General features: G+C 73.0%; 99 protein-coding genes (2 of these 99 only partly in view). 43 read left to right on the top strand and 56 right to left on the bottom strand.

The window, feature by feature from the left end; genetic code table 11:
- From ACYVKX_RS08120 to ACYVKX_RS08135, 4 genes are all read left to right on the top strand, one after another.
- Positions 1-457 carry the 3' portion of an ABC transporter ATP-binding protein gene (locus tag ACYVKX_RS08120; RefSeq protein ID WP_460830503.1) on the top strand. The gene continues 1,274 nt to the left of window position 1, outside the view, so only the last 457 of its 1,731 coding nucleotides appear in the window; its start codon lies off the left edge, out of view; it ends in the stop codon at positions 455-457.
- Positions 454-2,196, top strand: coding sequence for an ABC transporter ATP-binding protein (locus ACYVKX_RS08125; RefSeq protein ID WP_460830505.1), 1,743 nt, complete (start codon positions 454-456; stop codon positions 2,194-2,196). Before ACYVKX_RS08120 ends, ACYVKX_RS08125 begins: the two co-directional genes overlap by 4 nt.
- Positions 2,197-2,291: 95 nt before the next feature.
- Positions 2,292-2,801, top strand: coding sequence for a SigE family RNA polymerase sigma factor (locus tag ACYVKX_RS08130; RefSeq protein WP_460830507.1), 510 nt, complete (start codon positions 2,292-2,294; stop codon positions 2,799-2,801).
- Entirely contained in the window at positions 2,798-4,114 is a 1,317-nt protein-coding gene (locus ACYVKX_RS08135; RefSeq protein WP_460830510.1) for a hypothetical protein, read from the top strand. The genes ACYVKX_RS08130 and ACYVKX_RS08135 overlap by 4 nt, the downstream gene beginning before the upstream one ends.
- Here ACYVKX_RS08135 and ACYVKX_RS08140 read toward each other — a convergent pair.
- Together ACYVKX_RS08140 and ACYVKX_RS08145 are read right to left on the bottom strand one after the other, a co-directional pair.
- A complete protein-coding gene (locus ACYVKX_RS08140) occupies positions 4,080-4,535 on the bottom strand; it encodes a PIN domain-containing protein (RefSeq protein WP_460830512.1) in 456 nt (151 codons plus the stop codon). The two genes, ACYVKX_RS08135 and ACYVKX_RS08140, sit on opposite strands and share 35 nt — an antisense overlap.
- A complete protein-coding gene (locus ACYVKX_RS08145; protein WP_460830514.1) occupies positions 4,532-4,759 on the bottom strand; it encodes a FitA-like ribbon-helix-helix domain-containing protein in 228 nt (75 codons plus the stop codon). Before ACYVKX_RS08145 ends, ACYVKX_RS08140 begins: the two co-directional genes overlap by 4 nt.
- Positions 4,760-4,850: 91 nt before the next feature.
- On the opposite strand from ACYVKX_RS08145, the gene ACYVKX_RS08150 reads away from it, so the two are divergent.
- Positions 4,851-5,885 carry an LLM class F420-dependent oxidoreductase gene (locus ACYVKX_RS08150; RefSeq protein ID WP_460830517.1) on the top strand — a complete coding sequence of 345 codons (1,035 nt, stop codon included), beginning with the start codon at positions 4,851-4,853 and terminating at the stop codon, positions 5,883-5,885.
- 1 nt (position 5,886) lies between these two features.
- Positions 5,887-7,041 (top strand): acyl-CoA dehydrogenase family protein, encoded by a 1,155-nt coding sequence (locus ACYVKX_RS08155; RefSeq protein ID WP_460830520.1) that lies wholly within the window; start codon positions 5,887-5,889, stop codon positions 7,039-7,041.
- Positions 7,042-7,068: 27 nt separating this feature from the next.
- On the opposite strand, the gene ACYVKX_RS08160 is transcribed toward ACYVKX_RS08155, so the two are convergent.
- Together ACYVKX_RS08160 and ACYVKX_RS08165 are read right to left on the bottom strand one after the other, a co-directional pair.
- Positions 7,069-7,335: a hypothetical protein gene (locus ACYVKX_RS08160; RefSeq protein ID WP_460830522.1), complete on the bottom strand. Its 267-nt coding sequence runs from the start codon at positions 7,333-7,335 to the stop codon at positions 7,069-7,071.
- A 5-nt stretch (positions 7,336-7,340) separates the two neighbouring features.
- Positions 7,341-7,532, bottom strand: coding sequence for a hypothetical protein (locus ACYVKX_RS08165; RefSeq protein WP_460830524.1), 192 nt, complete (start codon positions 7,530-7,532; stop codon positions 7,341-7,343).
- A 401-nt stretch (positions 7,533-7,933) separates the two neighbouring features.
- Here ACYVKX_RS08165 and ACYVKX_RS08170 point away from each other — a divergent pair, with 401 nt between their 5' ends.
- Both ACYVKX_RS08170 and ACYVKX_RS08175 read left to right on the top strand, forming a co-directional pair.
- Entirely contained in the window at positions 7,934-9,307 is a 1,374-nt protein-coding gene (locus tag ACYVKX_RS08170; protein ID WP_460830528.1) for a hypothetical protein, read from the top strand.
- Complete coding sequence (locus ACYVKX_RS08175; protein ID WP_460830530.1) at positions 9,304-10,170, top strand: phosphatase PAP2 family protein; 867 nt, start codon at positions 9,304-9,306, stop codon at positions 10,168-10,170. The genes ACYVKX_RS08170 and ACYVKX_RS08175 overlap by 4 nt, the downstream gene beginning before the upstream one ends.
- Positions 10,171-10,173: 3 nt before the next feature.
- Here ACYVKX_RS08175 and ACYVKX_RS08180 read toward each other — a convergent pair whose 3' ends face one another.
- Positions 10,174-10,908: a class I SAM-dependent DNA methyltransferase gene (locus tag ACYVKX_RS08180; protein ID WP_460830532.1), complete on the bottom strand. Its 735-nt coding sequence runs from the start codon at positions 10,906-10,908 to the stop codon at positions 10,174-10,176.
- A gap of 461 nt (positions 10,909-11,369) precedes the next feature.
- Here ACYVKX_RS08180 and ACYVKX_RS08185 point away from each other — a divergent pair, with 461 nt between their 5' ends.
- A complete protein-coding gene (locus tag ACYVKX_RS08185; RefSeq protein ID WP_460830980.1) occupies positions 11,370-11,603 on the top strand; it encodes a mycoredoxin in 234 nt (77 codons plus the stop codon).
- A 9-nt stretch (positions 11,604-11,612) separates the two neighbouring features.
- Here the strand turns inward: ACYVKX_RS08185 and nudC are convergent, their stop codons facing one another.
- Positions 11,613-12,524 (bottom strand): NAD(+) diphosphatase, encoded by a 912-nt coding sequence (gene nudC, locus ACYVKX_RS08190; RefSeq protein WP_460830535.1) that lies wholly within the window; start codon positions 12,522-12,524, stop codon positions 11,613-11,615.
- Positions 12,525-12,555: 31 nt separating this feature from the next.
- Between nudC and deoD the strand changes: the two genes are divergently transcribed.
- The gene (deoD, locus tag ACYVKX_RS08195) at positions 12,556-13,266 is read left to right on the top strand and encodes a purine-nucleoside phosphorylase (protein WP_460830539.1); all 711 of its coding nucleotides are present in this window, start codon (positions 12,556-12,558) and stop codon (positions 13,264-13,266) included.
- A gap of 27 nt (positions 13,267-13,293) precedes the next feature.
- Positions 13,294-14,352, top strand: coding sequence for an NAD(P)-binding domain-containing protein (locus ACYVKX_RS08200; RefSeq protein WP_460830541.1), 1,059 nt, complete (start codon positions 13,294-13,296; stop codon positions 14,350-14,352).
- Here the strand turns inward: ACYVKX_RS08200 and ACYVKX_RS08205 are convergent.
- Both ACYVKX_RS08205 and ACYVKX_RS08210 read right to left on the bottom strand, forming a co-directional pair.
- On the bottom strand, positions 14,322-17,522 hold the full coding sequence (locus ACYVKX_RS08205) for a UvrD-helicase domain-containing protein (protein ID WP_460830545.1): 3,201 nt from the start codon (positions 17,520-17,522) through the stop codon (positions 14,322-14,324). The two genes, ACYVKX_RS08200 and ACYVKX_RS08205, sit on opposite strands and share 31 nt — an antisense overlap.
- Positions 17,519-20,707, bottom strand: a complete 3,189-nt coding sequence (locus tag ACYVKX_RS08210) for an ATP-dependent helicase (RefSeq protein ID WP_460830548.1) — start codon at positions 20,705-20,707, stop codon at positions 17,519-17,521. Before ACYVKX_RS08210 ends, ACYVKX_RS08205 begins: the two co-directional genes overlap by 4 nt.
- Positions 20,708-20,783: 76 nt before the next feature.
- Here ACYVKX_RS08210 and ACYVKX_RS08215 point away from each other — a divergent pair, with 76 nt between their 5' ends.
- The 3 genes from ACYVKX_RS08215 to ACYVKX_RS08225 are packed head-to-tail and all read left to right on the top strand — an operon-like array spanning position 20,784 to position 23,013.
- Positions 20,784-21,968 (top strand): CaiB/BaiF CoA transferase family protein, encoded by a 1,185-nt coding sequence (locus ACYVKX_RS08215; RefSeq protein WP_460830550.1) that lies wholly within the window; start codon positions 20,784-20,786, stop codon positions 21,966-21,968.
- Complete coding sequence (locus ACYVKX_RS08220; RefSeq protein ID WP_460830553.1) at positions 21,965-22,366, top strand: hypothetical protein; 402 nt, start codon at positions 21,965-21,967, stop codon at positions 22,364-22,366. Before ACYVKX_RS08215 ends, ACYVKX_RS08220 begins: the two co-directional genes overlap by 4 nt.
- Positions 22,363-23,013, top strand: coding sequence for a class I SAM-dependent methyltransferase (locus ACYVKX_RS08225; RefSeq protein WP_460830555.1), 651 nt, complete (start codon positions 22,363-22,365; stop codon positions 23,011-23,013). The genes ACYVKX_RS08220 and ACYVKX_RS08225 overlap by 4 nt, the downstream gene beginning before the upstream one ends.
- Positions 23,014-23,196: 183 nt before the next feature.
- Here the strand turns inward: ACYVKX_RS08225 and bar are convergent, their stop codons facing one another.
- From bar to ACYVKX_RS08250, 5 genes are all read right to left on the bottom strand, one after another.
- A complete protein-coding gene (bar, locus tag ACYVKX_RS08230; protein WP_460830557.1) occupies positions 23,197-24,300 on the bottom strand; it encodes a barbiturase in 1,104 nt (367 codons plus the stop codon).
- A 10-nt stretch (positions 24,301-24,310) separates the two neighbouring features.
- On the bottom strand, positions 24,311-25,246 hold the full coding sequence (locus ACYVKX_RS08235) for a carbamate kinase (protein WP_460830561.1): 936 nt from the start codon (positions 25,244-25,246) through the stop codon (positions 24,311-24,313).
- Positions 25,247-25,309: 63 nt separating this feature from the next.
- Positions 25,310-26,605, bottom strand: a complete 1,296-nt coding sequence (locus ACYVKX_RS08240) for an ArsB/NhaD family transporter (RefSeq protein ID WP_460830564.1) — start codon at positions 26,603-26,605, stop codon at positions 25,310-25,312.
- The gene (locus tag ACYVKX_RS08245) at positions 26,602-28,104 is read right to left on the bottom strand and encodes a potassium/proton antiporter (protein WP_460830568.1); all 1,503 of its coding nucleotides are present in this window, start codon (positions 28,102-28,104) and stop codon (positions 26,602-26,604) included. Before ACYVKX_RS08245 ends, ACYVKX_RS08240 begins: the two co-directional genes overlap by 4 nt.
- Positions 28,091-28,558: an SPFH domain-containing protein gene (locus ACYVKX_RS08250; protein WP_460830571.1), complete on the bottom strand. Its 468-nt coding sequence runs from the start codon at positions 28,556-28,558 to the stop codon at positions 28,091-28,093. Before ACYVKX_RS08250 ends, ACYVKX_RS08245 begins: the two co-directional genes overlap by 14 nt.
- An 86-nt stretch (positions 28,559-28,644) precedes the next feature.
- Here ACYVKX_RS08250 and ACYVKX_RS08255 point away from each other — a divergent pair, with 86 nt between their 5' ends.
- Both ACYVKX_RS08255 and ACYVKX_RS08260 read left to right on the top strand, forming a co-directional pair.
- Positions 28,645-29,505 carry a sensor histidine kinase gene (locus ACYVKX_RS08255; RefSeq protein ID WP_460830574.1) on the top strand — a complete coding sequence of 287 codons (861 nt, stop codon included), beginning with the start codon at positions 28,645-28,647 and terminating at the stop codon, positions 29,503-29,505.
- Positions 29,502-30,161 (top strand): response regulator, encoded by a 660-nt coding sequence (locus tag ACYVKX_RS08260; protein WP_460830576.1) that lies wholly within the window; start codon positions 29,502-29,504, stop codon positions 30,159-30,161. The genes ACYVKX_RS08255 and ACYVKX_RS08260 overlap by 4 nt, the downstream gene beginning before the upstream one ends.
- 115 nt (positions 30,162-30,276) lie before the next feature.
- On the opposite strand, the gene ACYVKX_RS08265 is transcribed toward ACYVKX_RS08260, so the two are convergent.
- A complete protein-coding gene (locus ACYVKX_RS08265) occupies positions 30,277-31,038 on the bottom strand; it encodes an SDR family oxidoreductase (protein ID WP_460830578.1) in 762 nt (253 codons plus the stop codon).
- 68 nt (positions 31,039-31,106) lie between these two features.
- Between ACYVKX_RS08265 and ACYVKX_RS08270 the strand changes: the two genes are divergently transcribed.
- Positions 31,107-31,781: a TIGR00266 family protein gene (locus tag ACYVKX_RS08270; RefSeq protein ID WP_460830581.1), complete on the top strand. Its 675-nt coding sequence runs from the start codon at positions 31,107-31,109 to the stop codon at positions 31,779-31,781.
- Positions 31,782-31,860: 79 nt separating this feature from the next.
- Here ACYVKX_RS08270 and ACYVKX_RS08275 read toward each other — a convergent pair whose 3' ends face one another.
- The 11 genes from ACYVKX_RS08275 to ACYVKX_RS08325 form a co-directional block, all read right to left on the bottom strand.
- Positions 31,861-33,822, bottom strand: a complete 1,962-nt coding sequence (locus ACYVKX_RS08275) for a hydantoinase B/oxoprolinase family protein (RefSeq protein ID WP_460830584.1) — start codon at positions 33,820-33,822, stop codon at positions 31,861-31,863.
- Positions 33,819-35,891, bottom strand: a complete 2,073-nt coding sequence (locus ACYVKX_RS08280) for a hydantoinase/oxoprolinase family protein (RefSeq protein ID WP_460830588.1) — start codon at positions 35,889-35,891, stop codon at positions 33,819-33,821. Before ACYVKX_RS08280 ends, ACYVKX_RS08275 begins: the two co-directional genes overlap by 4 nt.
- 3 nt (positions 35,892-35,894) lie before the next feature.
- Positions 35,895-37,130, bottom strand: a complete 1,236-nt coding sequence (locus ACYVKX_RS08285; RefSeq protein ID WP_460830590.1) for an amidohydrolase family protein — start codon at positions 37,128-37,130, stop codon at positions 35,895-35,897.
- Positions 37,131-37,230: 100 nt separating this feature from the next.
- A complete protein-coding gene (locus ACYVKX_RS08290; protein WP_460830982.1) occupies positions 37,231-37,896 on the bottom strand; it encodes a lysophospholipid acyltransferase family protein in 666 nt (221 codons plus the stop codon).
- Between the two features lie 898 nt (positions 37,897-38,794).
- Entirely contained in the window at positions 38,795-40,186 is a 1,392-nt protein-coding gene (locus ACYVKX_RS08295; RefSeq protein WP_460830593.1) for an amidase, read from the bottom strand.
- A gap of 118 nt (positions 40,187-40,304) precedes the next feature.
- Entirely contained in the window at positions 40,305-40,928 is a 624-nt protein-coding gene (locus tag ACYVKX_RS08300) for an SRPBCC family protein (protein WP_460830595.1), read from the bottom strand.
- Complete coding sequence (gene cutA / locus ACYVKX_RS08305; protein ID WP_460830597.1) at positions 40,925-43,339, bottom strand: aerobic carbon-monoxide dehydrogenase large subunit; 2,415 nt, start codon at positions 43,337-43,339, stop codon at positions 40,925-40,927. Before cutA ends, ACYVKX_RS08300 begins: the two co-directional genes overlap by 4 nt.
- A complete protein-coding gene (locus ACYVKX_RS08310) occupies positions 43,336-43,830 on the bottom strand; it encodes a (2Fe-2S)-binding protein (protein WP_460830599.1) in 495 nt (164 codons plus the stop codon). The genes cutA and ACYVKX_RS08310 overlap by 4 nt, the downstream gene beginning before the upstream one ends.
- A complete protein-coding gene (locus ACYVKX_RS08315; protein WP_460830601.1) occupies positions 43,827-44,693 on the bottom strand; it encodes an FAD binding domain-containing protein in 867 nt (288 codons plus the stop codon). Before ACYVKX_RS08315 ends, ACYVKX_RS08310 begins: the two co-directional genes overlap by 4 nt.
- A complete protein-coding gene (locus ACYVKX_RS08320) occupies positions 44,690-46,063 on the bottom strand; it encodes a uracil-xanthine permease family protein (RefSeq protein WP_460830603.1) in 1,374 nt (457 codons plus the stop codon). Before ACYVKX_RS08320 ends, ACYVKX_RS08315 begins: the two co-directional genes overlap by 4 nt.
- 150 nt (positions 46,064-46,213) lie before the next feature.
- Positions 46,214-47,476, bottom strand: coding sequence for a PucR family transcriptional regulator (locus tag ACYVKX_RS08325; RefSeq protein ID WP_460830605.1), 1,263 nt, complete (start codon positions 47,474-47,476; stop codon positions 46,214-46,216).
- Between the two features lie 69 nt (positions 47,477-47,545).
- On the opposite strand from ACYVKX_RS08325, the gene ACYVKX_RS08330 reads away from it, so the two are divergent.
- The 3 genes from ACYVKX_RS08330 to ACYVKX_RS08340 are packed head-to-tail and all read left to right on the top strand — an operon-like array spanning position 47,546 to position 51,002.
- A complete protein-coding gene (locus tag ACYVKX_RS08330) occupies positions 47,546-48,190 on the top strand; it encodes an oxamate carbamoyltransferase subunit AllH family protein (RefSeq protein WP_460830607.1) in 645 nt (214 codons plus the stop codon).
- A complete protein-coding gene (locus ACYVKX_RS08335; protein ID WP_460830609.1) occupies positions 48,187-49,617 on the top strand; it encodes an FdrA family protein in 1,431 nt (476 codons plus the stop codon). Before ACYVKX_RS08330 ends, ACYVKX_RS08335 begins: the two co-directional genes overlap by 4 nt.
- Positions 49,614-51,002, top strand: a complete 1,389-nt coding sequence (locus tag ACYVKX_RS08340) for a YlbE family protein (RefSeq protein WP_460830613.1) — start codon at positions 49,614-49,616, stop codon at positions 51,000-51,002. Before ACYVKX_RS08335 ends, ACYVKX_RS08340 begins: the two co-directional genes overlap by 4 nt.
- On the opposite strand, the gene ACYVKX_RS08345 is transcribed toward ACYVKX_RS08340, so the two are convergent.
- From ACYVKX_RS08345 to moeZ, 3 genes are all read right to left on the bottom strand, one after another.
- The gene (locus ACYVKX_RS08345) at positions 50,915-51,316 is read right to left on the bottom strand and encodes an MGMT family protein (protein ID WP_460830617.1); all 402 of its coding nucleotides are present in this window, start codon (positions 51,314-51,316) and stop codon (positions 50,915-50,917) included. The two genes, ACYVKX_RS08340 and ACYVKX_RS08345, sit on opposite strands and share 88 nt — an antisense overlap.
- A gap of 39 nt (positions 51,317-51,355) precedes the next feature.
- Complete coding sequence (locus ACYVKX_RS08350) at positions 51,356-52,228, bottom strand: hypothetical protein (protein ID WP_460830621.1); 873 nt, start codon at positions 52,226-52,228, stop codon at positions 51,356-51,358.
- A 199-nt stretch (positions 52,229-52,427) separates the two neighbouring features.
- Positions 52,428-53,639 (bottom strand): adenylyltransferase/sulfurtransferase MoeZ, encoded by a 1,212-nt coding sequence (gene moeZ / locus ACYVKX_RS08355; RefSeq protein ID WP_460830625.1) that lies wholly within the window; start codon positions 53,637-53,639, stop codon positions 52,428-52,430.
- Between the two features lie 182 nt (positions 53,640-53,821).
- On the opposite strand from moeZ, the gene ACYVKX_RS08360 reads away from it, so the two are divergent.
- Both ACYVKX_RS08360 and ACYVKX_RS08365 read left to right on the top strand, forming a co-directional pair.
- Complete coding sequence (locus ACYVKX_RS08360; protein ID WP_460830984.1) at positions 53,822-54,409, top strand: TetR/AcrR family transcriptional regulator; 588 nt, start codon at positions 53,822-53,824, stop codon at positions 54,407-54,409.
- A gap of 29 nt (positions 54,410-54,438) precedes the next feature.
- Positions 54,439-54,660 (top strand): DUF3107 domain-containing protein, encoded by a 222-nt coding sequence (locus ACYVKX_RS08365; RefSeq protein ID WP_460830627.1) that lies wholly within the window; start codon positions 54,439-54,441, stop codon positions 54,658-54,660.
- Between the two features lie 21 nt (positions 54,661-54,681).
- Here the strand turns inward: ACYVKX_RS08365 and ACYVKX_RS08370 are convergent, their stop codons facing one another.
- Positions 54,682-55,371 (bottom strand): ferritin-like fold-containing protein, encoded by a 690-nt coding sequence (locus ACYVKX_RS08370; RefSeq protein ID WP_460830629.1) that lies wholly within the window; start codon positions 55,369-55,371, stop codon positions 54,682-54,684.
- A gap of 164 nt (positions 55,372-55,535) precedes the next feature.
- On the opposite strand from ACYVKX_RS08370, the gene ACYVKX_RS08375 reads away from it, so the two are divergent.
- Positions 55,536-56,915 carry a DEAD/DEAH box helicase gene (locus tag ACYVKX_RS08375; protein WP_460830631.1) on the top strand — a complete coding sequence of 460 codons (1,380 nt, stop codon included), beginning with the start codon at positions 55,536-55,538 and terminating at the stop codon, positions 56,913-56,915.
- Positions 56,916-56,939: 24 nt separating this feature from the next.
- Here the strand turns inward: ACYVKX_RS08375 and ACYVKX_RS08380 are convergent, their stop codons facing one another.
- A complete protein-coding gene (locus ACYVKX_RS08380; protein ID WP_460830633.1) occupies positions 56,940-57,716 on the bottom strand; it encodes a ParA family protein in 777 nt (258 codons plus the stop codon).
- A gap of 62 nt (positions 57,717-57,778) precedes the next feature.
- On the opposite strand from ACYVKX_RS08380, the gene ACYVKX_RS08385 reads away from it, so the two are divergent.
- Positions 57,779-58,543 (top strand): SDR family NAD(P)-dependent oxidoreductase, encoded by a 765-nt coding sequence (locus ACYVKX_RS08385; protein WP_460830636.1) that lies wholly within the window; start codon positions 57,779-57,781, stop codon positions 58,541-58,543.
- Here the strand turns inward: ACYVKX_RS08385 and ACYVKX_RS08390 are convergent.
- Together ACYVKX_RS08390 and ACYVKX_RS08395 are read right to left on the bottom strand one after the other, a co-directional pair.
- Entirely contained in the window at positions 58,512-59,354 is an 843-nt protein-coding gene (locus tag ACYVKX_RS08390) for a PHP domain-containing protein (RefSeq protein WP_460830638.1), read from the bottom strand. The genes ACYVKX_RS08385 and ACYVKX_RS08390 overlap by 32 nt on opposite strands.
- Before the next feature lie 18 nt (positions 59,355-59,372).
- A complete protein-coding gene (locus ACYVKX_RS08395; RefSeq protein WP_460830641.1) occupies positions 59,373-59,993 on the bottom strand; it encodes a DUF6758 family protein in 621 nt (206 codons plus the stop codon).
- 75 nt (positions 59,994-60,068) lie between these two features.
- Between ACYVKX_RS08395 and ACYVKX_RS08400 the strand changes: the two genes are divergently transcribed.
- Entirely contained in the window at positions 60,069-60,521 is a 453-nt protein-coding gene (locus ACYVKX_RS08400; RefSeq protein WP_460830643.1) for a hypothetical protein, read from the top strand.
- A gap of 105 nt (positions 60,522-60,626) precedes the next feature.
- Here the strand turns inward: ACYVKX_RS08400 and ACYVKX_RS08405 are convergent, their stop codons facing one another.
- Positions 60,627-61,823 carry an HNH endonuclease signature motif containing protein gene (locus tag ACYVKX_RS08405; RefSeq protein WP_460830645.1) on the bottom strand — a complete coding sequence of 399 codons (1,197 nt, stop codon included), beginning with the start codon at positions 61,821-61,823 and terminating at the stop codon, positions 60,627-60,629.
- A gap of 355 nt (positions 61,824-62,178) precedes the next feature.
- Between ACYVKX_RS08405 and ACYVKX_RS08410 the strand changes: the two genes are divergently transcribed.
- The 4 genes from ACYVKX_RS08410 to ACYVKX_RS08425 all read left to right on the top strand — a co-directional run bounded on the left by ACYVKX_RS08410 (position 62,179) and on the right by ACYVKX_RS08425 (position 71,530).
- Positions 62,179-64,341 (top strand): MMPL family transporter, encoded by a 2,163-nt coding sequence (locus ACYVKX_RS08410; RefSeq protein ID WP_460830647.1) that lies wholly within the window; start codon positions 62,179-62,181, stop codon positions 64,339-64,341.
- A gap of 2 nt (positions 64,342-64,343) precedes the next feature.
- Positions 64,344-66,875, top strand: a complete 2,532-nt coding sequence (locus tag ACYVKX_RS08415; protein ID WP_460830649.1) for a bifunctional FO biosynthesis protein CofGH — start codon at positions 64,344-64,346, stop codon at positions 66,873-66,875.
- A gap of 132 nt (positions 66,876-67,007) precedes the next feature.
- On the top strand, positions 67,008-68,696 hold the full coding sequence (locus ACYVKX_RS08420; RefSeq protein WP_460830652.1) for an L-lactate permease: 1,689 nt from the start codon (positions 67,008-67,010) through the stop codon (positions 68,694-68,696).
- Positions 68,693-71,530, top strand: coding sequence for an FAD-binding and (Fe-S)-binding domain-containing protein (locus tag ACYVKX_RS08425; RefSeq protein ID WP_460830654.1), 2,838 nt, complete (start codon positions 68,693-68,695; stop codon positions 71,528-71,530). The genes ACYVKX_RS08420 and ACYVKX_RS08425 overlap by 4 nt, the downstream gene beginning before the upstream one ends.
- Here the strand turns inward: ACYVKX_RS08425 and ACYVKX_RS08430 are convergent.
- Both ACYVKX_RS08430 and ACYVKX_RS08435 read right to left on the bottom strand, forming a co-directional pair.
- Positions 71,467-72,522, bottom strand: a complete 1,056-nt coding sequence (locus ACYVKX_RS08430; protein WP_460830658.1) for an acetate/propionate family kinase — start codon at positions 72,520-72,522, stop codon at positions 71,467-71,469. The two genes, ACYVKX_RS08425 and ACYVKX_RS08430, sit on opposite strands and share 64 nt — an antisense overlap.
- Entirely contained in the window at positions 72,522-74,873 is a 2,352-nt protein-coding gene (locus tag ACYVKX_RS08435) for a phosphoketolase family protein (RefSeq protein ID WP_460830660.1), read from the bottom strand. Before ACYVKX_RS08435 ends, ACYVKX_RS08430 begins: the two co-directional genes overlap by 1 nt.
- Positions 74,874-75,029: 156 nt before the next feature.
- On the opposite strand from ACYVKX_RS08435, the gene ACYVKX_RS08440 reads away from it, so the two are divergent.
- Entirely contained in the window at positions 75,030-75,353 is a 324-nt protein-coding gene (locus ACYVKX_RS08440; RefSeq protein ID WP_460830663.1) for a type II toxin-antitoxin system ParD family antitoxin, read from the top strand.
- A complete protein-coding gene (locus tag ACYVKX_RS08445) occupies positions 75,350-76,012 on the top strand; it encodes a type II toxin-antitoxin system RelE/ParE family toxin (protein WP_460830666.1) in 663 nt (220 codons plus the stop codon). The genes ACYVKX_RS08440 and ACYVKX_RS08445 overlap by 4 nt, the downstream gene beginning before the upstream one ends.
- Here ACYVKX_RS08445 and ACYVKX_RS08450 read toward each other — a convergent pair.
- Positions 75,894-81,332 (bottom strand): Ig-like domain repeat protein, encoded by a 5,439-nt coding sequence (locus ACYVKX_RS08450; protein ID WP_460830668.1) that lies wholly within the window; start codon positions 81,330-81,332, stop codon positions 75,894-75,896. The two genes, ACYVKX_RS08445 and ACYVKX_RS08450, sit on opposite strands and share 119 nt — an antisense overlap.
- A 482-nt stretch (positions 81,333-81,814) precedes the next feature.
- Between ACYVKX_RS08450 and ACYVKX_RS08455 the strand changes: the two genes are divergently transcribed.
- Positions 81,815-83,605 carry a lamin tail domain-containing protein gene (locus ACYVKX_RS08455; protein ID WP_460830670.1) on the top strand — a complete coding sequence of 597 codons (1,791 nt, stop codon included), beginning with the start codon at positions 81,815-81,817 and terminating at the stop codon, positions 83,603-83,605.
- Positions 83,606-83,710: 105 nt separating this feature from the next.
- Here the strand turns inward: ACYVKX_RS08455 and ACYVKX_RS08460 are convergent, their stop codons facing one another.
- Complete coding sequence (locus tag ACYVKX_RS08460) at positions 83,711-84,331, bottom strand: hypothetical protein (protein WP_460830674.1); 621 nt, start codon at positions 84,329-84,331, stop codon at positions 83,711-83,713.
- A gap of 226 nt (positions 84,332-84,557) precedes the next feature.
- Here ACYVKX_RS08460 and ACYVKX_RS08465 point away from each other — a divergent pair, with 226 nt between their 5' ends.
- From ACYVKX_RS08465 to ACYVKX_RS08490, 6 genes are all read left to right on the top strand, one after another.
- Positions 84,558-84,767, top strand: coding sequence for a hypothetical protein (locus ACYVKX_RS08465; RefSeq protein WP_460830678.1), 210 nt, complete (start codon positions 84,558-84,560; stop codon positions 84,765-84,767).
- 101 nt (positions 84,768-84,868) lie between these two features.
- Complete coding sequence (locus ACYVKX_RS08470) at positions 84,869-85,081, top strand: hypothetical protein (protein WP_460830681.1); 213 nt, start codon at positions 84,869-84,871, stop codon at positions 85,079-85,081.
- A 56-nt stretch (positions 85,082-85,137) separates the two neighbouring features.
- Positions 85,138-85,572, top strand: a complete 435-nt coding sequence (locus ACYVKX_RS08475; RefSeq protein ID WP_460830684.1) for a DUF5709 domain-containing protein — start codon at positions 85,138-85,140, stop codon at positions 85,570-85,572.
- A gap of 42 nt (positions 85,573-85,614) precedes the next feature.
- Positions 85,615-85,761 carry a GPGG-motif small membrane protein gene (locus ACYVKX_RS08480; protein WP_460830687.1) on the top strand — a complete coding sequence of 49 codons (147 nt, stop codon included), beginning with the start codon at positions 85,615-85,617 and terminating at the stop codon, positions 85,759-85,761.
- Between the two features lie 80 nt (positions 85,762-85,841).
- Entirely contained in the window at positions 85,842-86,708 is an 867-nt protein-coding gene (locus ACYVKX_RS08485) for a TIGR03619 family F420-dependent LLM class oxidoreductase (protein WP_460830691.1), read from the top strand.
- A 4-nt stretch (positions 86,709-86,712) separates the two neighbouring features.
- The gene (locus ACYVKX_RS08490) at positions 86,713-88,275 is read left to right on the top strand and encodes a phytoene desaturase family protein (RefSeq protein ID WP_460830695.1); all 1,563 of its coding nucleotides are present in this window, start codon (positions 86,713-86,715) and stop codon (positions 88,273-88,275) included.
- Here ACYVKX_RS08490 and ACYVKX_RS08495 read toward each other — a convergent pair.
- The 14 genes from ACYVKX_RS08495 to ACYVKX_RS08560 form a co-directional block, all read right to left on the bottom strand.
- A complete protein-coding gene (locus ACYVKX_RS08495; protein ID WP_460830986.1) occupies positions 88,235-88,846 on the bottom strand; it encodes a response regulator in 612 nt (203 codons plus the stop codon). The two genes, ACYVKX_RS08490 and ACYVKX_RS08495, sit on opposite strands and share 41 nt — an antisense overlap.
- An 8-nt stretch (positions 88,847-88,854) precedes the next feature.
- The gene (macS, locus tag ACYVKX_RS08500; protein ID WP_460830697.1) at positions 88,855-89,967 is read right to left on the bottom strand and encodes a MacS family sensor histidine kinase; all 1,113 of its coding nucleotides are present in this window, start codon (positions 89,965-89,967) and stop codon (positions 88,855-88,857) included.
- Positions 89,968-90,098: 131 nt separating this feature from the next.
- A complete protein-coding gene (locus tag ACYVKX_RS08505; RefSeq protein ID WP_460830701.1) occupies positions 90,099-90,443 on the bottom strand; it encodes a type II toxin-antitoxin system RelE/ParE family toxin in 345 nt (114 codons plus the stop codon).
- Positions 90,440-90,694 (bottom strand): ribbon-helix-helix protein, CopG family, encoded by a 255-nt coding sequence (locus tag ACYVKX_RS08510; RefSeq protein ID WP_460830705.1) that lies wholly within the window; start codon positions 90,692-90,694, stop codon positions 90,440-90,442. The genes ACYVKX_RS08505 and ACYVKX_RS08510 overlap by 4 nt, the downstream gene beginning before the upstream one ends.
- A gap of 37 nt (positions 90,695-90,731) precedes the next feature.
- Positions 90,732-92,312, bottom strand: a complete 1,581-nt coding sequence (guaA, locus tag ACYVKX_RS08515; protein WP_460830707.1) for a glutamine-hydrolyzing GMP synthase — start codon at positions 92,310-92,312, stop codon at positions 90,732-90,734.
- A gap of 301 nt (positions 92,313-92,613) precedes the next feature.
- Positions 92,614-94,350 (bottom strand): GMC oxidoreductase, encoded by a 1,737-nt coding sequence (locus ACYVKX_RS08520; protein WP_460830711.1) that lies wholly within the window; start codon positions 94,348-94,350, stop codon positions 92,614-92,616.
- Positions 94,347-95,969 (bottom strand): succinic semialdehyde dehydrogenase, encoded by a 1,623-nt coding sequence (locus ACYVKX_RS08525; protein ID WP_460830713.1) that lies wholly within the window; start codon positions 95,967-95,969, stop codon positions 94,347-94,349. The genes ACYVKX_RS08520 and ACYVKX_RS08525 overlap by 4 nt, the downstream gene beginning before the upstream one ends.
- Before the next feature lie 17 nt (positions 95,970-95,986).
- Positions 95,987-97,429 (bottom strand): aldehyde dehydrogenase, encoded by a 1,443-nt coding sequence (locus ACYVKX_RS08530; RefSeq protein ID WP_460830715.1) that lies wholly within the window; start codon positions 97,427-97,429, stop codon positions 95,987-95,989.
- Positions 97,430-97,454: 25 nt separating this feature from the next.
- The gene (locus tag ACYVKX_RS08535) at positions 97,455-98,576 is read right to left on the bottom strand and encodes a hypothetical protein (protein ID WP_460830720.1); all 1,122 of its coding nucleotides are present in this window, start codon (positions 98,574-98,576) and stop codon (positions 97,455-97,457) included.
- Positions 98,573-99,700 (bottom strand): phosphotransferase family protein, encoded by a 1,128-nt coding sequence (locus ACYVKX_RS08540; RefSeq protein ID WP_460830723.1) that lies wholly within the window; start codon positions 99,698-99,700, stop codon positions 98,573-98,575. Before ACYVKX_RS08540 ends, ACYVKX_RS08535 begins: the two co-directional genes overlap by 4 nt.
- Before the next feature lie 334 nt (positions 99,701-100,034).
- Positions 100,035-101,765 (bottom strand): glycerol-3-phosphate dehydrogenase/oxidase, encoded by a 1,731-nt coding sequence (locus tag ACYVKX_RS08545; RefSeq protein WP_460830725.1) that lies wholly within the window; start codon positions 101,763-101,765, stop codon positions 100,035-100,037.
- A gap of 29 nt (positions 101,766-101,794) precedes the next feature.
- Entirely contained in the window at positions 101,795-102,901 is a 1,107-nt protein-coding gene (locus ACYVKX_RS08550) for a GuaB3 family IMP dehydrogenase-related protein (protein ID WP_460830727.1), read from the bottom strand.
- Between the two features lie 175 nt (positions 102,902-103,076).
- Positions 103,077-104,579: an IMP dehydrogenase gene (guaB, locus tag ACYVKX_RS08555; protein ID WP_460830729.1), complete on the bottom strand. Its 1,503-nt coding sequence runs from the start codon at positions 104,577-104,579 to the stop codon at positions 103,077-103,079.
- A gap of 26 nt (positions 104,580-104,605) precedes the next feature.
- On the bottom strand, positions 104,606-105,463 hold the full coding sequence (locus tag ACYVKX_RS08560; RefSeq protein ID WP_460830731.1) for a GNAT family N-acetyltransferase: 858 nt from the start codon (positions 105,461-105,463) through the stop codon (positions 104,606-104,608).
- 70 nt (positions 105,464-105,533) lie between these two features.
- On the opposite strand from ACYVKX_RS08560, the gene ACYVKX_RS08565 reads away from it, so the two are divergent.
- Positions 105,534-107,018 (top strand): hypothetical protein, encoded by a 1,485-nt coding sequence (locus ACYVKX_RS08565; RefSeq protein ID WP_460830733.1) that lies wholly within the window; start codon positions 105,534-105,536, stop codon positions 107,016-107,018.
- A gap of 31 nt (positions 107,019-107,049) precedes the next feature.
- Here ACYVKX_RS08565 and groL read toward each other — a convergent pair whose 3' ends face one another.
- Both groL and groES read right to left on the bottom strand, forming a co-directional pair.
- Positions 107,050-108,669 carry a chaperonin GroEL gene (gene groL, locus ACYVKX_RS08570; RefSeq protein ID WP_460830735.1) on the bottom strand — a complete coding sequence of 540 codons (1,620 nt, stop codon included), beginning with the start codon at positions 108,667-108,669 and terminating at the stop codon, positions 107,050-107,052.
- A 96-nt stretch (positions 108,670-108,765) separates the two neighbouring features.
- Positions 108,766-109,059, bottom strand: coding sequence for a co-chaperone GroES (gene groES / locus ACYVKX_RS08575; protein ID WP_459968225.1), 294 nt, complete (start codon positions 109,057-109,059; stop codon positions 108,766-108,768).
- Between the two features lie 194 nt (positions 109,060-109,253).
- On the opposite strand from groES, the gene ACYVKX_RS08580 reads away from it, so the two are divergent.
- Complete coding sequence (locus tag ACYVKX_RS08580) at positions 109,254-110,420, top strand: class I SAM-dependent methyltransferase (protein ID WP_460830738.1); 1,167 nt, start codon at positions 109,254-109,256, stop codon at positions 110,418-110,420.
- 92 nt (positions 110,421-110,512) lie between these two features.
- On the opposite strand, the gene ACYVKX_RS08585 is transcribed toward ACYVKX_RS08580, so the two are convergent.
- From ACYVKX_RS08585 to ACYVKX_RS08595, 3 genes are all read right to left on the bottom strand, one after another.
- Positions 110,513-111,148 carry a hypothetical protein gene (locus tag ACYVKX_RS08585; protein WP_460830740.1) on the bottom strand — a complete coding sequence of 212 codons (636 nt, stop codon included), beginning with the start codon at positions 111,146-111,148 and terminating at the stop codon, positions 110,513-110,515.
- Positions 111,149-111,258: 110 nt separating this feature from the next.
- Positions 111,259-111,870 (bottom strand): MBL fold metallo-hydrolase, encoded by a 612-nt coding sequence (locus ACYVKX_RS08590; RefSeq protein WP_460830742.1) that lies wholly within the window; start codon positions 111,868-111,870, stop codon positions 111,259-111,261.
- Complete coding sequence (locus tag ACYVKX_RS08595; protein WP_460830744.1) at positions 111,867-112,976, bottom strand: S-(hydroxymethyl)mycothiol dehydrogenase; 1,110 nt, start codon at positions 112,974-112,976, stop codon at positions 111,867-111,869. Before ACYVKX_RS08595 ends, ACYVKX_RS08590 begins: the two co-directional genes overlap by 4 nt.
- Positions 112,977-113,070: 94 nt before the next feature.
- Here ACYVKX_RS08595 and ACYVKX_RS08600 point away from each other — a divergent pair, with 94 nt between their 5' ends.
- The 3 genes from ACYVKX_RS08600 to ACYVKX_RS08610 all read left to right on the top strand — a co-directional run.
- Entirely contained in the window at positions 113,071-113,562 is a 492-nt protein-coding gene (locus ACYVKX_RS08600; RefSeq protein ID WP_460830746.1) for a SigE family RNA polymerase sigma factor, read from the top strand.
- Positions 113,559-114,680, top strand: a complete 1,122-nt coding sequence (locus ACYVKX_RS08605; RefSeq protein ID WP_460830748.1) for a hypothetical protein — start codon at positions 113,559-113,561, stop codon at positions 114,678-114,680. The genes ACYVKX_RS08600 and ACYVKX_RS08605 overlap by 4 nt, the downstream gene beginning before the upstream one ends.
- 87 nt (positions 114,681-114,767) lie before the next feature.
- Positions 114,768-115,343 carry the start of an MMPL family transporter gene (locus tag ACYVKX_RS08610; protein ID WP_460830752.1) on the top strand. The gene runs 1,590 nt beyond the window's last position, so the window shows 576 of its 2,166 coding nt (coding positions 1-576); it begins with the start codon at positions 114,768-114,770; its stop codon lies beyond the right edge, outside the window.

Below are 115,343 nucleotides of genomic sequence, written 5' to 3' on the forward strand. Positions count from 1 at the left end.
CGACCGGCTCGACGTGACCGGCCGCGGCGACGTCGGGCGCGCCCTCGACACGGCCTCGGCCGCGGACATCCTCGACGCGCTCCCCGACGGCCTGGACACGGTGGTCGCCGAGCGCGGCCGCAGCTTCTCCGGCGGCCAGCGCCAGCGGCTGGTGCTGGCGCGCGCCCTCGCGGCCGAGCCGGAGGTCCTGGTCCTCGTCGAGCCGACCTCCGCCGTCGACGCCCACACCGAGGCCCGCATCGCCGCCCGGCTGCGCCGGCACCGCGCCGGCCGCACGACCGTCGTGACCACCACGAGCCCGCTGATGCTCGACTCCGCCGACGAGGTGGCGTTCCTGCGCGACGGTCGCGTGGTCGCGACCGGCACGCACGCCGTACTCCTGAACACGAACGCCGACTACCGCCGCGTCGTCACCCGCGAGACCGAGCTGTCCCTGAGCGAGGTGGCGTCGCCGTGAGCACCCACCTCCCCGTCGCGGACGGCCGCGCCGTGCGGCGGTACGCCGTCCAGCTGGCCCGGCGGCACCCGAGGATGCTCTGGGGCGCGGTCGCGCTGCACGTCGCCGCCGCCCTGGCCGCGCTGGCCGCGCCGCGGCTGATCGGCGACCTGGTGCAGGCCGTGCAGGACGGCACGACCGTCGGCCGCGTCGACCGGATCATCGCGCTGCTCGCCGGCTTCCTGCTCGTGCAGACCGTGCTGACCCGGTTCGCCCGCTACGTCAGCCAGGTGCTCGGCGAGCAGGTGCTGGCCGAGCTGCGCGAGGACTTCGTCGACAACACGCTCGCGCTGCCGGTCGGCACCGTCGAGGCCGCCGGCTCCGGCGACCTGCTGACCCGCACCAGCCGCGACGTCGACCAGCTCGGCTGGTCGGTGCGGATGGCGCTGCCCGAGTGGACGATCGCGGTGATCACCGCGATCGTCACGCTCGTCGCCGCGATCTCGGTCGGCTGGTGGGTCGCGCTCCCCTGCCTGCTCGGCGTGCCGCCGCTGGTGCTCGGCCTGCGGTGGTACCTCCGCCGCGCCAAGGACGGCTACCTGCGCGAGAGCGCGACGTACTCCCAGATCAACGCCACGCTGACCGAGACCGTCGAGGGCGCGCGCACCGTCGAGGCGCTCGGCGTCGGCGAGGAGCGGGTCCGCGCGATCGACGAGGACATCGCGGGGTCGTACCGGGCCGAGCGCTACACGCTGTTCCTGCGCACCGTGTTCTTCCCGAGCATGGAGTTCTCCTACCTGATCCCGACGGTCGCCACGCTGCTGTTCGGCGGCTACCTCTACACGCAGGGCGAGGTCAGCCTCGGCGCGGTCACGACCGCCACGCTGTACGTGCAGATGCTGATCGACCCGGTCGACCGGGTGGTGTCGATCCTCGACGAGCTCCAGCTCGGCGCGGCCTCGCTCGCGCGGCTGCTCGGCGTCGCCCAGGTGCCCGACGACCGCGAGGTCACCGGCCGCGAGCCGGACGGGGAGCGGATCGAGGCCGCGGACGTGCGCTTCTCGTACGTCGAGGGCCGCGACGTCCTGCACGGCGTCGACCTGTCGATCGGGGTCGGCGAGCGGATCGCGATGGTCGGCCCGTCCGGCGCCGGCAAGTCCACCCTCGGCCGGCTGCTCGCCGGCATCCACCCACCGCGCACCGGCTCGGTCACCGTCGGCGGCGTCGGCCTCACCGAGCTGCCGCTCGACGACCTGCGCGGCCACGTCGCGCTGGTCACCCAGGAGCACCACGTCTTCGCCGGCACCCTGCGCGACAACCTCGCCCTGGCCCGGCCGGGCTCGGCCGACGCCGACATCCGCGGCGCGCTCGCGGCCGTCGACGCCCTCGACTGGGTCGACGCGCTGCCCGAGGGCCTCGACACCGAGGTCGGCTCCGGCGGCCGCGCGCTGAGCGCCGCCCAGGCCCAGCAGGTCGCGCTCGCCCGGCTGGTGCTCGCCGACCCGCACACCCTCGTGCTCGACGAGGCCACCTCCCTCATCGACCCCCGCGCGGCCCGCCACCTGGAGCGGTCGCTGGCCGCCGTACTCGAGGGCCGGACGGTCGTCGCGATCGCCCACCGGCTCTTCTCCGCCCACGACGCCGACCGGGTCGCGGTCGTCGAGGACGGCAGGATCGCCGAGCTCGGCTCCCACGACGAACTGGTCGCGGCCGGCGGCTCCTACGCCGCCCTCTGGGAGAGCTGGCACGGGCGGGGGTGACCGGCCGAGCCCCACGCAGGCCGCGGAAGAACGGACGGTCTCGGCTGACAACCTCTCGGAACCCCTCGCGCGTTCTGGTCGTCGGAAGGAGCGCGATGGACCCGGCGGTGGAGACGGCACAGGTGACGACGTTCGACGCGTTCGTCGCGGCCCGCGGCGACGCGCTGTGGCGCTCGGCCTGGCTGCTCACCGGCGACGGTCACCTCGCCGAGGACCTCGTGCAAGCGGCGCTGGCCAAGTCGTACGCCGCCTGGGACCGGATCGGCGACGCCGGCGGGTTCGAGGCGTACGTGCGGCGCACCATGTACACGACGTACGTGTCCTGGTGGCGGCGGCGCTGGAACGGCGAGCGGCCGACCGAGCGGCTGCCCGAGGCCACCGAGCCCGGCCCGGATCTCGAGCTGCGGCGCGACCTGCTCGCCGCACTCGCGACGCTGCCCCGCGGGCAGCGGGCGGTGGTCGTGCTGCGCTGGTTCGAGGACCTGTCCGAGCGCGAGACCGCGGCCGTCCTCGGCTGCGGCGTCGGCACCGTCAAGAGCCAGGCCTCGCGCGCGCTGGCCGCGCTGCGCTCCTCCCCCGCCCTGCGCACCGAGGAGGACCGATGACCGACGAGCGGCGACTGAGCGAGACCCTGCACCGGATCGTGCCGACCCCGCCCGACCGGCCCGAGCGCCGTACCGCCGTCGCGGAGCGGGTACGCCGCCACCGCCGGCGCACCGCCGCCACGACTGTCGCCGTGGCGGCTGTCGTGGTCGGGGCCGTGGTCGGGGCCGCGGTCGCCGTGCCCGCCGCGCTCTCAGGCGCCGACGGAGACGCCGACCCGGTCGCCACCACCCCGACCACGCAGGCGTCCGAGCTGACCTGCCCGCCCACCGACCAGCGACCGACCGGGCCGGGCACGCTGCCCGCCGGAGCCACCGCGGTCCGGCTCTGCCAGGGCCCCGGGACGCCGTTCGACGCACCCGCCGACGCGCTCACGACCGACGTCGACCGAGTGGTCGAGCTGGTGAACGCACAGCCGGAGCTCGAGCGCGGGACCGGATGCGAGTTGGACTTCGGCACCGGCTACCAGCTCGCGTTCGCCTACGAGGGCGGGGAGACCCGCACCGTCGCCGGCAGGCTCTACGGCTGCCGCGACCTCCAGGTGGGCTCGGTGACCCGCACGAACCCGGAGGCGCCGTACCGCCTGTTCGTCCGGCTGCTCCGGGCCCAGCGGGCCACGCTCGACCCGCCGGACACCCCGGGCACGACGCCGAGCTGCGAGCTCGGCGGCACCTCGCCCGTGGCGCGCCCCGGCGAGATGACCACCGCCGTCTTGTGCGTGCGCTATCAGACCGTGAGCGAGCTGGATCCGCTCCCGGTGCCGGTCTCCCCGGATGACCTGCGCGTGCTGCTGACCGACCGGGTGCCGGCTCCCCCGAACGGGCCGTACAACCCCGACGCACCGACGCTGCTGCTCGTCGGCGAGACGGCCTGGGGCGACCGGGTCTACCGCATCATGAGCGACCCCGGACGCCTCGGTCCCGGCCCGGACGCGCGGCGGATCCTCGACCGGCTCGTCGCGGAGGCCGGGACGCCCCGGCCGACGGTGGACGAGTCGTCGAGCCCGAGCGAGGTGGTGGCGGCGTACGTCGACCTGCTCGACGTGGGCGATCGGACGGGCGCGGCGGCGCTGTGGAGCGGGCCGGCGGATCTTCCCGAGCTCTACTCCGAGATCGGCTACAAGGAGGAGCGGATGCGCTTCATCCGCACCACCGCGCCGGGCCAGGTGGTGGCCGAGGTCGTCGCCCTCTACCGCGAGCAGGTGCGCGACGCGTACACGCCGTACCGACGGGCCACGTTCCGGCTCGTCCTGGAACGTGGCGGCTACCGGATCCGGGAGATCAAGGTCGGCGAGGCGGTCGCGACGGGCCGCTGACCCGGGCATCGGCCTGCCACGGGTTGAGGCACCGGACGCCGAGAGGCCTGAAGTGCTTGGTGTTCCGCGTCGCGACCACCATCTCGGCCGCCTGTGCGACGGCGGCGAGGAGGGCGTCGTCGAGCGGTGCGTGCTCGGGGACCCGGTAGCCGGCGAGGATCCGTGCGGCCGGTAGGTCGAACGGCAGCACCCGGCCGGCGAAGGCAGGCAGGACACGCTCGTCGAACCACCGGCGCAGGACCTCGCCCTGCGCCGGATCGGACCACTCCTTGGCGACGACGCTCCGCTCGATCTCGGCGACGGTCGTGGCCGCGACGAACTGGTCGCCCACGGGGACGGAGGCGGCCCAGGCCTCGACCGTCCGATGGCGTCCGCGGACCCGGAGCGCGGAGACCACGTTGGTGTCGAGGAGGTACCTCACAGCTCGGGAGTGCGGCCGGCGAGGCCCAGACGCTCGGGCTCGAACTCGAGGTCGGCGCCCTCGTCCGTGCTCAACAGCTCGACGATCGTGACGGGCTCGCGCTCGAGCGCCCCGGCGAGGATCGCGCGTGCCTCGGCCTCGACCGACCGGCGATGGCGCTCGGCGCGAACGCGCAGCGCAGCCTTGGTCCCGGCGGGAAGGTTGCGGATCAGGATCTGCTCCATGACACCTCCGATATCCTCTACACGATATCACCTGCCATCACTCACCGGACGACGTTGACCCCGCCACGACCGTGACAGTTATGCTGTCACGATGAAGCTCTCGATGCCGCTGATGTACGACGGGAACCCCCGTCAGGCCGCCGACCAGATCGTCGGGCTGGAGAAGGCCGGGCTCGACCTGGTCTGGGTCGCCGAGGCGTACGGGTTCGACTCCCCCACGCTGATGGGCTACCTCGCCGCCAAGACCGAGACCATCGAGATCGGCGCCGGCATCCTCAACGTCTACTCCCGCACCCCGGGCGCGCTGCTGCAGACCGCGGCCGGCCTCGACAACGTCTCGGGCGGCCGCGCCGTCATCGGCCTCGGCGCCTCCGGCCCGCAGGTGATCGAGGGCTTCCACGGACTCCCTTACGACAAGCCGCTGGGCCGCACCCGCGAGGTCATCGAGATCATCCGGATGGGCCTGCGCCGCGAGCCGCTGACGCATCGGGGCATCATCGACCTCCCGCTCCCCCAGGGCCAGGGCCTGGGTTTGGGCAAGCCGCTCAAGCTGCTCACCCGCCCCGAGCGCGAGCGCGTCCCGCTCTGGGTCGCCGCCCTCGGCGACAGGAACGTCGCGATGACCGCCGAGGTCGCCGACGGCTGGCTGCCGCACCTCTTCCACCCCGAGAAGGCCCAGGGCGTCTGGGGTGACGCGCTCGCCGCGGGCACCGCGAAGCGCTCGGCGGACCTCGGCCCGCTCGAGATCAGTGCCGGCGGCATGGTCGCGATCGGCGAGGGCCCGGACACCAAGGCGCTGCTCGACCTCGTGCGCCCGACCTACGCGCTCTACGTCGGCGGCATGGGCGCCCGCGGCAAGAACTTCTACAACGACCTCGCCTGCCAGTACGGCTACGAGGCCGAGGCCAGGCAGATCCAGGACCTCTACCTCGACGGCAAGAAGAAGGAGGCCGAGGCGCTGGTCCCGACCGAGTGGCTCGAGGCCGGCAACCTGGTCGGCCCGGAGTCCTACGTCAGGGAGCGCCTCGCCGCCTTCGCGGAGGCGGGCGTGACCACGCTGTCCGTCGTACCCGCCACCGCCGACCCGGCCGCCACCATCGCGCAGGTCAAGGAGTGGGTGTCCTGACATGACCGACCGCCCCAGCATCTACGAGCAGGAGCACGAGGACTTCCGCGCCACCGTGCGCGCGTTCTGCGAGAAGGAGGTCGTCCCCCACCACGACCAGTGGGAGCGCGACGGCCAGGTCAGCCGCGAGGTCTGGACGAAGGCCGGCGCGGCCGGGCTGCTCTGCTTCGACGTCGAGGAGGAGTACGGCGGCGCCGGGGTCAGGGACTTCCGCTACAACGCCATCGTGGCCGAGGAGCTGGCCCGGGTCGGCGCGAGCGGCCCGGGCTTCCCGGTGCACAGCGACATCATCGTCCCCTACATCTCCCAGCTCGGGACGCCGGAGCAGAAGCGGCGCTGGCTGCCCGGGCTGGTCGGCGGCGAGATCGTCTCCGCGATCGCGATGACCGAGCCCGGCGCGGGCAGCGACCTGCAGGGCATCCGCACGCACGCCTCCTACCGGCCTGACACGGGCTGCTATGTCCTGAACGGCTCCAAGACCTTCATCAGCAACGGCATCCTCTCCGATCTGGTGATCGTGGTCTGCCGCACCGATCCCGACGCCGGCCACCAGGGCATCTCGCTGCTCGTGGTCGAGCGCGGCATGAGGGGCTTCGAGCGCGGCCGCAACCTCGACAAGGTCGGCATGAAGGCCCAGGACACCGCCGAGCTGTTCTTCGACAACGTCGAGGTCCCGAAGGAGAACCTCCTCGGCGCAGAGGGCTCCGGCTTCGTCTCGCTGATGACGAACCTGCCCCAGGAGCGGATCTCGATCGCCGCGATGGCGGTCGCCGCAATCGAGCAGGTGCTGGACCTCTCGCTCGCCTACGCCAAGGAGCGCCAGGCGTTCGGCAAGCCGATCGGCTCCTTCCAGCACAACCGCTTCGTGCTCGCCGAGATGGCGACCCACGCCCATGTGGCGCGGGTCTTCGTCAACGACTGCATCCTCCGGCTCAACGCCGGCCGGGTCGACACCGCGCTGGCCTCGATGGCCAAGTGGTGGACCACCGAGCTGCAGAAGCAGGTCACCGACGCCGGCGTCCAGCTGCACGGCGGCTACGGCTACATGACGGAGTACCCGATCGCGAAGGCGTTCACCGACGGCCGGATCCAGACGATCTACGGCGGCACGACCGAGATCCAGAAGGAGATCATCGGGCGCAGCCTGGGGATCTGAGGGCGCCCGACGGCTGGCTTCGCTGGGTCAGCGGGCGGCGTAGCGCTGGCGTACGGCTTCGCCGGTGGTGCCGATCGCCTCGCCGAGCTCGCGCCAGGACAGGTGCGCCTCGCGGGCCGTGGCGATGGCATCCGCGAGCTCCTTCTCGGCGGCGGCACGGCGGAACGCCGCGAGCTTGACCGCCATCAGTGGCGGCAGCGGAGCGGCGAAGTCCTCGGCGGTGGGGTCGTGGCCCTCGAAGGCATCGGCCAGCTTGTCGGCGTTGGCGATGAGGTCGGTCAGGGAACGTCGCATGGGGATCACCGCAGGCACTTGGCTCGGGCCGGACGGAGGGCGTGGGCGATGGCGAGCTCGCCACCCCACCAGATCACCACGCCGACCTCGACGAGCGTGCCCGCCCGATCGGGGCCGATGAACATGACCATGTCGTCGTCTTGGCGGACGTGATGGGCAGCGAACCGTAGCGCGTGGACCATGTCCTGGCCGGCCACACCGTGACGGTGGGCCGATGCCAAGATGATCGGCTCGTCAGGGTCATCGCCGGGCATCCTGTCCCGCCTTCCATGTGACAAGATTACTTGTCGCACGACTGCTTTCCAAGCGGATGGGACGGGCCGCGTCCCCGTCGTCCCGCTCGGAGTGCTGGGGCCCTGACGAGGTCCTCCCGTACTCACCCTCGACGGCGAGATCGCCCCGCTGATCGCCCAGCAGCTGGGGGTCGAGGCCGCCGACCTGGCCGAGCTGGCCCGGCACCCGCAGATCCTGGCGATGGCGCAGCAGGCGGTCGACGCCGCGAACGAGCGGCTCTCACGGCCCGAGCAGATCAAGGCCTTCGAGCTGCTGCCGGTGGAGTGGACCGCCTCTACGGGTAGGTCCCCGATAGGGTCGCCGCGTGCTGCGGTCACCCTGGGAGCGGGTCGCCGCCCTGGCGGTGCTGGCCGGAGCCGTCTGGCTGCCGTTCGCGGGGCGGTTGCTGAGCCCTGACGAGGGCGGGCTGCTGATCGTCGCGGGCCAGTGGTCGGGCGGGTCGTCGCTGTACGGCGACTACTTCGTGGACCGGCCGCCGCTGCTGGTCGCGCTGTTCGCGCTGGCCGACGCGCTCGGCGGTACGCCGTGGGCGCTGCGCCTGCTGGGCGTCGCCGCCGTGGTCGCGACCGTGCTGCTCGCCGGCACGGTCGGGCGGGCGGCGTCCGTCTCACCGGTGCTGCCGGCGCTGACCGCGGCGGTGCTCGTCGCGACGCCGCTGTTCGGCGCCACGGTGGTCAACGGGGAGCTGCTGGGGCTGCCGTTCCTCGTCGGCGGGATCGCCGCAGTGCTCGCGGCCGCCCGCTCGGAGCGGTGGCTGGGCTGGGCGCTGCTCGGCGGTGCGCTCGCGGCCTCCGCGGCGCTGGTGAAGCAGAGCCTGCTGGACGTGTTCGTGCTCGCCCTCGTGCTGCTGGTGCTGCGGCGCCGGTGGCGCGCGCTGGGCGGCGTCGCCCTCGGCGCGGCCGGTGCCGTCTGCCTCGCGGTGCTCCTCGCGTCCTGGCGCGGCACCTCGGCCGGCGAGCTGTGGGAGGCCGTCGTGGTGTTCCGCCGCGAGGCCGCGTCGGTCATCGCCGCCTCGGCGACCGGCTCGACCACCGGTCGGCTCGGCGGGCTGCTGCTCGCCCTGCTCGCCACCGGTGCGCCGCTGCTGTTCGTCGCCCTGCTCCGCCGGGTCCGCGGCTCCACGCTGCTGTGGCCGGCGCTCGCGATGCTCGCCTGGGAGCTGGTGGTCGTCCTCTCCGGCGGCAGCTACTGGCTGCACTACCTGATGGGGTTGATCCCCGGACTCGTCCTGCTCACCGCTGCGGCGGCCGGCACCGACCGCCTGCTGCGCACCGCGTACGTCGTGTGCGCGGCCGCCACCGCCGTCGCGCTCGCCTGGGTGCTGGTGCGGCCGATCGAGCGGCCCGAGGAGCCCGCGATCGCCTGGTTGAGCGCCCATGCGCGATCCGGCGACACCGGGGTCGTCGCCTTCGGCGGCGCGAACATCCTGCGCGCGACCGGGCTGGTCAGCCCCTACCCCGACCTGTGGAGCCTGCCGGTGCGCGTGCACGACCCCGACCTGGCCGGGTTCGGCGCCCTGCTCGAGTCCGACGCGCGCCCGACGTGGGTGGTCGTGGCCGGCGCCTCCCTGGACACCTGGGGGGTGGACGCGACCGCGGCCGACCGGGTGCTCGCGGAGCACTACTCCCTCGCGGCCACGGCGGGCGAGTGGACCATCTACCGGAGCGGCGCCTCGTGAGCCGGCGCGCGCCGGCCGTGGCGGCGTACGCCCTGGCGCTGGCGGCGTGGAGCTGGCTCGTCGGCATCCCGAACGACCCTGCCGGGGTGATCGTCTGGATCTGGCTCGGCACGCTCGCGTGGAACGGGCTCGACGACCCGTGGGAGTTCTGGCGGGACTGGTGGCGGCCGCTGCTCCTGCTCGTCGTCTACTGGCTGGTGCGCGGCCTGGCCGACGAGATCGGCATCGCGCCGCACTACTCGATGCCGATCCGGGTCGACGAGTGGCTGTTCGGGCGGGTGCCGACGGTCGCGCTCCAGGAGGCGTGGTGCGGCGAGCCGTGCTCGAAGACGCTGCCGCCGCGCTGGTACGACGCCCTGCTCACCACCGTCTACGCCTCGCACTTCCTCGTAGCGCTGACGCTCGCCGGTGTCCTCTGGGTCCGTGACCGGCTCGAGTGGGCGCGCTGGCTGCGCCGCTACGTCACGCTGCTGTTCTGCGGGCTCGCGGTCTACCTCGTCTATCCGATGGCCCCGCCCTGGATGGCCGCGCGCGACGGCTACCTCGACCCGGTCGTCCGGATCACCAGCCGTGGGTGGTCCGAGATCGACCTGCACCGGCAGACGATGGTGATGTTCGGGATGGGCAACAAGGTCGCCGCGATGCCCTCCCTCCACGCCGGCATCGCCTTCCTCGTGGCGTTCTGGCTCATCACCCGGCTGCGCTCACCCCTGCGCTGGCTGCTGCTCCTCTACCCGCTCGCCATGACGCTCGCCCTCACCTACTTCGCCGAGCACTACGTCGTCGACGCGATCGCCGGCGCCGCGCTCGCGCTGCTCGTGATGGTCGGCGTCGGGCGGTGGGAGCGACGACGCGCCGCGTAGCCGTCAGTCCCGCACCCAGACGGAGACGTGGCCGGTGCTCTCCGAGCCGAACGGCGTACGCCGCCAGTCGGCGTGCCGCGCCTCGAGCCGCATCCCGGCCAGTCGGGCCATCAGGTCGAGCTCGGCGGGCCAGGCGTACCGGAACCGGCCCGCGCCGTACCGCACGGTGCCGTCCGGCTCGTGGCGGTAGTGGTGCGACACGCACCCCTGGGTGGCGAGGTCGAGCTCGTCGAAGACGAGGTGCGACGAGCCCACCGAGCCGACGGCGACCGACTGCCCCTCCGGCAGCCTCCGCAGCTGGGGCACCCACAGCTCGACGACGAAGCGCCCGCCGGGCACCAGGTGCCGGGCCGCGTTGCGGAAGCACTGGACCTGCTCGTCCTGGGTGCGGAGGTTCGAGATGCTGTTCCACACGAGGTAGACGAGCGAGAACTCCCCCGGAACCGTGCTCGTCGCCATGTCGCCGACGACGACCGGGATCTCCCCCGGCCCCGCCTTCGCCCGCAGCCGCTCGACCATGGGCTCGGAGAGCTCGATGCCGGACACCGGCACACCCCGTGCGGCCAGCGGTACGGCGACCCGACCCGTCCCGACGGCGAACTCGAGGGCCGGACCGCCGTCGGCCACCTCCGCCAGGAAGTCGACCGTCGGATCCAGCACCTCGGGTCCGAACATCTCCACGGAGTCGGCGTCGTACCGCTCCGCCGTCTCCCGGTCCCATACGTCGCTGCTGACCATGGACCGACCGTGACCCACGCGCGGAGGCGGTGTCGAACGGTTTACGCCTCGGCGCACGGCATGGCCCCGCCGGCCGGGGTGAACCGTGGTCGACCGAGGCCGGCGGGGTCGGGGTGTTCGAGTCGGTCAAGGACCTCGACGCCAAGTTCCCCAACGCCAAGCTCCGTGACTGCATCGAGGGCTGGAACAAACGCGCCCACCCATTCATCTGGACCAACACCGCAGACGACATCCTCAAGAAGGCCAACCCTCCAACAACTTCACATCCGCGCCACAGATCCGCCGCGACCATCATCCGTAGTGCCTCACGTAGGAATGCCCGCGAAACCGGGGGCGGGCAGGAGGCTTTGATCCGGGAGCCTCCCGCCCTGCTCTGCTGGTCGCTCAGCGCTGAGTGCCGCAGGAGCGACGTAAACTGCATCGTCGTGAGTGAATCGAACGATCGTGCAGTGCGCTTTGTCATGTACACGACCCCCTGGTGCGGCTACTGCCACCGGCTGAAGAGCCAGCTGGACCGAGAGGGCATCGCCTACGACGTCGTCGACATCGAGCAGGACCCGAGCGCGGCCGAGATCGTGGAGTCGGCCAACAACGGAAGCCAGACGGTGCCGACGCTGGTCTACGCCGACGGCACCGCGCAGACGAACCCGTCGCTCGCGCAGGTCAAGGAGAAGCTCGCCGCGCTGGCGGGTTGAGGTTGCGGGTCACCACCGGCCGGGCAGCGGCCCGCCGTACCAGTGCTCGACGAGTGAGCGGCTGATCGAGACGCCGCCGGGCAGGACGAGCGTGCCCGCCTCGGCGAGCTCGCGCATCTCGGCGCGGGTGAACCAGCGCGCGTCCTCGATCTCGTGCCGGTCGACGGTGACGTCCGTGGTCACCGCGCGGGCGACGAACCCGACCATCAGGCTGGCCGGCAGCGGCCAGGGCTGGTTGCCGAAGTACTCCACGTCCCCGACGACCACGCCGACCTCCTCGAGCACCTCGCGGCGTACGGCGTCCTCCAGCGTCTCGCCGGGCTCGCAGAAGCCCGCCAGCGTGGAGTAGCGGCCCTCCGGCCACACCGACTGGCGGCCGAGCAGGCAGCGCTCGTCGGCGGAGCCGGGCTCGCCGGAGGCGACGACCATGATCACCGCCGGGTCGGTGCGCGGGAACTGGGTGTGCCCGTTCGCGCAGGCCAGCTCGTGGCCCGACCGACCCGGGCTCAGCGGCTCCCCGCAGCGCGGGCAGTAGCGGGTGGCGAACAGCCACTCGGCGAGGCCCAGTGCGTGGAAGACCAGCGGCGCGCTGGCGAGCGCGTCGTCGGCGAGGTGGGGCAGCAGCCCGCGCAGCGGTGTCCACTCCCCGTTCGCCGCGGCCGTCGAGACCTCCGCGCCGACGATCACCGCGAACCAGGCGCGGCCGTCGTGCTCGCCGAGCAGCACCCGCAGCCCGTCGGGGGCGTCCTGGGGCGGGACCCAGTCGATCGCGCCGTCGCGCGGCCGGATCCGGGTGCCGGACACGACGAGCACCCGGGTCTCCGGATCGGCCCAGCGCCCCTCGAGCCAGGCGTCGTCCGCGCGCCGCTGGGCGGTGCGGTCGTGGGGGTTCGCGGCCAGCCGCTCGTGCGGATACGTCACTCCTCGGACCCTAGCCGTAGGGTCGGGACGCGTGAGCACGCACATCGGCGCCCGGCCCGGCGACATCGCCCCGCTCGTCCTCCTCCCCGGCGACCCGCTGCGCGCGAGGTGGATCGCGGAGACGTACCTCGAGGACGCGCGGCTCTACACCGAGGTGCGCGGCATGTACGGCTACACCGGCACCTGGCGGGGCCACCGGGTCTCCGTGCAGGGCTCCGGCATGGGCCAGCCGTCGCTGGCGATCTACGTCACCGAACTGTTCCGCGAGTACGACGTGCAGGCGGTCGTCCGGGTCGGCTCCTGCGGCGGGATGAGCGAGAAGGTCGCCCTCCGCGACCTCGTCATCGCCTCCGGGGCGTGCACCGACTCCTCGATGAACCGGATCGCGTTCGAGGGCCTCGACTACGCCCCGGTCGCCGACTTCGACCTGCTGCGCCGGGCCCACGCGGCCGCCGGCGACCGCGCCGGCGTGCACGTCGGGCTGATCTACAGCACCGACTCGTTCTACCCGGCGCGGCCCGAGCTCACGGCCCGCCTCGTGGACCACGGGGTGCTGGCCGTCGAGATGGAGGCCAGCGCCCTCTACACCCTCGCCGCCAGGCACGACCGCCGTGCGCTCGCGATCTGCACCGTCTCCGACCACCTCGTCACCGGCGAGGAGACGTCGTCGCACGAGCGGGAGCAGACGTTCGGCGACATGGTCGAGATCGCGCTGGCGGCCGGGACGGCCGGCGAGGACTAACCACCGGCCGGCGGGCGTTGACCCGGCGTGGAGATCCTCGACGCCGTCGTCATCGGGGCCGGCCAGGCGGGCCTGTCGGCGTCGTACCACCTGAAGCGGCGCGGGATCGCGCACGTCGTGCTGGACGCGGACGCCGCGCCCGGTGGAGCGTGGCGGCACCGCTGGGACTCGCTGAGCATGCGCGACGTGCACGGCGTCGCGGCGCTGCCGGACTCGGCGGCGCCCGCGGACGAGGCTGGGCGGGCGAGCGTCGTGGTGCCGGCGTACTTCGGCGCCTACGAGCGCGAGCACGACCTGCCGGTGCTGCGGCCGGTGCGGGTCGACACGGTCACCGGCGACGGCGACCTGCTCGTCGTGCGCGCCGGCGACCGCGGCTGGACCACGCGCACGGTGGTGAACGCCACCGGGACCTGGTCGCAGCCGTACGTGCCGTACTACCCCGGCATCGAGACCTTCGGCGGCGAGCAGCTGCACACCCGGCGCTACCCCGGGCCGGAGCACTTCCGTGGCAGGCGGGTGGTCGTGGTCGGCGGCGGCGCCTCCGCCGTCCAGCTGCTCGGCGAGATCGCGCCGGTCGCCGCCGACACGCTCTGGGTGACCCGGCGACCGCCGGTGTGGCGGAGCGAGGAGTTCACGCCGGAGGCCGGCCGCGCGGCGGTGGCGCTGGTCGAGGAGCGGGTACGCCGCGGGCTCCCGCCCGCCAGCGTGGTCAGCGTGACCGGGCTGGCGCTGCGCGAGCAGGAGCAGGCGGCCGCGCGGCTCGGGGCGTACGAGCGGCGGCCGATGTTCGAGCGCATCGAGCCGGGCGGCGTACTCCTGCCGGACGGGTCGCGGTGGGTGGCCGACGTGATCGTGTGGGCGACCGGGTTCCGGCCCGCGGTCGCCCACCTCGCGCCGCTGCACCTGCGCTCGGCGCACGGCGGCATCCGGCTCGACGGCACGACCGCGGTCGCGGACCGGCGGGTGCAGCTGGTCGGGTACGGCCCGTCGGCGAGCACCATCGGCGCGAACCGGGCCGGCCGGGTGGCCGCCCGCGGCGTCGCCGCCTGGCTCGATCAGACCGAGAGCATCGCCTCGAGCGCCTGACGGTCCGGCAGGTCGGCGGGCTCGACGACCTCGCCGGTGCGCACGTAGTAGAACGCCGCGCGCACGCGGTCCAGGGGTACGCCGTGCAGCTCGGCCCAGGCGAGCCGGTAGAGCGCGAGCTGGAGCGGGTCGGCGGTGGCCGCGCGGTTGGTCTTCCAGTCGACGACCAGGTAGCCGTCGCCTTCCGGGGTGGACTCGGCGTAGACCGCGTCGATGCGGCCGCGGACGACCTGGCCGGCCCCGCCCGGATGCCGGAGCACGAGCGCGAACGGCGCCTCGACCTGGTGCGGCGTGCGGGTCGCGAACGGGCCGGCCTCGAAGGTCGCGATCAGCTCCTCGAGGTCGGCGCCGTCGTCGATGCCGGCGTCGGCGCGGCCGGGCAGGTCGCCGTAGTCGAAGAGGTCCTGCTGGCCGAACCGCGCCTCCACCCACGCGTGGAAGCGGGTGCCGAACCGGGCGGCCGACGACGGCGGCCGCGGCATCGGCCGGGCCAGCTCGCGGGCGAACGTCTCGGGGTCCTCGCGCAGGCGGCCGAGCGCGGTGGCGGACAGGCTCGACGGCAGGGGTACGGCGAGGTCGGTGCCGCGGTCGCGACGGGCCTCGGCCACCAGCCGCTCGAGCTCGGCGTCCCACTCCGCGACCCGGGCGGCCTCGACCACGTCCAGCCCGGCGTCGGCGGCGGCCGGGTCGGCCGCGCGGACCCGGCGCGCGGCCTCGATCCGCAGCGCCGCCTCGCGCCCGGTGCCGGTCGCGGGCCACGGGCGGGACGGGTCGACGGCGTCGTAGGGGTTGGGGTCGCCCCTCGCCGGTCGCTCCAGCCAGCCGGCCGGCTCGCCCCAGGCCTCGAGCCGGTCGCGGACCACCTGCTGATAGGCCGACGGGCCGAACGGGGTGGCCCGCGGGCTCCACAGGTAGGAGGTGACGGACAGGCGGCGGGCGGCACGGGTGAAGGCGACGTACCCGAGCCGCAGCTCCTCCTCGGCGTCGTGGTCGCGGGTGGCGGCGCGGTAGGCGTCGAGCGCCGCCTTGTCGTGGCCGGCGAGCTGCGGCAGGTCGCCGGCGTCGCCGCGCAGCGGCGCCGGGAGGATCGCGGGCGAGGAGGTCCACAGCGTGCGGGACCGGTTGGACGGGAAGCGGGTCTCGCAGACGCCCACGAGGAACACCGAGTCCCACTCCAGGCCCTTGGCGCGGTGGACGGTGAGCAGCTTGACCGAGTCGGCCTCGGTCGGGGTGGCGACGTCGAGGCCGTTGCCCTGGTCGTCCTCGGCGGTGAGGTAGGCGAGCAGCGCGGGCAGCGTGACGTCGCCGTCGACGGCCTGGAAGTCGGCGACCGCCTTCACGAACAGGTCGAGGTTGTCGCGGCGGGCCGACGCGGCCGGGCTGACCGCGGACGCGAGCTCGACGTCGGTGCCGCTGGCGTCGACGATCCGGCGGACGACGTCGAGCAGGGGCTCGCCGACGTGCGTGCGCAGCGCGCGGAGCTCGGCGGAGAGCAGGGCGAACCGCTCCAGGGCCTCCGCCGAGTACGGGTGCCTCCCCGGGTCGGCGAGGGCGTCGTCGAGCGACGGGAGCTCGGCCGGGTCGATGCCGTCGGCGATCTCGAGGAGCTGGTCGGCGACCGAGGCGGCCGTCGCCCCGCGGCCCCGGTGGCCGGAGATCTCGACCGCGCGCCGGCTGAGCAGTCGGAGGTCGCGCGGCCCGATCGCCCAGCGCGGCCCGGTGAGCAGCGTCAGGAGGGCGGCGTTCGCGGTGACGTCGTGCAGCAGGTGGAGGGTCGCGACGATCTCGGCGACCTCGGGCAGCCGGAGCAGTCCGGAGAGGCCGACGATCTCGACCGGGATGCCCGCGCCGGTGAGCGCGTCGAAGACGTCCTCGGCGTGCGCGTTGTCGCGGGTGAGGACGCCGATCCTCGCCCAGCCCCCCTGACCCGGTCGAGCCTCGTGCGCCTCCCGCACCGCGCCGGCCAGCCAGGCGAGCTCGTCGGCATGGGTCTCGAAGACCCGCGTCGTCACCGTGCCGGTCTCCGCCTCGGGCGCCGCGACCAGCGGCTCGACCTGCCCGTATCTCTCGTGCAGCGGCGCCGCGAGCCGGTTGGCGACCTCGAGGATGCGGGCGTCGGAGCGGCGGTTGACGGTGAGCGGGTACGTCGGGACGGGGCGGCCGCCCGCGGCCGGGAAGGTGTCCGCGAAGTCGAGGATGTTGGAGACCGAGGCGCCGCGCCAGCCGTAGATGGCCTGGTTGGGGTCGCCGACCGCGGTGACCGGATGGCCGCCGGAGAACAGCCGGGAGAGCATCGCGGCCTGGGCGACCGAGGTGTCCTGGTACTCGTCGAGCAGCACCACCTTGAACCGCGAGCGCTCCAGCTCGCCGACCTCCGGCTGCTCGCCGGCCAGCCGCGCGCCGAGCTCGATCTGGTCGGAGAAGTCCATCAGGCCCAGGTCGCGCTTGAGCCGGCGGTAGGACTCGACCAGGCCGAGCAGCTCGGCGCGGCGGTCGATCGCGGAGATCGCCCGCTCGAGGGCGTCGCGGTAGGTCACCCGGTCCTTGCCGGCGACCTCGTCGGCCAGCGCGCGCTCGAACCCGGTCCGCGCCTCGGCGTCGAGGGCGCGCACCGCCTCGGGGCCGACGAGGTGCTCGCTCATCGCGCTGTCGAGGGCGAGGAGGTTCTGGATCACGGTCTCGGGATGGTCGGAGAGGAGCCGGACGTCGCCGGTGTGGCGGTCGACCGCGCGGGCGCCGAGCTGGTAGCGGGCGGCGTCGGTGATGACGCGGGTGTCGGGCTCGTGGCCGATGCGCAGGCCGTGGTCGGCGAGCAGGCCGGCGGCGTACGCGTGGTAGGTGGCGACGGTGGGCTCGAGGACGTCCTCGCCTTCTCCCGGCTCGTCGAGGGCGCCCGCCGCCTCGAGCGCCTGCCGGATCCGCTGGCGCAGCTCGCTGGCGGCCTTGGTGGTGAACGTCAGCCCGAGCACCTCGTCGGGGCGGGCCTGGCCGGTGACGACGAGGTAGACGACACGGGCGGCCATCAGCGTGGTCTTGCCGGACCCGGCGCCGGCGATGACGACCGCGGGCGCGAGCGGCGCCGAGATCGCCGCCCACTGCTGGTCGCTGGGGGCGTACGGCGTGCGCATCACCTCCGCGAGGGCCTCGGGGGTGTCGATGCGGCGGCTCACCGGCTGGTCACCGACCCGGCGCTCCTGATCGGGCAGACCGCGACGAAGCCGCAGTCGCGGCAGTGCTGGCCGGCGACCGCCGGGAACGTCTCCGCGCGCAGCAGCGCGGCGGCGTGGCCGAGCCGGAGGCGGAGGTCGTCGCGGGCCGGGCCGTCCTCGGGCTGGGCGTCCTGGGCCTGGACGACCGCGGTCTCTCCCCCGTCGGTGAGCCCGAGCTGGACCAGCTCCGCGCCACCGGCGCGGGCGCCGGGGGCGAGCTCGGCGACGGCGCCGTGGTCGACGGCGTACTGGTAGAGCCCGAGCTGGACATGGCCCTCGACGGACCTGTTGGTGGGCTTGGTGCGGCCGGTCTTGAGGTCGACCACGACGACGTGGCCGTCGGCGTCGAGCTCGATCCGGTCGGCGTACCCGCTGATCCTCACCTGGTCCCCGTCCTCGAGCGCGACGACGGTCGTGAACGGCGCCTCGGTGGCGAGCAGCTCGCGCGGGTTGGCGAGGTGCCACCGGAGGAAGCGGCCGATGGCCGCGCGCACGCGGTCGTGCTCGCGCGCCTTGGACCACGGCGTGCGGAAGTCGAGGCGGTCCCAGACCGCGTCGACGTGCTCCATGAGGACGTCGACGGCCGGCTCGAGCTCGCCGACGGCGACGCGCTGGGCGAGCGCGTGGAGCAGCTCGCCGAGGTTGGCGGACTGGTGGGCGCGCGCGACGCCGCCGGCCTCGCGCTCGAGGAACCACCGGGTCGGGCAGACCGCGACCGCGTCGAGCACGCTCGCCGAGACCGGCACCGGCTGGTCCGGGTCGCGGATCGGCTCGACCGACCGGGTGGCCGCGCGGGTGCCCCACCAGCTCGACGGGTCGGCCGTCCGGACCTCGGGCGCCAGCCGGGCGAGCCGCCGGGCGGCGGCCTCGCGGAGCGGCTCGGAGGCGTCGGGGTCGGCGACCGTGCGCCGCAGCTCGGCGACCAGGCCCGCCAGCGACAGCGGCCGGGGCGGGCGCCCGACCACGCGCTCGACGGGGACGCCGAGCTCGTCGAGGAACCGGGACGGCTGCTCGCCCTCGTCGTCGGGCGAGGCCACCGCGGTGACGACCAGCCGCTGCCGGGCGCGGGTGCAGGCGACGTAGAACAGCCGCCGCTCCTCCATCAGCAGCTCGCGCGCGGTCACCGGCGAGACGATGCCGTGCTCGCCGATCCGGTCGGCCCGGAGCAGCGTCGAGCGGCGGCGAAGGTCGGGCCAGCCGTCCTGCTGGACGTGGGCGACGACGACCAGCCGCCACTCGAGCCCCTTCGAGCGGTGCGCGGTCAGGAGGCGTACGGCGGCGCCGCGGGCGCCCCGCTCGGCGAGCGTGTCGGCGGGGATCTGCTGCTGCACGAGCGTCGCGAGGAGGGCCCGGACCCCGACGTGGTCGCGCTGCTCCTCGGCGCGCGCGGCGACGTCGAACAGTGCGCAGACCGAGTCGAGGTCGCGGTGCGCCCGCCGGGCGGCGGCGCCGCCGAGATCGACCGACCGGCGCAGCCGGGCCGGCCAGCCGGTGCGCGACCAGAGCGTCCAGAGCAGCTCCTCGGCCGAGGCGCCGGCGCGCATCTCCTCCCCGGCGTCGAGCAGCAGCTGGGCGAGCGCCCGCGCGCGGACCACCTCCGGACCGTCGAGCCCGTCGAGGAACCCGGGGGTGGCGATCGTGGCGCGGACCAGTGCGCGCGAGGCGCGCGGGGTGCGCCCCTCGGCCCGGCTCTGCTCCCTCTCGCGGGCGCGCAGCCGCCGGGCGAGGCGGCGCAGGTCGCCGGCGTCGAGGCCGCCGAGCGGCCCGAGCAGCAGCGCCTCGGCACGGGCGTGGTCGACGTCGTCGATCTCCACGACGGCGCGCAGCGCGTCGAGCAGCGGGAGCACGGCCGGGTCGCGGACCAGCGGCACCTCGTCGCTGGCCACCTCGACCGGCACCCCGGCGGCGCCGAGCGCGCGGCGCAGCGGCGGGATCGAGGTGCGGCCGGAGCGCACCAGGACCGCCATCTGGTCCCACGGGACGCCGTCCTCGAGGTGGGCCCGGCGCAGCAGGTCGGCGAGGTGCTCGGCCTCGGCTCGCTCGGTGTCGAAGGTGCGCACCAGCACGCGGCCCTCGCCGAGGTCGCCCGGCTCGGCCTCGGGCGCGAGGAACGCCGAGCGCGCCTCCTCCGGGATGCTGCCCGGCAGCCCCAGCCGGCCGGCCACCCGTTGCGCGGCGACCAGCAGCCGCGGCCCGAAGCGGCGCGTGGTGCGCAGCGCGACCACGCCGGCCGGGGCGCCGTCCGCCCGCGGGAACGCGGTGGGGAACTCGAGGATGCCGCGCACCTCGGCCCCCCGGAACCCGTAGATCGACTGGTGCGGGTCGCCCACGACGACCAGGTCGCGGCCGTCGCCGGCGAGCGCCCGGAGCAGCGCGACCTGGCCGGGGTCGGTGTCCTGGTACTCGTCGACGAACACGGCCCTGATCCGCGCCCGCAGCTCGTCGCGGTGGGCCTCGGCCTCGATCGTGGCGCGGCGGATCAGGTCGGCGTAGTCGGTGGCGCCCTGGGAGTCGAGGTTGGTGAGGTACTGGTCGAGGAAGAGCCCCGCGGCGACGTACTCCGGCAGGCCCTCGGCCTCGCCGAGCGCCGTCAACCCGGCGCCGTCGAGGCCCTTCTCGCGCGCGCGGGACAAGACGGCGTGGACCTCGCGCGCGAAGCCGCGGGTGCCGAGCGCGCGGGCCAGCGACTCGGGCCAGGCGACCGACTCGGGGTGGTCGGTGAGCAGCTCGCGGAGCACGACGTCCTGCTCGGGCGCGGAGAGCAGCCGCAGCGGCGCCTCGTAGAGCTCGGCCGGCGAGTAGCGGCGGATCAGGGCGTAGGCGAAGGAGTGGAACGTCGAGCTCGGCGGGGTCGACATGGTGCGGCCCAGGCGCGCGGTCACGCGGTCGCGGAGCTGCTCGGCGGCCTTGCGGGAGAACGTCAGCGCGAGGACCTCGTCGGGCCGCGCGCCACGGCGGTCGATGCGGTCGACGATCGCCTCGACCAGCGTCGTGGTCTTGCCGGTGCCAGGCCCGGCGAGCACCAGCAGCGGCCCGCCGGGGTGGTCGACGACCCGGCGCTGGTGCTCGTCGAGCTCGTCGAGCTCGGGGACGACCGTGGCGACGTGCGGCCGCACGAGGCGGTACGTCGTCGGGGTGGCCGTCATGCGGCCATTCGACCACTCCGCGCCGACATCGCACGGCAATGGCCCGGTGGGATGGGTCGGTCGGTAGCGTGCTGGCATGACCGAGGGACCGCTCTCCGACCTGCTCGTGCTCGACCTGACCCGTGCTCTCGCCGGCCCGCACGCCGCGATGATGCTCGGCGACCTGGGCGCGCGCGTGATCAAGATCGAGTCGCCGGCCGGCGACGACTCGCGGGGGTGGGGGCCGCCGTTCCTCGGCGAGGGCGAGGACCGCGAGTCGACGTACTTCATGTCGGCCAACCGCAACAAGGAGTCGCTGGTCCTCGACCTCAAGTCCGACGAGGATCGCGATGTCCTCGCGAAACTGGTCGAGCGGGCCGACGTGCTGATGGAGAACTTCCGGGTCGGGGTGCTCGACCGGCTCGGCTTCCCGGTCTCGCGGCTGCACGAGCTGAACCCCGGCCTGGTGGTGCTGTCGATCACCGGCTTCGGGCACGACGGCCCCGAGGCGCAGCGCGCCGGCTACGACCAGATCGCGCAGGGCGAGGGCGGGCTGATGTCGATCACCGGCACCGAGCAGCCGACCAAGGTGGGCGTGCCGATCGCCGACCTGGTGGCGGGGATGTACGGCGCGTACGGCGTCCTCGCGGCGCTGCACGAGCGCTCGGCGACCGGCCGGGGGCGCGTCGTCCGCACGTCGCTGCTGGCCGGGATGGTCGGCGTGCATGCGTACCAGGGCACCCGCTGGACCGTCGGGGGCGAGGTGCCCGGTCTCGCGGGCGACCACCACCCGTCGATCTCGCCGTACGGCATGTTCGCGACGGCGTCCGCGCCGATCCAGATCGCGTGCGGCTCGGAGAGCCTGTGGCGCGCGCTGTGCGCGGCGTTCGGGTGGGACCCGGCCGAGTCCTCCTTTGCCACCAATGCGCTGCGGGTCGCGAACCGGCCGGCGCTGACGTCGCGGATGGAGGCTCTCTTCGCCGGCGAGCCCGCCGAGCACTGGCTCTCCCTGCTCTCGGACGCCGGCGTGCCGTCGGGCAAGGTGCGCTCGATGGACGACGTCTACACGTGGGACCAGACGCTGTCGCAGGGCCTGCTGCTCTCGGTCTCTCATGCGACCCAGGGCGAGCTGACGCTGCCGGGGTCGCCGCTCCGCTTCGACGACAACGCCTACTCCGGGGGGCGGTCCTTGCACGCGGCACCACCTACGCTGGGCCAGCACAACGAGTCGATCCGGGCGTGGCTGGACTCGCCGGGCTCGGTCGACTCGGTCGACTCATGAGGGCCGGCCTGCGGATCGCGCTGGACGTCGTCGTCCGGGTCGCCGCCCTGCTCGCGGTCGACCTGTTCTTCGGCTGGCTGGTCCTCGACGTGATCAGCGACGCCGAGGACGCCGACATCGGCGGCGGCATCCTGGTGATGCTGCTGATCGCCGGCGCCGCGGGCCTGATCGCCGCCTGGGACGGCTGGCGGTCCGGGCTCCCCCGGGCGCTGCTCGTGTGGTGCCTGGCCTCGCTGCTCGGGGGCGCGATGCTGGTCGTGACCCCTCAACTGCTCGACGGCGAGCTCGACCTCCGGGTGGTCGACCTCGTCGATCCGTTCTGGACGCTGTGGGTCGCGGTCCCCGCCTGCCTCGGCGCGGTGCTGGGCAGGACCCTCCCGTCGCGGCGGCGCCCGTGACCCGCGACTGGCACGAGTGGCACCGGGGGTACGACGACCCGGCGTCGTCGCTCTCGCGGCGGCTCGCGACGGTGCGGTCGTGCCTGCGGTCGCTGCTGGCCGGGGCTGACGGGTCCGACGGGGCCGACGGGCCGCTGCGGCTGGTCAGCATCTGCGCGGGCGACGGGCGGGACACGCTGCCGGTGCTGGACAGCCTCTCTGTCGAGGTCACCGGCGTGCTGGTGGAGCTGGATCCCTCGCTCGCCGCGCGGGCTCGTGCCGTCGCCCCCGCCGGGATCGAGGTCCGGACGGCGGACGCGGGCACCACGGCGTCGTACGCCGACGCCTGTCCGGCCGACGTCTTCTTGGCGTGCGGGGTGTTCGGCAACGTCACCGACGAGGACATCGCGCGCACGGTCGCGGCACTGCCGTCGCTGCTGGCGTCGGGTGGTCAGGTGATCTGGACGCGCGGCCGTGCGGTGCCGCAGGACCCGACGACGTACGGCGGCGACCCCGCCGACCTGGTGCGCGGTCTCTTCGCCGAGGCTGGCTTCGAGGAGGTGTCGTTCGTCCGCCCCTCCGACGCGGGGTTCCGCGTCGGCGTGCACCGCTGGCCGGGGCCTGCGGGTGTGCCGGAGCCGGGCCAGCGGCTGTTCGACTTCGTCTGACGCCAGGACCTCGACGCTTCCCCACGGCTCTCGGTCGATGCCAGGGCGCCCCCGGGACCGACTCAGGCCCCCGACAGCCTCAGGGCGCGCTGGTTGTCAGGGGCTTCCTGACGTTGTCAGGCGTTGCAACCCCTGACAACGTCAGGGATCCCCGGCTGACCGGGGATCCATCCCGACAACCGCTCACCCCAGGTCGACGATCGCCGCCACCGGGCCGCCCCCGTCGGGGCCCTGGTGGGCGGCGGAGACCGAGACGAAGACGGCCGGGTCGCCGGTGACGGCCGCGGTGACGCCGCCGACGCAGGACTTGATCTGGCGGTGCCAGTGCACGTCGGAGTCGTCGAGCATCGCGTTGCGGCGGCCGCGGACGATGCCGTCCTGGGAGACCTCGCACTTGAGGAACACGTTCACCAGCCGGCCGTCCAGGTCCGAGCTGTGCGGGCGCTCGGGCAGGTCGAGGCCCGCGGAGCGGATCGCCTCCCAGATGCCGTCGGCGTCCAGGGCGTCGTTCATCACCGAGTGACCGATCCGGTAGCGGCCGCCGACACCGGTCGCGTTGCCGACCACGACGACCTGCGCCTGGTCGAGCTCGACGCCCGAGGAGCACGAGGCGACCGAGGAGTAGAGCGACCGGTCGTGCATGACGTCCGCGTCGGTCGGCATCTCGATCTCGCCGAGGGCGACCGCGATGCCGAGCGCGGTGCAGCCGTTGGAGAGGTCCATCGACTCGTGGGTGTGCTCGGTCCACACGGTCTTGCCGCGCGACTTGGCGTCGCGGATGGTGTGCACGGTCAGCAGCGGGGTCTTGGTCTGCACGTAGTGCACGTCCGCCGGGTCGGTGATCCCGGCCCGCTGCATGGCCACGCGAACCGCGTCGGCGACCTTGGACACCATCGCGACCCGGCCGATGTCCTCGGGCAGCAGCCGCTCGCTCATCGCGAACCCCACCGTCAGCCGCGACTCCTCGGTCGGCTCGTAGGCGCCGTCGGGGACGGTCGCGAAGATCGTCGCGTGCGGGCTGATCACGCCGTCGGTGCCGCCGGACCACACGATCGGGACCTGCCGGACCGCGTCCGGGTCGGCGCCCTTCTCCACGAGCACCTCCCGGAACGCCCGGTCGGCGATGATCCGCGTGTAGTCGTTCACCCCGCCGTTGCCCTCGGTCTTGCCGATGATCGCGATGACGCGCGCGGCCTCCATCACCCCGTCGTCGATCAGCTTCGCGAGCTCGCTGGCGTCGGCGACGGAGTGGATCGGCACCTTGCGTACTTCGATGGCGCTGGGCATGGGCTTCCTTTCAGTTCGGTACGACGACGGTCCCGCCGTCGCCGGAGATCGCGGAGGTGATGTGGTCGAGGTCGGTGATGACGGCCCGCGCGCCGCCCTGCTCGACGAACCGGCAGGCGGCCTCGACCTTGGGGCCCATCGAGCCACTCGCGAAGTGCCCCTCGCTGCCATAACGGCGCAATTGCGCCGTTGTGACAGTGCCCAGGGGCTCCGCGGACGACGTGCCGTAGCGCAGGACCGCGTGGGGCACGTCGGTGCCGATCACCAGGACGTCCGCCGAGACGGTCCGGGCGAGGAGCGCCGCGCCGAGGTCCTTGTCGATGACGGCCTCGACGCCGCGCAGCGAGCCGTCGGGGTCGCGGACGGTCGGGATCCCGCCGCCGCCGTTCGCGACGACCACGAAGCCCGCCTCGACCAGGGTCCGCACCGCCGGCGCGTCCAGGATCTCCAGCGGCTCGGGCGAGGCGACCACGCGCCGCCACCCCCTCTCGCCGCGGTCCTCCCAGGTCTCGCCGTGCTCGATCAGCACCGCGGCCTCCTCGGCGGACAGGTAGCGCCCGATCGGCTTGGTGGGCCGCGTGAAGCCGGCGTCGGCCGCGTCCACGAGCGCGCGCGTCACGACGGCGGCGGTACGCCGCTCGACCCCTCGCGCGGCGAGCGCGGCGTCGAGCGCGTTCATGAGCACGAAGCCGAGCGTCGCCTGCGTCTGGGCGCCGCACCAGTCCAGCGGGACCGGCGGGACGACGGAGGCGGCGAGCTCGTTCTTGACCAGCAGGTTGCCGACCTGAGGGCCGTTGCCATGGGTGACGACCACCTCGACGTCGCGCCGGAGCAGGTCGGCGACCGCGGCCATCGCGACCCCGGCGGCGGCGATCTGGTCCTCGGGGCGGGCCCGGCCGTCGGCGTTCGTCATGGCGTTGCCACCGAGCGCGAGCAGGACCCTCATGCCCACGAACCTAGTGACCCGGCCGGCCCGGTGCTTCGGCAGGAGTTGCCAACAGAGTCGGGCTCAGGCGAGCACGAAGTACCGGAGCCACACGTAGAGCCAGGCCACGACCAGCGACGCGGCGGTCACCACGAGGCCGTACTTGGTGAACTTCCAGAAGCTGATGTGGTGACCGGCCTTGGCGGCGATGCCGAGCACGACGACGTTGGCGGCCGCGGCGACCGCGGTGGTGTTGCCGCCGAGGTCGGCGCCGAGCACGAACGCCCACCACAGCGGGCTGCCGGAGCCGGCGTTCGGCGAGGCCGCGACCATCTGGTCGACGATCGGCACCATCGCGGCGGTGTAGGGGATGTTGTCCACCAGCCCGCCGATGATGCCGGAGCCGAAGAGCAGGGTCGTCGACGCGAGCAGCTCGCGCTCCCCCATGGTGTCCGCGGCCCAGCGGCCGACGTCGCCGATGATGCCGACCTCGACCAGCCCCCCGACGAGCACGAAGAGCGCCATGAAGAACGCCAGCGTGGTCCACTCGATCTCGGCGAGGAACTCCTCCGGGGTCGCCCGCCCGACGACCACCATCGCCCCGGCGCCGAGCATCGCCACGATGGAGGGGTCCAGGTCCAGCACCGTGTGCAGCCCGAACGCCGCCATCACGATCGCCAGCACGACCAGGCAGCGCACCAGCCGGCGGACGTCGGTGATCGCGTCGGCCGGGCGGATGTCGGCGATGTCGTTGAGGGGCTCGACGGCGAGGTCGCGGCGGAAGAGCAGCCGGACGAGGAACACCAGCCCGGCGATCAGCACGACCGTGATGGGCAGCGAGTGGATCAGGAAGTCGTTGAAGCTCAGCCCGCCCCTGCTGGCGATGATGATGTTGGGCGGGTCGCCGATGAGCGTCGCCGTACCGCCGATGTTCGAGGCGAAGACCAGGGTGATCAGGTACGGCACCGGGGAGAGGCCGAGCCGCGCGCAGACCGAGAGCGTCACCGGCGCCACGAGCAGCACCGTCGTCACGTTGTCGAGGATCGGCGAGACCGACGCGGTGATGAGGATCAGCAGGGTCATCAGCCGGGTGGGGTTGCCGCGCGAGGTCTTCGCCGCCCACAGCGCCAGGAACTCGAAGAGCCCGGTGTGCTTGAGGATCCCGACGATCACCATCATCCCGAAGAGCAGGAAGATGACGTTCCAGTCGATGCCGGTCTCGGGGGAGAAGAACGCGCTGTCGGCGTCCACGAGCCCGATCGCGGTCATCGCGGCGACACCGCCGAGGGCGGCGGCCACCCGGTGGACCTTCTCCGTGGCGATGAAGGCGTAGGTCACGGCGAAGATCGCGACGGCGGCGAGGACGACGGTGCTGCTCATGCTGCTCCCTTCCGGAGCTGGGCGTACCAGCCGGCCAGGCGGCCGGCCTCGCTGACGGCCTGGAGCCGCCGTTCGATCGCGGCCCGGTCGTCCCGGGCGGCGGCGACCAGGACGTGGTCGCCGGCGCGCAGCACGGTCGCCGGGCCGGGCGTGAAGACCTCGCCGCCGCGCAGCACCAGTGCGATCGCGGCGCGCGGGGGCAGCCGCAGCTCGGCGACCTCGACCCCGGCCAGCCGCGACTGCGGCGCGACCGAGAACTGGAGCAGCACCGCGTCGACGTCCTCCAGCGGCGCGGACTCGATCGCGACCGCCCGCGGCCGGTGCTCGACGGCGGCGCCGAGCCGGCGCGCGACCCACGGCAGCGTCGGCCCCTGGACGAGCGTGAACACCACGACGAGCAGGAAGACCACGTCGAAGATCCGGTTCGCGCCCGGGAGGCCGGCGGCCATCGGGATGGTCGCGAGGACGATGGGTACGGCGCCGCGCAGCCCCGCCCACGAGACGAACGCCTGGTCCCGCCAGGGCACGCGGAACGGCGTCGCGCAGGCGAGCACCGACAGCGGCCGCGCGACCAGGGTGAGCGCGCCCCCGACCACGAGCGCGTAGGGCAGCGCCTCGATCAGCCGGCCGGGGCTGACCAGCAGCCCGAGCATCACGAACAGCCCGATCTGCGCCAGCCACGCGAGCCCCTCGACGAAGCTCGCGGTGGTGCCGCGGTGCGGGAGGTCGGAGTTGCCGAGCGTCAGGCCGGCGACGTAGATCGCCATCAGCGCGCTGGCACCCGCGACCCCGGCGACGGCGAAAGCGAGGAAGGCGATCGCGAGGGTCGCGACCGGGTAGAGCCCGGACGCCGGCAGCGCGCTGCGCGCCAGCACCCAGCGCCCGGCCCGGGCGACGAGGAAGCCGACCGCGACGCCGAGCACGAGCTGGTACCCGATCCGGCCGAGGATCCCGAGCCCGTCGGCGTCGGTCCACGCGCTCGACGCGACCACCGTGACCAGGATGATGACCGGCGGGTCGTTGAAGCCCGACTCCGCCTCGACGGTCGCCCGCAGCCGGGCGCGGATCGGCAGCCGCCTGAGCACGGCGAAGACCGCCGCCGCGTCGGTCGAGGACGCCACCGCGCCGAGCAGGATCGCGGTCCGCAGGTCGACGTCCAGCACGGCGTACACGAGCGAGGTGGTGACCACGACGGAGATCGCGACCCCGACGGTGGCGAGCACGGCCGCGAGCGGCGCGACCGGACGGACCGTGCGCCACTCGGTGGTGAACCCGCCCTCGGCGAGGATCACCGCGAGCGCGACCGCGCCGAGCACCTGGGCCAGCTCGGCGTCCTCGAACCGGATGCCGAGCCCGGCCTCGCCGATCGCCAGCCCGATCGCGAGGTAGAGCAGCAGGCTGGGCAGGCCCGCACCGGTGGAGATACGAACCGCCGCGACCGCGACCAGCACCAGCCCTGCCACCACGAGCAGGACGGCGTTGAGGTCAGCGGGATCCATGGAGCGAGACGTCCACCTCGACCAGCGCCAGGTCGACGACCCGGACCCCGTGCTCGTCCACGGCCGCGCCCACCGCACGGCGGAGCGGCCGCGTGGTGACTGCCGCCGAGTGCGTGATCTCGGCCGCCGACCAGCCCGCCACGGCGCGGGCGATCGTCTCCTCCGCGGCCAGCTCCGCCGCCGGCCAGGGATCGGCGTACCGCGTGCCCACGACCGGTCGGGGGAAGGACACGGTCGCCTCTGCCAGCACGAGCACCGGTACGCCGTCCCGGGTCGTGGCCCGCGCGTGGACGGGCACCTCGCACGGGTCGTGGGCCTCCTCGACGAACCGCTCCACCAGGGGCAGCCGCCAGGCCAGGCCGCGGGGGTGCACCCGGCGGACGACGCCCCGGCGCACCACGGCCACCCACCGCCCGCGCCGGACCCGGCGGACCAGGTACGTCGTGGGCGTCATGTCTCGAGTCTTCTGGCTGCGCCGGCCGGGCTGAATGGGGGCTGGCACCCATCTGCCGCCGCCCGCGCGCGTGCGAGGCTGACCGCGTGCGGTTGTACTGGAGGGTCGTGCTCATCAACGGCGCCGTGCTGCTCGTCGCGACGCTGCTGCTGGTGCTCGGCCCGTTCAGCGTGTCCCGCCACCCGGTGATCTCCGAGGTCGCGGTGCTCGGCGCCGGCCTCGCGGTGATGCTGGTCGCGAACGCGCTGCTGCTGCGCGCGAGCTTCCGCCCGGTCGAGAAGGTGGTGGCGGAGTACGACGCGATGTTCGCGCGCCTGGAGCGCGAGCGCGCCGCCGGCGACGCCCGGGCGCTCGCCGCGCAGGAGGAGGAGCGGCGCCGGATCGCCCAGGAGCTGCACGACGAGGTCGGCCAGCAGCTCACCGTCGTCCTGCTCGGGCTCAAGCGGCTCGAGCAGGACACCCCGCCGGAGCTCGCCGAGGAGGTCGCGCTGCTGCGGCAGAGCGTGCGCGAGGGTCTCGACGACGTACGCCGGGTGGCCCGGCAGCTGCGGCCCGGCGTGCTCGACGACCTCGGCCTCACCAGCGCGCTGGCCTCGCTCACCAACGACTTCGCCGGGCGCAGCCCCGCGAGCGTGCGGCGCAGCGTCGCGCCCGGGCTGCCGCCGCTGACGCCCGAGGCGGAGCTGGTCTGCTACCGGGTCGCCCAGGAGGCGCTGACCAACGCGGCTCGGCATGCCGAGGCGACCGCGGTCGTGCTGTCGCTGAGCCGGGTCGGCGACCGGGTGGTGCTCGAGGTCGCCGACAACGGGCGCGGGTTCGACCCGGCCGCCGACGGTGCCGGCCTGCGCGGCATGCGCGAGCGGGCCCGGATGGTCGGGGCCGACCTCGCGATCGCCAGCACGCACGGCGCGACCGCCGTACGCCTCTCGGTGCCGGTGGCCCCATGACTCCCGCACGGATCCTGCTCGCCGACGACCACGCCCTGGTGCGTCGCGGCGTCCGGCTGATCCTCGACCGCGAGCCCGACCTGACCGTGGTCGCCGAGGCCGGCGACGGGTGGGAGGCCGTGGCGCTGGCGCGGGAGGTCGAGGTCGACCTCGTCGTGCTCGACATCGCGATGCCGCGGATGACCGGGCTCCAGGCCGCGCGCGAGATCGGGCGGCGTACCTCCCGCGGGCCTGGTCCGAGGATGCTGATGTTGTCGATGCACGACAACGAGCAGTACTTCTTCTCCTCCCTCAAGGTCGGGGCGTGCGGCTACGTGCTCAAGTCGGTCGCCGACGAGGACCTGGTCGCGGCCTGCCGGGCCGCGCTGCGCGGCGAGGCGTTCGTCTACCCCGGCGCGATGAGCGCGCTGGTACGCGACCACCTCGACCGGATGCGGCGCGGCGAGCGGGTGCCCGAGACCGTGCTGACCTCACGCGAGGACGAGGTGATCAAGCTGATCGCCGAGGGGCTGTCGTCGAAGGAGATCGCGCAGGCGCTGACGATCAGCGTCCGCACCGTCGAGCGGCACCGGGAGAACATCCTCGCCAAGCTCGGCATGCGCGACCGCACCCAGCTCACCCGATACGCGATCCGGGCGGGGCTGATCGAGCCCTGACCGGGCCCTGGGGAGCACTGGTTGTCAGGCTTTGCCTGCCCTTGTCAGGGGTTGCAACGCCTGACAACGTCAGGGATCCCCGGCTGACCGGGGATCCATCCCGGAGCCACGATCCCTAACGACCACCCGCGACGCGCAGCGTCGTGCCGGTGACGTACGACGCCGCGTCGCTCATCAGCCAGGCGATCGCGTCCGCGACCTCGTGCGGCTCCCCGACGCGGCCGAGCGGGATCAGCGGGCCGACCCGGTCGATCCGGCCGGGCTCGCCGGCGTCGGCATGGATCGTGGTCCGCACGATGCCGGGTGCGACGCCGACCACGCGGACGCCCTCGTCGGCCACCTCCTGGGCCAGGCCGACGGTCAGCGCGTCGACTCCGGCCTTGGCGGCGGCGTACTGGACGTACTCGCCCGGGGCGCCCAGTGTCGCCGCGCCGGAGCTGACGTTGACGAGGACGCCGCCGCTGCCGCCGTACGACGTGCCGAGCGCGCGGACCGCGGCGCGGGCGACGAGCAGGGCGGAGGTGAGGTTGAGGTCGACGGTCGCCTCGATGACCGCGGGCGGCGTCTCGGCGAGCCGGCCGATGTGCAGGGTCGCGCCGGCGTTGTTGACGACGCCGGTGATCCGGCCCGCCGCCTCGAACAGCCGGTCCACCCCGGCCGACTCGGTGAGGTCGGCCCGGACGAGCAGGCAGCGGGCGCCGGCGTCCTCCACGGCGACCCGTGCCTCCTCGGCGGCGCGGTCGTCGCGGGCGTAGCCGAGCACCAGCTCGTGGCCGTCCCGCGCCAGCCGCAGCGCGGTCGCCGCACCGATGCCGCGGGTGCCGCCGGTGACCAGCGTGCGGGCCCTCAGGGAACGGGCGGTCTGACTCGGGCACACGACGACGAGTCTGGCACTACGCTCGCACCGACCCCCATCCGGCTCGGGACCGCACAGGAAGAAGGCCGATGCAGACCGAAGTGCACTACAGCCCCGCCTACGCCGCCGCCAAGCTCACCCTCGCCGCGGGCGAGAGCGTCCGCGCCGAGTCCGGCGCGATGCTCGCGATGTCGCCCGGGATCACCCTCCAGACGTCCACCCAGGGCGGCGTCCTCAAGGGCCTGAAGCGGTCCGTGCTCGGCGGTGAGTCCTTCTTCATGAACACCTTCACCGCCCAGCACGACGGCGCCGAGCTGTTCGTGGCCCCGGCGCTCCCCGGCGACATGGTCGCGTGGCCGCTCGACAGCACGCTCTACGTGCAGTCCGGCTCGTTCGTCGCGTGCTCCGGCAGCATCCAGGTCGACACCAAGTGGGGCGGCGGCAAGACGTTCTTCTCACGAGAGGGCCTGTTCATGCTCCGCATCAGCGGGCAGGGCGAGCTGGTGCTCTCCAGCTACGGCGCGATCCACTCGATCGACCTGCAGCCGGGCCAGACCTACACCGTCGACACCGGCCACATGGTCGCGTGGACCGAGGGCGTGCAGTACGCCGTGCGCAAGATCGGCAACTGGAAGTCGACGCTGTTCTCCGGCGAGGGCCTCGTCTGCGATCTCACCGGCCCCGGCCGGATCTACCTGCAGACCCGCAGCCAGGACGCGTTCCTGGGCTGGCTGGTCCCGCAGCTGCCGAGCAGCAACAGCTGAGCCGGCGGGACGTCATACGGACGGTGTAGGCGGTGGCACCGTCCGTATGACGTCCCGCCGAACACCGCGACCCGCCTGGTCACACCAGGTCCACCTCGGCGTACGCCGCGCCGGCGGCCAAGCGCGCGTAGCCCGGGCCGCGGTCGAAGAACGCCGCGCCGGGCCCGGGCCGGGCCGCCCGCTCGGCGGCGGTCGCGGCCTCGTCGTAGCCGAGCGTCGTCGCCTGTCCCGAGCCCGTCGAAGGGTCGTCGAGGGAGCCGGTCAGCACCACGCCGTACGACGCGAGCGCGGCCTCCGGGGAGACCTTGCGCCAGACGACATCGCGGACGACGAGGGCAGGGTCGCGCTCGAGCGGGTCGCCCCAGCCGCCGCCACCGGTGGTGCGGATGCGGATCACCTCGCCCGCGGCCACGGGCTCGGCGTCGGCGAGGGCGTCGACCTCGCGCTCGTGCGGGCCGCCGGGGTCGACGGTGACCTGGAACGGCCGGCCGGCCAGGCCGCCCTTGACCCCCCAGCAGGCCAGGATCGACCGGTCCGCGATGGACATGAAGTGGCCGTCCTCGAGCATCCGGATGTGCTTCTCGTAGCCGAGGCCGCCGCGGAACCGGCCCGCTCCCCCGCTGTCCACCGCCAGCGAGAGCGACTCGATGCGGAACGGGAAGCGCGCCTCGGTGAACTCGGTCGGCAGGTTCCGCGAGTCCGGCACGACGTGGATGGTGTCCTCGCCGTCGGCGTAGTAGCGGCCGCCGGAGCCGCCGCCGAGCACCTCGCGCATCAGGTACGGGCGGCCCTCCAGATCGAGCCCGTACACGCCGGTGTAGCGGATCGTCTCCTGGTCGGCGGGCATCCGGCCGTCGACGGCCTTGGCGACCACGCCGGCCAGGACGCCGAGCAGGCGCAGGATCACGAACGTGCGCGCGTTGGTGGGTGCCGGGAAGACCGGCGTCAGCAGGGTGCCGGGCTCGGGGAAGCGCATCTCGATCAGCGGCACGATGCCCTCGTTGACGTCGAGCTCGGCCATCCGCTCCGGGCTGTCGGCGAGGTTGCGCAGGATCGGCGCCAGCCACTTCTTGAGGAAGACGCCGTCGCTGTAGTCGCCGCAGTGGTTGATCGGGCCCTTGGCCTGCGGTCCGGTGCCGTCGAAGTCGAGGATCAGCCGCTCGCCACTGTACCCATCAGATCCGGGGTCGTCGGCCGCGGTGCGGGTGAGCGTGATCCGCTGCGCGTGCAGCTTCGGCTCGTCGACGCCGTCGTGCTCGGCGTAGTCCTCCCACACCCAGGAGCCGACCGGGATCTGGGACAGGATCTCGCGGCGGTAGGTCTCGGTGGTGCGGCCGATGATCGCGTCGAAGCAGGACTCGACGGTCGCCGCGCCGTACCGGTCGAAGAGCTCGCCGAGCCGCCGCGCGCCCATCAGGCAGGCCGAGCACTCGGCGTCGAGGTCGGCCGCGAGCGACTCCGGCATCCGGGAGTTGCGGGTCATGATGGAGAGCGCCGCGCGGTTGGGTACGCCGGCGTCCCAGAGCCGGATCGGGGGGACCATCAGGCCCTCCTCGAAGACGCTCGTGGCGTTGCTCGGCATGGAGCCGGGTACGGCGCCGCCGATGTCGTCATGGTGGCCGAATGCCTGCACGAAAGCGACGACGCGACGCTCACCGGGGCCGCCGGCGAACACCGGCACGGTGACGCACAGGTCGGGCAGGTGGCCGATGCCGCCCTCGGAGCGGTAGACGTCGTTGTGGAAGAAGACGTCGCCCTCCCGCATCTCCTCGATCGGGAAGTCCCGGGCGACCGGGTGCACGAGCGCGGAGTACGACCGGCCGGTGAGCTTGCGCAGCAGCCGGTCGTGGATGCCGGCGCGGAAGTCGTGGGCGTCGCGGATCATCGGGCTCCGGCTGGTGCGCGCGATGGCGGTCTCGACCTCCATCTCGACCGAGGCCAGCGAGCCCTGGACGATCTCGACCAGCACCGGGTCGGCGCTGGCGCCGGCGTCGGCGGTGAGGTGGCCGAACGGGAACTGGGTGGGGGCGCGGCGGCTCATGCCTGACTCCTCGTCACGATCAGGTTCAGGAACTCGTCGACGCGGACGTCGAAGCCGGGGTGCACCGGGACGGTAGAGCCGAACTCCTCGATGATCGCCGGGCCGGCGACGACGGTCCCGGGCGACAGGTCCGGTCGCCAGAGGACGGGCGTCTCGACGTACCCCTGCTCGGGGTCGAAGCAGACCTGACGCGGTGGTTTCGAGACAGGCGCCAGAGCGCCTTCCTCAACCACCGGGGAACGCCGGATCTCGGGACGCCGGATCGGGCCGATGCCGGAGACGCGGAGGTTGACCCACTCGACCTGCTGGGCGTCGTCGCCGGAGAAGTCGTAGCCGTAGAGCGCCCGGTGCTCGGCGTGGAACGCGGCGGCGACGGCCGCGGGGTCGAGGTCGCCGGGCGCGACCGGCACCCGCACCTCGAAGGCCTGCCCGAAGTAGCGCAGGTCGGCGGTGCGCACGAACCGGTGGTCGGCGGCGTCGAAGCCCTCCTTCGCCAGTGCCTCGGCGGCCTGGCCGGTGAGCTCGTCGTAGATGCCGCCGACGGCGACCGGGTCGAGCCTGTCGGCGAGCGCGACGTGGGTCCGCACGTAGTCGTTCTTGACGTCGACGGTGAGCAGCCCGAACGCCGAGACGTTGCCGGGGTTCGGCGGCACCAGCACGGTGCGTACGTCGAGCACGTCCATCAGCCGGCACAGCAGCAGCGAGCCCGAGCCGCCGAAGGTGGTGAGCGTGAAGTCGCGGACGTCGAGGCCGCGCTTGACGGTGACCTGGCGCAGCGCGTTGGCCTGGCTCCAGGCCGAGATCTCGAGTACGCCGGTGGCGCACTCCTCCGGGCCGAGGCCGAGCTGCCTCGCGAGGGCCTCCACGCCGGCGCGGGCCGCGGCGACGTCGAGGGGAATCTCGCCGCCGAGCAGGTGCGGGGGGATCCGGCCGAGGAGGACGTGTGCGTCGGTGATGGTGACCTCGGTGCCGCCCCTGCCGTAGCAGAGCGGGCCCGGGTCGGCGCCGGCCGACTGCGGGCCGACCTTGAGCGTGCCCTCCGGGCTGAGCCAGGCGATCGAGCCGCCGCCCGCGCCGACGGTGACCACGTCGATCATCGGGATCTTGCTGGGGAACGCACCCACCGAGCCCTCGGTCGTCAGCGTCGGCTCGCCGTCGATCACGACGGACACGTCGGTCGACGTACCGCCGCCGTCACTCGTGAGGACCCTGTCGAAGCCCGCGACCTTCGCGATCAGCGCGGCGCCCAGCGCGCCCGCGGCCGGGCCCGACAGCACGGTGGTGATCGGCTGGTGGACGACCTCGTCGGCCGACAGCACGCCGCCGTTGGACTTCATCACGTAGAACGGGATGGCGCGGTCGTCGTAGGAGGCCAGGCGGGCCTTGATGTTGCCGACGTACGCCGAGAGCCGGGGCTTGACGGCCGCGTCGACGAGCGTGGTCATCGCGCGCTCGTACTCGCGGTACTCGCGCAGCACCTCGCTCGACAGCGACACGATCGCGTCGGGGTGCTCCTCGGCGAGGATCGCGCGCATCCGCTCCTCGTGGACCGGGTTGGCGTAGGCGTGCAGGAAGCAGACCCCGAGGGTGGTGATCCCCTGCGCCCGGAACCAGCGGGCGGCGGCGCGGGCGCCGTCCTCGTCGAACGGGCGGACCTCGGCGCCGGTGTAATCGAGGCGGCCCTCGACGCCCCTGACCAGGTCGCGCGGGACGATCCGGTCGGGCTTGACCCAGAAGTAGGAGTTGCCGTAGCCGTCCGGCACCGACTGGCGGGCGATCTCGAGCATCGCCTCGTAGCCGGTGTTGGTGACGAACCCGAGCCGGTCGACCTTGCCCTCGAGCAGCTGGTTGGTCGCGACGGTGGTGCCGTGGCTGACCGCGTCGATGTCCGCGCCGGTGGCGCCGAGCAGCCCGAGCACCTTGTCGATGCCGGCGAGGAAGCCGTCGGCCGGGTTGTCCGGCGTCGACGGCGTCTTGGTCGTGACCAGCTCCCCCGACTCCTCGTCGAAGGCGACCACGTCGGTGAACGTGCCACCGGTGTCGATGCCGATCCGGATGCGCCGGGTCATGGCTCAGGGTCCTTCCAGGTGGAACGTGGTGGTGGTCGCGGAGCTCGCGACCAGCCGGCCCGAGGCGACGACGTACGCCGGCGCGTCGTGGTGGCCGACGACCTCGCGCAGCGTCGGGTGGTGGTGGATCACGAGGTCGGCGTTGCCGCCCTCGGTGAGCCGGTGGCCGGCCACCCCGAGCACGTCGGCGGCGGTCGTCGTGACGGCGTCGTACACGAGGTCGATGCCGGCAGCGTCGACCGCCTCCAGCGCGTGCGCGGCGAGGAAGGCGACCTCGACCAGGTTGTGCCGGCCGAACGGGTAGTAGGCATCCTCGATGTCGTCCTGGCCGAGCGCGACCGGCACGCCCATCGCGGCGAGCTCGCGGACCGGCAGGTGCAGCGGGCCGGTGTGCGGGTCGCTGACGAACCCCAGGCCGGCGCGCTTCACGAGGCCGGCCAGGCGCTCCAGGCTGGGCCGGGCGTAGAGACCGACCGCCCGGGCGTGGTTGGCGACGCCGCGGCCGACCAGGCCGTGCTCGAGCATCGCCTCGGCCAGCATCTCGGTGGTGCGCAGGCTCGCGTCGCCGGCGTCGTCGACCAGCATCGCGACCCGGCGGCCGTGCGCGGCCGCGAGGGCGCACATCCGGCGGACGTGCTCGCGGGCCTCGGCGTCGGTGTGCTCGATCCACGGGATGCCACCGACGACATCGGCGCCGAGGTCGACCGCCTCGCGGACCAGGTCCTCGGCGCCCGGGTCGCACAGCAGGCCGTCCTGGGGGAACGCCACGACCTGGAGGTCGACGATCCCCTTGAACTCATCGCGCAGCTTCAGCAGCGGGATCACGCCCTCCAGCCGCGCCCTGGTGTCGACGTCGGCGAAGGCGAGCACGTGCCGCACGCCGTACCGGACCGCCTGGAGGACCGCCCGGCGGGCGTTGGGCTCGATCCAGCCGCGGTCGTAGTCGGCCTTCACCGCGCTCGCGAGCTCGATCGAGTGCCGCGCCGAGCCCATGGCGCCGGAGGTGTACGCCGTCAGCGCGGCGTCGCCGATCCGGTCGAGCGTGTGCACCTTGTCCAGGTGCATGTGGCCGTTGACGAAGCTCTCGGTGACCAGCCCACCGGCCGCGTCGATCTCCTCGCGGCCGGTGAGGGTGTCCCGGGTGAGGGCCGTGATCCGGCCGTCGTCGATGCCGATCTGCCAGCGACCCTCCCGCGCACGGAGCGCGGCGTCGGCGACGACGAGCTGATGGGTGGGCACGGCCTCGATTCAACCGGTCGCGCGTCGACCCCGGCCACGGCAGAGGTTGCCGACCGGCCCGCCGTTCTCCGGCAACGTCTGCCAGCGGACTGGTTGCGGGTCAGGCGTCCGGGGCGCGGTCGTTGTAGATCCCGGCCTCCTCCTGGCCGGAGAGGGCCTGGATCGCGGCCATGATCTCGTCGGTGACGAGCCGGCGGGCCCTGCCGAGCGCGACGCCGTCGTACCGTCCGGCGACCGCGATCGGCTCGCCGAACCGCACCGAGATCGGCACGATCCGCGGCAGGGTCGCGCCCACGGGCTGGAGCCGCTCGGTGCCGGTGAGGCCGACGGGTACGACGGGCACGCCGGCCGTGAGCGCGAGGTGGGCGACCCCGGTGCGGCCTCGGTAGAGCCGGCCGTCGCGGGAGCGGGTGCCCTCCGGGTAGATGCCGAACGCCTCGCCGCGGCCGAGCACCTCGAGCGCGGTGTCGAGGCTGGCGATCGCGGCCCTGCTGTCGTCGCGGTCGACGGGGATCAGCCCCATCCCCTCGAACCACGCCTTCTGCAGCGTGCCCTTGACGCCGCCGCCGGCGAAGTAGTCGGACTTGGCGAGGAAGACGACCTTGCGCGGCGCCACGATCGGGATGACCAGCGAGTCCGCGAAGCTCACGTGGTTGCTCGCGATGATGACCGGGCCGGTGCGCGGCACGTTCTCCAGCCCGACGACCCGCGGGCGCCAGATCAGCTTCGCGATCGGCGGCACGACGGTGTGCAGGACGGCGTACATGACCACGCGACCAGTGTCGCGGTTACCGGCCGGTCAGCCGACTCCGGCGTCCAGCCGCCGGATGCCTGCACGAGGCGGCTGCCCGGGAAAGGCGAAGGGCCCTCGAGAGTATGAGTCCCAAGGGCCCTTCTGGTGACCGGTACTGGCGACGCTCCCGATCGACCGCTCCTCGACTCCGATCCCGGCGGCTTCGTCACCCAGCCACCGCGACGGCCGCCCAGCAAGCCGGGCCTCCGTCGTATGGACCCTCGTCTCCGAGCTGTCCCGCTCTCCGTTGCCGGAGTGCGTAGGAGAAGTTCTATGCCCTGGCGCTCGGGCGCGCAAGGGGTTTCGCCGACATTCTCCTGGTTCCACCGAAAGTCGCCCAGTGGTCCACAGGACGACACCTTCCTGTCCACAGAAAATGCTCGGATTCCCACAGTTGAGCGAGATGCCTGTGGACACGCGGCGACCTCGCTCGGCCCGGTCCGGACACGCTCCGGCGAGCACCTGAGATGGAGAAGGGCCCTTGCGAGTATGAGTCGCAAGGGCCCTTCCGGGTGACCGGTACCGGTGACGCTCCCGATCGGCGGCTCGTCTCGTCTGAGTCCCAGCGGCCTCGTCACCCAGCCGCTGCGCCACGAGCCGGCAAGCCGACTCGCGTCGTTCGGACCCTCGTCTCCGAGCTGTCCCGCTCCCCGTTGCCGGAGTGCGTGGGAGAAGTTCTACGCCCAGCGGATCGGGCGCGCAAGGGTTCCGGGAGACATTCTCCCGGTTCCACCGAAATCACCGGGTTTCCCACAGACTGCGGGTGTTCCGTCCACAGTCGCGCGGCCCGCCTCCACAGGTTCTCCACCGGTCGCCGGGGACCCTCGCACCTGACGTATCTGTCGCGGACCCGGAGAACACGACAGATACGTCACGTGCCGGGCGAACTCCCGACGGCCGCCTCGACCGCGGCGGCCACCTCGAGGAGGAACCGGTCGCGGCCGTGGGCGGCGACGATCTGGAGGCCCACGGGCAGCCCGGACGCGGTGCGGCCGAAGGGGACCGAGATGGCGGGGCAGCCGGTGACGGTGATGAAGTACGCCGCCCTCATCCAGTCCAGGTACGACGACATCGGGCGACCGTTGATGGCGGTGGGGAACTCCTGGTCGGCCGGGAACGGCGGGACCTGGGAGACCGGCAGCACGAGCACGTCGTACGACGAGAAGAACTCGCGCATCCGCTCCGCGAGCAGCGTGCGCTGCTGGTAGGCCCGCGCGACGTCGGCTCCGGTGAGCGACTCCCCCGCGCGGATGTTCTCGGCGAGCGACTGCTTGAACGCGTCCGGATGAGCGGCGAGGAGGGCGCCGAAGCGGGCCTGGAAGTGCCACGCCCGCAGGGTGCGGAAGGTGTCGTCGGCCGGGGACAGGTCCGGGTGCGCCGACGTGACCGACGGGAACACCGAGGCCGACGAGGCGACGATCGCGGCCACCTCGTCGTCGACCTCGAACGCCCCGCCGAGGTCGACCGACAGCGCGACGCGGAGCCCGGACAGCGTGCCCGACACCGGCGGGGCGAACGACGAGCCGGGGTCGCCGAGGGCCAGCGGTGCCCGGGGGTCCGGCCCCGCGAGCACCGAGAGCAGCAGCGCGACGTCGCCGACGTTGCGGGCCATCGGCCCGCCGACCGACGTGGTCTCCCACTGGTTCGCCTGCGGCCACTCCGGCACCCGGCCGAGCGAGGGCCGCAGGCCGACGACACCGCAGAACGACGCCGGGTTGCGCAGCGAGCCGCCCATGTCGGAGCCGTCCGCGAGCGGCACCATCCCGGCCGCGAGCGCGCAGGCCGCGCCGCCCGACGAGCCGCCCGCGGAGCGCGAGGGGTCGACCGGGTTCAGCGTGGTCCCGAAGACGGTGTTGAACGTGTGCGAGCCGGCGGCGAACTCCGGCACGTTGGTCCTGCCGATGACGACCACCCCCGCGCGGCGTACCCGCTCCGCGAGCAGCTCGTCGCGATCCGGGACGTGGTCGCGGAAGAGCGGGGAGCCGTACGTCGTGCGCCAGCCCGCGACCGCGTGGGTGTCCTTGAACGCGAACGGCAGGCCGTGCAGCGGCCCGACCTCCGCACCGGACGCCAGCAGCTCGTCGGCCGCGAGCGCCGACGCCCGCGCGCGGTCGGGGTCGAGCGAGACGATCGCGTTCAGCTCCGGGTTGCGATCCTCGATGCGGGACAGGTGCAGGTCGAGCAGCTCGCGCGCGGAGATCTCGCGGCGGCGTACGGCGGCGGCCTGGTCGCGCGCGGTCGAGTCGACCGTGATGGCGGTCATCGAGGCCCTACAGCGGACTGTCGGGGCGATCCCTGACGTTGTGGGGCGAAGTTTCGGCCGACAACGTCGGGTTTCCCCGGCTGACCGGGGAAACCAGCGGCGGGAAGCAGCCCGACGCTCATCGGCGGCCGAAGATCCGGCCGACGACCACGCCGAGGACGACCAGCCCGGCGCCGACGGCGATGCCCTTGAGGAAGTCGTCCTGCGAGCCGATGCCCGGCTTGGTGGGCGCGGTGAAGACACCAGCGCGAGTCGGCGCAGATTGAGGCTGAGACTGCGCCGACTCGGCAGCGACGACGGGCCCGCCCGCGATCGCCTTGCCGACGTTCCCGAAGAACTCGCCGGCCATCCGCTTGGACACCGACGTGAGCATCCGCTGGCCGACGCCGCCGACCATGCCGCCGACGATCGCGTCCGCCTCGTAGGAGATCTCCGTGGCGTCCGGCGACGGCGCCGCGAACGACACGCGCACGGTCGCGTCGATCGTGCCCGGCGCGCCCGCGCCGGTCAGCCGCATCACGAGCGACTCGTGCCGCGCCAGGTCCGAGAGCGTGCACGAGCCCTGGTAGGTGCCCCTGATCGCGGCGACCCCGGCGGTGACGGTCATGTCGTAGGAGTTCTCGCCGGTCGCGACCAGCCGCTCGCACCCGGGGATGGTGGCGACCAGCACCCGCGGGTCGAGCAGCGCGTCCCAGACCTTCTCGACGGGCTGCTCGACGACGTTGGCACCGGCGATCTTCATGAGGACTGCTCCTGCGACAGACGGAGGGTGTACAGCTCGGACGGCGAGATCGGCATCGCGCGGATGCCGAAACCGGGCAGCGCGGTGCGCTCGGCGTCCTCGATCGCGGCGGCGAACACCGCGGCCGACGGGATCACGCCCGCCTCGCCGGCGCCCTTGATGCCGAGCGGGTTCAGCGGGGACGGTGTCTCGAGGTGGTCGATCGCGATGCCGTCGGGGATCTCGGTGACGTAGGGCATGAGGAAGTCCATGAACGACGCGTTGAGCAGCTGCCCGGACTCGTCGTAGGCCATCCGCTCGTAGAGCGCTCCCCCGACGCCCTGCGCGACGCCGCCGTGGATCTGGCCCTCGACGATCATCGGGTTGATCAGGTGGCCGCAGTCGTGGACGACGGCGTACTTCAGGATCGTGATCTCCGCGGTGTCCGGGTCGGTCTCGACGATCACCGCGTGCATGCCGGAGGCGAACGTCGCCCGCTCGGGTGAGTAGAAGTCCCTGCCCTCCAGCCCCGGCTCGTCGTCCTCGGCCACCGGCGGCCTGCCGGGGTCGCCGACCGTGAACTGGGTCGCGGCCTTGGACCTCTCGTCGAAGGCGTAGCGCAGCGGGTTCGACAGCACCGACACCGTGCCGAGGTCGATCGAGGTGCCCGGCGAGCCCTTGACCGACACGACGCCGTCGACGATCTCGAGGTCGTCCTCGGACGCCTCGAGCGCCTCGGCGGCGATCTTGAGCACCTTCTCCCTGGCCCGCTTGGCGGCCAGGTGGACCGCCGAGCCGCTCATCACCGCGGCACGGGAGGCGAACGTGCCCACGGCGTACGGCATCCGGCGGGTGTCGCCGGTGACCACCTCGATGTCCTCGAACCGTGCGCCGAGCTCGTCGGCGACCAGCTGCGCGAACACGGTCGCGTGACCCTGGCCCTGCGTGGTCAGGCCGGTCGCGACCTTGACCCTGCCGGAGGTCTCGATGTGCACGTGCGCGCCCTCGTAGGGCCCGACGCCGGTGCCCTCGACGTAGCAGGCCAGGCCGATGCCGACCCGGCGGCCCTGGGCCGCCAGCTCCTGTTGGTACGCCGGGAACCCGTCCCACCCGATCAGCGCCTTGATCTTCTCCAGCGACGCCGGGTAGTCGCCGGAGTCGTACTCCAGCTCGCGGCCGTCCTGGAAGATCAGCCCCTGGTCGTAGGGGAACTCGTCGGGCTGGATGAAGTTCGCCGCGCGCACCTCGGCGCGGTCCCTGCCGAGGTAGGCCGCGATCGCGTCCATGGTCCGCTCCATGGCGTAGCAGCCCTGCGGCCGCCCGGCGCCGCGGTACGGGGTCACCATCACGGTGTTGGTGTAGAGCGACTCGAAGACGACGCGGTAGCTCCGCGGCTTGTAGGGGCCGAGCAGCTGGGTCGAGGTGATGATCGGGACGATCAGGCCGTACGGCGTGAACGCGCCGTGGTCGTGCCAGAACTCCACGTCCAGGCCCAGGAGCCGCCCGTCGTCGTCGAAGCCGACCTCGATGTGCTGGACCTGCCCGCGCTCGTGCGCGGAGGAGATGAAGTGCTCGCGGCGGTCCTCGGTGAACTTCACCGTGCGGCCGAGGGCGCGGGCCGCCATCGGCACCAGCAGCTCCTCGGGCCACGGGTGGTTGATCTTCACGCCGAACCCGCCCCCGACGTCGGGCGTGATCACGTCGACCTGCCCGAGGTCGAGGCCCAGCTTCACCGCGACGGCGGCGCGCACTCCGGTGGAGCTCTGGGTCGAGGTCCACAGCTGGAGGCGGTCGATGTCGGGGTCCCAGCGGGCGACGGTGCCCCGGCCCTCCAACGGCGTGCACGCGCTGCGCTCGATCGTCAGGTCGAGCTCGAGCCGGTGGGGAGCGGCAGCGATCGCGGCCCGCGCGTCGCCGGTGCTCTGCTCCAGCCGGGCCCCGACGTTGCCGGGCACGTCCTCGTGCACCAGGTGCTCGGCGGCGCGGGCGGCCTCGACGCCGACCACCGGCGGCAGGAACTCGTAGTCGACCCGGATCCGCGAGACGGCGTCCTCGGCGACGTACCGGTCCTCGGCGACGACGAACGCGATCGCCTCGCCGACGTAGTTGACCTCGTCCCTCGCCAGCGCGTACTGCGTGCGCCCGTGGGTCAGCGCCGGATGCGGGATCAGCAGCGGCAGCGGCTCGGCCATCAGAGGGGCCAGCGGGCCGGTGAGGTCGTCGTAGGTCCACACCAGGTGCACGCCCTCGACGTCGAGCACGTCGCTCACGTCGATGTCGACGATCCGGGCGTGCGCGTGCGGCGAGCGGAGTACGGCGGCGTGCAGCGTGTCCGGGCCGACCGCGACGTCGTCGACGTAGCGCCCCTGGCCGCGGAGGAAGCGCTGGTCCTCGACCCGCTGGATCCCCTGGCCCATCAGCTTGGTCGTCATGCCGGTCCCTGAGCCTGTCGAAGGGCGGCCGCCCTCTCCACCGCGCGCACGATGTTCTGGTAGCCGGTGCACCGGCACAGGTTGCCGGCGACCATGTCGCGGGCCTCCTCGTGGGTGGGGCTCGGGTTGTCGCGCAGCCCGGCGGTGATGGTGGTGAGGAAGCCCGGCGTGCAGAAGCCGCACTGGAGGCCGTGGCACTCGGCGAACGCCTGCTGCACCGGCCCGAGCGAGCCGTCGTCGTTGGTGAGCCCCTCGACCGTGGTGAGCTCGTGGTCCACCGCCGAGACCGCGAACATCAGGCAGGACCGCATCGGGCTGCCGTCGACCAGGATCGTGCAGGCGCCGCACACGCCGTGCTCGCAGCCGACGTGGGTGCCGGTGAGGCCGAGGTCGTGGCGCAGCGCGTCCGACAGCAGCCGGCGCGCGGGCACCCGGACCTGGTACGCCGTGCCGTTCACCGTCAGGCGCACGTCGTGCAGCTCCTCGCTCATCTCACGTCCTCCGGTTGTCGAGCTCGTCGAGACACCCGAGCGCTCTCCTGAGCAGAGCGAACCACGCGACCGGTGAGCACCCGGATCAGCTGCGAGCGGTACGCCGCGGTGGCATGGATGTCGTCCATCGGCTCGAGCCGCGCCAGCGCAGCCTCCCCCAGGTCGTCGTCGGCGACGCCGGTCAGGTCGACGACCGTCGGCACGTCGCTCACCGACAGGAACCCGACCTTCGTCGAGTCCCCGTCCACCAGGGCCGCCGCGCCCACGAGGGCGTAGTCGCCGTGCCGGCGGGCGATCTCCTCGAAGGCCACGCCGACGCCGGGCGCCAGGCCCGGGAAGTACGCCGACACGGCGATCTCGTCGTGCCCGACCGAGGACTCCAGCGGACCGACGTACAGCTCGGACGCGGGGATGGTGCGCCGCCCGGCCGGCCCCTCGACGTCGACGGACCCGCCGAGCAGGGCCAGCACGACCGGCATCTCGGCGGCCGCGTCCGCGTGGACGATCGAGCCGACCGTCGTACCCCGGTTGCGGATGGTGGCGTGCGCGACGTGCGCCAGCGCGAGCGGGATCAGCGGCTGCACGCGGCGGACGTCGGGCGAGGCGAGGACGGCGGCGTGCCGGGCGAGCGCGCCCACGCGCACGCCGCCGTCGCTCTGCCCACCTGAGGGGGTCTCGATCGCGTCCAGGCCCGGGATCGCGTTGATGTCGACCAGCATCGCGGGAGCCGCGAGCCGCATCGACAGCAGGGGGACCAGGCTCTGGCCACCGGCCAGCACCTTGGCGTTCGGCTCGCCGGCCAGGGTCGCGACCGCCTCGGCGAGCGACCCTGGACGGCGGTAGTCGAACGGTGCCGGCTTCACAGAACCTTCGTCACCTCTCCGGAGCTGCGGTTGGTGTGGCCACCCCGGGTGTTCACCAGGTGGAAGAACACGATGACCAGGATGGTGCCGAGCGCGATGCCGCCGAGCTCGAAGTCGTCGGTGATCTTCAGCGTGACGCCGCCGATGCCGGCGATGATGCCGCCGGCCAGGCCGACCATGTTGACCGGGTTGCCGAAGTCGACGCCGTTCTCGACCCAGATCTTCGCCCCGACCAGGCCGATCATGCCGTAGAGCACGATGGTGATGCCGCCGAGGACGCCGCCCGGCGTCGCGTTGACGATCGCACCGAACTTCGGGCAGAGGCCGAGCAGGATCGCGACGATCGCGGCCACGTAGTACGCCGCGGTCGAGTAGACCTTGGTCGCTCCCATGACGCCGATGTTCTCGGCGTACGTCGTGGTGGGCGAGCCGCCGAAGGCGCTGGCGAGCGCCGTGGCGGCGCCGTCGGCGGCGAGGGCGCGGCCCATGTAGGGGTCGAGGTCCTCGCCGGTCATCTCGGCGACGGCCTTGACGTGACCGGTGTTCTCCGCGATCAGCGCGATGACACCGGGCAGCACCAGCAGGATGAAGGTGAGCGAGAAGCTCGGGCCGTGGACGACGTCCACCCCGTCGCTGAGGGTGCCGCCGGGGAAGCCGATCCAGTCGGCCTTGCCGACGTTGTCCCACGCCCAGAGGCGGTCGTGGTCGGTCGCCTCGGCGCCGAGGGCCGGTACGACCGAGTTGATCGTGCCGAACACCGCGTCGAACAGCCAGGAGACGAGGAAGCCGAAGATCAGCGCGAGGAGCACCGCGATCCGCGACCAGAAGCCGGGGAACAGGCAGGCGGCGACCACCATGAAGCCGGCCGTCAGCAGGGCGACCCACTGGTCCTGCGGCCAGTAGACGCCGGCCACGACGGGCGCGAGATTGAAGCCGATCAGCATGACCACGGCGCCGGTGACCGCGGGCGGCAGCAGCTTGTGGATCAGGCCGGCGCCGGCGAAGTGCACGAGCACACCGACGGCCAGGAGCACCACGCCGGCGACCAGGATCGCGCCCGTGACGTCCGCGGAGTCGCCGCCCTGGGTGCGGATGGCCGTGACACCCGCGACGAACGAGGCGCTGGTGCCGAGGTAGCTGGGGACCATGTTGTTGGTGACCAGCAGGAACAGGATCGTGCAGATGCCCGAGAACATGATGGCCAGGTTCGGGTCCAGGCCCATGACGATCGGGAACACGAACGTGGCACCGAACATCGCGACGACGTGCTGGGCACCGACGCCCACGGTCTTGCCCCAGGCGAGGCGCTGGCGAGGGCCGACGGCCTCGCCGGGTTGGGGATCGACGACACTCCACTTGAACATCGACATGACGAAGCACCCTTCTTCCATGTGACCGGGTCCCGAGTGGTCACAACCTAGTGAGAGCCATGACACACCTACGACGGCGACAGATGCCGAAGGAACGCCGTACCGGCTGGCACCTGTTGTGGACGCGTGGGAGTGGTCCGGACCAGTGCCTCAGCCGGTGATCTCGTGGACCCGCAGGGCCACCGCGACGTCCAGCCGGAGGTGCGGATCGGCCGAGAGCGGGCCGAGCAGGCGCTCCAGCTTCGAGACCCGGTAGCGCATCGTGTTGTAGTGGAAGAACTGCACGCGCGAGGCCTCCGCGACGTTGAAGTTCGTGTCCAGCAGCACCTGCAGGGTCTCGCGCAGGTCGGCGGCCTCGGTGGTGTCCTCGGCCAGCGGCCCGAGCACGTCGCGGACGAACGACCGCAGCTCGCCCCCGTTGCTCGCAGAGCCCTCCGGACCGTCGGGGATCAGCGCGATCAGCCGGTGCAGGCCGAGCCGGTCGAAGAACGTCGTCGAGCCCGGTCCGCGCACCCGGCGGCCGACCTCGACGGCCCGGCGGGCCTGGGCGTACGCCTCGGGCAGCCGGTCGAGGCTCTCGGCCACCCGGCTGACGCCGACCGAGAAGGAGCGGCGGCCGCCGCCCTTGTCGCCCGCGACGGCCTGCACGACGCGCGGCACGACGTCCTCGCCGACCGGCAGCAGCGTCACCACCTCGGAGGAGAAGTCGGCGGTCGGGATGCCCGGCGCGACGGTCGGCGCCACCTGGCGCCACGCGGCCGAGAACCGCTCCTGCCACTGGCGCCGCTGGATGCCGGAGACCGGCTCCTCGCCCTGGTCCTGCACGGGGTCGATCTCGGCGACGACCACGACGACCGGGCGGGCGAGGTCCCAGCCGAAGGTCTCGGCGTGCTCGGCGACGTACGCCGGGTCGGCGGTACGCCGCAGCAGCAGGTCGCGCAGGAAGTCGCCCTGGTACTTGTTCTCGACGGCGGTGACCGCCTGCTCCCGGGTGATCAGCAGCGCCGCGACGGCGGCCGCGCGCTCCAGCGCGTGCACGTCGTCCGGCGTCCACGGCCCGTCGGGCCGCACGCAGACCAGCCGGGCCAGGTCGGTGCCGCCGGCCGCGACCCGCGCGGCGTAGGCGAGGCTGCGGCCGTCGATCCGCTCCACCCGGATCCGGCCGGTCGGGTCGACCAGGTCGTGCTCGGCCAGCAGGGCCCGGTGCTCGTCGCCGAGCGCCTCGGCCCGCTCCCGGCCGTCGGTCGAGGTCACCGCGACGCCGACGCCCAGCACCTGCGCGACCTCGGCCGCGATGCCGTCCAGGTTGCCGCCCTCGAGCACGATCTGGGTCAGCGCGATGTGCAGGGCGTCGACGCGCGCGAGCGCCGCGCTCGCCAGCTCCTCACGGTCACCGCCTATCAACACTTGCACTCCCCTGCCGGCTCCGTTGGCACAACCTCACATCGGCAAACCGTAACCGCCCCCGCTAGCGTCGGACAGGTGATCCCCGTCAGTGCGCCGCCCCGCGTGCGGTCGCACCTGGACCGGGCACCCGACGGCACGGTGCCCGTGCTGCACCGCGGTCGCGACGCCGTGTACGTCGAGGTGGCCGGTCGCTGCGTCGGCGTGGTCGGCACCCGCGCGACCGCCGTACCCTGCGCGCTGCGGACCACTCTCGAGGCCCTCGACGTCACCAGCGCCCACGTCCGCGACGGCGTCCTGCACCTCGACGGCGAGCCACTGGTGATCGGCCGGATCGTCGAGGTCACCGTGCCGCGGCTCCCCCGCGCCACCGGCGCGGCACCGCTGCCCGGCGACGTGCGCGAGATGGTCGGCCGCGGCGACGGGCTCACGCCGTACGACGACGACGTGCTCTGCGGCTGGCTCGCGATCCACCGCGCCGCCGGCGTCCCCACGCCCGAGGCCGACGCGGAGATCCGCGCCTGCCTCGACCGCACCACGCTGCTCTCGGCGACCCTGCTCGACTGCGCGATGCACGGCGAGGTGATCCCCGAGTTCGCCGCGTGGGTCGCCGGCCCGACCGACGCCCGGGCCGCCGCCCTGGCCGCCGTCGGCCACTCCTCCGGGCGCGGCTTGCTCGCCGGCGCCCGCTTCGCCCTGCACCAGATGAGAGGCGCCGCATGACCACTCCGTCCACACGGGCCCACGTCGAGCTCCGGCCCGGCGCGTACGCCGACTCCGTCACCCTGCTCCAGGTCTCCCGGACCGTGCAGGGGCAGGACGGCGTCGTGGCCGCCCAGGTCGCGATGGCGACCGCGCTCAACGTCGAGGTGCTGGCCGGCATGGGCTTCGACGTCCCGGCCGAGGCCACGCCCAACGACCTCGTCGTCGCGCTCCGGCTCGAGGACGCCGACGCGCTCGCCGCCGCGCTCGCCGGCGTCGACCAGGCCCTGCGCGACGCCAACCGCCGCGACTCCGGGCCGACCGAGCTCGCGCCGCCGCGCACGACCGGCAGCGCCTTCCGCCGCTCTGCTGGAACCCTGGGCCACGACGCGGTCGCGCTCATCTCGGTCCCCGGCGCCAGCGCGTTCGTCGAGGCGATGGACGCGCTGGAGTCGGGCCACGACGTGATGGTGTTCAGCGACCATGTCTCCCTGGAGCAGGAGCTCGCCCTCAAGCGGTACGCCGCCGGACGCGGCCTGCTGGTGATGGGGCCCGACTGCGGGACCGCCGTCGTGGGCGGGCTCGGCCTCGGCTTCGCGAACACGGTCTCCCCCGGCCCGGTCGGCATCGTCGCCGCGTCCGGCACCGGCTGCCAGCAGGTGCTGGCGCTGCTCGACCACGCGGGCGTGGGCGTCACCTCGGCGCTCGGCGTCGGCGGCCGCGACCTGTCGGCGCAAATGCGCGGTCTCGGCACTCGCGAGGCGATGCGCCGGCTCGACGAGGACCCGGCGGTCGAGCTGATCGTGCTGATCTCCAAGCCCCCGGCCGACGACGTCGCCGCCGAGATCCGGGCGTACGCCGACACGCTGTCGACGCCGGTCGAGTACGCGCTCCTCGGCCCCGGCCGGCCCGACCTCACCGAGGCCGCCGAGTCGGTGCTGCGGCGGCTCGGCCGCGAGGTGCCGGTGTGGCCGGTCACCGGGGTCTCGACAGGCGCGGCCACCGGAGGAGTGATCCGCGGGCTCTTCGTCGGCGGCACCCTCGCCAGCGAGGCCCGGCTGATCACGGAGCTGATCGCGGGCACGGACGCCGGCCACACGTTCGTGGACTTCGGCGACGACGAGTACACGACCGGCCGTGCCCACCCGATGATCGACCCGTCGCTGCGGCTGGAGCATCTCGCTCGCGTGGCGGCCGACCCGGCCACCGGCGTACTGCTCCTCGACGTGGTGCTCGGCCACGGCGCCGAGCCCGACCCCGCCGCCGGCCTGGTGCCGGCACTGACGGGGGTCGGGAAGCCCGTGGTGGTCGCCGTCGTCGGCACCGCCGCCGACCCGCAGGGCCGGGACCGCCAGGTCCGGGCCCTGGCCGAGGCCGGCGCCGAGGTGCACCTGTCCAACGCCGGCGCCACCCGCCGCGCGCTCGAGCTGACCGGAGAGTCCCAGTGAAGACGCCCGCTGCCGTCGTGAACGTCGGCGCCGACCTGTTCGCCGACGCCGTCGAGGCCCAGGCGATCCCCGCGACCCGGGTCGACTGGCGCCCGCCGATGGCGGGCACCGAGGCCGACCTCGCCACGGTCGCCGCCGACCCTCGCCGCCCCCAAGCCAACGCCCGCGCGCTCGCGGCGATGCTCGACGTCACCGCGACCCTGGTCGACGTCGCGCCGGCGTCCGAGGCGCTCGGTCTCCAGAAGGGCGAGTTCCTCCATGCCGGACCGCCGATCGAGTGGGACCGCGCGTCCGGCCCGCTGCGCGGCGCGCTCATGGGCGGCGCGGCGCTCGAGGGCCTGGTCGACGACCCGGAGGCCGCCGTACCGCTGTTCGAGTCCGGCCGCTCGGTGAGCCTCGAGCCGTGCCACCATCGCTCGGCCGTCGGTCCGATGGCCGGCGTCGTCACCCCGAGCATGTGGCTGTTCGTGCTCGAGGACGCCGCCAGCGGCCGGCGTACCTACTGCTCGCTCAACGAGGGCCTCGGCAAGGTGCTGCGGTACGGCGCCTACGGGACTGCCGTACTGGCGCAATTGCGCTGGATGGGCAGTGTCCTCGGCCCACTGCTGCGGGCGGCCGTCCGGTCGGCGGGACCGGTGGACGTCACCGGCATCCTCACCCAGATGCTCCAGATGGGCGACGAGGCCCACAACCGCAACCGGGCCGGCACGCTGATGCTGCTGCGCGACCTCTCGCCGGCCATGGTCGGCTCGGGCTTCGACAGCGCTGACGTGGCGCAGGCGCTGCGGTTCATCGGCGGCAACGACCACTTCTTCCTCAACCTCGCGATGCCGGCGTGCAAGCTCGCCCTCGACGCCGCGCGCGGCATCGAGGGCTCGACGATGGTCGTCGCGATGGCCCGCAACGGCACCGACTTCGGCATCCAGGTCGCGGGCACCGGCGACGCGTGGTTCACCGGGCCGGCGCAGTTGGCCGACGGGCTGTTCCTCGGCGACTACGGCCCGGACGACGCCAACCCCGACATCGGCGACAGCGCGATCACCGAGACCGCCGGCATCGGCGGCTTCGCGATGGCGACCGCGCCCGCGATCGTGCGGTTCGTCGGCGGCTCGGTGCCCGACGCGCTCGCGACCACCCGCCGGATGCACGAGATCACGCTCGGCGAGAACCCGCGCTGGTCGGTCCCGGTCCTGGAGTTCCAGGGCACGCCCACCGGCATCGACGTCACCAAGGTCTGCCGCACCGGCATCCTGCCGCAGATCAACACCGGCATGGCCGGCCGGGTCGCCGGTGTCGGTCAGGTCGGCGCCGGCCTGGTCACTCCGCCCGCGGAGATCTTCCCGAAGGCGCTCTCCCGGCTCGCCGCCCTGGTGCCCCGCACCTGACGCAGCGGCGGCGGGCGGAAGAACGCCGCCCTGATGTCGACGTTGCCGCCCGGGCGAAGCGGAGTGCCCTCCTCGAGGTAGCACTGCCGCGCCTCGCCCTGGTGGCTCGGCGGCAGCGACCCGTCGGCGCGCACCACCCGCCACCAGGCCACCGCGCCGCCGTGCTGCGCCATCGTCGAGCCGACCAGCCGCGGCCCGCCCCCGCCGAGCAGCTCGCCCACGACCTCGGCGATGGCGCCGTACGTCGACACCCGCCCGCGCGGGATCGTCTCCACGCACTGCAGCACCCGCTCGACGTACTCCTCGTGGTCCACGCCTCCAACCTACCGACACCGGCCCTCGGCCGGTCAGGTTCAGAGGATGGGCGAGAAGGGCTCGGTGCCGTTGACCAGCCTCAGTCCGGAGATGCCGGAGTTCGCCTGGGCGAACGCGAGCTCCTTGGCCAGGTCGCCGATGTTGTTCGACAGCGGCAGCGGGGCCAGGCCGAGCGTCGACAAGGTCCCGATCGCCTTGCCGTCGGCGCTCACGAACGCCGAGCCGGAGTCGCCGGGGATGCCCGGGGTGACCGTGTAGAGCGGATGCGACCAGCCACCGTCGGCGGCGCTGTCGCCCAGGCTGATCCCGGTCTTCGGCGAGAGGGCGGTGAGGCCGCCGCGCAGGCTCGAGTTGCCGTAGCTGTAGACCCGATCGCCGGCGGCGGTGCCGTCGGTGTCGATGCCGGTCGGGCCGCCCCAGAACGGGATCGACGGGTTCACCTTGGACACGTCCACGGCGTCGACCTTCACCAGGGCGAAGTCGTTGTAGGCGCAGGTGTTCGCGTCGGTCGTGCCGAGCTGGCGCATGGTGTTCCAGGAGGAGTAGACCAGGGTGCCGGCGCCCACCTGGGTGCCCTCGCTCACCAGCGAGCCGCCCTGGTTGAAGGTCACCCGCGTGCCGAGCGGCAGGGACTGGGCCTGGCAGCCGTCGGTGTCGGTCGCGGCGCCGGTGCCGGCGCAGTGGGCGGCGTACCCGACGTAGACGTTCGACGCGCCGTCGGTGAAGACGAAGTTGCCGGTGCACTGGGCACCCTCGGTGTACATCTGCACGCCCGGGGTGATCTGGGCGGTGTCCGCGGACGCCCAGGTCGGCGCCGCGGTGGCAGGGGCCGCGGTGGAGAGGGCGGTGGCGATCACGCCGCTGGTCAGCAGCGCAGCCGCCGCGAGGACGTGCCTGGAGGAGAAGCGCATGGGGTCGAGACCCTCCCGATAGGGGCGCCGCCGGTGGCCGGCAGCATCGATGTGGACGCCCTCACAACGACGCCCCCACCGCATGGGTTACGCGCCGGTAATCGCGACTCGGCGCAACGTGCCCGCCACACACCGCCGAGTCGGCGCGTCTTGCCCGCCCGCCTGTGGAGAAGGTGGGCAAGACGCGCCGACTCGCGCTTCAGTACGACGGCTGGGAGGGGTCGATCTGGTTGACCCAGGCGACCACGCCGCCCCCGACGTGCACGGCGTCGGCGTACCCGGCGCCCTTGACGATCGCCAGCGTCTCGGCCGAGCGGGCGCCGGACTTGCAGTGCATGACGATCTGCTTGTCCCCCTGGGTGAGAGCCGGGAGCTGCTCGAGGGCCGAGCCGTTGAGGAAGTCGCCCTTGGGGATGAGCACCGAGCCGGGGATCTTGTTGATCTCGAACTCGTTGGGCTCGCGGACGTCGACCAGGACGAAGTCGCGGGTGCCCTCCTCGCGCTCCTTGAGCAGGTGCTCGAGCTGCACCACCGAGATCGTCGAGCCGGCGGCCGCCTCGGCGGCGTCGTCGGAGATCGCGCCGCAGAAGGTCTCGTAGTCGATCAGCCCGGTGACGGTGGGGTGGTCGCCGCACAGCGCGCAGTTCGGGTCCTTGCGGACGCGCAGCTTGCGGTACTCCATCTCCAGGGCGTCGTAGATCATCAGCCTGCCGACCAGCGGCTCGCCGATGCCGGTGAGCAGCTTGATCGCCTCGTTGACCTGGATCGACCCGATCGACGCGCACAGCACGCCGAGCACGCCGCCCTCGGCGCAGCTCGGGACCATGCCCGGCGGCGGGGGCTCCGGGTAGAGGCAGCGGTAGCACGGCGCGTCGTCGGCGAGCGTCGGCGCGAACACCGAGGCCTGGCCGTCGAAGCGGTAGATCGAGCCCCAGACGTACGGGATCCCCAGGAAGTACGCCGCGTCGTTGACCAGGTATCGCGTGGCGAAGTTGTCCGTGCCGTCGACGATCAGGTCGTAGCCGCGGAAGACGTCCATGACGTTGTCGTTGTCGAGGCGGCCCTCGTGGAGGACGACCTCGACGTACGGGTTGGTCTCGGCGATCGACTCCTTGGCCGACTGCGCCTTGGACTTCCCGACGTCGGACTGGCCGTGGATGATCTGGCGCTGCAGGTTCGACTCGTCGACCTCGTCGAACTCCGCGATGCCGAGCGTGTGCACGCCGGCCGCGGCGAGGTAGAGCAGCGCCGGGCTGCCGAGCCCGCCGGCGCCGATCACGAGCACCTTCGCGTTCTTCAGGCGCTTCTGCCCGGTCATGCCCACGTCGGGGATGATCAGGTGCCGGCTGTAGCGGCGGACCTCGTCGATGGTCAGCTCGTCCGCGGGCTCCACGAGCGCGGGAAAGGACACGGCGTACTCCTTGATCTTCTCGGCTGGTCTCGTCAACACCCTCCGGTCACTCCATGTTCCCCGCCGCGTCCAAGCGGGGCTCGCCGCGTCCCGTCATCCGGACGCGGCGACCGGCCGGTAAGGTTCGCGGCGTGACGGCAGAGCAGTACGACGCACCCGCGGCCCGGCCCCGCGGCGGGCGCATGCCGCGGCGCGAGCGTCGCGCGCAGCTGATGGAGGCCGCGCTCGAGGTGTTCGTGGCGCAGGGCTACCACGCGGCCGCGATGGACGACATCGCCGAGCGGGCCGGCGTCTCCAAGCCGGTGCTCTACCAGCACTTCCCGGGCAAGCTCGACCTCTACCTCGCGCTGCTCGAGCAGTCCTGCGACACGATCATCGCCAACACCCGCGCCGCGCTGGAGTCGACCCACGACAACAAGCAGCGGGTCGCCGCGACCATGGACGTCTTCTACGAGTACGTCGCCGGCGACACCGGCGCGTTCCGGCTGGTCTTCGAGTCCGACCTCACCAACGAGCCCGCGGTCCGCGAGCAGGTCGACCGGGTCACGACCGAGACCGCCGCGCTGGTGGCGGACGTCATCCACGACGACACCGGCCTGCCCGACGACGCGTCCCGCCTGCTGGCGGTGTCGCTGGTCGGAATGGCTCAGGTGAGCGCGCGGTTCTGGCTGGCGGAGGGTGGCGACATCGGCAAGTCCGACGCGGCCGCGCTCGTCGCCGGCCTGGCCTGGCGCGGGATCCGCGGCTACCCGCTCACCGAGGACCACTGACATCCGAGCAACACACCAAGGAGGACCTCGTGGAGGTCAAGATCGGCGTCCAGAACGCCGCCCGCGAGCTGCACATCGACACCGACGAGTCGGCGGACACCGTCGAGAAGCAGGTCGCCGAGGCACTCGCGGCCGGCGGCGTCCTGACGCTCGTCGACCACAAGGGACGCAAGGTCGTCGTACCCGCCGACAAGCTCGCGTACGTCGAGATCGGCCACGGCACGCTCGGCCAGGTCGGCTTCCGCAGCTGACGCTGCTCGGCGCCGGTCCGGTCAGCTCGCCAGCCCGAGCTCCGTCATCCGCTCGGCGTGCCGTTCGGTGATCCGGGTGAACATCCGGCCGATCGCGGCCAGGTCGAGCCCGGGTCGGTCGACGCCGCCGGCGAGCAGCGCGGTGAGCGCGTCCCGGTCGGCCGTGACCCGCTGGGCCTGGGTGAGCGCCTCGCCCATCAGCCGCCGGGCCCACAGGGCCAGCCGCCCGCCGAGCCGCGGGTCCCCGGCGATCGCCGAGCGCACCCGGCCGACGACGAACGCCGCGTGGCCGGAGTCCTCCATCGAGGCGATGACCAGGTCGCGGGTGTCGGCGTCGAGGTAGGCCGCGATCTCGCGGTAGAAGTCGTTGGCGAGCCCGTCGCCGACGTAGGCCTTGATCAGTCCCTCGTACCAGTCGGCCGGCGCGGTGTACTCGTGGAACCGGTCGATCGGCGCGCGGAACGGCGCCATCGCCTCGAACGGGTCCGCGCCGAGCGCGACCAGGCGCTCGTTGATCCGCGCCACGTGGGCGAACTCCGCGGTCGCCATGGACGCGATCGCGACCTTGTCCTCCAGTGTGGGCGCCAGCTTGGCGTCCTCGGCGAGCCGCTCGAAGGCGGAGATCTCGCCGTACGCGATCGCGCCGAGGAGGTCCACGACCGCCTCCCGGTACTGCGGGTCCTCGAACGCGACGGGCGTGGATGCGGTCACGTGCGCACCCTACCGATAGACTGGCGCCGTTCCGGTCGCGATCCTCGCGGCCCAGTATGTGCGCGGCAGGCCGCAGCAGAGCCAGCCGCATCCGACATTCACTCGGTTGACTCCGGCTGACTCACGAAAGCGACAAGACCCTGACCACGTTCCGAGAGCTCGGGGTGCTCCCCGAGATTTGCGACGCGCTCGAGCGCGCCGACATCACCACGCCGTTCGCGATCCAGGAGATGACCCTCTCCGTCGCGCTGCTCGGCACCGACCTGATCGGCCAGGCCCGCACCGGCACCGGCAAGACGCTGGCCTTCGGCATCCCGGTCCTCCAGCGCAGCGTCGCCCCCAAGGACCCCGACTACGCCGAGCTGCCACAGGGCAAGCCGCAGGCGCTGATCGTCGCCCCGACCCGCGAGCTCGCGCTCCAGGTCTCCGGCGACCTCGCCCTCGCCGGCGCGGACCGCGGCCTGCGCGTGCTGACCGTGTACGGCGGCGTCGGCTACGAGCCGCAGCTCGAGGCCCTCCAGGCCGGCGTCGACATCGTCGTCGGCACGCCGGGCCGGCTGATCGACCTGGCCAACCGCCGCTCGCTCGACCTGGCCCACGTGCACGCGCTGGTCCTCGACGAGGCCGACGAGATGCTCGACCTCGGCTTCCTGCCCGACGTCGAGAAGATCCTGCGGATGACCCCGGAGACCCGGCAGACGATGCTGTTCTCGGCGACGATGCCGTCCGCGATCGTCTCGCTGGCCCGGATGCACATGCGGCACCCGATGAACATCCGCGCGGAGTCGTCGTACGAGAACGCGACCGTGCCGGCCACGGCGCAGTTCATCTACCAGGTCCACGACCTCGACAAGCCGGAGATCATCGGCCGGCTGCTGCAGGCCGAGGACGCCGACAAGTTCATCGTGTTCACCCGCACCAAGCGCCAGGCGCAGCGGGTGGCCGACGACCTGGTCGAGCGCGGGTTCAGGGCGAGCCCGCTGCACGGCGACATGGCGCAGGTCGCGCGCGAGAAGGCGCTGACGAGGTTCCGCGAAGACAAGATCCAGGTCCTGGTCGCGACCGATGTCGCCGCCCGCGGCATCGACGTCCGCGGTGTCTCCCACGTCGTCAACTACTCCTGCCCGGAGGACGACAAGACCTACGTGCACCGGATCGGCCGCACCGGCCGCGCGGGCGCGTCGGGCATCGCGATCACCTTCGTCGACTGGGCGGACCTGCACCGCTGGAAGATGATCAACAAGACCCTCGACCTGCCCTTCGACGAGCCGCAGGAGACCTACTCCACCTCCGAGCACCTCTTCCACGACCAGGGCGTCGCCCCGGGCACCCGGGGCCGGATCGCCGACCCGAAGCCGGCCGAGAAGAGGGAGCCGCGCGCGCCCCGCGAGCGCAGCCGCGAGCGCACCCGCACGCGGACCCGCTCCGGCGAGACCGTCGTGGCCGAGGGCGGCGAGAAGCCCACCGGCAGCGGCAACCGGAACCGTCGGCGTCGCCGCCGGCGCTCCGGTGACGGCGCGCCGAAGGCCCCCGCCGGGGACTGAGCCGGGGGCCGAGCCCGAGACCGGTCAGCCCCGCGCCGCCCTCGCCACCAGGCTCTCCGCGACCTCGCGGTAGGCCCGCGCGCCCTTGCTGCTGCGGCTGGTCGCCAGGATGGACCGGCCGGCGGCGGGCGCCTCGGCGAACTTGATCGTCTTCGGGATCGGCGGCTCGACCACCTCGAGGTCGTAGGTCTCCGAGATCGTCTCGAGCACGGTGCGGGCATGGTGGGTGCGCCCGTCGTACAGCGTCGGCAGCACGCCCCAGACCGCGAGGCCGCGGTTGGTGAAGCGGCGTACGTCGTGCACCGTGTCGAGCAGCTGGCCGACCCCGCGGTGCGACAGCGTCTCGCACTGCAGCGGGATCAGCACGCCGTCGGCGGCGGTCAGCGCGGCGACCGTGAGCACGCCCAGCGACGGCGGGCAGTCCAGCAGGACCCAGTCGTACTCCAGCTCGCCCTCGGCCAGCGCCTCGATCATCGCGCGCAGCACGTGCTCGCGGCCGGTGCGGGTGAGCAGCTCGGCCTCGGCGCGGGCCAGCTCGATGGTCGCCGGCACCAGGTCGACGCCGTCCTCGGTCTCGATCACGACCTCGGCCGGGTCCAGGCCCTTGGTGAGCACGTGGTGGATCGAGAGCTCGAGGTCCTCGGGGTCGATGCCGAGCGAGAACGTCAGGCACGACTGCGGGTCGAGGTCGACCAGGAGCACGGAGTGCCCGAGCTCGGCGAGCGCGGCACCCACCGAGGCGACGGTGGTGGTCTTGGCGACCCCGCCCTTCTGGTTCGCGATCGCGAGCGTCGTGGTCATGGATCCCCATCATGCCCGACCGCCGGGTGCGTGCGGGCCGGGCGCCTGCTTCACTTGCGGTCATGTCCGGACGCACCGCGCTCGTGACCGGTCCCACGGCCGGCATCGGCCGCTCCTTCGCCCACCAGCTCGCCGCCCAGGGGTACGACCTCGTGCTGGTCGCCCGCGACCGGGAGCGGCTCGACTCCGAGGCCGAGGGGCTGCGCTCGACGTACGGCGTCTCCGTGGAGGCGCTGCCCGCCGACCTGGTCGACCGGGAGCAGCTCGCGACGGTCGAGGCGCGGCTCGCGGACGCCGCGCGGCCGGTCGACCTGCTGGTGAACAACGCCGGGTTCGGCCTGAAGGGGCGCTTCCTCGACAACACCGTCGCCGACGAGCAGGCGATGCTCGACGTGCTGGTCACCGCGGTGATGCGGCTCAGCCACGCCGCCCTGGGCGCGATGGCCGCGCGCGGCAGCGGCGGCGTCATCAACGTGTCCAGCGTGGCGGCGTTCCTGCCGCGCGGCAGCTACGGGGCCGCGAAGGCGTACGTGAACTCGCTCTCGGAGTGGGCGCACCACGAGTACGCCGACCGGGGCGTCGTCGTCACCTGCCTGTGCCCGGGGTTCACGAAGACCGAGCTGCACGAGCGGATGGGCGTCGGCCGCGGCTCGGCGCCGGACTTCATGTGGCTGGACGCCGACGAGCTGGTCGCCACCGCGCTCCGGGACCACGCGAAGGGCCGGGCCCGGTCGATCCCGAGCCCGCAGTACAAGGCGATCGCGACCGCCGCCCGGATCGTGCCGACCGGCCTGCTCAAGCGGTTCCAGTCACTCGGGCGGAGATGAGCCGCTCGTACTCCCCGGGGTCGGTGGTGTTGCAGCCCAGCTCGTGGTCGGCCTTGCCGTCCCCGTGGTAGTCGCTCGAGCCGGTCGCCACCAGGTCCAGGTCGCGCGCGATCGCGCGCAGCCGCTCCCGCGCCCGCGCGTCGTGGTCCTCGTGGTCGACCTCGATCCCGGTCAGGCCGAGCTCCTTGAGCGCCGCGAAGGTCGGCTCGTCGGGCCGGCCCAGCCCGCCGCGGCCCCACGGGTGGGCGACCACCGACAGCCCGCCGGACTCGCGCACCAGCCGGATCGCGTCCTCCAGGGCGACGGCGTACCGGTCGACGTGGGCGGGCCGGCCCCAGCCGAGGTAGCGGTCGAACGCCGCCGTCCGGTCCGGCACCACGCCCAGCGTCACCAGGGCATCGGCGACGTGCGGGCGGCCGGAGGCGACGGCACCGGCGGACGCCCGGCGTACGTCGTCCTCGGTGATCTCGATGCCGAGCCGGTTCAGCCGGGCGACCATCGTCGGCACCCGGGACGCGCGGCCGTGCAGCACCTTGGCGAGCTCGTCGGCGAGCGGCGGGTAGTCGGGGTGCGGGAAGTACGCGAGCAGGTGGACGCTGCGCCCCCGGTGGCGGGTGCTGATCTCCATGCCCGGCACCAGCGTCAGCCCGACCTCGCCGGCTGCCGCCTGCGCCTCGGCCCAGCCGTCGGCGGTGTCGTGGTCGGTGATCGCCAGGACGTCGAGCCCGGCCTCGGCCGCGGCGCGCACCAGCCCGGCCGGCGTGTCCGTGCCGTCGCTGGCCCGCGAGTGCGTGTGGAGGTCGATGCGCACCCCGGCAGCCTAGTGGTCCTACCAGGCGGGGCGGTGACCGCCGAACGACAGCTCGACCAGCCCCGGTCCGTCGTGCGACACGTCGCGCAGGATCCAGTCGTCGCGCAGGAGCAGCAGCGCGGACGCCGGCCGCAGCACGATCCAGAGCCACCGGCCGCCGGCCTCCCCCGCCAGCACCGACCGGTCGAACTCGCCGTCGACCGTACTCGTCGAGACGTCCCACAGGTTCACCGACTGGCGGCCGATCCGCACCCGCGCCGTGGGCGGCCGCTCGCCGATGTCGGATCCCGGGTCGTCGTACCGCGTCCCCGCGCAGCGCGCGCCCAGCCCGGTCCCGGCCTCCTCGGCCACGACGATCAGGTCGACCGGGCCGTCGAGCTCGCTGGTGCCGCTCGTGCAGGTCAGCGTCGCCCGCGCATCCCTCGTGCCGTCCGCGACCGTCGCGAAGTCGGTGACACTCCACCCCGGGCTCAGCGGCCACGGCAGGTAGGTGGGGAAGAGCCGCGCCGCGGCCAGGTGCTCCGCGAACGCGTCGTACGACGCCTCCTCGGGTCGCCAGAGCGCGGCCTGTCCCCCGTGGTCCGGGCACGGCACCACGGGCGCCGCGCACCGCACGCAGCTGATCGCCAGCGCCGACATGCGCTCAACGGTGCGGACTCGCTCCCCCTCGCGTCAAGGACGGAACCCGCCCACCGCACCTGTCGTCCCAGCGGCATGCGGATCCTGGCGCTGCCGCTCGTGCTCACCGTGTCGCTGATCGCGCCCGGGTGCGCGCCCAGCGGCTGCTCCGACGTCGGTGGCATCGACGGCATCGCGATCGCCATCCCCGCGTCCCTGTTCGTGCGGTCGGGCACCGTCGAGATCGAGGTGTGCGACGACGACGGCTGCGTGACGGCCACCCAGAGCCTCGGCAGGGTCCCCGACGACCGGCCCGTCGGTCGCGCCGTCAACGTCGTCTCGGATGCGCTCAGCCGCACCCTCGCGCCCGGCCCGGTCGACGTCACCGCCGAGCTCACCAGTGCCACCGGCGCCCTCGTCGCCGTCACGTCCGGCGTCGTCGACCTGGAGCGGTACTACCCGAACGGCAAGGCCTGCGACGGCTACGGCTACGTCACCGGCAGCCTGCGCATGCGCGGCTCCGACCGGGTGGACCCGGCCGTCAGGTAACGCTGGTCGAGAGGGCACTCCGGTGGCGATCCGTACGGGTTGACCGGTCGTGTGCATGCTGCTGGCCCCGCCGGCCGTGGTGGACCGTGGCCGGCGGGGTCGGGGTCAGTGGGTATGTCGTAGGTACCGGTAGCCCATCGGGCTGGTCCACTCGATCGTGCTGGCGGCGGAGGCGGAGGCGGCGGGGTTGAGGGGGTGGTAGGTCCAGCCGCCGGTGGTCTTCAATCGATGGTGGGTCCGGCACAGCGGGTAGAGGTTCGACGTCGTGGTCGGGCCGGCGGGCCAGGGGGTCCGGTGGTCGAGGTCGCAGCCCCGCGAGGGCCGCTCACAGTCGGGGAACACACACGTCGGGTACCGGGCCCACGCCTGCTCCCGCATGATCGGGGTCGGGTCATGCCCGCCGGCCGACAACTCGGCGGCGAGGTCGAGCACCGGCCGCACCGTCACCCGCGTCCCGGCCTGCTGGCACCACTCCTTGACCTGGTCGGGGGTGACCACCGTGCGGGTGTTCTCCACCTCGACCATCGCCTGCCCGGGACGGGCGTGGGTGTAGAGCACCAGCTGCCGCTGGGCCGGGTCGTCGGTCTCGCCAGCGCCGAGCAGGCCCAGGGCAAGGGACCGGCGTACGTCCCAGGCGATGGCCGGGTCCAGGGCCGCGGCCTTCGCGGCGATCCACGCGTCGGCGGCGAGGGCGTCGGCCAGCGAGGCCACCCCGGTGAAGGGCACCATCCCATCGGAGGTCACCGCACGGAAGTGGAAGTCGAAGTGCCGCTGCTCGGCCGCCTGGGCTCGGCGGCGTTCGGCCTCGAGGGGGTCGTACTCCGCCCGGGCCCGCTCGACCTGCCGCTCGATCTCCGCGAACGAGCAGCGCTTCGCGACCAGCGCCAGATGCCGATCCACGGCCCCAGCCGCAGCCAGGGACAGGGACCGGGTGGCGTCGGCGATCTTGCGGGCCTTCCACACCGCCACCTCACCCGCGCACACCCGGCCCCACAGCCGAGGGAGCCGGTGGCACAGCTCGACCGCGTCCCCGATCAGCCGGGCACCCGGCTCGTGTTTGAGCCCAACCGCGAGCGCGAACTCCGCCACCGCGGACTCGTCCACCAACGGGGCGCCGTCACCGGCCAGCTCCAGGGGCCGCATCGCCCACTCCACCTCCGGGTCCGGCTCCTCACCCGGATGCAGCCCCGCCCACGCGACGGCCTGGACAAGCTGCTCGACCTGCGCATCGGTGATCACCGACGCGGTGTCGCGGGCAGCAGCCAGCACCCGCTCGGGAGTCAGGGTGCTGGTCGGTCTCATGTGGTCCAGCCAAGCACTCGCCACCGACACTCAGGGGCTCAGATCCCTTGTTTTGACCAGCATTCGGACACTTCCGAGAAGTTTCTTCGAAGAGACTTTCTGGCGTCATCCGGGCGGTGGTTTCGAGGCTCGGCGCTGGCGCGCCTCGCACCTCAACCACCGGCCCGACGCCCGCCGTACCCGCCTCTGCTGCCTGTCGGCCTGAACCCGAGCCGACCCGCAGCCCGATGGCACCAACCACCGAAGCCCGCTCAACCACGGACGAAGCTCGTCCGATGATTCGGCCGGGCTGCGGAGGTCGGACTCGGGGTAAACCCCGATGCCCCCTGTCCCCGCTCGCTGAGAGAGTTCCCCCATGCATCGTCAGATCGCCGGCCGGCTGACCGGCCCCGTCACCAAGTGGCTCGTACTGCTGTTCTGGATCGTCGCCGTGGTCGTGCTCGGCTCGCTGTCCGCGAAGCTGGCCGACGTCCAGAACAACGAGGCGTCGACCTGGCTGCCGGGCAGCGCCGAGTCGACCGAGGTCTCCCAGGAGCTCTCCAGCACCATCGACCCCGACGACATCCCGACCCTGGTCGTCTACAGCCGCGACGGCGGCCTCACCGACGCCGACAAGGCGCAGATCGACGAGCAGGCCGCCGAGCTGGGCGACATCGACGGCGTCGTCGAGGGCACCGTGCTGACGCCCGCGCAGGCCGCGCAGGCCGGCTTCGGCGGCTACTCCGACGACGGGGTCGTCGCGGTCACCGCCCTCACCTTCAACTTCGGGTCGAACGGCTGGAGCGACATCCCCGGGGCCGCCGACGAGATCCGCGACGTGGCCCGGATCGACGGCGTGACCGTCAACCTGGCGGGGTACGGCGGGCAGGCGGCCGACGCCGCCGAGGTGTTCGAGGGCGTCGACACGACGCTGATCCTCGGCGCCCTGATCGTCGTCATCGTCATCCTGCTCTTCACCTACCGCAGCCCGATCCTCTGGATCCTGCCGATCTTCAGCGTGGTGGTCGCCTACTTCGTGTCGGGCGGCGTGGTCTACCTGCTCGCGAAGTACGCCGACCTCACCGTCAACGGGCAGAGTCAGGCGATCCTCGGCATCCTGGTGATCGGCGCGGGCACCGACTACGCGCTCCTGCTCGTCGCCAGGTACCGCGAGGAGCTGCGCCGCCACGACAACCGGCACGAGGCGATGGCGTTCGCGCTGCACCGCGCGGCCCCCGCGATCCTGGCCAGCGCCGCCACGGTCGCGGTCGGGATGCTGTGTCTGCTGCTGGCCGACCTGAACTCGACGGCGGGCCTCGGCCCGGTGAACGCCGTCGGCATCGCGGTCACCTTCCTGGTGATGGTGACCCTGCTGCCGGCGCTGCTGGTGATCTTCGGCCGCTGGATCTTCTGGCCGAAGCGCCCAGCGTTCGGCTCCCGCGAGCCCAACGTCACCGGTCTCTGGTCGAGGCTCGGCGGCGCCATCGCGCCTCGCCCGCGGCGGGTCTGGCTGACGACGACGTTCCTGCTGCTGGTCGCCTGCCTGGGCGTCCTCAAGATCGACGCCGGCGGCATGTCCACCGAGGACACCTACACCAAGGAGCTCGACGCCATCAAGGGCCAGAAGGTGCTGGCGGCGCACGGCATGGTCGACAACTCCAACACCGTCCAGGTGGTCGTGAACACCGACGCGGCGGACGCCGCGGTCCAGGCGGTCGCCGGCATCGACGGGCTCGGTCCGACCACCGAGCCGCAGCCGATCTCCGGGAGCCGGTCGTACTTCGAGGCGCCGATCGAGGCCGACATCTCCTCGGCCACGGCGTACGACGCCGTGGCGGCGACGAGGGACGCGGTCCACGGCCTCGACGGGGCCGACGCCCTCGTCGGCGGCGGGTCGGCGTTCTACCTCGACACGAAGGCGGCCGCGAACCGGGACAACAAGGTGATCATCCCGACGGTCCTCCTGGTGGTGCTCCTGATCCTGATCTTCCTCCTGCGGGCGCTCGCGGCGCCGCTGATCCTGATCGGCACCGTGGTGCTGTCGTTCGGGGCCGCCATGGGCCTGTCGGCGCTCGTCTTCGACTACTTCATGCCGCTGATCACCGAGAACTGGCCGGCCGGCGCGCAGGTCGATCCGGGGTTCCCGCTGTTCGCGTTCGTGTTCCTGGTCGCCCTGGGCATCGACTACAACATCTTCCTGATGACCCGGGTCCGGGAGGAGACCGCCACGCACGGCACCCGCCGGGGCTCACTGATCGCCCTCAGCTCCACCGGAGGCGTGATCACCTCCGCCGGCATCGTGCTCGCCGCGACGTTCCTCGTGCTGGCCTCGATCCCGTTCGTCTTCCTCGCCGAGATCGGCGTGGCGGTGGCGCTCGGCGTCCTGCTCGACACCATGATCGTGCGCTCGGTGCTGGTCACCGCGATCGACCTCGACCTCGGCGGCAGGATCTGGTGGCCGAGCAGGCTGGACCGCAGGCCGCCCGTCCAACCGACGGAGCCCACCGACGAGGAGCAAGGAGTCCCGGCTAGCCTCTGAGTGTGGAGCAGCCCACCCCCCAGCAGGTACGCCGGGCGCTGGCCCGTGCCGAGCGGGGGGCCGCCCTCGACGTGGCCGAGGCGGCGGCGCTGCTGGCGGCGTCCGGGGACGACCTGGACCGATTGTGTGCGGTCGCGGCACGGGTCCGCGACGCGGGCCTGGTGGCCGCCGGGCGGCTGGTCGACGGGCGGGGCGTGGTGACGTACTCGCCGAAGGTGTTCATCCCGGTCACGAAGCTGTGCCGGGACCGGTGCCACTACTGCACGTTCGTGGAGGCGCCGGGTCACGCGGCGCGGGAGGGGCGGGCGCCGTACCTCTCCCCTGACGAGATCCTCGAGATCGCCAGCGAGGGTGCGAGGCTGGGGTGTCTGGAGGCGCTGTTCACCCTGGGTGACCGGCCCGAGGAGCGCTGGCCCGAGGCGCGGGCGTGGCTGGACGAGCAGGGCTACGACTCCACGCTGGCCTACGTGCGCGCGATGGCGGTGCGGGTGCTGGAGGAGACCGGCCTGCTCCCCCACCTCAACCCGGGCGTGATGTCGTGGGAGGAGATGAACCGGCTCAAGCCGGTCTCGCCCTCGATGGGGATGATGCTGGAGACCACGAGCCGGCGGCTGTTCGAGACCAAGGGGCTGGCGCACTTCGGCTCGCCGGACAAGGACCCCGAGGTCCGGCTGCGGGTGCTCGAGGACGCGGGCCGGCTCTCGATCCCGTTCACCACCGGCCTGCTGGTCGGCATCGGCGAGACGCTGACCGAGCGGGCGGAGACGATCTTCGCGCTGCGCGCCACGAGCAGGGCGTACGGCGCCGTGCAGGAGGTGATCGTCCAGAACTTCCGCGCCAAGCCCGACACGGCGATGCGGCACGCGGGCGACCTCGGCCTGGACGAGTACCGTGCCGCGATCGCGGTCGCCCGGATCGTGCTCGGCCCCAAGGCCCGCATCCAGGCCCCGCCCAACCTCGTGGACCACGCCGAGGGATCCGCGGAGTGCCGTCTCCTGCTGGGCGCGGGCGTGGACGACTGGGGCGGCGTCTCGCCGCTGACGCCCGACCACGTGAACCCCGAGCGCCCGTGGCCCTCCCTGGACCGGCTGACCGACATCACCGCCCAGTGCGGCTTCGAGCTGAGGCCGCGGCTGACCGTTCACCCGGAGTACGTCCGGGCCGGCGAGCCGTGGCTCGACCCGCGGGTCTCCGGCCACGTGGCCGCGCTGGCCACCGACGACGGCCTCGCGAGGCCCGGGGTGAAGCCGGCCGGCCGGCCCTGGCAGGAGCCGGACGGCGGGTTCGCGTCGGTCGGCCGCACCGACCTGTTCGCCGCGGTCGACCGGGAAGGACCCGGAGGGGGCCGCACCGAGGACCGACGCTCGGACTTCGCCGACGTGTACGGCGACTGGGACGCGGTTCGGGAGGCGGCCTCCCGCACCGGGGTCTCGACAGGCTCGACCAGCGACGGGTGGGCCGCCCTCAGGGCCGCCGAGCGGGACCCGGGCAACCTCTCCGACGAGCACGCGCTGACGCTGATGACCGCCGAGGGCCCGCTGCTGGAGCAGGTGTGCCGGCTGGCCGACGACCTGCGCCGGGAGGCCGTCGGCGACGACGTCACCTACGTCGTCAACCGCAACATCAACTTCACCAACGTCTGCTACGTCGGCTGCCGGTTCTGCGCATTCGCCCAGCGGCGTACCGACGCCGACGCCTACTCCCTCTCCCTCGACGAGGTCGCCGACCGCGCCGCCGAGGCCTGGGACCTGGGCGCCACCGAGGTCTGCATGCAGGGCGGCATCGACCCCGAGCTCCCGGCCACGGCGTACTTCGACCTGGTCACCGCCGTGAAGCAGCGGGTGCCCGGCATGCACGTGCACGCCTTCTCCCCGATGGAGGTCGTCAACGGCACCGCCCGCACCGGCCTCTCGATCGAGGACTTCCTGATCAAGGCCCGCGAGGCCGGCCTCGGCTCGCTGCCCGGCACCGCCGCGGAGATCCTCGACGACGAGGTCCGCTGGGTGCTCACCAAGGGCAAGCTCCCGGCCCGCACCTGGATCGAGGTCGTCTCCACCGCCCACCGGGTCGGCATCCCCACCACCTCCACGATGATGTACGGCCACGTCGACAACCCCCGCCACTGGGTCGGCCACCTCCGCGTGCTGAACCGTATCCAGGACCAGACAGGTGGCTTCACCGAGTTCGTGCCGCTGCCGTTCGTCCACACCTCCGCCCCGATCTACCTCGCCGGCGTGGCCCGCCCCGGCCCGACCCTGCGCGACAACCTCGCCGTGCACGCGATGGCGCGGATCCTGCTGCACGGCCGGATCCCCAACATCCAGACCTCCTGGGTCAAGCTCGGCGTCGACGGCACCCGCGCCATGCTCCAGGCCGGCGCGAACGACGTCGGCGGCACGCTGATGGAGGAGACCATCTCCCGGATGGCCGGCTCCGAACACGGCTCCGCCAAGACCGTCGCCGAGCTCATCGAGATCGGCGCCGGCATCGGCCGCCCGGTCCTCGAGCGCACCACGACGTACGACCGCCGGTAGCCGCCCGAGCGCCCACGGTGACCGAGGTCACCCCCGCCCGGGCCCTTCGGTCCTATCCGGCACCCGCCCTCCGACCCGACCGTGGGTCAACGACCGCGACCGCGGGCGACACGGGCACACCTTGGAGGGGCCATGTTCGAACAGATCCTCGATCCGGTCGGCGGCTCGCTCGCCTGGTCCGCGGTCGCCGCGGCGCTCCCGCTCGTGCTGCTCTTCGTGCTGCTCGGAGTCTTCCGCGTCAAGGCCCATGTCGCCTCGCTCGCCGGCCTCGCCGGCTCGCTCCTGCTCGCCGTGCTGGTCTGGGAGATGCCGCTGCGGCAGGCGGGCAGCTCGGCGCTGGAGGGAGCGGTGTACGGCGTCTTCCCGATCCTCTGGATCCTCGTGAACGCGCTGTGGCTCTACCGCCTCACGGTCATCACCGGCTGGTTCGAGGTGCTCGGCGACCGGATCCGGGCCGTCTCCGACGACCAGCGGGTGCTCGCCATCCTCATCGCGTTCTGCTTCGGCGCCCTGCTGGAGTCGCTGGCCGGCTTCGGCGCCCCGGTCGCGATCTCGGCCGCGATGCTCATCGCCGCCGGCATGGCCCCGCTCAAGTCCGCGGTCGTCTCGCTGCTGGCCAACACCGCCCCGGTCGCGTTCGGCGCCATGGCCGCGCCGATCATCACGCTCAGCGCGGTGACCGGGCTGGACCAGGACTCGCTCGCGCAGATGGCCGGCCGGCAGACGCCGTTCATCGCGCTGATCATCCCGTTCGTGCTCGTCCTCCTGGTCGACGGCCGCCGCGGCGTCCGCGACGCATGGCCGATCGCGCTCGTCGCCGGCGTCTCGTTCGGGCTCGCCCAGTTCGTCACCTCGAACTTCATCGCGGTCGAGATCACCGACATCGTCGCCGCGGTCGTCACCATGGCTGCCGTCCTGGCGATGACCCGCCTCTGGAGGCCCGCGCACCACCTGGGCTTCGGGTCGGCCGATCCGACCGGCGGCGACGCGCCCGCCGGCGGCGGCTCGACCTCCTCCGAGCTGGCCGCGGCGGGCAACACCCAGACCATCGAGCGCGTCGACACCCAGTCGACCGGCCCGGCCCGGCTCACCTGGGGCGCGGTGGCGCCGTACCTGGTCATCATCGCGGTCTTCTCGGTCTCCCAGGTCCCGGTGATCAAGGACTGGCTGACCGCGCACGGCTCCTGGATCTTCGACTGGCCGGGCCTCGACGTCGTCGACGCCGAGGGCAACCCGGCCGGCGCGGCGACCTTCAAGCTGGACCACCTCAAGGCGCCCGGGACGCTGCTGCTGCTCTCGGGCCTCCTGATCGCAGGGCTCTACCGGATCGGCCCGCGGCGCGCGGTGATCGCCTACCGGGACACGCTCGTGCAGCTGCGGTTCACCGCGGTCACGGTCACCTCGGTGCTCGCCCTCGCGTTCGTGATGAACCTGTCCGGCCAGACCGCCAGCCTCGGCTACGCGCTCGCCTCGACGGGCGGCCTGTTCGCCCTCCTCTCGCCGCTGATCGGCTGGATCGGCGTCGCGATCACGGGGTCCGACACCTCCTCGAACTCGCTGTTCGGCGTGCTGCAGGTCACCGCGGCCGGTCAGGCCGGCATCGACCCGGTCCTGACCGCGGCGGCCAACTCCTCGGGGGGCGTCCTCGGCAAGATGCTGTCGCCGCAGAACCTCGCCGTCGCCGTGGCCGCGACCGGGATGGTGGGACGGGAGGGCGACCTCTTCCGCAAGCTGATCGGGTGGAGCCTGGGCCTGCTGGTGCTGTTCACCGTGCTGGTCTACCTGCAGTCCACGCCGATCCTTGGTTGGATGGTGCCATGAGCGAGACGCTCGCGGCGCGGCTCCGGGCCGCGGTCGCCGACCCGTCGGACGTGCGGCTGCGCCCGATCGACCGGTACGCCGCCGCGAGCGACGCCTCCCACTTCCTGCTCACCCCCCAGGCCGTCGTCGTGGCCCGCGACCGCGACGACGTGGCCGGCCTGATGCGGGCGAGCGCCCGGCTCCGGGTCCCGGTGACGCTCCGGTCCGGCGGCACCAGCCTGTCCGGCCAGGGCGTCACCGACGGCATCCTGGTCGACGTGCGGGCCGGGTTCCGCGACCTCGAGGTGCTCGACGACGGCGCCCGGGTGCGCGTCCAGCCCGGCCTGACCATCCGCCAGGTCAACGCCCGGCTGGCGCCGTACGGCCGGCGACTCGGGCCCGACCCGGCCAGCGAGGGCGCCTGCACGATCGGCGGGATGGTCGCCAACAACTCCAGCGGGATGGCGTGCGGCACCGTGGAGAACAGCTACCGCACGCTGGACTCGCTGGTGCTGGTGCTCCCGTCGGGCACGGTGGTCGACACCGGCGTCCCCGACGCCGACGAGCGGCTGCGCGCCGCCGAGCCGGACCTGCACGCCGGCCTGGCGCGGCTGCGGGACCGGGTCCGGGGCAACCCGTCGTCGGTGGAGACCGTCCGCCGCCAGTTCGCGATGAAGAACACCATGGGGTACGGCGTCAACGCCTTCCTCGACCACGACGCGCCGGCCGAGATCCTGGCCCACCTCGCGGTCGGCAGCGAGGGCACGCTCGGCTTCGTCGCCGAGGCCACCTTCCGCACCGTGGCGGTGCGCCAGGAGGTGACGTCCACGCTCGCGGTCTTCGCCTCGCTCGCCGACGCCAACCGCGCCCTGCCCGCACTGGTCGGCACCGGCGCCGCGACCCTCGAGCTGATGGACGCGACCTCGCTGCGCGTCGGCCAGTCGCTGCCCGACCCGCCGGAGCCGATCGCGCGGCTGCGCGTCGACGCCCAGGCGGCGCTGCTGGTCGAGTTCCAGTCCACCTCCGCCGAGGAGCTGCGCGACCTGGCCGCCGCCGGCGACCGGGTGCTGGCCGGCCTGCCGCTGACCAGTCCCGCGATCCTGACCTCCGACGCGGCCGCCCGGGCCAGGCTGTGGAAGCTGCGCAAGGGCCTCTACGCCTCGGTCGCGGGCGCCCGGCCGCCGGGCACGACCGCCCTGCTGGAGGACGTGGTGGTGCCGGTCGAGCGGCTCACCGACACCTGTCTCGAGCTCGGCCGGCTCTTCGAGGAGTACCGCTACGAGGACAGCGTGATCTTCGGCCACGCCAAGGACGGCAACGTCCACTTCATGCTGACCGACCGGTTCGAGTCCGAGGAGCAGCTCGAGCGCTACGCCGGCTTCACCGAGGACCTGGTCGACCTCGTCCTCGGCCACGGCGGGTCGCTGAAGGCCGAGCACGGGACCGGCCGGGTGATGGCGCCCTACGTCCGCCGCCAGTACGGCGACGAGCTCTACGACGTGATGCGCGAGCTCAAGCGGCTCGTCGACCCGGGGCTGGTGATGAGCCCCGGCGTGATCCTCGACGACGACCCCCGCGCGCACCTGCGGCACATCAAGCTGCAGCCGCGGGTCGAGGAGACCGTCGACCGCTGCGTCGAGTGCGGCTTCTGCGAGCCGGTCTGCCCGAGCCGCGACCTGACCCTGACCCCGCGCCAGCGCATCGTGGTGCGCCGGGCGGTGGCGTCCGCGACCGAGCGGGGCGAGCTCGGCCTCGCCGAGCGGCTGGAGGAGGACTACGAGTACGCCGGCGTGCAGACCTGCGCCGTCGACGGCATGTGCCAGACCGCCTGCCCGGTGCTGATCAACACCGGCGACCTGGTCCGGGAGCTCCGCGGCGAGCGCCACCGGGCGCCGGCCGAGGCGGCCTGGCGCGCGGCCGCCCGGCACTGGTCGTCGGCGTCGCGCGCCGGCTCGGCGCCGCCGTCGGGCGCGGCCACGCTGCCGGGCCCGGTGGTCACCCGCGCCGCCGCGGCCGCCCGCGCCGTCGCCGGCGTGGACAACGTGCCGTCCTGGTCGCCGGAGCTCCCCGCCGGCGGCCGGCGTCGCGGCCGGGGCGGCACCGGGACCGACGTCGACCACGCCGACGCCCTCTACCTGCCGGCCTGCGTGAACGCGATGTTCGGGCCGGCCGGCGAGGGCCGCGGGGTGCAGTGGAGCCTGGAGCGGCTCTGCGAGCGGGTCGGGCTGCGGCTCGCCGTACCCCCGGACGTCGACGCGCTGTGCTGCGGCACCCCGTGGTCGTCCAAGGGCTTCCCCGACGGCAAGAGGGCGATGGCCGAGCGGGTCGTCCGGTCGGTGCGCGGCGCCCTGCACCGAACCCTGCGCGATCGCCGGCTCGTCGTCGTCAGCGACGCGAGCAGCTGCACCGAGGGGTTCCTGGGCATCCTGCGCGACGCCGGCCTCGACGTCGAGGTCGTGGACGCGGTGCAGTTCGTCGACGAGCGGGTCCTGCCGCTCCTCCCCGACCACGACCGGCTGCCGAGCCTGACCCTGCACCCGACCTGCTCCTCCACCCAGCTCGGCGCCAACGACGCGCTGGTCCGGGTCGGCGAGGCGGTGGCGAGGGAGGTCTTCGTGCCGCCGAGCTGGGGCTGCTGCGCCTTCGCCGGCGACCGCGGCCTGCTCCATCCCGAGCTCACCGAGTCCGCCACCCGCGTCCAGGCCGCGGAGGCCCGCGCGCGCGGATCCTCCGCCCACGCGTCGTGCAACCGCACCTGTGAGCTGGGCATGACCCGCGCCACCGGCAGCGACTACCGGCACGTCCTGGAGCTGCTGGAGGAGGTCACCCGCCGGCCCAGCAGCTCCTCGACCTGACGCGCGATCTCGAGGTCTTCGCGCGCGGCCACCACGACGACGCCGTCGCCGATCACGCCCTCGCCGTCGAGCGCGGCGTTGGCCGCCGCGTCCAGGCGTACGCCGAGGTGCGCGAGGCCGTCCGCGACCGCGGCGCGCAGCTCCGGGTCGTGCTCGCCGACGCCGCCGGTGAACACCAGCACGTCCAGCCCGCCCGCCGACGCGGCCATCCCGCCCGCCTCGCGCACCAGCCGGTGCACGTAGACCTCGACCGCGAGCGCCGCCGCCGGGTCGCCGGCCGCCAGCGCCGCGCGGACCTCGCGGAGGTCGCCGGACGTCCCCGAGAGCCCCTTCATCCCGGACTCGCGGTCGAGCACGTCGTACAGCTCCTCGGCCGTGACCCCCTCGCGGCGCAGCAGGTGCAGCATCAGCCCGGGGTCGACCGAGCCGCTGCGGGTCTGCATGACCAGCCCCTCCAGCGGCGTGAACCCCATCGTCGTGTCCACCGACTCCCCGCCGCGCACCGCGCACAGCGAGGCGCCGCCGCCGAGGTGGCAGGTCACCATCCGCAGCTCCTCCGGCGGCCGGCCGACCAGCTCCGCGGCCCGTCGCGCGGCGCCGGCGTGCGAGAGGCCGTGGAAGCCGTAGCGGCGCAGCCGCCATCGCTCGTTCCACTCCCGCGGCAGGGCGTAGGTCGCCGCGGCCGGCGGGATCGTGGCGTGGAAGGTCGTGTCGAAGCACGCCACCACCGGCAGGCCCGGGTGCCGGGCGAGCAGGTCGCGTGCGGCGTCGAGCGCCCTCGGGTTGTGCAGTGGCGCCAGGTCCGAGACCGGCACCAGCGCGTCGAGCACCGACGCGTCGACCCGCGTGGGAGCCGTGAGGTCGGGGCCGCCGTGCACGAACCGGACCGCTGCGGCGTCGTACGGACCGCCGTCGTCCTCCTGCGCCCGGCCGTCGACGACGATGGAGGTCTTCAGGCTGCTCGACCCCGGGTTGATCACGAGGATCCGCACTACCCGGTCCACTCCCAGTCGCGGATCTCCGGCAGGTCCTCGCCGGCGGTCCGGATGTGCTGCCGGTGCCGGACCAGCGCGTCCTTGAACCGCTCGCGCGCCGCCCCCGACGTCGCGTGCAGCCGCGGCACCCGGTCGATGACGTCCATCGCGAGGTGGAAGCGGTCGATCTCGTTGAGCACCGTCATGTCGAACGGCGTGGTCGTGGTGCCCTCCTCCTTGTAGCCGCGCACGTGGAGGTTGTCGTGGTTGGTGCGCCGGTAGGTCAGCCGGTGGATCAGCCACGGGTAGCCGTGGTAGGCGAAGATCACCGGCTTGTCGCGGGTGAAGAGCGCGTCGAAGTCCGCGTCCGACAGCCCGTGCGAGTGCTCCTCCTCCGGCTGGAGCCGCATCAGGTCGACGACGTTCACCACCCGGATCCGCAGGTCCGGCAGCTCCTCGCGCAGCAGCTGCACCGCGGCCAGCGTCTCCATCGTCGGTACGTCGCCGGCGCAGGCCATCACCACGTCCGGCTCGCCCCCGGCGTCGCCGGAGTCGTTGGAGGCCCAGTCCCAGATGCCGATGCCCTTGGTGCAGTGGACGATCGCGTCGTCCATCGAGAGGTACTGCCGGGCCGGCTGCTTGCCCGCGACGATCACGTTCACGTAGTGCCTGCTGCGCAGGCAGTGGTCGCCGACCGACAGCAGCGTGTTGGCGTCCGGCGGCAGGTAGACCCGGACGACGGTCGCCTTCTTGTTCACCACGTGGTCGATGAAACCGGGGTCCTGGTGCGAGAAGCCGTTGTGGTCCTGGCGCCACACGTGCGAGGTGAGCAGGTAGTTGAGCGACGCGACCGGCCGGCGCCACGCGATCCTGCGGGTCGACTCCAGCCACTTCGCGTGCTGGTTGAACATCGAGTCGACGAGGTGGATGAACGCCTCGTAGCAGGAGAAGAGGCCGTGCCGGCCGGTGAGCAGGTAGCCCTCGAGCCAGCCCTGGCAGGTGTGCTCGGAGAGGATCTCCATGATCCGGCCGTCGGGCGCGAGGTGGTCGTCGTACTCGCGGATCTCGGCGTTCCAGGTGCGGTCGGTGACCTCCATGACGTCGCCGAGCCGGTTGGAGGAGTTCTCGTCGGGCGCGAACAGCCGGAAGCTGTCCATGTTCTCGGCCATCACGTCGCGCAGGAACCGGCCGAGCACGCGGGTCGCCTCGGCCGAGCCGGTGCCGGGCTTGTCGACGTCGACGGCGTAGTCGCGGAAGTCCGGCATCCGCAGGTCGCGCAGCAGCACGCCGCCGTTGGTGTGCGGCGACGCGCTCATCCGCAGCTCTCCGTCGGGGCGCAGCGCGGCGATGTCCGGCGCGGGCGCCCCGGCCTCGTCGAAGAGCTCCTCGGGCCGGTAGCTGCGCAGCCACTCCTCGAGCACCGCGCGGTGGCCCTGGTCGGTGCGGGCGTCGGCGAACGGCACCTGGTGGGAGCGCCAGTAGTCCTCGATCCTGAGACCGTCGACCTCCTTCGGCCCGGTCCAGCCCTTGGGCGAGCGGAGCACGATCATCGGCCACGGGCGCCGAGGCACCGGCCCCGCCGACGTCCGCGCCTCGCCCTGGATGTCCGCGATCTCGTCGAGTGCCTGTGCCAACGCGCCGGAGAGGTCCGCGTGCATCTGCGCGGGGTCCGAGCCGGCGACGACGTACGGCGTGTGCCCGTAGCCGCGCATCAGCGCGGTGAGCTCGGCCTCCGGGATCCGCGCGAGCACCGTCGGGTTGGCGATCTTGTAGCCGTTGAGGTGCAGGATCGGCAGCACCGCGCCGTCGCGGCGCGGGTCGACGAACTTCGTGCTGTGCCAGCTGGTCGCGAGCGGCCCGGTCTCCGCCTCGCCGTCACCGACCACGGCGGCGACCACCAGGTCGGGGTTGTCGAACGCGGCGCCGTACGCATGCGAGAGGGCGTAGCCGAGCTCGCCGCCCTCGTGGATCGAGCCGGGGGTCTCCGGCGCCGCGTGGCTCGGGATGCCGCCCGGGAACGAGAACTGCCGGAACAGCCGCCGCAGCCCGCGCTCGTCCAGGCCGACGTCCGGGTAGATCTCGGAGTAGGTGCCCTCCAGGTACGACGCGGCCACCACCCCTGGGCCGCCGTGGCCGGGGCCGGTGACGAAGACCATCTCCTGACCGCGCCGCATGATCGCGCGGTTGAGGTGGGCGTAGACGAAGGTCAGGCCGGGCGTCGTGCCCCAGTGGCCGAGCAGCCGCGGCTTCACGTGCTCCTCGCGGAGCGGCTCGCGCAGCAGCGGGTTGCCCATCAGGTAGATCTGCCCGACGGAGAGGTAGTTGGCGGCGCGCCACCAGCGATCGAGGGCGGTGAAGTCGGCGTCCATGCCTCCACCGTTGCGGGGCCACCGCGCCCCGCGCAAGGGTCTTCGGTCCACGAGCAGCGTGAGGGGCATGGGCGCGGGTAGCGGGTGCGCGGTCCGGTTCGGCTGCCTGCGGGACGGCCCGGTCCGACGTCGCGACGTGCGCGCGCGGGATCCTCCGTGCCGGCACGGAACGTGATGCTGACCGAGCGCCAGACCGAGTTCATCGAGGAGATGGTGTCGACCGGCCGCTACCAGAACGCCTCCGAGGTGCTCCGTGAGGGGCTCCGCATGGTCGAGGAGCGCCAGCGCACGTACGAAGCCGGCCTGGACGCGATCCGCGCGAAGGTGCGCGTCGCCGCCGACCAGATCGACGCGGGCGAGGGCGTGAGGGTCTCCGACGAGGAGCAGTTGGAGAGCTACCTGGCCGGCGCCGCCCAGCGGGCGAAGTCCCGCGTTGCGCGCCGGCATGCGACGGGTGGCTCGCAGGCTGCTTCCGAGTGAGCAGCCGGTGGCAGCTCAGCCCGACCGCGCAAGCTGACCTCGACGACATCCTGACCTGGTCCGTCGAGAACTTCGGCGACCAGGCCGCCGACCGCTACGCAACGTTGATCCTCTCGGCACTCGCCGACATCGCCTTCGACTCGCGCCGTCCCGGCGCCGTGCTCCGCGAGGATTGGGGCTCGGGGCTGATCTCCTGGCACCTGCAAGGGAGCCGCGCACACGCCGGGGTCGCCGGGGGCCGAGCGCGCCGGCCGCGGCACCTGGCCGTCTACCGCCTGTCCGGCGAGGTCATCGAGGTTCTCGCCTTCATCCACGAGCGGGAGGCCCCCGACGCCACCTCGAGGCGACCGACGAGGCAGAGGAGCCGTAAGCCCCTCCTTCGAGGGCGCCTGGTGGGAGCCTCTGCGGCGTTGACGGGTGGGGGTCGCCGGCGTTGGTCGTCAGCCGGGTTCTGTACGGTGCCGGCGAGGACGGCGTCTAGCGTCCGGACCGACGCCCCGCCCTCTGGGTGGAGGGCGGGGCACCGGCGGGTGGGTGGCGCTAGAACCGGGGCAGCAGCATCGCCGGCACCGTCGCCTGCCAGGCGGTGGCGGGTCCGGTGGCGCGGGGCTGGGTGCTCCGGGCCGGGCCCTGTCGGCGCTTCTTCTTGGCGGGCTTGACCGTGACCTTGGCGATGGCGTCGGCCGGGGACAGGTCGGCGTTGCCCGCGTAGGTGGCGTAGATCGCGCGGGTGCCGGGCCGCTTGAAGGCCATCCGGGCGGTGCCTCGGCCGTCGACGAGGCGCAGGGTGGTGGTCCTGCCGCCGGCCAGGAGCGTCACCATCCCGGTGGGGCTCAGGCCCGGGGGTCCGGTGACCGTGACCCGCAGCCTGCTCGGCCTCGTGGCGACCACCTTGCCGATCGGCTTGACCGACACTCGGGCGGCGGCCCTGTCGACGGTCACCAGGACCGGCGCGGCCGAGGCGTTGTACGCCGTGTCGCCGGCGTAGGCCACGGTGAAAAGGTTGACCCCGACGCCGAGCGCGTCCGCCGGCACGGTGAGGGTGGCCGTGCCCTGGGCGAGCTGCGCGGAGCCGACGGTCCGGTCGCCGTTGGTGACGGTGATCGTGCCGGTCGGCGGCGCTTGTCCGTCGCCGGTGACCTGCACCCGGATGGATGCGGGCCCCCCGTAGTCGACCGCGACGGAGGCCGCGGAGACCTCGGCGGCGCCCTTGGCGAGGGCGGTGACGGTCACCAGCACCGGGGCGGTGGCCCCGTTGTACGCCGCGTCGCCGGCGTACTCCACGGTGAGCAGGTTGGCCCCGTCGTCGAGGGCGCCGGCGGGGACCGTGAGGGTCGCGGTGCCGGCGGCCAGGGTGGCGGTGCCGACGGCCTGCCCGGCGCCGGTGCGCAGCGTGAGCGTGCCGGTGGGCTGGGTCGCCGCGCTGCCCGCGACCTGGACCGGGATCGAGGCCGGCTGGCCGGCGGTCACGGTGGCCGAGCCCGCACTCACCACCGGGGTGGCCTTCTGCGGGGTGCCCGGCCCGGTCGGACCGCCGCCACCACCGCCACCGCCGCCGGTGGGCGGTGCCGGGAGCGCGGTGCCGGTCAGCGTCACGGTGCTGCTGCCGCCGGGGACGTCGCTGGCCACGACGAGCTCGGCGGTGGAGGTGAGGTTGGCCCGCGACGGCGCGAACCGGATCCGGATGGTGCAGGTCTGGGTCGGCTCCAGGGTCTCCCCGGTGCAGGCGTTGGCGTTGACCAGGAAGTCGTCGGCCGCGGCCGGGTCCTCGGCGGTGGTGTCGACCTTGCCGACGCGCAGCAGGTTCGACCCGGTGTTGGTGACGACCACCTCCCGCGAGGAGCCGATGGTGTTCACCACCTGGTCGGGGAACGCGCCGGGGTCGCTGACCTCGGCCTGGGTGCCGACCGGGCCCGAGAGAGTGACCACGTCGGTGCGGTCCTTGCTCTCGTCGCTCTCGTCCTTGTTGTCACCCCTGCCTCGGTAGAAGCTGTCGAAGCCCTGGTCCATGATCAGCCGGACCTGGGCGCCGGGCACCAGCCGCTCGGGCATCGTGCCGATGCCCTCCCAGGCGCCGGCGTTGTCGCTGTAGTCGGGCTCGACGTCCAGGGGCAGCTGGGTGCTCAGCCGCCGCGGGGCGATCTCGGGGTCGCCGTTCCACGCCCACAGCGTCTGCGCCGAGGCGGGCGTCGACCCGCCGCCGACCGCGGAGAGGATCAGGTACTCGCCGCGGTCGTTCTTGCGGATCTCCCGGATCGAGTCACCGCCCAGGTCGAGCAGGATCGGCTCCCCGAACCTCGCCCGGGTCGCCGCCCCGGAGGTGAGGTCCTCCAGGTTGGTCAGCGGCACGATCAGCGCCTTGCCGCCGGCGACCCTGCCCGCCAGCGGGGAGCGCAGGCCGAGGTAGAGCGCGGAGCCGTCGGGGGAGAACTCGACGCCCTCCATGTTGAACCCGTCGACCGGGTCGGGCCGCATCTTGGCCGCGGTCGCGGCGCGCAGCCCGAACCGCCCGCCGTTGTCGTCGTCCCACTCGACCAGGTCGCTACGCAGGTTGCCGTAGCGGACCCCGACCGGGGTCAGCGTGGCGTCGGCGCCCGTGCCGCTCAGGCGGGTCTGGTAGATGGACTGGCGGGAGAGCTGGACGTCGCCGGCCTTCTTGTTGCCGTGGGAGCCGAACCACCAGATGTTCTCGCCCTTGCGGGCCGAGGACTCGAAGTCGATCTCGGTGCCGCCGCTGACCTGCGGGAGCGGCCCGACGGGGAACTCGCCGACCTCGTGGCCGGAGACCTCGGGGTCGTAGAGCCGCACGTTGGGGCGCTCGTCGTCGGCGACCATCAGGTAGCCGTCCCCCACGTCGATCGCGGTGGAGGCATCGCTCACCCCCATCAGCACCCGGCTGGTCGGCGTGGTCGCCCGGGAGGCGCGGTAGGCGACGCTGAGGGTGGTCTCCTTGCCGGTGGTGCCCCTCACCGTGAAGGTGATCTCGAGGTCCCCGGTCGGCTTCTGCGGGTCGATCGCGATGGTGCGGTAGGCGCCGGTGCCGGTGATCTCGATGTCGTCGGCCGTGACCGCCTCCGGGTCACTCGAACCACCGGTCGTCCTGATGCCGGCCAGGGTCAGCCCGATCCCAGCGGGGTCGACCAGCCTCCCGGTGGCGTCGGCCTGGGCCAGGTAGACCGGGATCGAGGGGTTGGTCGGGTCGCCCACCACGCCGGGCCTGGCCCGGGCACTGACCATGATCTCGTCGCTGCCGAGGAACGTCTGGTACCGCGTCGGGCCCCAGAGGGGCTGGGCGAGCGGCAGGTCGGGCTCGGCGGCAGTGACCCGCATCGGGGCCGAGGTCTTGGTGACCCCGGTGTCGCGGCAGGTGAAGCGGATCTGGAGCTGGCGGCCCAGGTCGGTCACCGAGGGCCAGTACTGCTGGCTGGTGCCCGGCCCACCCAGCCACGCACCAGGGAGGATCGTGTAGTGGGGGTTGCCGGTGACGGGCTCGCCGTCGCGCAGCCACCGGACCGGCTGGCCGCTGGGGCAGGTGCCGCCCGGGAAGGCGCTGCCGGGGGGCACAGAGAGGACCTGGCCGACCTGCGGGGTGCCGGTGACCTGGACGGACTCATCGCCCGGGTCGAGGGGCGGGCTGGTGAAGTACACGGTCCAGTTCGGCGATACCTCGACGCTCTCGGCGGACGGGTCGGTCAGGGTGAGCAGTCCGGTGGCGGGGTCGTAGGAGCCGGCCCCGGCCGGGGTCACCGCGAGGGTGTCGGCGGCGCGCGCGGACTTCAGCGGCACGGTCACGCCACCGGTGCGGTAGGCGCCGACGTAGATCGACTGCCCGTCGGACTCATAGACGGCCGCAGGCTTGACCCAGTCGGAGAACGCGGAGAGGTCGGCGATCCGGTTGCCCCGCAGGCGCAAGCCGTCGGTGGGGGACTCCTGGTTGCCGATCCGGGCGAGATCGCGGCCGATCGGGGCCAGCACCGAGGCGTCGGTGATCTCGTTGTCGGCCAGGTCGAGGGTGGTGAGCACCTCGGGGTCGAACTTCCCGACCAGCGGAGCGACGTCCCTGATGCCGTTGTTGCCGAGGTTGACGATCTTCATGGCCGGGAACGCCGGCACCCGGCTGACGTCGGCGACCTGGTTGTCCTGGAGGTCGAGGAAGGACAGCTTGGTCAGCCCGGCCAGGGGCGAGGGGTCGCTGATCTGGTTGCCGCGCAGGCCCAGCGTCTCGAGCTGGGGGAGGGTGGCCAGCGGGGTGACGTCGCTGATCTGCGCACGGGCCACCTGCAGGGTGCGCAGCTTGGTCAGCCCGCTCAGCGGGGACAGGTCGCTGACCGTGTTGGTCCTGGCACCGAAAGAGATGTTGGTGAAGGAGAGGAGGTTGCGCATGGCCTCCAGGCCGGTCAGGTCGCTGAGCGGGTCGCCGAGGTTCTCCAGGGTGTCGACCAGCAGGGCCTCGGCCTTGGTGACGTCCTGGCCGGGGGTGCGGGTGGCGCCGAGCCGGACGCTGAGGCGGGCGTTGACGGCGGCCTTGAGGGTCGGGTCGGGGATGGCGACCAGGTTCGGGTCGGGCTCGGGGTCGCCGGGCTGCTGGCCGATGCTCACCGTCACCGCGGTCGAGGTCGAGGCCGCGTAGGCCGCGGCGTCGGTGGGGGCGTAGACCGCGGTGAGGGTGTGGTCGCCGACCGCGAGGACGCTGGTGGTGATCGAGGCGGTGCCGCCGGTGACGGCGGCCGAGCCGAGACTGGTCGCCTCGTCCTTGAACTCGACCTCGCCGGTGGCCGCGGTCGGGGAGAGGGCGGCGCTCAGGGTGAGCGTGGAGCCCGCGACCCGGTCGCCGGTGACCTCCAGGGTGGTGGTCGTCTCGGTCGGCCCGGTGACCGGCGCGTCGGGGTCGGTGGTGAAGTTCACCGTCCAGGTCGGCGGCGGGTTCCCGGTCGCGGTGAACAGGGTCAGGCTCTCGGCCGTGCCGGTCCTGGTCAGCAGGCCGCTGGCCTGGTCGTAGAACCCGGTGTCGAGCGGGCGGACCTCGACGGTGGTCGAGGCGAGGGCGGGCTTGAGGGAGACCTGCACGCCGCCGCTGGTGTAGGGGCCGACGTAGACGGTCTGACCGGCCACCCGGCTCGAGGTGGGCGGGGCTGACCAGCCCGCGAAGGCGGAGAAGTCCCGGATCCGGTTGGTGCCCAGCTTCAGGCCCTGCGTGCCGGGCAGGCCGCTGCCGAGCTTGCCGCCGGCCGCGCCGTAGGCGGCCACCGGGGAGGGGTCCACGATCCTGTTGCCGCTCAGGTCGAGCGTCGTGAGGACCGCCTTGTCGAACTTGCCCGCCAGGGGGGCGATGTCGACGATCTTGTTGCCGCCCAGCTGCAACGCGGTCACGCCCGGCGCCACCGGCATACCGGAGAGGTCGGTGACCTGGTTGTTGGTCAGCGCGATCACGGTCAGGCCGGTCAGGCCCGAGAGCCCGTCGAGGCTGGTGACCTGGTTGTTGTTCACGGCCAGGGTCTTCAGCCCGGTCAGGCCACCCAGCGGGGTCAAGTCGCTGACCTGGCCGTTGGGCAGACTCAGCCCGGTCAGCTTGGCGAGCCCGGCCAACGGGGTCAGGTCGGTGAACGTGTTGCCCTGCACGGTGAGCGGCATCTGGAAGGAGGTCAGGTTCGTCAGCGCCTCCACCCCCCTCAGGTCGCCGATCGGGCCGGTGAACGCGGTGGCCGTCAAGGTCGTGACCGCCGCCGCGTCGGCCTCGGTGACGTCCTGATCGGGGGTCCGGCCGCCACCCAGGGCCTTGTTGATCGCGGCCTTGAGGTTGGCGTCGGGGATGGTCACGACGTCGGTGCCCGCGGCATGGGCGGCCAGGGGGGCGGAGGCGAGCCCGGCCAGGGCCACCAGGAGGGCGAGGACCAGCGAGACCAGGCGACGGCTGGCCGCGCGACGGGGACCGGCTACGGGGACCGGTGACCGGTCCCGTCGGGCATGGACGACCTGCATGGGAGGAGACTCCTGACGATAGGGCAGACGATGGGCAGACGAGTGGGTCGGCCGACGGGCAGCCGGCCGCGAGCGCCTCGGCCCCGAGCCCGATCGGCCTCGCGCACACAGGCCCCTACGCAAGCAGAGGCGGGCCGACGGCGTCAGGGCAGCGGGAGCGAAATCCGTGCGAACGATGCGCGAACACCCGGCCCGGAAGCCGTCGGGCAGCCGCCCGGAGAGGGCCGGTGTCGTCGAGAGACCGGGAGACAGCCGGGGCCGACACGCCCGGAAGCACGTCTCGACACCGAGTGGTCACCGTCCGTTGGGGGTCAACCCCGCCCGCGACCTGTTCTCATGGATGTGAACGCATCCCGGGTCCGGGCCCCGGCCCCGGAGCGGCTCGCACTCCCCAACGATGGGGAGGTCGCGCTGCACCGCAGTCGAAGTGCGGTGCAACGCGACCGGCTTTGTCACGCCTCTATCCAAGGAGCAACATCATCATGGTATCCACCCCCTCCGGCCGCCGGCTCCGCCGGTCCGGCCTGGCCGCCGTCGCGGCGGCCTCGATCGCGGGCGGCCTGCTCGCGGCCGGCACCGGCCCGGCCTCGGCGAGCACGCCCTACGCCGGCGTCGTCATCAACGAGGTCGAGTCCAACGGTGACGCCACCGACTGGGTCGAGCTCTACAACACGACCGGGTCCGCGATCAGCCTGTCCGGCGCGATCCTGAGCGACTCCAACGACTCCAACGCCCTCGCCCTCACCGGCACCATCGCCGCGGGCGGGTACGCGGTCTTCGACGTCAGCACCAGCTTCGGCCTCGGCAACCCGGACTCGGTGCGGCTGTTCGAGGGCTCCACCTCCGGCGAGCTCGTCAACTCCACCAGCTGGGTCGCGCACTCGCCCACGACCTGGGGCCGCCTGCCCAACGGCACCGGCGGCTTCGCCATCACCGGCGGCGCCACCCGCGGCGCCCTCAACGTGGGCCCCGGCTCGATCGGCAACATCGACGGCGTCGTGCTCAACGAGATCGAGGGCAGCGCCGACGCCACCAACGGCGACTGGGTGGAGCTGCTCAACACCACCGGCAGCACCATCGACATCAGCGGCGCCGTCATCGCCGACAGCGACCCGGGCCACAGCCTCACCGTGCCGGCCAGCACCACGCTCGGCGCCGGCGCCACCGAGGCCTTCCGCGTCGACGCCCCATCGCGGCCCGGCAACTTCGGCCTCGGGGCACCCGACACGGTCAGCCTCTTCCAGCCCGGCGACACGACGCGTGACCCTGCCAACCTGGTCGACAGCTACTCCTGGACCGACCACGCCGTCTTCACCTTCGGCCGCAACCCGGCCAATGACCCCGACACTGACGGCATCGGCGAATGGGAGCCCACCGCGGGTGGCACCTACGGCACGGCCAACAACCAGTTCACCCCCATGACCGCCCCGACGCTGGCCGGCGTGAAGATCAACGAGGTCAAGACCACCGGCGACGACGTCAAGGGCGACTGGATCGAGATCCGCAACACCGCCGGGGCCGACCGGACCATCGCCAACGCCATCCTCTCCGACAACGACGACTCCAGCGTCTTCCGGGTGCCGGACACCACCCCCGACCTGGCCCCCGGCGCGGTCGCCGCCTTCCGCGTCGACGACCCGGCCGTCCCGGGCAACTTCGGCCTCGGCGACGCCGACTCGGCGCGGCTGTTCAGCGCCGACGCCCTGCTCCTCTCGGACGTCGCCCCGGTCGACGGGCAGGCCTGGACGACCCACGCCCCGACCAGCTGGGGCTTCGAGACGGGCTCCGAGGTCGCGACCAACAACGCGACCTTCGGCGCGGCCAACGACTACTCGCTGCCGACCGTCGAGGACAAGTCGTTCATCGTGCTCAACGAGATCGACTCCTCCTCGCCCAGCGGCGGTGCGGACTTCATCGAGCTCAGGAACACCGCGAGCACGACCATCGACATCGGCGGCATGGTCCTCTCCGACAGCAACAACAACAACGTCGAGGTGATCCCGAACAGCACCAACCTGGCTCCCGGTGCCGTCTACCTGGTCAACCCCGGCTTCGGCCTCGGCTCCGAGGACGCCGCACGTCTCTACCGCGACAACAGCGCCCTCGACGGCAGCGGCAACATCAAGCCGAGCGCCATCCCGCTCGACCACCACGAGTGGACCCAGCACGCCCCCGGCGACACGATGTCCCCGGCCGTGAACAAGTCCTACAACCGCTCCGCCAACGGCCTCGGCGACTGGGTCGTCGCCACCGCCACCCCCGGCACCCCCTGAATGACTGAGTGACCCGCCCGGTCCGGGCGCGGCCGAGAGAGACTGACCGCACCCGGACCGGGCATCCGGATGCCGCCGGGGCAAACCCCCCGGCGGCATCCGCGATCACGAACCGGCCGGCCCATGCACGTCGGGCCCACCCTCCTCGAGCCCGCCTGCGTCGAGGTCGTCGCGAGGGATATAGATGTTGAGCCGCCGCAGCCAGCCCGGCGACTGCTCACGAGCACGCTCGCTGGCCAGCAGCGGATGCAACGGCTGCCAGGGACGCGTCAACGGACCCCGCCCCCGCGCCCACTCCGGCGCACCACGCTCCGCACGCACGAACTCACGCTCGACGACGACCGCCAACAGGGTGTCCCACTGCGCACTCTCGGTCGGCAACGGCTCGGCCTCCCACGCCCCCACCAGCGGCGAGTCCTCCTCACCGAGGAGCTCCCGAAGCTGCCCGCGCGCGCGGAGGACCATCCGCCACGCCGACTCCACCTCACCCAGACGAACGTGCTTCTTGATCCTCAGACAGGTGGCCGGCGTGGACAACACCCCCCGCTCCGCCGCGACGGCCAGGCCGCCGCCGATCCGCAGACACCGCACGTAGGCACGCGCATAGGGATGCACCGCGCCGCTGAGCCACTCCGAGAATCGACCCGGCCTGGAGCCGACGGCAAAGGCGAACTGGCCCTGCGTCAGGCCGCTGGCCGACACCAGCTCGCGCAGGTTCGAGATCACCTCGAGGCTGTCGGCGTCGAGGCCCTCGGCGTCGATGTCTCCCCCTGGCACAACTCCCCAACTTCCGATGCACGGTCAGGCTACGGGCCGAGGTCGTGGCGAACTGGATGGTCGCGCTGGGACGTGGGTGAGCCCGTCGTGCCCGACGCGGCCGGCCGGTCCACTGACGCGCCTGGACGAGGACGTCCTGGTCGAGCAGCCGTTGCTCTGACGGATCCACCGGACTATGGGCGATCACGTGCTGCCCTGGTCGGCGCTGCGTCACTGGGGGCCGGCCGAGTCCATGCGGTTCGACCCGCACCCGCCACCGCCGAAGAACCACCCGGGAGTCGGGGTCCTCTGCACGGCGCTCGACGTCGAGACGGCTGTCGTCGAGACCTTCGGGCAGCAGCGGACCATCGACACCGCCGACGGGCGGCCCAAGGCGACGTCGTAGCGGCCGACACGGCCGCTGCGGCTGCTGAACCTGACCGACGACTGGGCGTTGCGGAACGGAGCCTCGCACTCGTCGGCCTCCGGCGACGCTCGACGTCCCGGATGTGGGCACGCGCGATCGGCGAGACCTGGCCCGACCTCGACGGGCTGTGGAGCCAGAGCACCCTGACCGGGCACACCAACGTGACGCTGTGGCCACCGGCGACCGACGCGTTCCCGGCGACCCCGGAGTTCTCCGAGTGCCTCGAGGCCGCCCCGATGTGGGCGGTCCTGCGCGAGATCACCCGGCGCTATCCGAGCTACCGCCTGAGCTGACCACCGGGCCCGGGCCGCAGCCGGCGGGGCCCCGGGCCGCGAGTAGCGTGAGGGCCATGAGCCACGCAGACGGCGACCAGGAGAGCTACGGCGACTACAGCGTCGACGACGAGGACCAACCCGGCAACATCGAGGACCTCCCGGACGGGGACGTCGTCGACGAGCTGGACCGCGGCTACTCCCCGCCCGAGAGGTACTCCGCCGGCCAGGGCTACGGCAACACGCCCTGGGAGGAGGAGCACCGCGAGACCATCGACCAGCGGATCGGCCAGGAGGAGCCGGACCTCGACCCGTACGCCGAGGTGGAGACCGACTTCGTCGACGACGGCGAGGTCGGCGACCGCCGCGCCGGGCGCCTGGTCGACCCCGACCAGGGGCTCGGCGAGGACACCGAGAAGGACCTCGTGGGCAGCGACGTCGGCATCGACGGCGCGGCCGCCTCGGCCGAGGAGGCCGCGATGCACATCGTGGAGGACTATCCGCGCGACTGATCGGGTAACGCTCCCTCGACACCGAGAGGGAGGTACGTCGACATGGCATTCCTGCTGTGGGTCCTTGCCGTGATCCTCGTGATCGCCGGCATCGTCCAGCTGGTCAAGGGCGCGTGGCTCTGGGGCATCGTGCTGATCATCGTCGGCTTCGCGGTCGGCCCTGGCGGCTACAGCCTGTTCACGAGGTAGTCCCGATGGCGTGGGGGCGGCGCACCCCTTCGGGTCGACTCTTGATAGAACGCGTTCTAGTCGACGGCTAGGGTGGCGCCGTGCGCTTCTCGATCAGCACCGCCTTCCAGCCGGTCGACCACCTGCCCGTCCTCGCCCGCGCGGCCGACGAGCTCGGCTACCACTCGATGGCCGTGCCCGACCATGTGGTCGACCTCGAGGAGCTGGCGACGCCGTACCCCTACACCGCCGACGGCGGCCGCCGCTGGGGCCACGACGCGCCATGGCCCGACCCGTGGGTGCTCATCGGCGCGCTCGCGGCGGTGACCACGCGGCTGCGGTTCCTCACCAGCGTGTACGTGCCGGCGATCCGCAGCCCGTTCCAGGTCGCGAAGAGCGTCGGTACGGCGGCGGTGCTGTCGGGCAACCGGGTCAGCCTCGGCGTCGGCATCGGCTGGTGCCGGGAGGAGTTCGAGCTGCTCGGCGAGGACTTCACCACCCGCGGCAAGCGCACCGACGAGGCGCTCGCGCTGATGGCCGAGCTGTGGCAGCCCGGCTGGACCGAGTTCGAGGGCGAGTTCTACTCCGCGCCGCGGCTGGTCATGGAGCCGACGCCGACCGAGCGGATCCCGGTCGTCGTCGGCGGCCTCTCCGAGATCGCGTTCCGCCGCGCCGCCCGCCACGACGGCTGGGTCGGCGACATCTACGCGATCGACGAGGCGATCGCCCACGCCACCCGGCTCGCGGAGGTACGCCGCGAGCTCGGCGCCGAGGGCGACTTCTCGGTCTACACCGCGCTCAGCGACGCCTTCCTGCCCGAGCACTTCGAGCGCGCCGAGGCCGGCGGCGTCACCGACTGCTGGACGATGCCGTGGGCGTACTACCACGGCCTGGACTGCACCGTGGAGCAGAAGGTCGATGGACTGGAGCGGTTCGCGCAGGACGTGATCGCGCCGCTGGCACACTGACCGGGTGAGCCCGAGTCGCGACGCCGTCGTCGTCGGCGCCGGACCCAATGGCCTGGTCGCGGCCAACCGCCTGATGGACGCCGGCTGGTCCGTGCTCGTCGTGGAGGCACAACCGCAGATCGGCGGTGCGGTCGCGAGCGACCGCGAGGTGCATCCGGGCTTCGTGCACGACACGTTCAGCGCGTTCTACCCGCTCGCGGCGGCCTCCACCTGGGTGCGCGACTTCGAGCTGGAGCGGCACGGGCTCGCCTGGGTGCACGCCCCCGCCGTGCTCGGTCACTTCCTGCCCGGCTCGGACACCTGGGCGGTCCAGCACCGCGACCGCGAGGTCACCGCAGCCCTGATGGACGCACAGCACCCCGGCGACGGCGACGCCTGGCTCGCGCTCTGCGCGCAGTGGGACGCGATCGGGCCGGCGCTGCTGGACGGGCTGACCTCGCCGTTCCCGCCGGTGCGCGCGGGGCTCGAGGGGCTGCGCCGGCTGCCGGCTGCCGGCGGCGTGGGCGTCATCCGCGACCTGCTCGCCCCCGCGGCCGACCTCGCGCGGCGGCGGTTCGGCGGCGCCGGGCCGCGGCTGCTGCTCTGCGGCAACGCCGGGCATGCCGACATCCCGCTCGACGACCCCGGGTCCGGGCTGATGGCCCTGATCCTGACGATGCTCGGGCAGACGGTCGGCTTCCCCGTCCCGCGGGGCGGCGCCGGCGAGCTCGCCCGGGCGCTGGGCCGGCGGCTCCGCCTCGGCGGCGCCGAGATCCTGACCGGCCAGGAGGTGACCGCGATCGAGGTGACCGGCAGGCGGGCGCGGGCGGTCCGCACCGCGACCGGCGAGCGGTACGCCGCCCGGCACGCCGTCGTCGCCGACGTCTCGGCGCCAGCGCTCTACGACCGGCTGCTGCCGCCGGAGGCCGTGCCCGGGCGGGTGCGCCGCGGGATGCGCCGCTTCGAGCTCGACCCGGGGACGGTCAAGGTCGACTGGGCGCTCGGCGGTCCGGTCCCCTGGCGGATCGAGCCGCCGTACGCCGCCGGCACGGTCCACGTCGCCGACTCGGTCGACGAGCTGGCCGGTGCGCTGAGCGACGTGAGGGTGGGCCGGGTGCCGGGGCGGCCATTCCTGCTCACCGGCCAGATGACCACCACCGACCCGACCCGCTCCCCCGCGGGCACGGAGTCGATGTGGGCCTACACCCACGTGCCGCAGGGCGGCACCTGGGACGCATCGGCGTGCGAGCGGTTCGCCGACCGGATGCAGGCGCGACTGGAGGAGATCGCGCCGGGCTTCGGCGACCGGGTCCTCGCCCGCCGGGTGCTCGGCCCGAGCGAGCTCGAGGCCCGCGACGCGAACCTCCTCGGCGGCGCCGTCAACGGCGGCACCGCCCGACTGCGCCAACAGCTGGTCCTCCGCCCGGTGCCCGGCCTGGGCCGCGCCGAGACTCCCGTGCGCGGTCTCTTCCTCGGCTCGGCGTCCGCCCATCCGGGCGGCGGCGTCCACGGCGCGTGCGGGATGAACGCCGCCCGCGCCGCCATCGCTAGTCGCCGTCGAGACCCTGCTCGATGGCGTAGCGGGTGAGCTCGACCCGGTTGTGCATCTGCAGCTTGCCCAGCGTGTTCTGCACATGGTTCTGCACGGTGCGGTGCGACAGCACGAGCCGCTCGGCGATCTGCCGGTAGGACAGCCCCTTCGCGACCAGCTTCAGCACCTCGGTCTCGCGCTCGGTCAGGGGCGACTGCTCGGGATCGCGCTGGAACTCGCCGAGCACCAGCCCCGCCAGCCCCGGCGTGAAGACCGGCTCGCCGCCGGCCACCCGGCGTACGGCGTCCAGCAGCTCCTCGCGCGAGGCCGACTTCACCAGGTAGCCGGTCGCGCCCGCCTTCACCGCCGCCAGCACGTCGGCCTGCTCGCCCGAGGCGGAGAGGATCAGCACGCGCGTCTCCGGCGCGCGCTGGGCGATCGCGGCGGTCACCGCGACGCCGTCCGGCTCCGGGATCTGGAGGTCCAGCAGCACCACGTCGGGCCGCGCGGCCGGGAACCGCGCCATCGCCTCGCGGCCGTCGGCGGCGACCGCCACGACGTCCAGCCCGGCCTCGAGCAGGTCGCGCTCGACCGCGTCGCGCCACATCGGGTGGTCGTCGACCACCATCACCCTGGTCACAGGGTCGACCCCAGGGGTACGACGAGCTCCCACTCGGTGCCGAACGATCCCGTCGCCAGGTCGGCGGTGCCGCCGAGCTCGGCGATCCGCCCGCGGATCGACTCGGCGACGCCCAGCCGGCCCTGCGCCGCCGCCTCCTCCAGCCGCCCGGCGGGGATGCCGGGCCCGTCGTCGCGGACCGACAGCTCGACCCGGTCGGGGAACGCCTGCAGCAGCACCCAGGCCGGGGCGCCCTCGCCCACGTGGGCGCGGACGTTGTCGAGGCAGGCGCCGACCGCCGCGACCAGCTCGTGCGCCGTACCCGCCGGCAGCTCGACCGGGGCGCCCGGCGTCGAGACGGTGACCCCCGGGCGCCGTTCGAGAGCGGTCAGCTCGGCCACCAGGTCGACGGTGCCCTGCGCCATCGGGGTCAGGTCGTCCTGCGCGCGGATCAGCGCCCGCAGCCGGCGCTCCTGCTCGCCGGCCACCGAGCCCAGCTCGCCGCCGCGCCGCTGCACCAGCGCGAGCACCTGCAGCACGCCGTCGTGGACGGCGCGGGCCAGCCGGGCGCGCTCGGCCGCCACCGCCGCCGACCGCTCGGCCTCGTCGCGCTCGGTCGCCATCCGCTGGAGCGACCCGCACATGAAGCCGACGATCGGGCCGCCGATCACCAGCAGGAACGCGTTGCCGTAGTCGGACTGGCCGAGGTCCTGGCGCACCACCAGGTCGGCGGCGGCGAGCGTCGCTCCGGCCGCGAGCCCACCGACCAGCCGCCAGTGGACCGACCAGGCGATGAGGGCGCCCATCACCCAGAAGCCCGGCAGGCTCGCGCTGAACCCCTCGCCCTTGACGACCGGGCTGGCCAGCAGCATCCCCAGGGCGATCGCCAGGTCCGCGACCAGCAGCGGCGGCGTACGACGCCGTGGCTCGGCGTACACCCAGACCGCGAAGCCGGTCCACAGCACCATGACCACGAGGCAGGCGACGCCGACGGCCGGGCGCTCGAAGTTGTCGTAGCGGTAGAGCGTGAGCGCGACCGTGTTGGCGATCAGCACGGCGCGCAGCACCGCGAGCGCGTGGAACAGCCGGCTCTCGACCGCGACCGCGGCGGGCGACGTCCGGGGGCTCACACGGGGCAGTGTCGCAAATGATCCGAGCATGCGTGCGTGGTGAGTACCCCACCCCGGACATGGAGGAACCGCCGGGGTCTCGGGTCCCCGGCGGTTCGAGAGGAACACTACCGGCCGGATCGGCTCGCTGTTCACGATTTCGCGCAAGAAATCCGCAAGACCGGTGGATCACTCGGTACGTGGCGGGAGAGGCTCGGCGTCTGGCGCTCACGAGCGGCGTGGACGATCCGCAGCACCTCGATGGAGTCGGGCCCGAGGACCCGGTAGAAGACCCCGTACGGGAAGCGGCGCATGCGCGCCCGGCGTACCCCCGGGAAGCCCTCGACCGGTGGCGCGCCGTTCGGGAACGCCTGCATCCGCTCGATCACGCGGTCGAGATCGGCGAGGAGGCCGGCACTCAGCCCGTCGTCGTGCCCGTAGTACTCCCGAGCGCGCTCCAGATCCCGGATGGCAAGGCGACCGAGCCGGACGGTCACGCGTCCGGCCACAGCTCCCGCCGCACCTCGGCCCAGGACCTCGAGGGGTCGGGCTCCTCGTGGAGGGCATCGAGCGCCTCGACCAACGCGCGGCGCTCGTCCTCGGTCGGCATGTAGACCGGCTCCCCGAAGTGGGTGCGCAGTGCCTCCTGGATCACCTCCGAGCGCGTGCGATGCTCGATCGCCCGGGCCTGCTCGACCAGTTCGTACAGCTCCTCCGGCAGCGTCACCGCCACCTTCTTCACCGCCATGCCGACCTCCTCGGTATGACAGGAGCATACCGAGGCGTCACTCCCACTCGATGGTGCCGGGCGGCTTCGAGGTGATGTCGACGGTGACCCGGTTGACCTCGCGCACCTCGTTGGTGATCCGGGTCGAGATCCGCTCCAGGACGTCGTAGGGCAGCCGCGCCCAGTCCGCGGTCATCGCGTCCTCGGACGTCACCGGCCGCAGCACGACCGGGTGGCCGTAGGTGCGGCCGTCGCCCTGGACGCCGACGGAGCGTACGTCGGCCAGCAGCACGACCGGGAACTGCCAGATGTCGCGGTCCAGCCCGGCGCGGGTCAGCTCCTCGCGGGCGATCGCGTCGGCCTCGCGCAGGATGTCGAGCCGCTCGCGGGTGACCTCGCCGATGATCCGGATGCCGAGGCCGGGGCCGGGGAACGGGTGTCGCCACACGATCTCGGCCGGCAGGCCGAGCTGCTCACCCACGAGACGGACCTCGTCCTTGAACAGCGTGCGCAGCGGCTCCGCCAGCTCGAACTCGAGGTCGTCGGGCAGGCCACCGACGTTGTGGTGGGACTTGATGTTGGAGGTGCCCGCTCCCCCACCGGACTCGACGACGTCGGGGTAGAGCGTGCCCTGCACGAGGAACGCGACCTTGTCGCCATCCTGGTTCACCGAGTCCCCCAGGATCTCCGCCTCGGCGGCCTCGAACACGCGGATGAACTCGCGGCCGATGACCTTGCGCTTCTCCTCCGGGTCGCAGACGCCGGCGAGCGCGTCGAGGAACCGCTTCTCGGCGTCGACGACCTTGAGGTCCACGCCGGTGGCGGCCACGAAGTCGCGCTCGACCTGCTCGGTCTCGCCCTGGCGCATCAGGCCGTGGTCGACGTACACGCAGGTCAGCCGGTCGCCGATCGCGCGCTGCACGATCGCGGCGGCGACCGCGGAGTCGACGCCGCCGGAGAGGCCGCAGATGGCCCGGCCGCGGTCGCCGATCTGGGCGCGGATCGCCTCGATCTGCTCCTCGACGATGTTGACCATGGTCCAGGTCTGGCGGCAGTGCGCGATCTGGACGAGGAAGTGCTCGAGCACCCGCTGGCCGTGCTCGGTGTGCAGCACCTCGGGGTGCCACTGCACGCCGGCGAGGCCGCGGTCGACGTCCTCGAACGCCGCCACGGGGGTCTTCTCCGTCGACGCCAGCACGGCGAACCCGGCCGGCGCCGCGGTCACCGAGTCGCCGTGCGACATCCAGACCGTGTGCTGCGCCGGGATGTCGGCCAGCAGGGTGCCCGGGTCGGTGACCTCGACGGCCGTCCGGCCGTACTCCCGGGAGCCGGTGTGCGCGACCTCGCCGCCCAGTCCGCGCGCCATCAGCTGGAAGCCGTAGCACATGCCGAACACCGGCGTACCGCTCGTGAAGATCGCCGGGTCGATGCTCGGCGCGCCCTCCTCGTAGACCGACGACGGGCCACCGGACAGCACGATCGCCCGGGGCTTGCGGGCCAGCATCTCCGCGACCGCCGTCGTGTGCGGCACGATCTCGGAGTAGACCCGCGCCTCGCGCACGCGCCGGGCGATCAGCTGGGCGTACTGGGCCCCGAAGTCGACCACCAGGACCAGATCGTGCTCCGCCGCCTGACTCATGGGCCGAGCCTATCGGGGCTGAGCGGGTCGTCCGCCTCTGGCGGCCGTATGCACCGCCCTCAGGCGGACGACCCGGCGTGCAACAGGGGAAACGCATCAGGGCCCGGCCGGGGAGGGAGGGATGGCCGGGCCCTGACCGTCCACGCATCTGCTGGACAGAGCCTGGACAGGGGACCCGGCGGTGGGAGGGAGCTTGTTGACCGGGTCCGCTCGTCTCAACGACCCGTCCAGACGGCGGTTACGGGGTCCGGCGCGCCAGTTCCCGGGAGTTTCGAAACCCTCCGTCCGGAGGCTCCAGACGTCAGCCGACGCCGACGATCGGCAGCCGCAGCGCCCCCGGGGCGTCGTCGGGGACGACCGGGGCGGCGGGCGCGACCGGCGAGATCCGGCGGTACGCCGCCCCCAGCTCCGGCCGGGGGTCGGCCTCGCCCCGGTTCGGCCAGAGCGACATGGCGCGCTCGGCCTGGGCGGTGATCGTGAGCGACGGGTTCACGCCCAGGTTGGCGGTGATCGCCGAGCCGTCGGCGACGTGCAGGCCGGGGTGGCCGTAGACGCGCTGGTAGGGGTCGACCACGCCGGTCTCGGCGGAGTCGCCGATCGGGCAGCCGCCCAGGAAGTGCGCGGTGAGTGGCCGGTTGAAGGCGTCGCCGATCGCGCTGCCCGGGAAGCCGCCCATGATCTCGGCCATCCTCCGGATCGCCTCGTTGCCGGCCGGGATCCAGGTCGGGTTGGGGACGCCGTGGCCCTGCCTCGACGTCAGGTAGCGCCGCTTCGTGCCCGGGATCCGCTTCGTGTACGTCGTGATCGAGTTGTCCAGGCTCTGCATCACCAGCGCGATGACCGTGCGCTCCGACCAGTGCCTCATGTCGTAGAGGTTCGCGACCTCGCGGCGCTGCCGCCACATCTCGCGCAGCCAGGTCCGCCACCGCGGCTCGTCGCCGTCGCCGTCGGTGAGCACCGACTGCAGCAGCGACATCAGGTTGCTGCCCGGGCCGTAGCGCACCGGCTCGATGTGGGTGCTCTCGTCGGGGTGGAAGCTCGACGTGATCGCGATGCCCTGGCTGTAGTCGACCGTGGCGTCCGGCGCGATCGCGCCGCCGATCGACTCCGAGTTCGTGCGCGAGAGGTGGCCGAGCCGCGCCGAGAGCCGCGGCAGGTGGCCCTCGTCGCGCATCCGGTGCAGCAGCCGCTGGGTGCCGAGCGCGGACGCCGCGAACACCACCTGCTCGGCGGTGAGCACCCGCCGCGAGATCGCCCGGTCGACCTTCGCCTTCGTGTAGCGGACGTGCACGTCGTACCCACCGCCCTCGCGCGGCCGCACCCGGGTCACCGTGGTCAGCGGCAGCACCTTCGCGCCGTTCCGCTCGGCGAGGTAGAGGTAGTTCTTGACCAGGGTGTTCTTGGCGTTGTGGCGGCAGCCGGTCATGCAGGAGCCGCAGGCGATGCAGGTACGCCGGTCCGGGCCGGCGCCGCCGAAGTACGGGTCGTCGACGGTCTGGCCCAGGCCCGCTCCCGGGCCGCCGAAGAAGACGCCGACCGGGGTCGGGTGGAAGGTGTCGCCCACGCCCATCTCGGCGGCGACCTTCTCCATCACCTCGTCCGACGGCGTGCGCAGCGGGTTCTCGACCACGCCGAGCATCCGCTTCGCCTGGTCGTAGTACGGCGCCAGCTCGTCGCGCCAGTCGGTGATGTGGCTCCACTGCGAGTCGGCGTAGAACGCCGGCAGCGGCTCGTAGAGCGTGTTCGCGTAGACCAGCGACCCGCCGCCGACGCCCGCTCCCGAGACGATCAGGCAGTCGGCGAGCGCGTCGATGCGCTGGATGCCGTAGCAGCCGATCTCGGGGCGGAAGAGGTACTTCGTGGTCTCGAACGAGGTCTCCGGCAGGTCGTCGTCCTCGAACCGAGCGCCCGCCTCGAGCACGCCGACCCGGTAGCCCTTCTCGGTCAGCCGCAGTGCGGTGACCGACCCGCCGAAGCCGGACCCGACGACCAGGACGTCGTAGTCCGTCCCGGTGGTCGAGCCGGTCGAGACCGTCACGCTCGGCCCAGCTTCCTCATCAGCCGCAGGTTGGCGTTCATCACCTTCGCGTAGGCCTGCTCGGACATGCCGAACTGCGGCGCGAACCGGATCAGCCGCTGGGTCGCGACCGACTGGGTCTCGGTGTAGCGCCAGATGCCCTCGCCGCCCTGGCGGCGGCCCATGCCGGACTCGCGCATGCCGCCCATCGGGGCGTCCAGGCTGGCGAACGTGGCGGCGAACGCCTCGTTGATGTTGACGGTGCCGCACTTGACGAACTGCGCGATCGCGCGGGCGCGGGCGCCGTCCTGGGAGTAGATGGCGGCGTTGAGGCCGTACTGCCCGTCGTTCGCGCGGGCGATCGCGTCGGCCTCGTCGTGGAACCGGTAGAGCGAGACGACCGGGCCGAAGGTCTCCTTGCCGAAGCAGGTCATGTCGGGGCTGACGCCCTCGAGGATCGTCGGCTCGAAGAAGTACGGGCCGAGGTCGGGGCGGGCCCGGCCGCCGGTGAGCACGCGGGCGCCCTTGGCGACGGCGTCCTCGACGTGGGCGGTGACGGTGTCGAGCTGCGCCTGCGAGATCAGCGGGCCCATGTCGTTGCCCCAGTCCATGGTCGCGCCCAGCGTCATCGCCTCGGTGCGGGCCACGAACCGCTCGACGAACCGGTCGTAGACCTGGTCGGCGACGAAGATCCGCTCCATCGAGACGCAGAGCTGGCCGGAGTTGGAGAAGGACGCGCGTACGGCGCCCTCGGCCGCCTTCTCCAGGTCGGCGTCGCGCAGCACCAGCAGTGGGTTCTTGCCGCCCAGCTCGAGCGAGCAGCCGATCAGCCGGTCGGCGCAGCCCTTCGCGATGACCCGGCCGGTGGCGGTGGAGCCGGTGAAGCAGACGTAGTCGGCGCGCGCGACGATGGCCCCGCCGATCTCGGGGCCGGGGCCGGCGACGACCTGCCAGAGGTCGCTCGGGAAGCCGGCCTCCTCCAGCAGCTCCTTGGCGAGCAGCGCGCTCAGCATGGTCTGCGCGTCGGGCTTGGCGACGACCGCGTTGCCGGCGAGCAGCGCCGGGAGGCCGTCGCAGAGCGCCATCGTGAACGGGTAGTTCCACGGCGAGATGATGCCGACGACGCCCTTGGGGACCCGGTTGACCTCGACCCGGGTCAGACCGGGCACCACGCCGATCTTGCGCTGGGTGTCGAGGTGCCGGTGCGCCGTACGCCCGTAGTAGCGGGCGGTGAGCGCGACGTGCAGCGGCTCGTCGAAGGCGTGCTTGCGCGCCTTGCCGGACTCCAGCTGGATCAGGTCGATGATCTCGTCCTGGCGGTCCAGGATCAGGTCGTGCAGCCGCAGCAGCGCCGCCGCGCGCCGGTCGAGCGGCGTGCGCGACCAGGCGAGCTGGGCCTTGCGGGCGCGGGCGAACGCCGCGGCGACGTCCTCCTCGCTCGATTGCGGGACGTGCGCCAGCGGCGCGTCGTCCAGCGGAGAGCGCACCTCCGCCGTCCGCCCGGTGGTCGCCACCAGCCGCGCGGTCAGCGCGGCGGTGTACTCCGGCTCCAGCGCGTACGACGCACGCGGGTCGTGCTCGGGGTCGTGCGGCCCGTCGACGACCGGGCCACCGGACGGGGTGGGGTTCTGGGCGCTCATGTACCCGAGAGTAACCGCTACGGCTTGTAGATGGATTTCAGCTCCGTGTAGTGGGCCAGGCCCTCGGGGCCGAACTCGCGGCCGACGCCCGAGCTCTTGAAGCCGCCGAACGGCGCCGCGAAGTCCATCGTGTAGGTGTTGACGCCGTACGTGCCCGTGCGCACCCGGCGCGCGACGTCGAGCCCGGCGTCGACGTCACCGGTCCACACGGTGCCGGCCAGGCCGTACTCGGAGTCGTTGGCGATCCGGACCGCGTCGTCGACGTCGTCGAACGCGATGACCGACAGCACGGGGCCGAAGATCTCCTCCTGCGCGATCCGCATCCGGTTGTCGACGTCGGCGAAGACGGTCGGACGGACGTACCAGCCCGAGGAGAGGCCGTCGGGCATGCCGTTGCCGCCGAGGACGACGCGGGCGCCCTCCTCCTGGCCGAGCGCGATGTACTTCTCGACGCGCTCCTGCTGCCGCTGCGCGACCATCGGGCCGATCTCGGTGGCCGGGTCCATCGGGTCGCCGACCTGCATCGCGCCCACCGTCTCGGCCAGCGCGTCGACCACGGTGGCGTAGTTGGCGCGCGAGGCGAGGATGCGGGTCTGCGCGACGCAGGCCTGGCCGGAGTTCATCAGCGCGGTGAACTTCAGGCCCTCCATGGTCGCGGCCAGGTCGGCGTCGTCGAGCACGATCGCGGCGGACTTGCCGCCGAGCTCGAGCGAGACGCGCTTGAGCTGCTCGCCGCACACCGCGGCGATCCTGCGGCCCGCGGCGGTCGAGCCGGTGAACGCGACCTTGTCGACGCCGGGGTGCGCGACCAGGTGCTCGCCGACTTCGCGGCCTGCGGCCACGATGTTGACGACACCGGCCGGCACGCCGGCCTCCTGGAGCAGCTCGGCCATCAGGTAGGTGTCGAGCGGGGTCTCCGGCGCCGGCTTGACCACGATCGTGCAGCCGGCCAGCAGCGCCGGGACCAGCTTGGACATGATCGTGAACTGCGGGACGTTCCACGGCGGGATCGCCGCGACCACGCCGACCGGCTCGCGGCGTACGACGACGTCGGAGCCGAGCACGCCGGCGCGGGTCTCCTCCCACGGATACGCGCGGGCGATGCCGAGGAACGCCTCGATCTGCATCCACGGCGCGGGCGCCTGGGCGAGGTTCGAGAACGACACCGGGGCGCCCATCTCGGTCGAGATCAGCTCGGCCATCTCGCCGAGCCGGCCGGCGTACAGGTTCGAGAAGCCCTGCACGACCTCGATCCGCTCCTCCGGCGACATCCTCGGCCACGGGCCGTGGTCGAAGGCGTTGCGGGCCGCGGCGACGGCGGCGTCGATGTCGGCGGTGCTGCCCTCCGGCACGGTCGCGACGACCTGCTCGGTGTGCGGCGAGACGACCTCGATGAGGTCGCCGGTGGCGGGGGCGGCCCAGTCGCCGTCGATGAAGAAGGCGTCGCGGTCGAGGGTCATGGGATCTCCTGGGTGTCGACGGGTGTCACGGGGCGAGGGTGAAGAAGTCGGTGAAGCCGGAGGGATCGTGCCGGCCGATGCAGAAGTGCTCGAAGAGGCCGAAGCCCTCCTGGGCGTCGACCCCCTCCTCGTGGCAGAGGGCGCGGCCGACATGGTCGACGCAGCCGAACATGAAGCGGCCCTGCACCGCGTCGTCGGCCAGGTCGTAGGTGACCCGCTCGGCGAAGCCCTCGCCCTTCCACATGCCGTGGATCCAGTCCGGGTCGCCGCCGTAGCCGCCGCCGACGTGGAGGGGTACGGCGAGCCGCGACTCGACCTCCAGGACGACCGGCGTGCCCACGGGCGTCGCGCACCGGATGGTCGCGCCGGCCGGCGTGCGGGTGCCGGACCGGTAGTGCACGTCGATGACCGGCCAGCCGAGCTGCTCGACCCGCCCGTCGTTCCAGACGCGCGTGCAGTCGTTGAGGGTCCGGAAGCCGTCCGGGCTCTCCTGGACGATGACGACGACGGCGTACTCCTCGAACTGCAGGGGGACGTAGAGCCACCACATCCCCTCGAACGGCGGGTCCGAGGGCGCTCCTGGGGGCTCCGCCTCCCCGACGGGGCGGATCCCCCAGGAGCGGTCGCGGCTGCCGAGCCAGACGTCCGGGTCGACGGCGATCTCCTCGCCGTCGATGACGATGGTGCCGCTCCAGGTGCCGAGCTGCGCGAACCGCTGCGCGTCGAGGGTCACCCGGCTGCCGCTGCGCAGCACATGGGGCTGCTCCTGCACGACCTCGCAGGTGCCGTCCCAGGTGAGGTCGACGGCCACGCCCTCGGTCTCCTCCATCACGATCCGCAGCCGGCGCAGCGGGTCGGGGACCTCGATCCGGTAGCTGCCGACCCGCGGGCTCATCCGGTCCTGGTCCATCAGGTCCGAGAGGTGTACGGCGGTCTGCCGGCCGTCGCGGGCGACGAGGACGAACGCGTCCTTGGTGCCGAGGTTGGGGTAGTAGCCCAGGCCGGTGACCACCATGATGTCGCCGGTGCGGTCGTGGGCGTTGAAGTAGTAGCGGTCGTAGAAGTTGCGGTCGCTGCTGTCGGCGTAGGCCAGCGGGAGCGGCGCCTGGTGCAGCGGGAACTCGTCGAGCGCGATGATGTCGCTCACGCGCCCGCCTCCTCGAGCAGCCGGTCGAGCAGCGGCTTGTGGTGGAAGAGCGACTCGATGTCGTCGGGCCGCTCGATCTCGCCGAAGTGGATCTGCCGGGCGCCGGTGCGCATGAAGACGATCGCCCACTGGACGCCGTTGTAGACGTGGTACCAGTGCAGGTCGCCGAGCTCGACGCCGGCGATCCGCTCGTACTCCGCCCTGATGTCCTCCTCGCGCAGGAAGTGCGGCATGCCCGGCAGCTCGAGCATCCCGGCGATCGCCTCGAACACCCGGTGCGCGAACACGATCCACGACACGTCGAGCTCGCGCGGGCCGATCGCGGCCATCTCCCAGTCGAGGACGGCGACCGGCGCGAAGTCGCGGTACATCATGTTGCCGATCCGCGCGTCGCCCCAGGCGAGCACGGCCTCGTCGGTCTGCGGGGTGTTGGCCTCGAGCCAGGCGAGCGCGCGCTCGACGGTCGCGGAGCGGCCGATGTCGGCGACGGCGAAGTCGTACCAGGCCCGCGTGCGCGCGACGTTGCGCTCCAGCAGGGTGGCGCCCTCGTGGTGAGGTGCGAGGAACGCGAAGGTCCGCTCGGCGTCCGGGATGGCGTGCAGCCTGGCCAGCACCGCGACGCTGTTGTCCTGGAGCCGCCGCTGGTCCCCGTGGCTCGCGTCGTGCAGCCAGTTGTCGCCGAAGTTGTAGGGCAGCACGTCCTGCGGCACGACACCCTCGACCCGGTCCATGAGGAAGAACGGCGTCCCGAGCACGTCCCCGGTCGGCTCCATCCAGCGCACGGCCGGCACGGGGACGTCGGTCAGCTCCCCGACGAGCCGCATGGCGTCGTACTGGTCCTGGAGGGCGTAGTTCGCGAAGACCGGCAGGTCCTCGGCGGCCGGAGCCACCCGGGCGACGTACTCCCCGTGCCGGCTCTCCCCGCCCTCGGTCCAGTCGACGTCGAGGACGATCGTCTCCGAGCTCATGCCGTTGGCGTCGATGCCGCTGTGGAGCGTGACGACCGGGTCCGCGCCGTCCGGGAGGACCGTCGCCAGCCACGCGGCCAGCCGGCTCGGCAGGGTGCTCGGGTCCCTGCTCGAGCGCCGCATCCTCATGTCGGCCGGCGGAGGCGCCTGGGTCACGTTCCCTCCCTGGACGGTGCTGTGACGGGGTCTCAGCATCGGTGGAACGTGTTCTAGTTGTCAACGGTGGGGCTAGTGAGGGGCGGGACGGGCATCGTCATATCAGCGCAATTGCGCCGGGATGGCAGCCGAGCCGGGGCAACCACTGCCACAACAGCGCAATTGCGCCGTCATGACAGCCGGACCCGAGCAGACACTGTCAGAACAGCGCAATTGCGCCGGGATGGCAGTCAGGACGGCCCAGACACTGCCCTCACGACCAGCCCGCGCGACCTCCCCACCAGCCCCCGGGAACGACGGTCCAGAGGAGCGTCGTCCCGGCGGGCGCGCCCGCTCACACGATGTCGCGCACCGACACCCGGGCCTCGTCGGCCTCCTGGTCGGTGGGCTGGAGCTGGGAGCGGCGCTCGGCCTCGACCCGGCGCAGGTAGTGGTCGACCTCGTCGGCGGTGCGGTCGGCGTCCCAGCCGAGGGCGCCGGCCATCAGCGCGGCGACCGCAGGGGCGGCGGACACGCCGCGGTCGAAGGTCTCGATGGAGATGCGGGTACGGCGGGTGAGCACGTCGTCGAGGTGGCGGGCGCCCTCGTGGGTGACGGCGTAGACGACCTCGGCGGCGAGGTAGTCCTCGGCGCCCTCCAGCGGCAGGCCCAGCGACCGCTCGGAGGAGATCAACGAGAGCAGGTCGTCCACGAGGCCGCCGTACCGCCCGAGGAGGTGGTCGATCCGGGCGACGTGCAGGCCACTGCGGCGGGCCAGCAGCACCCGCTGGTTCGCGCGGGTCTCCCACTCGGCGGCGCCGACGAGCGGCACCCGGTCGGTGATCGAGGGCCGCACGGCGGAGCCGAGTCCGCCGGAGGCCAGCGAGTGGGCGGCGGCATCGACGGCGTCGCGGCCCATGACGCGGTAGGTCGTCAGCTTGCCGCCGGCGATCATGACCAGGCCGGGCACGGGCGTGACGACGGTGTGCTCGCGCGAGATCCGCGAGGTCGGCTCGGACTCGCCGGAGAGCAGCGGGCGCAGCCCGGCGTACACGCCCTCGACGTCGGAGTGGTCGAGCGGCTCGCGCAGGATCGCGTTGACGTGGCCGAGGACGTAGTCGATGTCGGCCTTCGAGGCGGCCGGGTGCGCCTTGTCCAGCGACCACGGGGTGTCGGTGGTGCCGATGATCCAGTGCCGGCCCCACGGGATCACGAACAGCACCGACGTCTCGGTGCGCACGATGAAGCCCGCCTCCGACCGGATCCGGTCGCGCGGCACCACCAGGTGGATGCCCTTCGACGCCTGCACGTGCAGCGAGCCGCGCCCGCCGACGAGCTCCTGGATCTCGTCGGTCCACACGCCGGCCGCGTTGACGACCACGCGGGCCCGCACCTCGAGGTCGGTGCCGTGCTCCAGGTCGCGCGCGCGTACGCCGACCACGCGCTCGCCCTCGCGCAGGAACCCGGTCACCTTGACCCGCGTCGCGACGTGCGCGCCGTGGGCGGCGGCGGTGCGGGCGAGGGTCACCACGAGGCGGGCATCGTCGACCTGGCAGTCGTAGTACCTGATCGCACCGCTGAGGGAGGCCGGGTCGAAGTCTGGGGCGATCCGCCGCACCGATCGCCGCGAGAGGTGGCGGTGCCGCGGCAGGCCGGAGCCATAGCGCCCGGCGATCGCCATGGCGTCGTACAGCGCGAGGCCGGCGCCGACGTAGGGGCGCTCCCACCCGCGGTGCGTGAGCGGGTAGAGGAACGGCACGGGCCGGACCAGGTGCGGCGCCAGCCGGGTCAGCAGCAGCCCGCGCTCCTGGAGCGCCTCGCGGACCAGCCCGAAGTCCAGCATCTCCAGGTAGCGCAGCCCGCCGTGGATCAGCTTGGACGATCGCGACGACGTGCCGCTGGCCAGGTCGCGCTGCTCGAGCAGCCCGGTCGAGAGGCCGCGGGTGACCGCGTCGAGCGCGGTGCCGACGCCGACGACACCGCCGCCGACCACCAGCACGTCGAGCTCGGGCTGGCCGCCCGGGCCCTGCATCGCCGCGAGGGCGTCGTCACGGGCCGCGGGGCTCAGGGCGCTGGTCCGGCTCATGCGCCCAGTCTCGCAAAGCGGGCCGGCCGCTACTCGACCACGACCTCCACGCGCTGGAACTCCTTGAGCTCGGTGTAGCCGGTGGTGGCCATCGAGCGGCGCAGCGCGCCCATCAGGTTCATGGTGCCGTCGGCGACCCGCGAGGGGCCGAAGAGGATCTCCTCGATGGTGCCGACGGTCCCGAACTGCACCCGCTGGCCGCGCGGCAGGTCGTGGTGGTGCGCCTCGGTGCCCCAGTGGAAGCCGCGGCCCGGGGCGTCGGTCGCGCGGGCGAACGGCGAGCCGACCATCACGGCGTCGGCGCCGCAGGCGATCGCCTTGGCGACGTCCCCGGACTTGCCGATCGAGCCGTCCGCGATCACATGGACGTAGCGGCCGCCGGACTCGTCGAGGTAGTCGCGCCGGGCGGCGGCGACGTCGGCGACCGCCGAGGCCATCGGCACCGCGACGCCGAGGACGGTGCGGGTGGTGTGCGCCGCTCCCCCGCCGAAGCCGACGAGTACGCCGGCGGCGCCGGTGCGCATCAGGTGCAGCGCCGCCTGGTGGGTGGCGCAGCCGCCGACGATCACCGGCACGTCGAGCTCGTAGATGAACTCCTTGAGGTTCAGCGGCTCGGCCTGCGACGACACGTGCTCTGCCGACACCGTCGTGCCGCGGATGACGAACATGTCGACGCCGCCGTCGACGACCGCCTTCGCGAACTCCCTGGTGCGCGCCGGCGACAGCGAGCCGGCGACGGTCACGCCGGACTCGCGGATCTCGCGCAGCCGCTCGACGATCAGCTCGGCCCTGATCGGCTCGCGGTAGATCTGCTGGAGTCGCGCGGTGGCCTCGGCGCCCTGGAGCCCGGCGACCTCCTCGAGCAGCTCGGTCGGGTCCTCGTAGCGGGTCCAGATCCCCTCCAGGTTGAGCACTCCGAGGCCGCCGAACCGGCCCAGCGCGATCGCGGTCGCCGGCGACATCACCGAGTCCATCGGCGCCGCGAGCACTGGGAGCTCGAAGCGGTAGGCGTCGATCTGCCAGGCGGTGCTGACCTCCTCCGGGTCGCGGGTGCGCCGCGAGGGCACGATCGCGATGTCGTCGAAGGAGTAGGCCCGACGGGCCCGCTTGGCCCGGCCGATCTCGATGTCCGTCACCGACCCAGACTATCGAGAACCCCCGGGCAACCCTCCGGGCGTCCCGGCCGGTCGGAGGGGTATGAACACCCGGGTGAGCGCCGCGACGGATTTCGACGGGTTCGTCGCGGCACGCTCGACACGACCGCTGCGGGCGTCGTACCGGCCGGCGTAGTCCACGGCCCAGCGCCGTAGGTCAGCGGCCGGAGTAGTTCGGCGCCTCGACGGTCATCTGCACGCCGTGCGGGTGGCTCTCCTGGAGCGAGGCCTGGGTGATCCGCACGAAGCGGCCCTTGTCCTGCAGCTCGGGGACGGTCCGCGCGCCGACGTAGAACATCGACTGGTTGAGGCCGCCGATGAGCTGGTGCGCGACGGCGGCGAGCGGGCCGCGGTAGGCGACCTGGCCCTCGATGCCCTCGGGGACGATCTTGTCGTCGCTGGCGACCTCGGCCTGGAAGTAGCGGTCCTTGGAGTAGGACTTCTTGCCGCGGCTCGACATCGCGCCCAGCGAGCCCATGCCCCGGTAGGACTTGAACTGCTTGCCGTTGACGAAGACCAGCTCGCCCGGCGACTCCTCGCAGCCGGCCAGCAACGAGCCGACCATGACCGTGTCGGCGCCGGCGACGATCGCCTTCGCGATCTCGCCGGAGTGCTTGAGGCCGCCGTCGGCGATCACCGGGACGCCGGCCGGCTTGCAGGCCAGGGCGGCCTCGTAGACCGCGGTGATCTGGGGTACGCCGACGCCGGTGACCACGCGGGTCGTGCAGATCGAGCCCGGGCCGACGCCGACCTTGACGGCGTCCGCGCCCGCGTCGACGAACGCCTGCGCGCCCTCCTTCGTGGCGACGTTGCCGCCGACGACCTGGACGTGCCGGGTGGCCGGATCGGTCTTGAGCCGCCGGACCATGTCGAGCAGCATCGTGACGTCGCCGTGCGCGGTGTCCGCGACCAGCACGTCGACGCCCGCCTCGACGAGCGTGGTGGCGCGCTGCCAGGCGTCGCCGAAGTAGCCGATGGCCGCGCCGACCATGAGCCGGCCGGCGGCGTCGTACGACGCATGGGGGAACTGCTCGCCCTTGACGAAGTCCTTGACGGTGATCAGGCCGGCCAGGTGGCCCTGGACGTCGACGAGGGGGAGCCGCTCGCGCTTGTGCCGGCGCAGGAGCACGGTGGCGTCCTCGCGGCTGATGTCGGCCGGAGCGGTGATCAGCGGCATCGGCGTCATCACCTCGTCGACCTTGGTCGTCGCCCACTCCGCGACCGGGGTGAAGCGCAGGTCGCGGTTGGTGATGATGCCCAGCAGTCGCTGCTCGCCGTCGACGACCGGGAAGCCGGAGACGCGGTACTCGCCCGCGAGCCGGTCGAGCTGCTCCAGCGTCGCGTCCGGGCCGATCGTGACCGGGTTGGAGATGATGCCGGTCTGGGTCCGCTTCACGAGGTCCACCTGGTAGGCCTGGTCCTCGATCGAGAGGTTGCGGTGCAGCACGCCGAGGCCGCCCTGGCGCGCCATCGCGATCGCCATCCGCGACTCGGTCACGGTGTCCATCGCGGCGCTGACGAGCGGCACGTCGAGGCTGATCTCCCGCGTGAGGCGGGTCCGCATGTCGATGTCCGTCGGCGCGAGGTCGGAGTGGCCCGGCAGCAGGAGGACGTCGTCGTAGGTCAGGCCCAGGCTGGCGAACTTCTCGGGTACCTCCACTCCCCCAGCCTACCGGCGGTGCTTCCCTACGAGCGGATCGGCTTGAGGTCGCGCACGGCGATCCGCACGGTGAGGGTGTCGCCGGCCATCCGGATGCGACCGCGCAGGCCGGCGGCCATCACCATCGGCAGCACCGCCTGGTTGTCGGCCCGGGTGGAGAGCACGATCTCCTCGACGCCCATGCCGTGCGCGAGGCGGGCGGCGTCGACGAGCAGCCTGGTGCCGATGCCGCGGCGTTGGAAGGCCGGGTCGACGTCGAGGTCGACGGCACCGTCGACCCGCACAACCGCCCGGCCCACCACGCTCTCCCCGACCACGGCGGAGACCGAGTCCGCCGCCACGACGTACTCCGGGGCGACGCCCGTGGCGACCCGCCGGCCGCCGCCCGGGGCGGTCGCGCGGTCCCGCTCGAGGACGTCGGTGACCAGGTCGGCGATCGCCGCGCCCCGGGCGTGCTCGGTGGCGGTGAACGGCGCGGTGCGGCTCACCTGCACCTGCACGTCGCCGACGGTCATCTCCATCACGTCCTGCGCGGCCGCGCCGGCCTCGGCGTCGAAGAGCCGGGCCACCACGTCGGGGAACGACGCCGGCCGGGCCAGGATCGAGCGCGCCGCCTGCACGTAGCGGGTGGGCTGGTCGGTGAGCGCGGCCTCGGTGCAGGGCGCGGCGCTGACCGAGTGCGCACCGGAGCGGCCCAGCAGCGCGGCGATCTCCGTCTCGGACCAGCCGTCCGGGGTCTGCAGCACGAGCTCGTCGGTGACCGACTCGACGCCCGGGAAGATCTGCAGCCCGAGGATGTTCACCCCGGCCTCGCCGCAGCTCGCTGCCAGAGCGGCCAGCGCCCCGGGGCGGTCGGGCAGCGTCGTACGAACTCTCCACAGCATGGGGTCAGCGTCTCCTCGCCTCGTTGCGCAATCGCGTCCGGACTGTTTCCGGCGCTTTACGGTAGGGCCCGTGCTGGACGCCGTACGCCGACACCCCGTCGCGCTCGCCGTCGCGGTCGCCGTGCTGGCGCGGCTCCCCGCGCTGACGCGGCCGGTCCGTGCGGACGAGGCCGGCTTCCTGCTGGTCGCGCGGTCGCTCGACCCGCGCCCGGACAGTCCCTACGGGGCGTACTGGGTGGACCGGCCGCCGCCGCTGATCTGGCTCTTCGGCGGCATCGACGCCCTCGGCGGCGCGACCGCGCTGCGCGTGGTCGGCGCGCTGGTGGCGGGGCTGACGGTGCTGCTCGCCGCACGGGTCGCCGCGCTCGCCGGACCGCCGCGCGCGGTGCCGTGGGCGGCCGCGCTCGCCGCCGCGCTGCTCTCCAACCCGATGATCGACGTCGTCGCGGTCAAGGGCGAGCTGCTCGCGCTGCCCTTCCTGCTCGGCGGCATCGCGCTGACCCTGCTCGCGGTCCGGCGCCGCTCGGCGTGGCTCGCGCTGGCGGCGGGCGCGGCGGCCATGTCGGCGGTGGGGCTCAAGCAGAACCTCGCGACCGGGCTGGTCTTCGCCGCCGTCCTGCTGGCGACCGGCGCGCTCACCGGCCGGGGCGCCGGCACCCTCCGGCTCGCCCTCGCGGGCGTCGCGGGCGCGGCCGTCCCGGTGCTGGTCACGATCGGGTGGGCGCGCGCGGAGGGCGTCCGCCTCGGCGAGCTCTGGTACGCCGCCTACGGCTTCCGCACCGACGCGGCCCGCGTGATCGCCGACGGGGCGTCCGACGCACCCGAGCGCCGCGCGCTGATCCTGCTGCTGATCGCGGTCGCGACGATGCTGCTGCCGGTCGTCGCCGGCCCGGTCGCGCACGCCCGCGAGCTGGGGGCCGGCGACCCGCCCCTCGTGGCCGCGACGCTCGCCGTCGTCGTCTTCGACCTGGTGGCGCTGGTGCTCGGCGGCAGCTACTGGCAGGACTACCTGCTGCCGCTGGTCCCCGGCGCCGTGCTCTGCGCCGCGCTGCTCGCCGGCCGTTCGTGCCCGGCCGGGCGCCGGATGCGGATCCTCGTCGCGGCGTCCGGGATCTCGGCCGCGGCGGCGATGGCGTTCTGGCTGGCCTGGAACGCGACCGGGCAGCAGGAGTTCGACGAGGTGCGCACCGGCGAGGCGCTCGCCGAGGCGGCCGAGCCCGGCGACACCCTCGTGGTCTTCGGCGGCCGCGCCGACCTCCAGACGACGAGCGGGATGCCCTCGCCCTACCCGTATCTCTGGAGCCTGCCGATGCGCACCCGCGACCCCGGCTACGCCGAGCTCCGCGCGCTGCTCGCCGGCCCCGACGCCCCCACCTGGCTGGTCGAGTGGGTCGACTTCGACGCCTGGTCGGACGCCGGCGTACCCGAGCTGGAGGAGGTCGTCGGGCGGCGGTACGTCGAGCACGGCACCACCTGCACGGGCCAGCCCATCTACCTGCTCAAGGGAGTCGAGCGGTCACCCCCGAAATGCCGAGTCGGCGCAGTCTCAAACTGAGACTGCGCCGACTCGGCGTTGAACAGGCGGATCAGTGGCCGTGACCGTGGCCGTGACCGGCCGCGGCGGGCTCCTCGTCCTCGGGCTTGTCGACGACCAGGGTCTCGGTCGTGAGCAGCATGCCCGCGATCGAGGTGGCGTTGACCAGCGCGGAGCGGGTCACCTTCACCGGGTCGAGCACGCCCTGGGCGACCAGGTCGCCGTACTCGCCGGTGGCGGCGTTGTAGCCGTTGCCCTCGCCGAGCTCGCGGACCTTGGTGGTGATGACGTAGCCGTTCTCGCCGCCGTTCTCGGCGATCCAGCGCAGCGGCTCGTCGGCCGCCTTGCGGACGATCCGGACTCCGGTCGCCTCGTCGCCGGAGAGGCCGAGGTCGTCGCCGAGGACCGACACCGCGTGCACGAGCGCGGAGCCGCCGCCGGCGACGATGCCCTCCTCGATCGCGGCGCGGGTCGCGGAGACGGCGTCCTCGATGCGGTGCTTCTTCTCCTTCAGCTCCACCTCGGTGGCGGCGCCGACCTTGACCACGCACACGCCGCCGGCCAGCTTCGCGAGGCGCTCCTGGAGCTTCTCGCGGTCCCAGTCGGAGTCGGTGGACTCGATCTCGGCCTTGATCTGGTTGACCCGACCCTCGACCTCGGCGTGGTCGCCGGCGCCGTCGACGATCGTGGTGTTGTCCTTGGTCACCACGACGCGGCGAGCCTGGCCGAGCACCTCGAGGCCGACCTGGTCGAGCTTGAGGCCGATCTCCGGGGCGACGACCTGACCGCCGGTCAGCGTCGCGATGTCCTGCATCATCGCCTTGCGGCGGTCGCCGAACGCCGGGCTCTTGACCGCGACGGCGTTGAACGTGCCGCGGATCTTGTTCACGACCAGGGTCGAGAGCGCCTCGCCCTCGACGTCCTCGGCCAGGATGAACAGCGGCTTGCCGGCGCCGATCACCTTCTCCAGCAGCGGGAGCAGCTCGGCGACAGCCGAGATCTTGCCCTGGTGCAGCAGGATGTAGGGGTCGTCGAGGACGGCCTCCATGCGCTCCGGGTCGGTCACGAAGTACTGGCTGATGTAGCCCTTGTCGAACTGCATGCCCTCGGTGAACTCGAGCTCGGTGCCCATGGTGTTGGACTCCTCGACGGTGATGACGCCGTCCTTGCCCACCTTGTCGAAGGCCTGCGAGAGCAGGTCGCCGATGTGGCCGTCGCGGCTGGAGATCGTGGCGACCGACGCCATGTCCTCCACCGACTCGACCTCGCGGGCGGCCTCCTTGAGGGCGTCGCCGACGGCCTCGGCCGCGGCGTCCATGCCCCGCTTGAGGCTCATCGGGTTCGCGCCGGCGGCGACCGCGCGCAGGCCCTCGTGGACCATCGCCTGGGCCAGGACGGTCGCGGTCGTCGTACCGTCGCCGGCGACGTCGTTGGTCTTGGTGGCGACCTCCTTGGTGAGCTGCGCACCGAGGTTCTCGAACGGGTCGTCCAGCTCGATCTCACGCGCGACGGTCACGCCGTCGTTGGTGATGGTCGGGGCGCCCCACTTCTTGTCCAGGACGACGTAGCGGCCCCTCGGGCCGAGCGTCACCTTGACGGTGTTGGCGAGCGCGTCGACGCCGCGCTCGAGCGCACGGCGGGCGCTCTCGTCGAACTCCAGGATCTTGGGCATGACTCTCCCTTGTCAGGAACTTGTCAGGAAACGAGATCGGGTCGTGTGCCCGAGAGCGCGCCATGGCGCGTCGTCAGGCACACGACCCGGTGGAACTCAGGAAACGACCGCGAGGACGTCGCGCGCGGAGAGGATGAGGTACTCCTCGCCGGCGTACTTGACCTCGGTGCCGCCGTACTTGCTGTAGATGACCTTGTCGCCGACGTTCACGTCCAGCGGGACGCGGTTGCCGTTGTCGTCGATCCGGCCGGGGCCGATGGAGAGGACCTCGCCCTCCTGGGGCTTCTCCTTGGCGGTGTCCGGGATGACCAGGCCCGAGGCCGTGGTCTGCTCGGCGTCGAGCGGCTTGACGACGATGCGGTCCTCGAGGGGCTTGATGTTGACCGACACTCCTGATCAACCTCCACTTTCTGGGACTTCGTGACTGATGGGTGGTGCACGTCTGGCGCTTGCGGTTCTGGTGCGCCGTCGCGGGGGTCGCACCGGGTCGCAAGCGCTGGCACACTCACGGGGAGAGTGCCAGATCAGAAACTAGCACTCTCCTCCATTGAGTGCCAGAGCGGGTCGTACGGGAAGATCCGGGGATGGACCTCGACGCGTTCCGGTGGCTGCTCACCGCCGACGGCCAGGCGCTGTTGGCCGAGGCCGACCGGGAGCTGCGGAGCGCCGACGACTCGCTGGCCGCGCTGACCCGGCTGCGGCGTACGGCGGCGCCCGAGCACGCCGCGGCCGCACTGACCCAGGCCACGCTGCGGGAGCGGGGGCGGGAGAAGTTCGGCGACCTGGCCGAGCGGATGTACTTCACCCCCGAGGGGCTGGAGCAGTCCACCCGGCTGCGCGTCGCCGAGCACCGCGCCGCCCGGCTGGCGGCGGCGTCGACACAGAGCCTCATCGACCTCGGGTGCGGCATCGGCGGCGACCTGCTCGCCGCGGCCCGCGCCGGCATCGTGTGCGCGGGCGTCGACCTGGACCCGGTGCGGGTCGAGGTCGCCCGCGCCAACCTGTCCGCCGCCGGCCTGCCGGGCGCGGTGCAGGTCACGGACGCGACGACGGTCGACACGACGCCGTTCGACGTCGCGTTCGCCGATCCCGCCCGTCGTACGGCGCGCGGCCGGACCTTCGACGTGGCCGGCTGGACTCCCCCATGGCCGTTCGTCGAGGGCCTGCTCGGCCGCGACGCGTGCGTGAAGGTCGCGCCGGGGATCCCGCACGGGCTGGTCCCGGCCGGGGTCGAGGCCGAGTGGGTCAGCGACCACGGCGAGGTGAAGGAGGCCGCGCTGTGGTCGGGCCGGCTGGCCACGACCGCGCGGCGGGCGACGGTGATCGGCGAGGGCGGCCTGGCGACGCTGACCGCGGAGGACGACCCGGGCGCGCCGGTGCGCCCGATCGGCGGGTTCCTCTACGAGCCGGACGGCGCGGTGATCCGCGCCGGGCTGGTGACCGCGGTGGCGGCCGGGGTGGACGGCGGGCTGGTCGACGAGCACATCGCCTACGTGACCTCGGACGGGTCGTTCCGCACGCCGTTCGCCCGGGGCTACCGGGTGCTCGAGGAGCTGCCGTACCGGGAGAGGGCGCTGAAGGCCGCCCTGCGCGAGCGCGGCGTCGGGCGGCTGACCATCAAGAAGCGAGGCGTGGACGTGGTGCCGGACCAGCTGCGCAAGCGCCTGGACCTGCGCGGGGACGGGGAGGCGACGATCGTCCTCACGCGGGCCCGAGGCCACGGGGTTGCGCTGCTGGTCCGGCCGTTCTAGCGGCTGCGGGTTTCCCCGGATAACCGGTGAAACCCGCACGACACGCCGGCAGGTACCGACGTGTCGTGCGGGTGTTGGCTGTCAGGTCACCGTCAGACGGGCTGGGGAACCGCCCGGGGCGACTCGCTGCCGTTCTCCTGGCGGGCCTTCCTCGCGTGCCAGAGGCCGAGGCCGAAGAGCACCAGCAGGACGGCCGCGCCGACGAAGGCGGCGATGGCGGCGATGCCGGCGATGGTGCCGATCGTGGCGAACGCGTAGCCGTAGAGGAGCAGGCCGCGCAGCGTGTTGCCCATGAAGAGCGACTGCCGCAGATCCATCCACGCCTGGGCCTCGTCCTTCTGCGCCTGGGTGGCGTTCGGGTTCTCGGCGAGGGCGGCCGAGAGCTCGCGGCCCTTCGCGCTGGCCTCCTCGTAGGTGACCGGCTCGCCGGCCAGCGCCTCACCCTGCGAGTTCATGTGGGCCTGGATGTAGTTGTCGGCGTAGGCCTTGGCCTCGGCGCCGGTGTCCAGGACGCTGCCGCCGTAGGGCTTGAGGGCATCGGCGTCGGCCTTGGGGAGACTGCTGAGCGCGTCGCCCTCCGGCATCACGATGTCCTGCTGGGTGAACTGGGCCTCGACCTGGTCACCGATGAACACGTTCGCCCAGGTGAGCAGGCCACCAGCCATGAGGAGAACGGCGGCCAGGGCCAGACCCGTCCACGAGATCAACTTGTCGAATGCCGAGCGCATCGTGCGCCTCCCTTGATTGGCGGGGATTCCCTTTCGCTCCTCGCTTCGACCACAACGTTAGAAATCGCGGAGGGCGAGGTGCAGGGCCGCAAGGAGGGAGCCCTCGGGACCTAGGTCCCGAGGCCCTGTCTCTCGGCTCCGATCGTCGTGTCGTCGCCGTGTCCGGTGTGGACGACCGTGTCGCCGGGAAGGGCGAAGAGCCGGGCCCGGATGGACTCCTTGATCAGGTCGGCGTCGGAGTAGGAGCGGCCCGTGGCACCCGGCCCGCCCCGGAACAGCGTGTCGCCGGTGAACACGCAGCCGAGGTCGGGCGCGTAGAGGCACACCGCACCGGGTGCGTGCCCGGGCGTGTGCAGCACCTCCAACGCCGTACCCCCCACTTCGATGCGTACGCCGTCGGCGAGATCGAGGTCCCAGAGGTGGTCGCTGTGAGTGAGCTCCCAGAGCGGCTTGTCGGCCGGGTGCAGCATGATCGGGGCGCGCACCCGCTCCCGCAACTGCGGCGCGACCCGGACATGGTCGTCGTGGGCGTGGGTGCACACGATCGCCTTGACCGTGCGGTCCCCCACGACCGCGAGGATGCCCTCGACGTCGTGGGGCGCGTCGATCACCACGCACTCGGCGTCGTCGCCGACCACCCACACGTTGTTGTCGACCTCGAAGGTCTGCCCGTCCAGGCTGAAGGTGCCGCTGGTGATCCCGTGGTCGACCCGAGCCGTCACAGGATCACCACGCTGCGGAGTACGTCGCCATGATGCATCCGCTCGAACGCCGCCTCGACGCCCCCGATCCCGATCTCCTCGGTCACGAACCCATCCAGGTCCAGCCGCCCCTGCCGGTACAGGTCCACCAGCAGCGGGAAGTCCCGAGACGGCAGACAGTCGCCATACCAGCTGGACTTCAACGACCCGCCCCGACCGAACACGTCGATCAACGGCAGATCCGGCACCTTCATGTCGGGAGTGGGTACGCCGACCAGCACCACCGTGCCCGCAAGGTCGCGTGCATAGAACGCCTGCCGCCAGGTCTCCGGCCGGCCGACCGCATCGACGACCACGTCCGCGCCGAACCCGCCGGTCAGCTCCTGGATCGCCGCGACGACCCCCATGTCACCGTCGGTCTGGGAGGAGTCCACGGTGTGCGTGGCGCCCATCCGCCGCGCGGCCACGAGCTTCTTCGCGTCGATGTCCACCGCGATGATCGGAGACGCACCCGCCAGCGCCGACCCGGCGATCGCCGCGACACCCACGCCACCGCAGCCGATCACGGCCACCGACTTCCCCCGCGTGACCGCGCCGGTGTTGATCGCCGCACCGATGCCCGCCATCACGCCGCAGCCCAGCAGGCCCACCGCGGCCGGCCGCGCGGACGGGTCGACCCGCGTGCACTGCCCCACCGCGACCAGCGTCTTCTCCGCGAACGCCCCGATCCCCAACGCCGGCGAGAGCTCGGTGCCGGCATCGGGACCCTCAGCGAGCGTCATCTTCTGGGTGGCGTTGTGGGTCGCGAAGCAGTACCACGGCTCACCCCGGTCGCACGCCCGGCAGTCGCCGCACACCGCCCGCCAGTTCAACACCACGAAGTCACCCGGCGCCACCGTCGTCACGTCCGGCCCGACCGCCTCGACCACGCCCGCGGCCTCGTGACCGAGCAGGAACGGGAAGTCGTCGTTGATCCCACCCTCCCGATAGTGCAGGTCGGTGTGGCAGACCCCGCACGCCTGCACCCTCACCAGCGCCTCCCCCGGACCCGGGTCCGGCACGTTGATCGTCGTCAGCTCCACCGGCCGACCCTTCCCACGGGCGACCACGCCCTTCACCTGATGCATGGGCCCAGCCAACCGGATCGGGCGAGAATTGCAACCATCTCGTACCAGATCGCGTCTGGGTGGTGTGCTGACGGAGCGGACGGGGGTGACGGCGGTGGATCGGGACACCGACTTCACGGCCTACCTCGAGGCGAGGCAGGCCCGGCTCCTGCGCACGGCGTACCTGCTCACCGGCGACCGGCACCGGGCCGAGGACCTGCTGCAGACCTCGCTGGCGAGGCTGTACCTGGCGTGGGACAAGGTGCGCGACCGGGGCTCGGTGGACGCCTACGTGCGCCGGATCATGGTCAACGAGAACAACTCGCTCTGGCGGCGCGGCTGGCGCCGCCGCGAGCTGCCCACGGACCGGCTGCCCGAGACGGCGCCCTTCCACGACACGTACGACGAGGGCGTCGGCGCCGAGGTGTGGCGGGTCGTGCAGACCCTGCCGCGCCGGGCGCGGGCCGTCGTCGTGCTGCGGTACTACGAGCAGCTGACCGAGGCCGAGACCGCGGAGGTGCTCGGCATCTCCGTCGGCACGGTCAAGTCCCAGTGCAGCCGGGCCCTGGCCACGCTGCGAGAGCGCATCGGGGAGGAGACGCGATGAGTCAGGCCATGATGGAGCGCGAGCTGGCCCGCCGGGCCGAGGGCGTGCACGGCGCGCCGCTCTCCCTCGACGACGTCCGGAGCAGGGCGGTGTCGATCCGGCGCCGCCGCCGCGCGGCCGTGACCGGTGCCGTCGCCGCCGTGGTGGCGCTGGTCGTGATCGTGCCGACGATCCTCGCCGGCGGGAACGGCCCCGGGTCGAAGGCGCCCGAGCCGGCGCCCCCGGCGCCCGGCCGCGCCGCCGTACTCCAGGACGGCACGCTGACCCTGCCCGACGGCGGGACGGTCGCCCTCGACGTCGACAACGCCGACGTGCTGCAGCTCGGCGTGCTGACCGACGGCCGGATCGTGCTGGCCACGCAGAAGCCCTACGCCGTCGGGATCTACGCGCCCGACGGCACGCTCGATCGGCAGTACCCCGTCGCGTCCAACGCGATCACGATGAGCGCGACCGACGACGCGGTCGCGTGGATCGGCGCGGGCGACACGATCCAGATCCTGCTGGCCGGCAGCTCCGAGCCGATCTCGCTCGGCGAGCTGGGGTACTCGGAGGAGGTGGTGCCGGCCATCGACGCCGTGATCGGCGGCGACCGTGTCCTCGTCGGCAACGGGAACGTCACGACGGCCGAGTACACCACGAGCGGTGCTCGCCCACTGGCCGACGACGGGTTCAGGGTGACGGACGTGAGCCCCGACGGCGCGCTCTGGGCGGTGCAGTACGCCGACCGGGCCAACGAGCAGTACGGCTGCGCGGGGCTCTACGACCCGGCGGCCGCGGAGATGGTGGCGCGGAGCTGCGAGACGGCGGGTCTGCGGTTCTCCCCCGACGGGAAGCACCTGCTGGGTGGCTTCTTCGAGAACAACATGGCCGGCGCGGTCTCCGTCTACGACCTCGACCTCGAGCAGGTCGGCACGTTCCGCCCCGCTGGCAGGACCAACGTGGTCGCGGCCGCCTCCTGGGCGGACGCCGAGCACCTCCTCGTCGCCGAGGTGGACTACGAGACCTTCGAGTGGACCCTGGCGCAGGTCGGGCTCGACGGCAACGGCCGGGAGGTCGTCGTACCGACCCGGACCGGCGACGGCCCGGAGAGCGTCGATGAGTTCCTCCTCTCCGAATGATCCGGAGGGTGTAGCCGAAAGTCGGAGGCATCCGGACGGCGATGGTCGCTAGGGTCGGGGATCGTGTTCGCATCCCTCGGTCGTCTCATGTCCCGTCGTCCCTGGTTCGTCATCGCCGCGTGGCTGGTGCTCGCCGTCGCCGTCGTCTCGCTGGCACCGGCGCTGCAGACCACGCAGGAGGAGACGGAGTTCCTGCCCGACAAGTACGAGTCGGTGCAGGCCGCCCAGGTCCAGGAGGAGAAGTTCCCCGGCGCCACCACGCCGGCCGCGCTGATCGTCTTCGAGCGCGCGGACGGCGGGAAGCTCAGCCAGGACGACCGGGCCCAGGTGGACAGCATCGCGAAAGAGCTCGGCCCGCAGCTCGGTGAGGCGACCTTCGTCCAGCAGGTCGTGACCGTCGGCCCCGACGGCCAGCCCAACGTGTCCGAGGACGGGAAGGTCCAGATCGGCATCGTCGGCCTCGCCGAGAACGCCACGGGCTTCGACCCGCAGGCGTTCGAGGACGCCAAGGCGATGCGCGCCGACCTCACCGACCTCACCGACGGCACCGGCCTGACGGCGCAGACCACGGGCTCGGTCCCGCAGGGCCTGGACTCCCAGGAGTCCGGCGACCGGGCGCTCGCCATCGTCGGCATCGCGACCATCGTGCTCATCGTCGGCCTG

This window comes from Nocardioides hungaricus, assembly GCF_054782915.1.

Excerpts from the sequence above, each read along its gene's own strand:
- ACYVKX_RS08380 (WP_460830633.1), bottom strand. The coding sequence starts at position 57,716 with ATGACCACGACGCTCGCGATCGCGAACCAGAAGGGCGGGGTCGCCAAG.
- ACYVKX_RS08425 (WP_460830654.1), top strand. The coding sequence starts at position 68,693 with ATGAGCGAGACGCTCGCGGCGCGGCTCCGGGCCGCGGTCGCCGACCCG.
- ACYVKX_RS08260 (WP_460830576.1), top strand. The coding sequence starts at position 29,502 with ATGACTCCCGCACGGATCCTGCTCGCCGACGACCACGCCCTGGTGCGT.
- ACYVKX_RS08270 (WP_460830581.1), top strand. The coding sequence starts at position 31,107 with ATGCAGACCGAAGTGCACTACAGCCCCGCCTACGCCGCCGCCAAGCTC.
- ACYVKX_RS08155 (WP_460830520.1), top strand. The coding sequence starts at position 5,887 with ATGACCGACCGCCCCAGCATCTACGAGCAGGAGCACGAGGACTTCCGC.
- ACYVKX_RS08530 (WP_460830715.1), bottom strand. The coding sequence starts at position 97,429 with ATGACCCTCGACCGCGACGCCTTCTTCATCGACGGCGACTGGGCCGCC.
- ACYVKX_RS08245 (WP_460830568.1), bottom strand. The coding sequence starts at position 28,104 with ATGGATCCCGCTGACCTCAACGCCGTCCTGCTCGTGGTGGCAGGGCTG.
- ACYVKX_RS08605 (WP_460830748.1), top strand. The coding sequence starts at position 113,559 with ATGAGTCAGGCCATGATGGAGCGCGAGCTGGCCCGCCGGGCCGAGGGC.
- ACYVKX_RS08470 (WP_460830681.1), top strand. The coding sequence starts at position 84,869 with ATGTGGGCACGCGCGATCGGCGAGACCTGGCCCGACCTCGACGGGCTG.
- ACYVKX_RS08580 (WP_460830738.1), top strand. The coding sequence starts at position 109,254 with ATGGACCTCGACGCGTTCCGGTGGCTGCTCACCGCCGACGGCCAGGCG.
- ACYVKX_RS08275 (WP_460830584.1), bottom strand. The coding sequence starts at position 33,822 with ATGAGCCGCCGCGCCCCCACCCAGTTCCCGTTCGGCCACCTCACCGCC.
- ACYVKX_RS08475 (WP_460830684.1), top strand. The coding sequence starts at position 85,138 with ATGAGCCACGCAGACGGCGACCAGGAGAGCTACGGCGACTACAGCGTC.
- ACYVKX_RS08185 (WP_460830980.1), top strand. The coding sequence starts at position 11,370 with ATGTACACGACCCCCTGGTGCGGCTACTGCCACCGGCTGAAGAGCCAG.
- ACYVKX_RS08450 (WP_460830668.1), bottom strand. The coding sequence starts at position 81,332 with ATGCAGGTCGTCCATGCCCGACGGGACCGGTCACCGGTCCCCGTAGCC.
- ACYVKX_RS08300 (WP_460830595.1), bottom strand. The coding sequence starts at position 40,928 with ATGAAGATCGCCGGTGCCAACGTCGTCGAGCAGCCCGTCGAGAAGGTC.
- ACYVKX_RS08350 (WP_460830621.1), bottom strand. The coding sequence starts at position 52,228 with ATGCGCTTCTCCTCCAGGCACGTCCTCGCGGCGGCTGCGCTGCTGACC.
- ACYVKX_RS08480 (WP_460830687.1), top strand. The coding sequence starts at position 85,615 with ATGGCATTCCTGCTGTGGGTCCTTGCCGTGATCCTCGTGATCGCCGGC.
- ACYVKX_RS08150 (WP_460830517.1), top strand. The coding sequence starts at position 4,851 with ATGAAGCTCTCGATGCCGCTGATGTACGACGGGAACCCCCGTCAGGCC.
- ACYVKX_RS08215 (WP_460830550.1), top strand. The coding sequence starts at position 20,784 with ATGACCGAGGGACCGCTCTCCGACCTGCTCGTGCTCGACCTGACCCGT.
- ACYVKX_RS08395 (WP_460830641.1), bottom strand. The coding sequence starts at position 59,993 with ATGTCGGCGCTGGCGATCAGCTGCGTGCGGTGCGCGGCGCCCGTGGTG.
- ACYVKX_RS08250 (WP_460830571.1), bottom strand. The coding sequence starts at position 28,558 with ATGACGCCCACGACGTACCTGGTCCGCCGGGTCCGGCGCGGGCGGTGG.
- ACYVKX_RS08145 (WP_460830514.1), bottom strand. The coding sequence starts at position 4,759 with ATGGAGCAGATCCTGATCCGCAACCTTCCCGCCGGGACCAAGGCTGCG.
- bar (WP_460830557.1), bottom strand. The coding sequence starts at position 24,300 with ATGCCCAGCGCCATCGAAGTACGCAAGGTGCCGATCCACTCCGTCGCC.
- ACYVKX_RS08135 (WP_460830510.1), top strand. The coding sequence starts at position 2,798 with ATGACCGACGAGCGGCGACTGAGCGAGACCCTGCACCGGATCGTGCCG.
- ACYVKX_RS08525 (WP_460830713.1), bottom strand. The coding sequence starts at position 95,969 with ATGAGCGCCCAGAACCCCACCCCGTCCGGTGGCCCGGTCGTCGACGGG.
- ACYVKX_RS08545 (WP_460830725.1), bottom strand. The coding sequence starts at position 101,765 with ATGAGCCGGACCAGCGCCCTGAGCCCCGCGGCCCGTGACGACGCCCTC.
- ACYVKX_RS08335 (WP_460830609.1), top strand. The coding sequence starts at position 48,187 with ATGACCACTCCGTCCACACGGGCCCACGTCGAGCTCCGGCCCGGCGCG.
- ACYVKX_RS08435 (WP_460830660.1), bottom strand. The coding sequence starts at position 74,873 with ATGGACGCCGACTTCACCGCCCTCGATCGCTGGTGGCGCGCCGCCAAC.
- ACYVKX_RS08360 (WP_460830984.1), top strand. The coding sequence starts at position 53,822 with ATGCCGCGGCGCGAGCGTCGCGCGCAGCTGATGGAGGCCGCGCTCGAG.
- ACYVKX_RS08280 (WP_460830588.1), bottom strand. The coding sequence starts at position 35,891 with ATGACCCGGCGCATCCGGATCGGCATCGACACCGGTGGCACGTTCACC.
- ACYVKX_RS08495 (WP_460830986.1), bottom strand. The coding sequence starts at position 88,846 with ATGGTGGTCGACGACCACCCGATGTGGCGCGACGCGGTCGAGCGCGAC.
- groL (WP_460830735.1), bottom strand. The coding sequence starts at position 108,669 with ATGCCCAAGATCCTGGAGTTCGACGAGAGCGCCCGCCGTGCGCTCGAG.
- ACYVKX_RS08420 (WP_460830652.1), top strand. The coding sequence starts at position 67,008 with ATGTTCGAACAGATCCTCGATCCGGTCGGCGGCTCGCTCGCCTGGTCC.
- cutA (WP_460830597.1), bottom strand. The coding sequence starts at position 43,339 with ATGACGACCAAGCTGATGGGCCAGGGGATCCAGCGGGTCGAGGACCAG.
- ACYVKX_RS08310 (WP_460830599.1), bottom strand. The coding sequence starts at position 43,830 with ATGAGCGAGGAGCTGCACGACGTGCGCCTGACGGTGAACGGCACGGCG.
- ACYVKX_RS08240 (WP_460830564.1), bottom strand. The coding sequence starts at position 26,605 with ATGAGCAGCACCGTCGTCCTCGCCGCCGTCGCGATCTTCGCCGTGACC.
- ACYVKX_RS08180 (WP_460830532.1), bottom strand. The coding sequence starts at position 10,908 with ATGGTCAGCAGCGACGTATGGGACCGGGAGACGGCGGAGCGGTACGAC.
- ACYVKX_RS08410 (WP_460830647.1), top strand. The coding sequence starts at position 62,179 with ATGCATCGTCAGATCGCCGGCCGGCTGACCGGCCCCGTCACCAAGTGG.
- ACYVKX_RS08405 (WP_460830645.1), bottom strand. The coding sequence starts at position 61,823 with ATGAGACCGACCAGCACCCTGACTCCCGAGCGGGTGCTGGCTGCTGCC.
- ACYVKX_RS08130 (WP_460830507.1), top strand. The coding sequence starts at position 2,292 with ATGGACCCGGCGGTGGAGACGGCACAGGTGACGACGTTCGACGCGTTC.
- ACYVKX_RS08585 (WP_460830740.1), bottom strand. The coding sequence starts at position 111,148 with ATGCGCTCGGCATTCGACAAGTTGATCTCGTGGACGGGTCTGGCCCTG.
- ACYVKX_RS08235 (WP_460830561.1), bottom strand. The coding sequence starts at position 25,246 with ATGAGGGTCCTGCTCGCGCTCGGTGGCAACGCCATGACGAACGCCGAC.
- guaA (WP_460830707.1), bottom strand. The coding sequence starts at position 92,312 with ATGAGTCAGGCGGCGGAGCACGATCTGGTCCTGGTGGTCGACTTCGGG.
- ACYVKX_RS08320 (WP_460830603.1), bottom strand. The coding sequence starts at position 46,063 with ATGTCGATGTTCAAGTGGAGTGTCGTCGATCCCCAACCCGGCGAGGCC.
- ACYVKX_RS08510 (WP_460830705.1), bottom strand. The coding sequence starts at position 90,694 with ATGGCGGTGAAGAAGGTGGCGGTGACGCTGCCGGAGGAGCTGTACGAA.
- ACYVKX_RS08385 (WP_460830636.1), top strand. The coding sequence starts at position 57,779 with ATGTCCGGACGCACCGCGCTCGTGACCGGTCCCACGGCCGGCATCGGC.
- ACYVKX_RS08290 (WP_460830982.1), bottom strand. The coding sequence starts at position 37,896 with ATGTACGCCGTCCTGCACACCGTCGTGCCGCCGATCGCGAAGCTGATC.
- ACYVKX_RS08595 (WP_460830744.1), bottom strand. The coding sequence starts at position 112,976 with ATGCATCAGGTGAAGGGCGTGGTCGCCCGTGGGAAGGGTCGGCCGGTG.
- ACYVKX_RS08560 (WP_460830731.1), bottom strand. The coding sequence starts at position 105,463 with ATGCTGTGGAGAGTTCGTACGACGCTGCCCGACCGCCCCGGGGCGCTG.
- ACYVKX_RS08220 (WP_460830553.1), top strand. The coding sequence starts at position 21,965 with ATGAGGGCCGGCCTGCGGATCGCGCTGGACGTCGTCGTCCGGGTCGCC.
- ACYVKX_RS08455 (WP_460830670.1), top strand. The coding sequence starts at position 81,815 with ATGGTATCCACCCCCTCCGGCCGCCGGCTCCGCCGGTCCGGCCTGGCC.
- ACYVKX_RS08160 (WP_460830522.1), bottom strand. The coding sequence starts at position 7,335 with ATGCGACGTTCCCTGACCGACCTCATCGCCAACGCCGACAAGCTGGCC.
- ACYVKX_RS08400 (WP_460830643.1), top strand. The coding sequence starts at position 60,069 with ATGCGGATCCTGGCGCTGCCGCTCGTGCTCACCGTGTCGCTGATCGCG.
- ACYVKX_RS08295 (WP_460830593.1), bottom strand. The coding sequence starts at position 40,186 with ATGACCGCCATCACGGTCGACTCGACCGCGCGCGACCAGGCCGCCGCC.
- ACYVKX_RS08465 (WP_460830678.1), top strand. The coding sequence starts at position 84,558 with ATGGGCGATCACGTGCTGCCCTGGTCGGCGCTGCGTCACTGGGGGCCG.
- ACYVKX_RS08210 (WP_460830548.1), bottom strand. The coding sequence starts at position 20,707 with ATGACGGCCACCCCGACGACGTACCGCCTCGTGCGGCCGCACGTCGCC.